The sequence below is a fragment of the Candidatus Scalindua japonica genome, assembly GCF_002443295.1.
Classification (GTDB): Bacteria; Planctomycetota; Brocadiia; order Brocadiales; family Scalinduaceae; genus Scalindua; species Scalindua japonica.
In genome coordinates, this window is the sequence record NZ_BAOS01000029.1 from 57,047 (window position 1) to 154,700 (window position 97,654).

83 protein-coding genes, 2 tRNA genes, 3 rRNA genes and 1 pseudogene (1 of these 89 only partly in view) are annotated in these 97,654 nt (G+C 38.5%); 54 read left to right on the plus strand and 35 right to left on the minus strand.

What is annotated here, in order from left to right:
- From rpsK to SCALIN_RS17105, 5 genes are all read left to right on the plus strand, one after another.
- A protein-coding gene (gene rpsK / locus SCALIN_RS17085; RefSeq protein WP_096895667.1) for a 30S ribosomal protein S11 crosses the window boundary here: on the plus strand, positions 1 to 264 show its 3' portion. It extends 111 nt beyond the left edge of the window; the window shows 264 of its 375 coding nt (coding positions 112-375); the start codon falls outside the window, past its left edge; the stop codon is at positions 262 to 264.
- 79 nt (positions 265 to 343) lie between these two features.
- Positions 344 to 967, plus strand: a complete 624-nt coding sequence (gene rpsD / locus SCALIN_RS17090; RefSeq protein WP_096895668.1) for a 30S ribosomal protein S4 — start codon at positions 344 to 346, stop codon at positions 965 to 967.
- Positions 968 to 1,151: 184 nt separating this feature from the next.
- The gene (locus SCALIN_RS17095; RefSeq protein ID WP_096895669.1) at positions 1,152 to 2,183 is read left to right on the plus strand and encodes a DNA-directed RNA polymerase subunit alpha; all 1,032 of its coding nucleotides are present in this window, start codon (positions 1,152 to 1,154) and stop codon (positions 2,181 to 2,183) included.
- A complete protein-coding gene (gene rplQ, locus SCALIN_RS17100) occupies positions 2,173 to 2,736 on the plus strand; it encodes a 50S ribosomal protein L17 (RefSeq protein WP_096895670.1) in 564 nt (187 codons plus the stop codon). The genes SCALIN_RS17095 and rplQ overlap by 11 nt, the downstream gene beginning before the upstream one ends.
- A 28-nt stretch (positions 2,737 to 2,764) precedes the next feature.
- Positions 2,765 to 3,205: a dual specificity protein phosphatase 23 gene (locus tag SCALIN_RS17105; protein ID WP_096895671.1), complete on the plus strand. Its 441-nt coding sequence runs from the start codon at positions 2,765 to 2,767 to the stop codon at positions 3,203 to 3,205.
- Between the two features lie 282 nt (positions 3,206 to 3,487).
- Here SCALIN_RS17105 and tatC read toward each other — a convergent pair whose 3' ends face one another.
- Positions 3,488 to 4,840 carry a twin-arginine translocase subunit TatC gene (gene tatC / locus SCALIN_RS17110; RefSeq protein WP_096895672.1) on the minus strand — a complete coding sequence of 451 codons (1,353 nt, stop codon included), beginning with the start codon at positions 4,838 to 4,840 and terminating at the stop codon, positions 3,488 to 3,490.
- A 371-nt stretch (positions 4,841 to 5,211) separates the two neighbouring features.
- On the opposite strand from tatC, the gene ribH reads away from it, so the two are divergent.
- The 10 genes from ribH (at position 5,212) to SCALIN_RS17160 (ending at position 18,369) form a co-directional block, all read left to right on the plus strand.
- Positions 5,212 to 5,679: a 6,7-dimethyl-8-ribityllumazine synthase gene (gene ribH / locus SCALIN_RS17115; RefSeq protein ID WP_096895673.1), complete on the plus strand. Its 468-nt coding sequence runs from the start codon at positions 5,212 to 5,214 to the stop codon at positions 5,677 to 5,679.
- Between the two features lie 175 nt (positions 5,680 to 5,854).
- Complete coding sequence (nusB, locus tag SCALIN_RS17120) at positions 5,855 to 7,162, plus strand: transcription antitermination factor NusB (RefSeq protein ID WP_096895674.1); 1,308 nt, start codon at positions 5,855 to 5,857, stop codon at positions 7,160 to 7,162.
- 125 nt (positions 7,163 to 7,287) lie between these two features.
- Positions 7,288 to 8,256, plus strand: a complete 969-nt coding sequence (gene ftsY, locus SCALIN_RS17125) for a signal recognition particle-docking protein FtsY (protein ID WP_096895675.1) — start codon at positions 7,288 to 7,290, stop codon at positions 8,254 to 8,256.
- A 225-nt stretch (positions 8,257 to 8,481) separates the two neighbouring features.
- Positions 8,482 to 9,471 (plus strand): DUF362 domain-containing protein, encoded by a 990-nt coding sequence (locus tag SCALIN_RS17130; RefSeq protein ID WP_096895676.1) that lies wholly within the window; start codon positions 8,482 to 8,484, stop codon positions 9,469 to 9,471.
- Between the two features lie 602 nt (positions 9,472 to 10,073).
- A complete protein-coding gene (locus tag SCALIN_RS17135; RefSeq protein WP_096895677.1) occupies positions 10,074 to 10,979 on the plus strand; it encodes a PEP-CTERM sorting domain-containing protein in 906 nt (301 codons plus the stop codon).
- A gap of 1,217 nt (positions 10,980 to 12,196) precedes the next feature.
- Positions 12,197 to 13,630 carry a B12-binding domain-containing radical SAM protein gene (locus SCALIN_RS17140; protein WP_162532384.1) on the plus strand — a complete coding sequence of 478 codons (1,434 nt, stop codon included), beginning with the start codon at positions 12,197 to 12,199 and terminating at the stop codon, positions 13,628 to 13,630.
- Positions 13,631 to 13,763: 133 nt separating this feature from the next.
- Complete coding sequence (locus SCALIN_RS17145) at positions 13,764 to 15,176, plus strand: phenylacetate--CoA ligase family protein (RefSeq protein WP_096895679.1); 1,413 nt, start codon at positions 13,764 to 13,766, stop codon at positions 15,174 to 15,176.
- Between the two features lie 37 nt (positions 15,177 to 15,213).
- The gene (locus tag SCALIN_RS17150; protein WP_096895680.1) at positions 15,214 to 16,095 is read left to right on the plus strand and encodes an amidohydrolase family protein; all 882 of its coding nucleotides are present in this window, start codon (positions 15,214 to 15,216) and stop codon (positions 16,093 to 16,095) included.
- Between the two features lie 110 nt (positions 16,096 to 16,205).
- Entirely contained in the window at positions 16,206 to 17,030 is an 825-nt protein-coding gene (locus SCALIN_RS17155) for a ThiF family adenylyltransferase (protein ID WP_096895681.1), read from the plus strand.
- Positions 17,023 to 18,369, plus strand: coding sequence for a tryptophanase (locus SCALIN_RS17160; RefSeq protein ID WP_096895682.1), 1,347 nt, complete (start codon positions 17,023 to 17,025; stop codon positions 18,367 to 18,369). Before SCALIN_RS17155 ends, SCALIN_RS17160 begins: the two co-directional genes overlap by 8 nt.
- 930 nt (positions 18,370 to 19,299) lie before the next feature.
- Here the strand turns inward: SCALIN_RS17160 and SCALIN_RS17170 are convergent.
- On the minus strand, positions 19,300 to 19,959 hold the full coding sequence (locus SCALIN_RS17170; protein ID WP_096895684.1) for a hypothetical protein: 660 nt from the start codon (positions 19,957 to 19,959) through the stop codon (positions 19,300 to 19,302).
- A 394-nt stretch (positions 19,960 to 20,353) separates the two neighbouring features.
- Complete coding sequence (locus SCALIN_RS17175) at positions 20,354 to 22,336, minus strand: PHP domain-containing protein (RefSeq protein ID WP_096895685.1); 1,983 nt, start codon at positions 22,334 to 22,336, stop codon at positions 20,354 to 20,356.
- A gap of 751 nt (positions 22,337 to 23,087) precedes the next feature.
- Here SCALIN_RS17175 and SCALIN_RS17180 point away from each other — a divergent pair.
- The 9 genes from SCALIN_RS17180 (at position 23,088) to SCALIN_RS17220 (ending at position 33,808) form a co-directional block, all read left to right on the plus strand.
- Positions 23,088 to 25,553 carry a DUF6599 family protein gene (locus SCALIN_RS17180; RefSeq protein ID WP_096895686.1) on the plus strand — a complete coding sequence of 822 codons (2,466 nt, stop codon included), beginning with the start codon at positions 23,088 to 23,090 and terminating at the stop codon, positions 25,551 to 25,553.
- Positions 25,554 to 25,622: 69 nt separating this feature from the next.
- Positions 25,623 to 25,892: a 30S ribosomal protein S15 gene (gene rpsO / locus SCALIN_RS17185; RefSeq protein ID WP_096895687.1), complete on the plus strand. Its 270-nt coding sequence runs from the start codon at positions 25,623 to 25,625 to the stop codon at positions 25,890 to 25,892.
- A gap of 24 nt (positions 25,893 to 25,916) precedes the next feature.
- Entirely contained in the window at positions 25,917 to 28,019 is a 2,103-nt protein-coding gene (gene pnp / locus SCALIN_RS17190; RefSeq protein ID WP_230406647.1) for a polyribonucleotide nucleotidyltransferase, read from the plus strand.
- Positions 28,020 to 28,169: 150 nt separating this feature from the next.
- Positions 28,170 to 28,388: a cold shock domain-containing protein gene (locus tag SCALIN_RS17195; protein WP_096895688.1), complete on the plus strand. Its 219-nt coding sequence runs from the start codon at positions 28,170 to 28,172 to the stop codon at positions 28,386 to 28,388.
- A 191-nt stretch (positions 28,389 to 28,579) separates the two neighbouring features.
- Positions 28,580 to 29,293, plus strand: coding sequence for a sensor histidine kinase (locus tag SCALIN_RS17200; RefSeq protein WP_162532385.1), 714 nt, complete (start codon positions 28,580 to 28,582; stop codon positions 29,291 to 29,293).
- A 1-nt stretch (position 29,294) separates the two neighbouring features.
- A complete protein-coding gene (locus SCALIN_RS17205; protein WP_096895690.1) occupies positions 29,295 to 30,647 on the plus strand; it encodes a sigma-54-dependent transcriptional regulator in 1,353 nt (450 codons plus the stop codon).
- A gap of 234 nt (positions 30,648 to 30,881) precedes the next feature.
- Positions 30,882 to 31,757 carry a PSP1 domain-containing protein gene (locus tag SCALIN_RS17210; RefSeq protein WP_162532386.1) on the plus strand — a complete coding sequence of 292 codons (876 nt, stop codon included), beginning with the start codon at positions 30,882 to 30,884 and terminating at the stop codon, positions 31,755 to 31,757.
- The gene (gene metG / locus SCALIN_RS17215) at positions 31,750 to 33,291 is read left to right on the plus strand and encodes a methionine--tRNA ligase (RefSeq protein ID WP_096895692.1); all 1,542 of its coding nucleotides are present in this window, start codon (positions 31,750 to 31,752) and stop codon (positions 33,289 to 33,291) included. The genes SCALIN_RS17210 and metG overlap by 8 nt, the downstream gene beginning before the upstream one ends.
- Positions 33,292 to 33,358: 67 nt before the next feature.
- Positions 33,359 to 33,808 carry a Minf_1886 family protein gene (locus tag SCALIN_RS17220; RefSeq protein ID WP_096895693.1) on the plus strand — a complete coding sequence of 150 codons (450 nt, stop codon included), beginning with the start codon at positions 33,359 to 33,361 and terminating at the stop codon, positions 33,806 to 33,808.
- An 18-nt stretch (positions 33,809 to 33,826) separates the two neighbouring features.
- Here SCALIN_RS17220 and SCALIN_RS17225 read toward each other — a convergent pair whose 3' ends face one another.
- From SCALIN_RS17225 to menC, 3 genes are all read right to left on the minus strand, one after another.
- Positions 33,827 to 34,486 carry a formylglycine-generating enzyme family protein gene (locus SCALIN_RS17225; RefSeq protein ID WP_096895694.1) on the minus strand — a complete coding sequence of 220 codons (660 nt, stop codon included), beginning with the start codon at positions 34,484 to 34,486 and terminating at the stop codon, positions 33,827 to 33,829.
- 433 nt (positions 34,487 to 34,919) lie between these two features.
- Entirely contained in the window at positions 34,920 to 36,050 is a 1,131-nt protein-coding gene (locus SCALIN_RS17230; RefSeq protein ID WP_203415543.1) for a S1C family serine protease, read from the minus strand.
- 404 nt (positions 36,051 to 36,454) lie between these two features.
- The gene (gene menC / locus SCALIN_RS17235; protein WP_203415544.1) at positions 36,455 to 37,636 is read right to left on the minus strand and encodes an o-succinylbenzoate synthase; all 1,182 of its coding nucleotides are present in this window, start codon (positions 37,634 to 37,636) and stop codon (positions 36,455 to 36,457) included.
- A 441-nt stretch (positions 37,637 to 38,077) separates the two neighbouring features.
- Between menC and SCALIN_RS21770 the strand changes: the two genes are divergently transcribed.
- From SCALIN_RS21770 to SCALIN_RS17250, 4 genes are all read left to right on the plus strand, one after another.
- Positions 38,078 to 38,275, plus strand: a complete 198-nt coding sequence (locus SCALIN_RS21770; RefSeq protein ID WP_133111999.1) for a hypothetical protein — start codon at positions 38,078 to 38,080, stop codon at positions 38,273 to 38,275.
- 11 nt (positions 38,276 to 38,286) lie between these two features.
- On the plus strand, positions 38,287 to 38,535 hold the full coding sequence (locus tag SCALIN_RS17240) for a hypothetical protein (protein WP_096895695.1): 249 nt from the start codon (positions 38,287 to 38,289) through the stop codon (positions 38,533 to 38,535).
- Positions 38,536 to 38,899: 364 nt separating this feature from the next.
- Positions 38,900 to 39,547, plus strand: a complete 648-nt coding sequence (locus tag SCALIN_RS17245) for a hypothetical protein (RefSeq protein ID WP_096895696.1) — start codon at positions 38,900 to 38,902, stop codon at positions 39,545 to 39,547.
- 311 nt (positions 39,548 to 39,858) lie between these two features.
- Positions 39,859 to 40,638 (plus strand): hypothetical protein, encoded by a 780-nt coding sequence (locus SCALIN_RS17250; RefSeq protein WP_133112001.1) that lies wholly within the window; start codon positions 39,859 to 39,861, stop codon positions 40,636 to 40,638.
- A 21-nt stretch (positions 40,639 to 40,659) separates the two neighbouring features.
- On the opposite strand, the gene SCALIN_RS17255 is transcribed toward SCALIN_RS17250, so the two are convergent.
- From SCALIN_RS17255 to SCALIN_RS17295, 9 genes are all read right to left on the minus strand, one after another.
- Positions 40,660 to 41,784, minus strand: a complete 1,125-nt coding sequence (locus tag SCALIN_RS17255) for a KamA family radical SAM protein (protein WP_096895698.1) — start codon at positions 41,782 to 41,784, stop codon at positions 40,660 to 40,662.
- A gap of 186 nt (positions 41,785 to 41,970) precedes the next feature.
- Positions 41,971 to 42,834, minus strand: a complete 864-nt coding sequence (locus tag SCALIN_RS17260) for a GNAT family N-acetyltransferase (RefSeq protein WP_096895699.1) — start codon at positions 42,832 to 42,834, stop codon at positions 41,971 to 41,973.
- A 33-nt stretch (positions 42,835 to 42,867) separates the two neighbouring features.
- Positions 42,868 to 43,833 carry an ABC transporter ATP-binding protein gene (locus tag SCALIN_RS17265; protein ID WP_096895700.1) on the minus strand — a complete coding sequence of 322 codons (966 nt, stop codon included), beginning with the start codon at positions 43,831 to 43,833 and terminating at the stop codon, positions 42,868 to 42,870.
- Positions 43,830 to 44,807 carry an ABC transporter ATP-binding protein gene (locus SCALIN_RS17270; RefSeq protein WP_096895701.1) on the minus strand — a complete coding sequence of 326 codons (978 nt, stop codon included), beginning with the start codon at positions 44,805 to 44,807 and terminating at the stop codon, positions 43,830 to 43,832. Before SCALIN_RS17270 ends, SCALIN_RS17265 begins: the two co-directional genes overlap by 4 nt.
- A complete protein-coding gene (locus SCALIN_RS17275) occupies positions 44,804 to 45,946 on the minus strand; it encodes an ABC transporter permease (protein WP_096895702.1) in 1,143 nt (380 codons plus the stop codon). The genes SCALIN_RS17270 and SCALIN_RS17275 overlap by 4 nt, the downstream gene beginning before the upstream one ends.
- A gap of 3 nt (positions 45,947 to 45,949) precedes the next feature.
- On the minus strand, positions 45,950 to 46,936 hold the full coding sequence (locus SCALIN_RS17280; protein ID WP_096895703.1) for an ABC transporter permease: 987 nt from the start codon (positions 46,934 to 46,936) through the stop codon (positions 45,950 to 45,952).
- Complete coding sequence (locus SCALIN_RS17285) at positions 46,933 to 49,143, minus strand: ABC transporter substrate-binding protein (protein WP_096895752.1); 2,211 nt, start codon at positions 49,141 to 49,143, stop codon at positions 46,933 to 46,935. The genes SCALIN_RS17280 and SCALIN_RS17285 overlap by 4 nt, the downstream gene beginning before the upstream one ends.
- A gap of 5 nt (positions 49,144 to 49,148) precedes the next feature.
- Positions 49,149 to 49,523, minus strand: a complete 375-nt coding sequence (locus tag SCALIN_RS17290; RefSeq protein ID WP_096895704.1) for a type II toxin-antitoxin system VapC family toxin — start codon at positions 49,521 to 49,523, stop codon at positions 49,149 to 49,151.
- A 1-nt stretch (position 49,524) separates the two neighbouring features.
- Positions 49,525 to 49,722 carry a type II toxin-antitoxin system VapB family antitoxin gene (locus SCALIN_RS17295; protein WP_096895705.1) on the minus strand — a complete coding sequence of 66 codons (198 nt, stop codon included), beginning with the start codon at positions 49,720 to 49,722 and terminating at the stop codon, positions 49,525 to 49,527.
- A 305-nt stretch (positions 49,723 to 50,027) separates the two neighbouring features.
- Between SCALIN_RS17295 and SCALIN_RS17300 the strand changes: the two genes are divergently transcribed.
- Entirely contained in the window at positions 50,028 to 50,225 is a 198-nt protein-coding gene (locus tag SCALIN_RS17300; RefSeq protein ID WP_096895706.1) for a hypothetical protein, read from the plus strand.
- A 168-nt stretch (positions 50,226 to 50,393) separates the two neighbouring features.
- Here the strand turns inward: SCALIN_RS17300 and rsfS are convergent, their stop codons facing one another.
- The 6 genes from rsfS to SCALIN_RS17330 all read right to left on the minus strand — a co-directional run bounded on the left by rsfS (position 50,394) and on the right by SCALIN_RS17330 (position 56,700).
- A complete protein-coding gene (gene rsfS, locus SCALIN_RS17305; protein WP_230406648.1) occupies positions 50,394 to 50,762 on the minus strand; it encodes a ribosome silencing factor in 369 nt (122 codons plus the stop codon).
- Positions 50,759 to 51,001 carry a double zinc ribbon domain-containing protein gene (locus SCALIN_RS17310; protein ID WP_096895707.1) on the minus strand — a complete coding sequence of 81 codons (243 nt, stop codon included), beginning with the start codon at positions 50,999 to 51,001 and terminating at the stop codon, positions 50,759 to 50,761. Before SCALIN_RS17310 ends, rsfS begins: the two co-directional genes overlap by 4 nt.
- Positions 51,002 to 51,128: 127 nt before the next feature.
- Positions 51,129 to 53,300 (minus strand): sodium-translocating pyrophosphatase, encoded by a 2,172-nt coding sequence (locus SCALIN_RS17315; RefSeq protein WP_420885442.1) that lies wholly within the window; start codon positions 53,298 to 53,300, stop codon positions 51,129 to 51,131.
- A gap of 214 nt (positions 53,301 to 53,514) precedes the next feature.
- Positions 53,515 to 54,333, minus strand: coding sequence for a hypothetical protein (locus SCALIN_RS17320; RefSeq protein ID WP_096895708.1), 819 nt, complete (start codon positions 54,331 to 54,333; stop codon positions 53,515 to 53,517).
- A gap of 242 nt (positions 54,334 to 54,575) precedes the next feature.
- Positions 54,576 to 55,865 (minus strand): ABC transporter permease subunit, encoded by a 1,290-nt coding sequence (locus SCALIN_RS17325; protein ID WP_096895709.1) that lies wholly within the window; start codon positions 55,863 to 55,865, stop codon positions 54,576 to 54,578.
- Entirely contained in the window at positions 55,828 to 56,700 is an 873-nt protein-coding gene (locus SCALIN_RS17330; RefSeq protein WP_203415546.1) for an ABC transporter ATP-binding protein, read from the minus strand. The genes SCALIN_RS17325 and SCALIN_RS17330 overlap by 38 nt, the downstream gene beginning before the upstream one ends.
- Before the next feature lie 354 nt (positions 56,701 to 57,054).
- Here SCALIN_RS17330 and SCALIN_RS17335 point away from each other — a divergent pair, with 354 nt between their 5' ends.
- Entirely contained in the window at positions 57,055 to 57,327 is a 273-nt protein-coding gene (locus tag SCALIN_RS17335; RefSeq protein ID WP_096895711.1) for a hypothetical protein, read from the plus strand.
- Positions 57,328 to 57,557: 230 nt separating this feature from the next.
- Here SCALIN_RS17335 and SCALIN_RS17340 read toward each other — a convergent pair whose 3' ends face one another.
- The 11 genes from SCALIN_RS17340 to SCALIN_RS17390 form a co-directional block, all read right to left on the minus strand.
- Positions 57,558 to 57,956: a polysaccharide biosynthesis C-terminal domain-containing protein gene (locus tag SCALIN_RS17340; RefSeq protein ID WP_096895712.1), complete on the minus strand. Its 399-nt coding sequence runs from the start codon at positions 57,954 to 57,956 to the stop codon at positions 57,558 to 57,560.
- 230 nt (positions 57,957 to 58,186) lie between these two features.
- The gene (dinB, locus tag SCALIN_RS17345) at positions 58,187 to 59,413 is read right to left on the minus strand and encodes a DNA polymerase IV (RefSeq protein WP_096895713.1); all 1,227 of its coding nucleotides are present in this window, start codon (positions 59,411 to 59,413) and stop codon (positions 58,187 to 58,189) included.
- 307 nt (positions 59,414 to 59,720) lie between these two features.
- Positions 59,721 to 59,984, minus strand: coding sequence for a hypothetical protein (locus SCALIN_RS17350; protein WP_096895714.1), 264 nt, complete (start codon positions 59,982 to 59,984; stop codon positions 59,721 to 59,723).
- 3 nt (positions 59,985 to 59,987) lie between these two features.
- Entirely contained in the window at positions 59,988 to 60,608 is a 621-nt protein-coding gene (gene lexA, locus SCALIN_RS17355) for a transcriptional repressor LexA (RefSeq protein WP_096895715.1), read from the minus strand.
- Between the two features lie 252 nt (positions 60,609 to 60,860).
- Positions 60,861 to 62,279 carry a UDP-N-acetylmuramoyl-L-alanine--D-glutamate ligase gene (murD, locus tag SCALIN_RS17360; RefSeq protein WP_096895716.1) on the minus strand — a complete coding sequence of 473 codons (1,419 nt, stop codon included), beginning with the start codon at positions 62,277 to 62,279 and terminating at the stop codon, positions 60,861 to 60,863.
- A 48-nt stretch (positions 62,280 to 62,327) separates the two neighbouring features.
- Positions 62,328 to 63,692, minus strand: a complete 1,365-nt coding sequence (locus tag SCALIN_RS17365) for a MurL-like N-terminal domain-containing (protein WP_096895717.1) — start codon at positions 63,690 to 63,692, stop codon at positions 62,328 to 62,330.
- 43 nt (positions 63,693 to 63,735) lie between these two features.
- On the minus strand, positions 63,736 to 66,645 hold the full coding sequence (locus tag SCALIN_RS17370) for a TOTE conflict system archaeo-eukaryotic primase domain-containing protein (RefSeq protein ID WP_096895718.1): 2,910 nt from the start codon (positions 66,643 to 66,645) through the stop codon (positions 63,736 to 63,738).
- A 70-nt stretch (positions 66,646 to 66,715) separates the two neighbouring features.
- On the minus strand, positions 66,716 to 67,798 hold the full coding sequence (locus SCALIN_RS17375; protein WP_096895719.1) for a DNA topoisomerase IV subunit A: 1,083 nt from the start codon (positions 67,796 to 67,798) through the stop codon (positions 66,716 to 66,718).
- Entirely contained in the window at positions 67,795 to 69,381 is a 1,587-nt protein-coding gene (locus tag SCALIN_RS17380; RefSeq protein WP_162532387.1) for a DNA topoisomerase VI subunit B, read from the minus strand. The genes SCALIN_RS17375 and SCALIN_RS17380 overlap by 4 nt, the downstream gene beginning before the upstream one ends.
- Positions 69,356 to 69,898 carry an archaemetzincin family Zn-dependent metalloprotease gene (locus SCALIN_RS17385; protein WP_162532388.1) on the minus strand — a complete coding sequence of 181 codons (543 nt, stop codon included), beginning with the start codon at positions 69,896 to 69,898 and terminating at the stop codon, positions 69,356 to 69,358. The genes SCALIN_RS17380 and SCALIN_RS17385 overlap by 26 nt, the downstream gene beginning before the upstream one ends.
- Positions 69,899 to 70,145: 247 nt before the next feature.
- On the minus strand, positions 70,146 to 70,373 hold the full coding sequence (locus SCALIN_RS17390) for a hypothetical protein (RefSeq protein ID WP_096895722.1): 228 nt from the start codon (positions 70,371 to 70,373) through the stop codon (positions 70,146 to 70,148).
- A 612-nt stretch (positions 70,374 to 70,985) separates the two neighbouring features.
- Between SCALIN_RS17390 and SCALIN_RS17395 the strand changes: the two genes are divergently transcribed.
- The 10 genes from SCALIN_RS17395 (at position 70,986) to gatB (ending at position 80,384) form a co-directional block, all read left to right on the plus strand.
- Positions 70,986 to 72,557 (plus strand): 16S ribosomal RNA (locus SCALIN_RS17395).
- A gap of 132 nt (positions 72,558 to 72,689) precedes the next feature.
- A tRNA-Ile gene (locus SCALIN_RS17400) sits at positions 72,690 to 72,767 on the plus strand.
- Positions 72,768 to 72,810: 43 nt separating this feature from the next.
- Positions 72,811 to 72,883: transfer RNA gene (locus SCALIN_RS17405), tRNA-Ala, on the plus strand.
- Positions 72,884 to 72,969: 86 nt separating this feature from the next.
- Positions 72,970 to 76,018: ribosomal RNA gene (locus SCALIN_RS17410) — 23S ribosomal RNA — on the plus strand.
- Positions 76,019 to 76,059: 41 nt separating this feature from the next.
- Positions 76,060 to 76,168: ribosomal RNA gene (gene rrf / locus SCALIN_RS17415) — 5S ribosomal RNA — on the plus strand.
- Together the 16S, 23S and 5S rRNA genes with 2 tRNA genes alongside form the textbook arrangement of a ribosomal RNA operon.
- Positions 76,169 to 76,282: 114 nt before the next feature.
- Positions 76,283 to 76,714, plus strand: coding sequence for a Fur family transcriptional regulator (locus tag SCALIN_RS17420; RefSeq protein WP_096895723.1), 432 nt, complete (start codon positions 76,283 to 76,285; stop codon positions 76,712 to 76,714).
- 27 nt (positions 76,715 to 76,741) lie between these two features.
- Complete coding sequence (rpmB, locus tag SCALIN_RS17425) at positions 76,742 to 76,972, plus strand: 50S ribosomal protein L28 (RefSeq protein WP_096895724.1); 231 nt, start codon at positions 76,742 to 76,744, stop codon at positions 76,970 to 76,972.
- A gap of 42 nt (positions 76,973 to 77,014) precedes the next feature.
- Entirely contained in the window at positions 77,015 to 77,302 is a 288-nt protein-coding gene (gene gatC, locus SCALIN_RS17430; protein ID WP_230406649.1) for an Asp-tRNA(Asn)/Glu-tRNA(Gln) amidotransferase subunit GatC, read from the plus strand.
- A gap of 163 nt (positions 77,303 to 77,465) precedes the next feature.
- On the plus strand, positions 77,466 to 78,929 hold the full coding sequence (gene gatA, locus SCALIN_RS17435) for an Asp-tRNA(Asn)/Glu-tRNA(Gln) amidotransferase subunit GatA (RefSeq protein WP_096895756.1): 1,464 nt from the start codon (positions 77,466 to 77,468) through the stop codon (positions 78,927 to 78,929).
- Between the two features lie 12 nt (positions 78,930 to 78,941).
- On the plus strand, positions 78,942 to 80,384 hold the full coding sequence (gene gatB, locus SCALIN_RS17440; protein WP_096895725.1) for an Asp-tRNA(Asn)/Glu-tRNA(Gln) amidotransferase subunit GatB: 1,443 nt from the start codon (positions 78,942 to 78,944) through the stop codon (positions 80,382 to 80,384).
- 10 nt (positions 80,385 to 80,394) lie between these two features.
- Here the strand turns inward: gatB and SCALIN_RS17445 are convergent, their stop codons facing one another.
- Positions 80,395 to 80,595: a hypothetical protein gene (locus SCALIN_RS17445; protein WP_096895726.1), complete on the minus strand. Its 201-nt coding sequence runs from the start codon at positions 80,593 to 80,595 to the stop codon at positions 80,395 to 80,397.
- Positions 80,596 to 80,708: 113 nt separating this feature from the next.
- Between SCALIN_RS17445 and proB the strand changes: the two genes are divergently transcribed.
- Positions 80,709 to 81,839 carry a glutamate 5-kinase gene (proB, locus tag SCALIN_RS17450; protein ID WP_096895727.1) on the plus strand — a complete coding sequence of 377 codons (1,131 nt, stop codon included), beginning with the start codon at positions 80,709 to 80,711 and terminating at the stop codon, positions 81,837 to 81,839.
- Between the two features lie 25 nt (positions 81,840 to 81,864).
- Here proB and SCALIN_RS17455 read toward each other — a convergent pair whose 3' ends face one another.
- Positions 81,865 to 82,428, minus strand: coding sequence for an anthranilate synthase component II (locus SCALIN_RS17455; protein ID WP_096895728.1), 564 nt, complete (start codon positions 82,426 to 82,428; stop codon positions 81,865 to 81,867).
- Between the two features lie 472 nt (positions 82,429 to 82,900).
- Between SCALIN_RS17455 and nusA the strand changes: the two genes are divergently transcribed.
- The 7 genes and pseudogenes from nusA (at position 82,901) to SCALIN_RS17485 (ending at position 90,600) form a co-directional block, all read left to right on the plus strand.
- Positions 82,901 to 83,986 (plus strand): transcription termination factor NusA, encoded by a 1,086-nt coding sequence (nusA, locus tag SCALIN_RS17460; RefSeq protein WP_096895729.1) that lies wholly within the window; start codon positions 82,901 to 82,903, stop codon positions 83,984 to 83,986.
- A gap of 35 nt (positions 83,987 to 84,021) precedes the next feature.
- Positions 84,022 to 86,226 (plus strand): translation initiation factor IF-2, encoded by a 2,205-nt coding sequence (gene infB, locus SCALIN_RS17465; RefSeq protein ID WP_096895730.1) that lies wholly within the window; start codon positions 84,022 to 84,024, stop codon positions 86,224 to 86,226.
- A gap of 45 nt (positions 86,227 to 86,271) precedes the next feature.
- On the plus strand, positions 86,272 to 86,553 hold the full coding sequence (locus SCALIN_RS17470) for a DUF503 domain-containing protein (protein WP_096895731.1): 282 nt from the start codon (positions 86,272 to 86,274) through the stop codon (positions 86,551 to 86,553).
- A 12-nt stretch (positions 86,554 to 86,565) separates the two neighbouring features.
- Positions 86,566 to 86,883 (plus strand): annotated as a pseudogene (gene rbfA, locus SCALIN_RS24130) (30S ribosome-binding factor RbfA); the annotation flags it as partial.
- A gap of 54 nt (positions 86,884 to 86,937) precedes the next feature.
- Complete coding sequence (gene hisG / locus SCALIN_RS17475) at positions 86,938 to 87,810, plus strand: ATP phosphoribosyltransferase (RefSeq protein WP_420885443.1); 873 nt, start codon at positions 86,938 to 86,940, stop codon at positions 87,808 to 87,810.
- A gap of 406 nt (positions 87,811 to 88,216) precedes the next feature.
- Complete coding sequence (locus SCALIN_RS17480) at positions 88,217 to 89,806, plus strand: tetratricopeptide repeat protein (protein ID WP_096895733.1); 1,590 nt, start codon at positions 88,217 to 88,219, stop codon at positions 89,804 to 89,806.
- 47 nt (positions 89,807 to 89,853) lie between these two features.
- Entirely contained in the window at positions 89,854 to 90,600 is a 747-nt protein-coding gene (locus SCALIN_RS17485) for a YebC/PmpR family DNA-binding transcriptional regulator (RefSeq protein WP_096895734.1), read from the plus strand.
- Between the two features lie 3 nt (positions 90,601 to 90,603).
- Here SCALIN_RS17485 and ftsH read toward each other — a convergent pair whose 3' ends face one another.
- Positions 90,604 to 92,523, minus strand: coding sequence for an ATP-dependent zinc metalloprotease FtsH (gene ftsH / locus SCALIN_RS17490; protein WP_096895735.1), 1,920 nt, complete (start codon positions 92,521 to 92,523; stop codon positions 90,604 to 90,606).
- 533 nt (positions 92,524 to 93,056) lie between these two features.
- On the opposite strand from ftsH, the gene SCALIN_RS23490 reads away from it, so the two are divergent.
- The 6 genes from SCALIN_RS23490 to SCALIN_RS17525 all read left to right on the plus strand — a co-directional run.
- On the plus strand, positions 93,057 to 93,185 hold the full coding sequence (locus SCALIN_RS23490) for a hypothetical protein (protein ID WP_261341039.1): 129 nt from the start codon (positions 93,057 to 93,059) through the stop codon (positions 93,183 to 93,185).
- 215 nt (positions 93,186 to 93,400) lie between these two features.
- Positions 93,401 to 93,832: a response regulator gene (locus SCALIN_RS17500; RefSeq protein WP_096895737.1), complete on the plus strand. Its 432-nt coding sequence runs from the start codon at positions 93,401 to 93,403 to the stop codon at positions 93,830 to 93,832.
- Between the two features lie 1,191 nt (positions 93,833 to 95,023).
- Positions 95,024 to 95,884, plus strand: coding sequence for a ParA family protein (locus tag SCALIN_RS17505; protein ID WP_096895738.1), 861 nt, complete (start codon positions 95,024 to 95,026; stop codon positions 95,882 to 95,884).
- Between the two features lie 623 nt (positions 95,885 to 96,507).
- Positions 96,508 to 96,726, plus strand: a complete 219-nt coding sequence (locus SCALIN_RS17515; RefSeq protein ID WP_096895739.1) for an addiction module protein — start codon at positions 96,508 to 96,510, stop codon at positions 96,724 to 96,726.
- Complete coding sequence (locus SCALIN_RS17520) at positions 96,723 to 97,022, plus strand: type II toxin-antitoxin system RelE/ParE family toxin (protein WP_096895740.1); 300 nt, start codon at positions 96,723 to 96,725, stop codon at positions 97,020 to 97,022. The genes SCALIN_RS17515 and SCALIN_RS17520 overlap by 4 nt, the downstream gene beginning before the upstream one ends.
- 341 nt (positions 97,023 to 97,363) lie before the next feature.
- Positions 97,364 to 97,654, plus strand: a 291-nt coding sequence (locus SCALIN_RS17525) for a type II toxin-antitoxin system RelE/ParE family toxin (protein ID WP_096895741.1), incomplete at its 3' end; no start/stop codon positions are given.

The window sequence follows — 97,654 nt, forward strand, 5'->3', positions numbered from 1 at the left end:
TGGGCAAGTGCGGGGACAGTTGGTTTCAAAGGGTCAAGAAAGAGTACCCCTTTTGCTGCACAGAGAGCTGCGAGGAACGTTGCAGAGAGAGCGAGAAAGAGATTCGGGGTTCAGGAGGTTGAAGTTAGAGTTAAAGGGCCTGGCCCGGGAAGAGAATCGGCTATCACTGCTTTGCAGGAAGCGGGCCTTGTTGTTAGAGCTATTGAGGATGTTACACCTTTACCTCACAATGGATGTCGTCCAAGAAAAAAGAGAAGAGTTTAGTACATTTTTCTTCTTTTGAAATAAAAAAAGTGGGAAATGATAATTTAGTATAAATTTTGGTTTATGGAAAAGGAATAAGATGGCAAGACATGTAGACCCTAAATGTAGATTATGCAGAAGAGAAGGCGTAAAGCTGTATCTTAAAGGATATCGTTGTGAGACTGCAAAATGTAGTATAGCGAAAAGAAGAGGTGTGCCTGGTGGTAGAATGTCCAAGAGGGTTAGGAAGTTGTCTTCATATGGAATCCATTTTAGGGAAAAGCAGAAACTGAAGCGATTTTATGGTGTCTTTGAAAAACAGTTTAGAAATTACTATTATAAGGCAGAAAGAAAAGAGGGTAATACAGGAGAGAATTTACTTATACTGTTAGAAAGAAGGCTTGATAATGTATTGTGCCATTTCGGATATGGACATTCTCGAAGCCACGCTAGGCAGGTTATTAATCACGGCCATATAACAGTAAACGGTAAAAAGGTTGATATCCCTTCTTTTTTGGTTAAACAGGGGGATGTGATTAAACCTGCTAACAAGGAAAACGATATAAATATGATAAAAATGAATGTGGAAGCAAATAAAGACCGCAAGCAGCCATCTTGGTTAGAGCGAGATGAATTAGATGGTCGTGTTCTACAGCTTCCTAACAGGGATGAAGTATCTATAGACATACAGGAACAGCTGGTTGTTGAGCTTTGTTCAAAATAAACTAATTATTCATTTTATATTAAAGTTTCAGAGTACACATTTTATTTATGAAATCCTACCTTGAGTGTCTTACCCAAACGAAAGGCTTTTTTAAAGTTCATAATGGTTCATTCTAATCAAAATAAAAGGTCTTCTGCTGGAGACTATTGTCAGAGAGATTTAATGGTAGGAAGGGGGATTATGTATGCGTATTAGATGGAGGGAATTTGAACTACCAAATAGAGTTAGTGTAGAAAAGGAAACATATACTGATTCTTATGGAAAGTTTATTGCTGAACCTTTTGAACGAGGTTTTGGGATTACTGTAGGAAATGGTTTGAGGAGGATCTTGCTTTCTTCAATAGAAGGAAGTGCTGTGACATCTGCTAAGATTGAAGGTGTAGAACACGAATTCAGTACTATTCCGAATGTGGTAGAAGATACAATTGATATTATTCTTAATATTAAGAATCTTGTTGTAAAATTACATACAGATAAGCCTAGAAAAATAAAAATTGAAACGAATAAAAAAGGAATAGTTACAGCAGCAGATATTATTACAGACGACGGTGTGGACGTCATCAACAAAGATCTTCATATAGCAACTATTTCAGAAAATATAGATTTTAAAGTTGAGATGGAGGTTAAAAAAGGCAGAGGCTACAAAACAGCGGAAGAAAACGGAGTAGGAAGCAGCGAAGTTGGAGTAATTCCTATAGATGCAATTTTCTCTCCTGTTCGAAAGACAAAGATACGTGTTGAAGAGACTCGAGTAGGCAGAAGAACAAATTATGATAAGTTGATAATTGAAATCTGGACAAATGGTGTTATTACTCCTAAAATGGCACTGACAGAAGCATCAAAGGTTTTCAGGAAGCACTTAAATCCATTTGTGCATTACTTTGAACTGGGTAGAGAACTACCGAGTGCAGGAGAAAAACAGATTGAACAAGTAGATGAAAAAGAGGAAGATCCTGAAACCGAAATAAAAAAGAAGGCGGTGGTCTCAGTTGCTGAGCTGGATCTATCTGTCAGGGCTTCAAACTGCCTGGAGTATGCTAATATAAAAACTGTTAATGAGCTTATCACAAAAGAAGAAGATGAGTTGTTAGAATTGAAGAATTTTGGAAAAACAACGCTGGTTGAAATTAAGAAAAAGCTTAATCAGTTGGGTTTATCATTCAAGAATCCCGGGGATGTAAACCGAGAAGGAAAGGAATTGTCTCATGAGGCATAGGAGAAAAGATAAACATTTGGGCAGAACGTCAAGCCACAGAAAAGCGTTGCGGAGTAATCTGGCTAATAGTCTTTTCACATATGGTCGAATTATTACGACGAAGGAAAAAGCTAAACATGTTCGTCCGTTTGTGGAAAAGTTGATTACAACGGCAAAAAAAGGTTTTATAAAGAAAGAAGCTGATAAAGCTGCTTATATCCACTATTATAGACAGGTGTTGACAAAACTAAACAATAAAGAGGTGGTAAGAAAGTTATTTGGTGAGGGTAAATGGCGTGAGACCGGAGGGATTGCGGAGAGATATTTGGAACGTAATGGCGGCTATACCAGAATACTCAAACTTTCAGGGAGCAGAATGGGTGTCTTGTCAGGAAGTAGCGTTGGAGATGTGCCGGAATTAGAGTATAAAATGGAAGGTTTTGAGCGAAAACTGCGACTGATAGGAAATCGCCTTGGAGACAACGCCAGTAGGGTTATCTTTGAATTAATAGAGGAAGTTCAAGAGGAAAAAGATATAGCACCTACAGTTTCAGTAGCGGAAGAAAATAAATAAATTATAACCTGATTGTTGTAATATAAAAATGATTAGGAATTTTAGTTGGTTAATAGAAGGCGAAATAGCGGGTATGGGTAAGCCGGCCTCTTCTGTGAATGATTTTGAATTTCTCAAGGGTAAAGGTGTTGAGGCGATTGTAACACTTACGGAGTATCCTCTAAGTGAAGTCCTGATAGAGGAATTTGGCTTTAACGTTAAGCACATTCCGGTTAAAGATTTTGAGGCCCCAGCGCTGGAGCAAATTGAAGATTTTGTAACATTTGCAGTGGATCAACTGTCTAAGCATAAAAGGCTGGTTGTCCATTGTGAAGCGGGTATAGGGAGGACAGGGACTATGCTGGCATGTTACCTGGTTAGCCAAGGATACAGTGCGCTGGATGCGATAGAAGAAGTGAGAGCAAGAAGGCCTGGTTCTATCGAAACGATAGAACAGGAAGAGGTGGTTCTCATGTACGAACGTAAATAGTACTTAGTTGCTTTATTATTAGACTGAAGCATGTTAGATTATATAGTAGATAAACGCACTACAGAGAAAAGAGTGACGTGTTTAATCCATTGATATATTATAATAGAATCCCACCTTCGATATTAGGTTAAATTATTAAAACATTCTGCTGCATAGGATACTGTTAATTAACTGTTTCGCCTGTAGTTTAGGTATGGAATGAGGCATTTTCTTTCGTGAAGCTTTATTTGCTCTCACGCATTTTTTATGTACATCAGTATGTATTATTTATAAAGCTATTTTTTACAGGCTTATATTGCGTCTGTCTTGTTCATTAAGCTTCTTCTGCATTTCCTTAGCCCATTTGATAACTTTGTTTATATCTGTCGTTTTACCTCCGGTTGTAAACTTTAATTGTCTTCCCTCAAAAATTTTCTTCTTTTGGCCATTTGCGACAACTGTTGCTTCGCCCTTTGTTACGGTAACATAGACCGTGTGCTTAGAGACCTTTATATCAATATTACTATCGCTTGAAGTTACAACGTTTTCTTTGGCTGCTATCATAAACGGTTTATCATCCGCCTTTATAGCAATTAGTATTTGTCCCTCTATAAGTTTGATGTTTCTGCTTTTTACAAACTTGACTTCTGTATTAACATCCATTATGACATAGGTTCCGTCCTTAAGGAGGAAGGATGCCTTGCTGTCTCTTTCTGTCTTCAGCGTGGCGCCATTGTTGATTTTATATTCAGATGATAAGGGCTGCCAGCTTGTACCGGCGTTCGGAAGTATTTTGACGGTACCAGTTGACTCAAGAAAATCTGCTTTTGTTGGAAGAGTGAAAATTAGATAAACAATATAAATCAGTAAAACACCGATCGCTAATAAAGTGCCAAATCTTTGGACCGCTTTCTTAGTAGGTTTCATTGTAAGAATGCCTACCTCATAAAGAATTATCATTGGTAAAGCTGTCATGACCTGTGTAAAAGGATCTGGAGGTGTTATTACCGCAGCAAGGATGAATATAATGAGAATTGCGTACAAGCGCCACTTAATGAAATCATCTGCCTGAAGCATTCCGATCTTGGAAATAAATAACATTACAAGTGGAAGCTGAAAAACAATTCCAAGTGCGAGCGTCAGCAATGTTACCAATGATATATACTGGCTCATTGTTATCATTGGTTGCACGCCTCCTCCCAATATTTTTATAAGGAATTGAAGACCATAGGGTATTAAGAAGTAATATCCGAATAATACACCTGTTATGAATGCAAAGTATGAAACGGGAGCAAAAGTTTTTACATATTTACGCTCTTTTTTAAATAGACCTGCCTCAACAAATCTCCAGACTTGAAATAAGATTAACGGGTATGCTACGAAAACAGAGGTTATTAAGCAAAGTTTTATATAAGCATAAAAACCTTCCTGATAACTAAGTACCTGAAGCGATTGTGATAGCCCCAGGTTTTTCATGGTGATACTATGGGGCTTTTTAATAATTTCAAGGATCCTTGCCTTAAAAAACCAGCAGACAAAGAATAACCCTATAACGATGAAGATTGACTTTATAATTCGTGATCTTAATTCTTCGAGATGTTCACTTATGGGTACTCTTTTTTCATGAATTTTTTCTTCTTCGGTTGTTTCCGGCATTTGTTTCTAGTCCTGTAAATCGTTATTAGTAGTAAATGATTCTATAAAGCGTCTTGTTTGCTTGTTTATAAAGTATCTCAGTTGATACTGTGATAAATGTACTTATTCTAAGGAGTGATTATAATACTAAGATGCTGTTTAAATTACAAGATTCAATATAATTGGCCGATAACATACAAACCGTGTTACTGCATTAATACGCATCATTGTCGATAATCCACTCCATATTTCCCTCTTAATTCAATGACATTGCTTCCAATGGGATTGTATTAGGAGCACGTGTATTAGAAAAGCCTTGCAAGGGTTATTTGTTTTTGTTACCATTGATCATAAAGCCTTATCACTCTTTCTCTTAATTAGGAGATAAACCCGTGGGAAAAACTTTTGAAGGCAACCTTGTAGGTAATAACAAAACATTCGGAATTGTTGTTAGCAGGTTCAATAGCTTTATTACAAAGAGGTTGTTGGAAGGCGCTCAAGACTGTTTTGTCAGACACGGTGTAAATGCAAATAACATCGATGTTTTTTGGGTTCCAGGTGCATGTGAGCTGCCTATTACTGCTATGCGATTGGCTAAGAACGCTAAGCACGATGGGATTATTTGTCTTGGTTCTGTAATACGTGGTGAAACACCCCATTTTGATTATGTATCCAATGAGTCAGCAAAAGGTATTTCTGAAGTTGGACTTAAAACAGGTATACCAACAATATATGGTGTTATTACAACTGAGACACTGGAACAAGCCATAGATAGGGCTGGCGCCAGGGTTGGTAACAAAGGTGCTGAGGCCGCACTTACCGCCTTGGAGATGGTGAATCTCTTTGATGAAATAGATTAGTGTTTTTTGTAAGTTCTCAAGAAATTGGTAAAAATCTGATCCGCTCCGCACAAAAGGCACCGAGGGCTTTAATCCACACCTGCACACGTCTGCAAGGAAGGGTATTGATGGTTGAAAATATATAAGCCTTTCTTGATTTATTGAGAACTTACTTTTTTATTATGGAGATTTATGGATGCGGAAAAGAACGCGGTCCCGAGAAATTGTATTACAGGTTCTTTATCAATTAGAGGTTCGGGGCAATGACGTTATAGACGAGGTAGACGCGTTCTGTATTGAACAGGGTACGGATGCCGAAGTAAGCGATTTTGCCATTAAATTGGTAAATGGCTGTATTCAGAAAATGGGAGAAATAGACCGGAGGATAACCAGTATTTCTGAAAATTGGGAACTGCAGAGGATGCCGGTTGTAGATAAAAATATTTTGAGGTTGGCATGTTATGAACTATTTTATGTGGATGACATTCCTCCAAAGGTATCTATCAACGAGGCGATTGATTTAGCGAAAAAATTCAGTACTGAGAAATCTGGATTATTTGTAAACGGAATATTAGATAAAATATATTCACTAAATATAAAGAATGATAATAATCTTCGGAAAACTATAACAAGTGTAAGAGAGGTAAATGCTTCAGGAAAAGGAGGACGTACCGGGGCTGATTTGCATATCCATACTGATTTTTCAGATGGGACCATGTCTCCTGAACAAGTGATTAAAGAGGCGTCTAAACTAAATCTTCGTACAATTGCGATAACCGATCATGATACTATTGATGCTGTTGAGTTTGCCCAACACATTGGAAACAGGGAAGAGATTGACGTGGTTCCCGCAATAGAGCTTTCTTCGAATTATTGTTCGGCAGATATTCACCTTTTAGGCTATTTTATTGATATACAGAACAGTGCGCTTCTGGAAAAATTAGCGGAGTTGCGTTCTGAAAGAGTAGAGCGAATTAAGAAGATTACAAAGAAGCTCAGAACCATAGGTGTAAAAGTGGAGCACCAGGAAGTTTTTGATGTTTCTAAAGAAGGTTCGCCCGGACGGATGCACATAGCTGAGGTTTTGTGTAATAAAGGTTACTGTAGTGATATTCGGGAATCTTTTCAAAAATATCTCTCTGATAATGGACCGGCTTATGTGTCCAAGGAAGCGTTAGCATTAAAAGACGCTATAGAACTTATAATTTCTGCTGATGGTGTTCCAGTCCTTTCACATCCTGGTGTTACCAAGAGAGATTCGTTAATACCCAAGATGGTGGAATATGGCCTGCAGGGGATAGAGGTTTATTACCCTGCACATCAACCGCAAGCCGTAAAAAGATATTTGCGGATTGCAAAAAAATATGATCTTGTAGTTACCGGTGGCTCTGATTGCCACGGTAATCGGAAACCTGATATCGCATTGGGGAGTGTAAATATAGGTGACGAACTGGTTACTAAGATTAAGGATAGGTGCGGCAGCATGGTTGGCGCCTTGAACTGAAAGAGAATAGTATAGAGATTGTTCCGATACGTTTCGCTGGATTAAAGTCCTCGGCGCTTTTTGTCAGGGGAAGCGAATCCAGCCAGTATTAAACCCCAGTTATTCTGGTTAGATAAAATTATGGGTTGGTTTTCAAAAAAAAATCAGTAACAGGGAAAAAAGAAGACGCAAAAAATAAATCGTGGTCTCCATTTCAAAAGCTCAAAAACAGCCTGCTAAAGACACGCAGTAAAATATCTTCCAGAATTAAGGATCTTCTCGCATTAAAGAGAAATATTGATGAAGGTGTATTGGATGAGTTAGAGGTCGTGTTGCTTGAGTCAGACATAGGGGTTGGCTTGGTAACTAAGATAATAGAGGATGTTAGATGTGCCTGGAAAGCGAAGAAAGTTGAAGATACAGAGGGCGTTTACGATTTTCTGAAAAATGATCTCAAGCAAAGCCTCAAAGGTGGAGATTCATCATTACAGATTGCGGCCGCTCCTCCAACTGTGATTATGGTTGCGGGTGTCAATGGTGTCGGCAAGACTACATCAATCGCGAAGCTTGCAAATTTATTTATCAAGCAGGGTAAAAAGGTAATGTTAGCAGCCGGTGATACCTTCCGAGCTGCAGCGACGGAACAACTGGATATATGGAGCAAAAGAATTGGCGCTGATATAGTTAAACATCAGGCTGGTGCCGATCCCTCTGCAGTTACGTTCGATGCACTTGAAGCCAGTCTGAGCAGGGGAACAGATGTGTTGATAGTGGATACGGCAGGGCGTTTACACACTCATGAAAATTTAATGAATGAGTTGACAAAAATGAAACGGGTAATATCAAAAAGAATAGAGAATGCTCCGCATGAAGTGCTCATGGTCCTGGATTCAACAACAGGACAAAATGCCATTTCTCAGGCAAAACTATTTAAAAAAGCGGTTGATATTACGGGGATATTTCTCTCAAAACTCGATGGTACCGCTAAAGGTGGAGCAATTCTGGGAATGCGTAAAGAGATAGACATACCGGTAAAGTATGTTGGCCTTGGTGAAGGTATCGATGACATTCAGGAATTTGACGCGGATAAGTTTGTGGATGCTTTGTTTGATTAGAGAAAAAGGTAATTGCCGGTTTCCTTGAGTAAAATATTCACTCAATCCCCTCCTTATGAAGGGGGGAAGGGATGGTCTTAAATAAATTTCCCTCAGATTGCTGAGCAGTTACAGAAGAAGCGTAGAACATGCACTCCCATTTTACAATCTTTTCTTCTCTCCAAACATTCACAAATAATACACACAAATACATACATTAGCGTTATCAACAGGGACAGATTTATTATGAAGAAAGATAATATTTCCAGAAGGACTTTCCTCAAGACAGGCATCGCCGTTGGTACAGGACTTTGCGGCCTCTCATTTTTAAGTTCATTTGAGAGGCAAAGGCCTCTGAAGGTGTGGAAAAGAAATAGATTAAAAAAAGGCCTGGTCGTTGTTCATGGTAATGTTCACGAAAGGAGTGGTGAACGTTCTGTAATAAAAGAAATGGTGAACAGGGGGATCAGGGCCATTGGTGGAATGGATAAACTGGTTTCCAGAGGTGATAACGTTGTCATCAAGCCAAACATAGCATGGGACAGATATCCTGAGTATGCGGCAAACACAAATCCCTTTGTCGTTGCCGCATTGGCAGGATTATGTATAGAGGCAGGGGCGAATAGAGTAAAAGTGCTTGATCATACTTGCGCTGAAAACCCAGGTCCTTCTTATCTAAACAGTGGAATAGAAAAGGCGGCAAAAGAGGTTGGTGCAGATGTCCGCTTTGTTAGTAAGAATCTGTTTAAAGATATCAAAATAGCGGGTGGAAAAGTCCTTGATTCATGGCCTTTTTATGAGAAATTAATCTATCAGGACAAAGTAGACGTATTAATAAACGTTCCAATAGCAAAGCATCACAGCGCTTCCCTTCTATCTATGGCGCTTAAAAATACTATGGGAATGATAGGTGGTAACAGAGGTTCAATACACAAGGACATACACCCAAAAATAGCAGACCTTAATAGAGTTGTAAAGGTCGATCTTACAGTCCTTGATGCATTCAGGATTTTAAAACACCATGGACCAACTGGTGGGAGATTAGGGGATGTAGATAACACTTTTGAAAATGCTCGGCGATTAGTTTTTTGTGTTGATCCGGTGGCAGTGGATTCTTACGGGGCAACCCTGTTTGGTTACCAGGGCAGGGAGATAGGTTTCATCAGAGAATCGTATGAGGCGGGGCTGGGAGAGATTGATTATACATTAAACGGATTTGAAGAAATAACAGTTTAAGGGCTGTTCTGCCAAACCTTAATTGGGCTCATCTCGAAAGAGAGGTCGGCTTTTTGTCTTTGTGGCAAAGAAAAGGTATAATATATGCAAGCTCTAGCTAGCTTAACTATGTATGCGCTTGAACAATACGATATGAAATAAAAAAAAGACTTGACGGTGAATATTATTTTGTGTATATTTTGATAAACGTTTAAAGTTGTAGTGGATAATAGTTGTTAGGTAAATCAAGGATATGTATCTGGAATAGTATGTATAGGTTTTTTTGTTTTTTGCTTTGACATTTTTAATGCATTCACTTATCATCAATAAGGACTGTATATTTTAATCTGGTATATTATTAATAAGAAGAAAGAGGGCTTCAGAAATTTATTGATAATGTAGAAAAACGTCTCCTCTGGGTGAGGTCGGAGAGTTTATACTACAATGGTTATTCTGCTATGCTAAACACAACGGATCCGGTTGTGTAAAAGTACCTAGTACATTATTGATATATTTCCTGTTTTGTTTTGAATCCGTATAAATCTCAGATAGGTTCACTTTTAGTAGAAAGTAATGATATAGGATAGTATTATTTACTATAATGGTTGGAAAGGAGAGAGATTATGAAGAAAGGCTTATTAATCGCAGCAATGGCGTTAGGGCTTGGTGTAGGTAGCATGTGTGTAGAGTTAAATAGAGCTGAGGCTGCAGTTTCAGCAGTACAACTTGACGTTGTTGATCTAATGGATTGGGGTAGGTCGTATGACTATGATCTCGGCACTAACACTTACACACCTGCTGCTGGTTCCGATAATCCATGGAATCCAGGTGGTGTAAACAATCCAGGTGTGTCAATGGTAGCTGATACATTTGGCAATCATGATGGAACGGAAGATACATGGGGAATTGCGCAAATTGATCAGATCACAAATACCGCAGGAACAATATCATTATTTGATAAAGATCTGAGCAACTTTGAGTTGACGATGTTTTTCTGGGGCTTCGATGACGATATTATTACAGCACCAAATGTTTTGGGTAATTCAAACATCGGTGCAGTTGGTGGCCGTGTACAAGTTTGGAAGGATTTTGCACAAGATTTTGACCCTACAATTGGGACAGCCGGAAGAACAGGCGGTTCAACATTCACTACCGCCACAGAGGGTGAGCTAGTACTTGATTTAATACCTCATGCATTTGCGAATGGAACGACTTTAAATGCTAATTTTAATTTTATATCTAATACGGGAAGCGGTGTCGTTTATCTTGACACCTCAGGCGCCGGTTCATGGGACGCTTTTTATGACACTGATTCACAATTAATGGGTTCTGATTTCCTCTTTCAATGGACAGTTGAAAATAATGCACAAGGGGATACAGTTGCTGACTGGACAGTTCGTGGAGACGGACGACAGGAAGCTGCACTTGTTCCTGAAGCAACAACAGTTGCACTACTCGGAATAGGTTTAGTAGGAATGGCTGGTGTGGCGGTAAGAAAAAAATTAAAAAAGAACGTAGAAAGAAGCTAGTTTTCTATATTTCAGATTTACATTAAAAAAAGGGCAGGACAATCATTCTGCCCTTTTTTTGATTATATAAGGACCAGACATATCATAGCTTTCTTTCAGTTGTCTATATTTTGTTGTATAAACTCCGGCAAGTAGGTTTGCTTTCAGCGGAATATAAACAAAAAATACTTTAGGATAGCCGTTTGCAACTCGCAAGATATCGACCTATCTAAGGTGACCAAAGCTTAAATAATTCTAGGTTTTTAATCTTTGCGTATTTCTCACCAACCCTGTTTTTCTCAATCTAAATTGATGTAGCTGTACTTTCTGGGCTTCTCATATCCACTTTTCTTCTATAATGCTTTAGATATAGGGATTTGCATTTTTATAATTCTTCTATATTTTGTATTCCCATCATACAGGCGGCACCAAATCCAAAATCAGGATGGTACATACTTTCTTGACCTACTTTATAATCGAGACGGATGAAAAAATGGTACTTTATCTTCCATGAAATCAATAAAAAGAATACATGATGTTATTTTCTGTTTGTTGGACTCTCTTAAGTTGCACAAGCAAGTCTAAGTGTTATCCTTGAAGATCTATAGCCTTTTCTAACTTGTTTATTTGAAAAGGTTTTTTGTGTTTAATTGTATGTATGAATGCCTTTTGTGTATGATATATCCTGCAGTTTGGGATATGATGAGGGATAGTGAAACGAAAATATACGTAACTTCCTTTGCAGAAAATGTCTATTCTGTCAACATTATTGTCTAGTTTGATTACCAGCATTCATCAGTTTGTTCATATGTTTTTGTAATGGTTAACTATATTTTTCTACTAGTTATTATCAAATATATGCTTACGACAAAACCACATAAAAATCATTAAACGGTGACAAAACGGTATCCCGATTGCGAGTCAAACAATAATCTTCTTTCGGCAAATAATATGAAAATAGAGAAAGCTTCGTTTTGTAAACGTTCATTTAGCAGTTATAGTTTACTCTGTTTGTATATTTGTAATAGAAATGTAAAGTGGAATTTGCTATGAATTTCTTATTTATTTTGTATTGCTTGTAAATTAAGATATTAGATATCTATAAATTTATAATAAATGCATTACAAAACTACAACTTTAAATTAATGTTTGTATACTAATTGAACGGCATAAAAAACAGATTAAATTGTCATTCAGGATTATTTTAATCTAATACAATATAGTATTTGGAGATGATTATGTTTGATAGAAATAAAATAAGAAAAATAGTTCTTGTTAATCCTCCCATGAATATTGAAGAGGTTTATGGGAAATTTTCTGAATTAGGAGGAGCTTCGCCTCCAACGGGATTATGTTACTTGGCAGGTTATTTACGTGACTTTGGTTATGATGTTTCAATCATAGATGGAGAAGCATTAAGGTTATCGTGTCATGACACTGTGAGTAAAATACTAACAGAACAACCTGATTTTGTGGGTCTTTCTTGTAAAACTTTGTGGGTTACTAATGCTGGCAAGATTGCTAAGCTTATCAAAGAAAAAAATCGTGATATTATTGTTTCTGCGGGAGGACATCATGTTACCTCTCTACCTAAACAATCTTTACAAGAATTCTCAGGGTTTGATTCTATTATTATTGGGGAAGGAGAAATAACCCTTCTTGAATATATTAATACAATCAATGAAAATAGTGATTACTCCAGTGTTCAGAGTCTTGCTTATAGAGACGGTGCAGATATTAAAGTAAATTCAAGAAGAGAAGAAACAATAGATATCAACAAATTACACAAGCCTGCGTTTGATTTACTACCAGATCTTGCAACACACTATAACCCGAGCATTATAAATGTAAAAAGCCTTCCCGCATTTCCTCTAATCACTTCACGTGGTTGCCCTTTTCAATGTGCATTTTGTGATAGAAATGTTTTTGGAAACACGACACGTATTCCTTCTGCAGAGTATACTTTTTCTATTGTAGAAGAATTATATTATAAATATGGAATACACAATTTACTTTTTGATGATGATAATATCATGATAAATAAAACGATATTTCTAAAATTAATGAATTTTATTAAAGAATCAGATATGAAATTATCATTTTCATGCCAAGCAAGAGTTAATTCCATTGATGAAGATTCTCTGAAAATATTAAAAGAAAGTGGATGTTGGCAATTAATGTTTGGAATTGAATCTGGAAGTCAAAAGATGCTTAAAGCAATGAAAAAAGGAACAAAATTACATCAAATTGAAAATGCAGTTTCTATGTGCCGTAAGATTGGTATTAAAACACTTGGTATGTTTATTTTTGGATATCCTGGAGAAACGATCGAGACACTTCAAGAAACAGAAATGTTTATTAGAAAGTTAAAATTAGATGATTTGGCTAGTTTTTTCTTTACACCTTTACCTGGTTCAGATGTATATGATGATATAGAAAAATATGGAAAATATGAAAAGCAATGGAATAAAGGTAATAGCCTGGACCACGCTCTTTTTATTCCTGACGGTTTAGATGAAAAAACACTTAAAAAATTTGTTAATCTATGTAATAATGCATGTTATTCAAATCTGCGTCAACTTATTAGAATTCCAACACGATTTACTTCTTTAACACATACAAAAGCATTTTTACAATCAATACCGAAATTAATGTTTTCATCCCACAATTAGATGAAAACATTAATTTGTTTCAACACAGGTTTTCATGGTAAATATGTGTCTCTAATTTTATGAAGAAGAGGCACCTTATGTGATTTTTTGATTTTTTCATCAATCAACATTACATTAATTATAAGAAAAACAAATGAGCCAATTGAAGAATGTATGTACAGAAAGAAAGAATGCCATCAAGTTTCTCACAGGTTCTGATCCTTCGTATATAGAAAACTTGGGCAAAAAACTCCTGATACCGGCTTTTAGAAGAGCGGCAACAAAGATGCCTGCTTATGCTAAACTTTTAAATGATAAAGGGATTAATCAGAAAGATATTAACACTATTGATGATTTTCAAGAAAAAGTCCCATTTTTTACAAAAAAAGACTTCTTTGTTGATACACCTATGGAAGAGCTATGTGTTGACAAGAACATTCAGTCTTTAAAATTGGCTGTAACCAGTTCGGGATTCTCTGGAGTATTCTCTTTAGGTATGAGTACTGAACAAGATCAAAATCAAAGCATTTTTGCAGTTGATACACTTCTTGAATATCTCATAAATATTTCAGAAAAAAAAACGTTTTTGATCAATTGCGTTCCTATGGGAGTAAAAATTCCAACTAGCCTACCAATAGCTGAAGTAAGTGTAAGGAGCGATATGGCCCTGGCGCTAATTAATAAATTTACTCCATATTTTGAGCAGATTCTTATAATAGGCGATCCACATTTTTTAAAAAAAATTATTGAAGATGGCTTGGAACAAGGGTTAGATTGGAAAAATTTATCAGTCAATTTTATTACTGGTGAAGATTGGTTTTCAGAAAATTTTCGTTTATATTTAGCTGATCTTCTAGAAATTGACTTTAATCGTTCTGATAGTGGTTTTTTTGGAGCAAATTTTGGGATAGCCGAATTGGATTTAAGCCTTTTTCATGAAAGCATTTATACAATTCGTTTGCGCCAGGAATTACAAAAGAATACACGTTTAAGAGAAAAGATTTTTGGGAAAAACACAAAAATTATTCCCCTCATCTTTCAATATTATCCACATAAAGTTTTTCTTGAAACTACACAGGAAAATGAGCTTCTTTTTTCAATGCTTAACCCTGATATTCTTATGCCTCTGATCCGCTATAATAGCCAGGATCAAGGTGCTATTCGATCATATGAAGAAGTTAAAAAGATTTTAACAGAAGAAAATTGCCAGCATCTTATTCCAGACCTTAAACTTCCTTTAGTGAGTGTTACTGGAAGGTCAGGCAGATCTTTGACCGTTCATGGAAAGACAGTAACGCCTGAAGAGATAAAAGAGGGATTGTATAGTGATTATGAGGTCGCATTTTTAACAACAGGTTATTTCAAATTAAGTCAAATGGCTGACAATGAAGGAAAAATTGAGATACAACTTAAAAAGGGTGTGATGAAAACTGCGGAGTTAAAGACAAGGTTTACGAAGGCTCTTTTAAAGCATGTCGATGCGGACATTGAAATTCATTTTTATGATTACCAGGATTTTCCTTATGGAATGGATTTGGATTACGAAAGAAAATTCAAATGTATTTAAAAGTATTGAAATTTTAATTTTAAACTAGGATAATATAATGAAAATTGTGAATGCCCATGTTCATATGATTGAACTGGAAAAAATGGTAAAAAAAAATGCAGGTCATAAAGTTCCTGGTGGTATATCAGTTTTACAGGACATAGAAGCCACGATGCCTCTCCTGTCTCCCGAAGTCTTAATTGGTCAAATGGAAGATGCAGGGGTTTCTCAGTCAGTTCTTTATGCCGTAGATGCCCCTATAGTTTATTCCTCTAATGAGTATGTACAAACCCTCTGTGCGCAGTTCCCCGATCGTCTTATGGGTTTTGCCTCAGTGAATCCCAATGATAAGGATGCTGTTGAGAGGCTTGATAAAGCGGTTAATGAACAGGGGCTGCGCGGACTTAAACTGCACCCCCCTCTACAAAATTTCTTCCCTAATAATGAGTCTGTTTTTCCGATTTACGAAAAGGCAGTTGAATTAAAAATCCCGGTTGTTTTTCACGTTGGGACGACTCCATTTGGAAGCCTGGCACGCCTATCACAAGCAAACCCTATTCTTATAGATGATGTCGCAGTGGAATTTCCGGATTTAAGGATTATGTTAACTCATCTTGGCACACTTTCCCACTTAGAGGCGTTCATGGTAGTTGAAAAGAACCCAAATGTTTATATTGATACTTCCGCCTATCTATATGAAATTAAGGAGCTCCTTACCATGAACCTTATTACGCGATTGGGACCTCATAAAATTATTTTTGGAACAGATTATCCCATGCCTTATGCCGGCTTGATCCATCAAATGAAAGATTTTGTAGAGTGTTTGAAAGGTTTAAACCTTACTGAAGATATTTTAGAAGGTATCTTTTATAAAAATTTTGAAACTTTTATGAATTATGAATCTTCGAATGAAGACATAGATTTTCAACAATTCATATGAATTTGAATAAGATAAATTATTTGTTATAGCTCGCGAAAATTTTTATTCACGTGTAAATTTTATGTTGGATCAACTAAAACTCACAAACTACAGAAAAAAGGAGAAATTTTATGTGGTCTGAGTACTACAAAAACATTGCAAACAGAAATATTGGACTTTTAAATAAAGAGCAACAAGAAGAATTAAAAGGATCATGTGTTGCGGTATGTGGAGTTGGAGGATTAGGTGGTGTGATTTCAGAAATATTAGCTCGGACTGGAATAGAGTCTTTTAAATTGCTTGACAATGGAAAATTTGAGCCAACGAATTTAAATCGTCAGATATATTCTTTTAATGATACAAATGACTGTTACAAAATTGATGTGACTGAAGAATATCTCAAAAAAATTAATCCTGATATTAAGATAGTGAAAGAACTGGAAATAACAGAAGAAAATGTTGACAATTTCCTTGAAGGTGTAGATGTCATAGCCTTATCGATTGACTCAGTCTTACCTGTTCTTATATTGAGCAGGGCAGCAAGAAGATTAAATATTCCACTTGTTGAGGGTTGGGCAGTTGTTTTTGGTAATGTCAGAGTTTTTAATGATCAAACCCCATCTGTTGAGGAGATGTATAAATTCCCAACTATTGGAAGAGAGATATCTAGCATTACAGAAGAAGAAGCCCGGAAATTGATGTATCAATCTGTTTTAAGCTTGGAAACAATTGATGGTCTGCTAGAGCATTATCCCGAATCAGCATTTAAACGTCTACAAGAAAAAGGTGAAGGGACAACCTTAGCGCCTATGGTCTGGATGACATGTGTGATGATGGCCTTAGAAGTTTTCAAGATTATTTTGAATTGGGGCAAAATTGCCTTAGCACCTAACTATGCAGTCTATGATGGTATTAATCATCAAATAAGAAACCAACAGAACAATATCGATGAGTGAGCAAACCAACACCGAGAATTTTTTTTTACGCCTACATCGCCTTGGATTAATTCGTCCCTTTATTCGTTTCTCTCTTCGCCTGCGTAAAGTAATTCTTCAAGGGGTTCATTACAATACTGATATGGTGACAAATCAGCTTACGTATGTTGACTTTGTCACCGATTCGTTCAAAGAGCGTACTCTTCCCCAACACGACTTTCAATCCAAAAGCGCCTTTGAGGCTTCGTTTATTTCCTTAGCCGATACCTTTCATCAATTGTTTGGATATCGATACTCCCTTCCTGTTTCCCAGGGAAGAAGCGCTGAGTTGATTCTGGCCAAGGTGCTTGTAAAACCTGGAATGGTTATTCCAAATAACCTTCTTTTTATATCAACAAGCTATCATCAGACATTGGCCGGAGCTGAACTCATAGAAATACCTGTAGTTGAGGCCTACGATCTTATTAGCGACTCACCTTTCAAAGGAAACATTGATACTAAGCAATTAGAGGTGGTGATTCGTAAGTATGGGAAAGAAAAGATCCCTTATGTACTGATAGAGACCGCGGTGAATGCCTCCGGAGGTCACCCTGTCTCAATGGAAAACATTAAAAATGCCTATAATATTACCAAAGAGCATAATATCCCTTTAATATTAGACGCATGTAGATTGCTTGATAACGCCTGTTTGATACGGCAAAGAGAGCAAGGTTATTCTCACAAATCACTTAAAGAGATAGTCATGGAGTTCTGCTCATACACGGATGGCTGTGTGATGAGTGCGTCAAAAAACTACTATATTGATACCGGAGGGTTTATTGCAACTAATATCGAACAGCTATTTAATCAGTTTATGGATGTCGTTATGGTGTATGGAGACGGTCTTTCAGTCAGGGCCAAGGGAAAACTAAATACAGCGATCAAATACCCTTTTAAAAACGAACGAATTATTAATGACCGGGTAAATATAACTTCTTATCTGTGGAAAAAACTTGAAGAAGCAGGAGTTCCTGTCGTTAGACCTGCTGCAGCATGTGCGGTTTTTATAGACACATATCAACTTTCTGAATACATCGCCCCTGATCAATTTCCAGAGAAATCTTTTCTTGTCCACCTTTATCTGAAATCAGGTATTCTCGGAAGTGAGAATTTGATAACAACGGGACAAGGCAGGAAAGGAATCAGAATGGTACGGTTTGCATTACCATTAAGAAGCTATAAAATTCGTCATATGAACTATGTAGCCAAACATATTATCCAGGCATGGAAAGAGAGAAAACAGATAAAAGGGTTGAAAAAGACTTACGCGGCTCCATGTCAAAGCGGACAATTCATGGCACAATACCAGATTATTGAATAATGGATATACAATTGAAACTTAAAGAAAAACACGCTATTGAGTTTTTAGGCATCTCTGGTATTACATTTGACTCATGGTATGCCTCAACAAAAACACCTGGAATACATCGACTATAAAGAAAAAATCTTTTTCTCTGAAATAAAATCTAATAGAAATATCTTCATGTGCCATCCTGCAAAGAAGATCCATTGTGTGGTCAAACCAGATGAGCTTGTCACCCTTATCAAAAAGTATTATTGAGGCACAAGGTACAATACGTTAAACGTATAAATCAGGGTGGTAGTGGATTTTCATATTAAACGTACTCGTTCGAAGCTAAAACTAAAGATTGTAAGATCCCCCATTAAATTCGTAGTAGTCTTTGGCCAACGGAATAAGGATCACGACAAAAAATATTATATCCTCATTACGGATCAACTGTAAGCATATACCGGAACTATTATAAAAAACTACTTACTCAGATGTGGTATTGAGTATTGTTTCAAGGAACTAAAAGATATATTCTGCCTTGACCACTATCAAGTCAGAAATATTGACAAAATTGAAAGATACTGGAAACTATATCTCTGATTGCATGGGCTCTCACTTACTGGACAAAACAAAACGTGTATCTTGATAAAATCTTCGCAACTAAGCCTGTTGGCTTTAACGAATTTAAGCAAGCTATCAACTCCTTGCTTGAATTTTCTGCGGCCAGTGAACTTTCAAAGAATGCAACACTTGCCAACGGGTATTTCGGAATAAAATCGGCCAGGGGTGGAAAAAAATTGCCACCTGACATTTTTTTAACAAAGTAATGTTAAAAACAAAAAATCTAAGCAAAATCTTCCAATTGTAAAATAAATTTAAAAAAAATTGGAATACTCCCCTTGTCACCGGTGTGATAAGCTTTAACAATTCTCTGGTTTTTGTGTATTTACCAAAAGGGTGTTAAGCAGCTATTCTTGCTCGGTTCCACATATCCACTGTCCTTCTATAATGTTTTAGATATAGGGAATTTTGTTTTTCCAGTTCTTCAATATTTTGTAATTCAATCACTAATGCCACTCCATGCCCAAACTCAGGATGAGACATATTTTTTTGACTCACTTTAAAACCTAGACGAACAAAAAATGGTACATTTTCAGGTATACAATCAATAAAAGAATACATAATATTGTCTTCTGATTGTTGGGTTAATGTCGCACACGCAAGCTTAAACGCGATATTTGAAGACCTAAAGTCCTTTCTGACAATAAACTTTGTAGAAATAGAAGAATCAAAATATGAGCTATTAGCGAATTCATGCATTTTGTATAGCTCAGGATAGTATCCTAAATCAGAGTGCTTAGTATAATTGGTTAAAAGCGTGCCAATAGCTTCGTTATTTTTAAATACTCCATATAAATGTCCAGTGTTGTCTAAAGGGTCTTTGAGTATTTTTAATTTATGGTCAGCATGCGGTTGTTCATATTTAAGATCCTTTATATATACAGAATATCTTAGTTTATAAAGTTGGTAAACTTCATCTTGTTGCTGCTCTGTAAGAGGTTTAGAGATATCGTATTTTTTAATCTCTAACTTGCTTTTGTGTCCATTATTGTTGAGCATAACATTCTCCTTCCCTTTAAACTTAAATAGATACATTAAAACAAAAATTACTAATTAATAAATGGATTTTATGCTTTTTCGCTTTTTAATAAAAACTGCTTAACGTTAGTTGGTTAAAGCAATTGTAATGCCATTGTGTGTTAATTAACCATAAGGCACATGCCAGGCAGAGCTTAGTACAATTTGACAGCTTTGTTTTCTACCGGAATTATATATCAGTATGGGGCATATTTAGTTGTTATAAACCAAAAATTGACCCATTCTGGGGAACTTCGGTTTTAGAAAGAGATGGATAGGCATCTCAATTTAATATTGAGATAATACTTATCAAGTTGCTTTCCATCCGTTGTCAGAAGATGCACATCAAACATCTGTATCTTCTTGAACTTTTCTATTAACGCCCTTGGTGTAAACCCAGGTGATAGTGGCCTGATCTTTTGTCATAAGAGGAGACTCCTCCTTCCAGGATATTTATCACTTCATCTTTTTTATCACTTTTTTCGATCGAAAATCCTGAAGTAATTTTGGTCTTAGTAATAGACTTTGGTTCGAGTAAAATAAAGTTTTCTGGATCGGAATTCACCGCAATCGTAGGGTTCGAAGTGAACAGGATGATCTGCCTGAAGTCCTTATGTTTTATAATTATGGGGACTAAGAAATCCGATATATCTATGTTGTCTATACTCTCTTCAGGGGAGTCGATTATGACTGGGCCGAATCGGTCATTCATGATAATCATCATAATCATAACCGTTCTTTTCAGACTTCTTCTCAGTTTTTGAAATTCCATTCGTCTGGTTTCCCCTTTTTTCCAGTTTATATTCAGGAATAGCTTTAAGTGGCCATTTTTCTCTAGAAACAGAAGTTCCTCTTTTTTTGGATCGAGGAAACCAGAAGTTGTATATTTTTCATTGAATTTTTTAATACCCTCTTTTTTATCAACACCAAAGTTATTTACTAAAAATTCTTCCAGCTTTTTTCTCGATGCAATAATCTCGTTTATTCTATCAGGGTTATAAAAATTTACTTTAACAGGTGATTTTTGCCAATTGTCAATATTATCTTTTCTTAAAATTTTGCCGTCATCTGTACTCGTGAAGAGGAACGGATCATCACCGTTATTGTTTCTGGTAAAACATTTATAAGAGGATTTTGCATCTTTCATTATCTCTACAAATAGTTTAACCTTGCTGCCTGGTTTGATAAAATCTTTATTTACCGCACTTTTCATGGCTTGACATATATTGCTTTTGCCAGTCTCCTTTTTGCCGGTTATACAGTTTAAATGCCTGTTAAAGCGGACAAGTTGTTTACCAAACTGTTTGCTGTCAATTTCAACTCCATAAACAAACAGGCCGGATTGGACAGGGCTAAAGGTAGTTGAAATTCTCACCCTTGTGGAAGGATTGTGAATACAATTTTCCAGTCCTTCAAAAGAGGGTTCCGTCATTTTTACATAGGCATACCTTTTTCCAATGGTTTTGTAGTCATGTGCGTCTGATCCCTGAAAATAAGCGAGCGGCGTAAGATTTTTTTTTCTTCTTAATGAGTCAATCAAATTTTTTACACTTACTTTAAGTGTCTTGTCTAATTTAGAAAATTTTCCAGGGTTAACGATTTCTACTGCGGACAGGTTTTTATTGTAAAACACGTTTTTCATAGCACCACTTTTTAGTTTATATAATTGCAGTGTGGCCTGGTCACTACCATCTATATGGGCGAGGCATGGTATTCCTCCTTTCCTTTTGATCAAATTAACCGCATCAATTAGGCTCCGTTTTCCTACCTTGGGATTCTTCCCCCATTCTTCGATTTTAAATCCGATTTCATTGAGTAGTTGGCAGATAATAAAGTGGTTAGAACGGCGTGGTGTCGTGGGTGGAAAAACTGCAAGGATGTGTACACCCGTACAGCTTATTTCCACACTCGGTAAAATGGTTAATACTATTTTACCGGCCTTTTCATTTGCTTTTTGTGCAGCGTCGTCGATAATTTCGTACCATGTTGGCGCTGTTAAATCCATTGTCTTTTTTGTGGACTCAGGGTATGCCCATATCGTCCCAATGCTATTATGGTCGCTTATTGCTACGAGAGAAAGGTTTTCTTCAAGGAATCTTTGAATAATTTTTTCAGCAACTTCTCGTGAATTGAACAAAATATCATTCTGCTTCTGTTTTATATTCTTATAATACGTCTGTTCGTTGCCTTTTTTAGGAGGGTATTTAATATTGTAAGGATTAAAGTTGTACTTATTTCTCCCTCGGGCATCTTCTGATGCAGGGGTATGAAAATGAAGATCTGCTTTGAAAAACCTTGCTCCTATTGGGCGCTTACTCATTTCGAGAAAGCTTTTATTTATTTCATTTTCCAGTTTCATTGTGAAGTTTTTGGCAAAACAAAATTTATTATAATACGACGCCAGGGTCACAGAAAAACCAGGACGCGGATCTGTATATAAGGTAAAGACTGACTAAAAAAACCTTATTCTAATAATATAATAATGCCTCAATACTGTCTCCTTTAATAAACTAAGCAACTAAATATATTTATACTTTCCAAAGATGATTACAACTTAATAAAAATCAGAATGAAAATCAAAGAAAATAATACATATTTAGGAAAGCAGGAATTACGGAAGTGGGCCAATTGCAACTATCAGCAATATGTAGAAATGGCTAAATGTTTTTGCCAAATCCAATAAAATTGGACCAGCAATAGTTAGTTGTTTTGCCGGAATATACAAATGCGCTGAGAAATATGCTTGTGCTGATAATCAGGATGTTTTCATTATATCAGGATAAATATTCTCGTCTTTAACTACTTCATAAATAAATGGAATGCTGATTTTTAATGACATTATTGATGAGAAAATATAAGATATTGACTTATGGGAAATTTAAAAAAGCGCACGGCACACCCGCTCCCCGCCAGAATGCGGCGGGCTGATGCACGACTTTGGCCGAACGAGTAGCCTGATTGTGCATGGGTAGAGGTGCTTGTTTGCGATAGGAAGCGCCATCATGTGGGTCGGGGAGGTTTGTTCGCTGTCAGGGCGCTAATCAAAACAGGCCATGCGATAACTATTCCTTCGCAGATGATACTACAAGATCAGAAGAGAATGTTTATAGATGAGTAAGGTAAAAGCAAAACAAGGTTTTACAAATTATAAGATCAGGTTGGTGGTCCAGGCACTAATATTTGCAGCATTTATCTGTCTGTTGATATTTGCTGATCCTGTTGCTGAAAAGGATGGGATGGTAGATGTTTTTCTTCGCATGAGTCCGCTCTCTGCAATCGGTGCAATGGTGGCGGCAAAGGAGTTTATTTTAAGGTATTGGCCGGCTTTTATCATCTTGGCGGCTTCTCTGTTTCTCGGTCGTTTCTTCTGCGGCTGGGTATGTCCTCTCGGAACTACTCTTGATGTTACCGATGGTTTACTTAAAAAACAGAGAAAGAGAGTATCGCATAAGATTTATGATGGCAAAAGGCTGAAGTATTATATATTGGCCTTTCTCCTATTAAGCCTGTTTATAGGCCATCAGATGGTTGGCTGGTTTGATCCGATTAGTATTGCGACAAACGCGTACACTGTTGTTATCCATCCTTACTTCGTTTCGCTCATCAATTCACTTTTTAATTTTCTCCATAAAATTTATTTTATCAGTTTTGTAAGTGACCCTGTCCATGCTTTGTTAAAGGAGGCGTTATTCGCGTTGCACGCGCCGTTTTTCAGAGGTCATCTTGTTTTTCTCATAGTTTTATCTGTAATAATACTGTTGGGGCTGTTTTACAAGAGGTATTGGTGCAGGAACCTGTGTCCATTAGGGGCGCTGTTTGCTCTCTTGTCAGGTTGGTCGATCTTTAATCGTGTGGTGGGAGAAAGTGTTTGCGATAGTTGTGACAGGTGTAATGTTGATTGCAAGATGGGGGCTATAGATGAGACAGGAATGAAAACCCAGGCGGGCGAGTGTGTTCTATGCATGAAATGTCAGGAAATATGTCATACCAGTGCTGTCAGGTTTACGGGAAAACAACCGCCGGCGCAGGACATTCCGGTTAATTTGACAAAGAGGGGCTTTGTGGCTGCATGTGTTTCAAGTGCAGTTATTACACCTCTATTATCAATGAACTTTAGAAAGAAGAAGAACCAGGGTAATCTTGGGATTATACGCCCTCCAGGATCGGTTCCTGAAGATGAATTTCAGGCCAAGTGTGTAAGGTGTGGCGAGTGTATGAGGGTATGCAAGACAAATGGTCTGCACCCGACAATTTTGGAGGCAGGATTGAGTGGAGTGTGGACCCCGCAGCTGATGCCTCGGATCGGATATTGCGCGCATGATTGTGTGCTTTGTACAAAGGTGTGTCCTTCGGGGGCAATTACCAGGCTTTCTAAAGAGAAGAAGCAGCGTCTGGCAATAGGAAAAGCGAGAATAGACAGGAACAGGTGTATTCCGTGGGTAGGTTATGCGCGATTGCCGGATTTAGATAAGAGTTGGGAGGATGTCAGTTGCGGCGTGTGTGAAGAGGTCTGTCCTGTCCCAACAAAGGCGATCCATTTTAATACATATGTCCATGGTAATGGCAAAGAGATAAGAAGAGTGTATGTGAGAGAAGAATCCTGTATCGGATGCGGTTTTTGTGAGAAAGTCTGTCCTGTAAATGGACGTTCCGCAATAGTCGTTGAAGGGATACAGCCCCAGGTAATGACAAGGGAGATTGAAATAATTGAGAAGGAGATCTTTCCTGCTACTATTGACCAATGGAAAATGGAAGAGAGGTCAAAAGTATATGCCGGTAAAGACAAACTTTTTGAATACATTAATGGCGGTGCCGAAGTTTATTTGTCTTACTCATTTATTCAAGTATCAACAGCCATATATGTAAATAAGGATAGTGGCAGTTCTGTAAAAATTGATATCTGGGAGTTTGGTAGTTCCGATGATGCCTATGGTGTATTTGCAAAAGACAGAGCGGGGAAAGGCGTAAACATTGGTAACGAAGCCTCGTTATACGATAATTACCTGTGGGTCTGGAAAGAGAGATATTTCATAACTGTTGAGCCTTATAACGGTAGTGTCAGCCCTGATGATGTCACCTTTGTCGGGACTTCCGTTGCAGGTAATTTCCCTGCCGGTAAAGTTAGTTTGCCGTATATATTCAGGTATCTGCCTGAGTATGGATATGTCCAGGGGAGTTCAAGGTACTTTCATAAAAAGATAATCCTTGATAATTTATATATTTTTGGCCGGTTTATTGAAAAAAATGTATTTAACCTGAGCGTGCAGACAGATGCAGTAGTTGCAGGCTTTAAGCCTGACAAAGATCGTTCACCTTTCAAAATGTTGTTCGTTAAGTATTCCGATAATCAAGTTGCGATTGAATCATTAAATAATTTCGTTGCATTGAGAGAATCATGGGGAGAACAATATCTGAAAACAGGACAGGTACATACATTTGAGGATTTGAAAGGTAAATTCAGCAGTGTGACATGTGTCAATAGTCTTGTCATTGCCACGTTCTTTGTAGAAACAAGAGAGGAATCGGAATTATATATTGATAAGGTTGTATCGAAGGTTAAAGGCCCTCAGTACTAAAATTTTTGTTGGAAATCTAAGTACTGTTGTGATATATTATGCGATACTATATATTTAAAGGAGATTAATATGGGCATAGCAAAAGAGTTGAAGACAGAATTAATTGAGGGTAATAAAGTTCACGATACCGACACGGGTTCTCCGGAAGTACAGGTTGCTTTATTGACGGAACGGATAAAACATCTGAGTGATCATCTGAAAGAGCACAAAAAGGACCATACGTCCAGGCGTGGGTTACTTATGATGGTTGGTAAAAGAGCAAGGTTGTTGAAATATCTTAATAGAAAAAATGAAGAAGGTTATAAGAGCCTGATAAAGAAGTTGGGCATACGTCGTTAAATAGGTTGGTGAAAGGATTTTATAGTGAAAAATATAGTTGAAGAGACGATTGGCGGAGAGATTATGAGCATCGAGTCCGGCGAAGTTGCAACGCAGGCGGATGGCTCTGTTATCGTTCGTTATGGAGATACGGTCGTTCTGACTACGGCGGTATGTGGTGATCAGAAGGGAGGTGATTTCCTCCCTATGACAGTTGATTATAGAGAGAAAACTTACTCCGTAGGAAAATTTCCAGGTGGTTTTTTTAAGCGTGAAAGTAGACCTTCAAACAAGGAAATTTTAACAATGAGGATGACAGACAGGCCAATGCGTCCCCTTTTTCCAAAAGGTTATACAAATGAGGTACAAGTAATGTCTGCAGTCTTATCTGCTGATAAAGAGACCGATCCTGATGTTATTTCTATGGTTGGGGCATCTGCTGCGGTATCTATATCAGGTATGCCATTTAACGGCCCTACCGGTTCAGTGAGGGTTGGTTTAATAAATGATGAATTTGTAATTAATCCTAAAAACTCGGAACTTGAATCCAGTAGTATCAACCTGGTTGTATCCGGAACGGAAGACGCGGTAATGATGGTGGAATCTTCCGGGAAGGAGGTTTCTGAGGATAAGTTTGTTGATGCGATAATGTTTGGTTTTGAAGAGATAAAAAAGATTGTGCGTATGCAGAAAGAGTTGGTTGCAAAATGCGGGAAGGAGAGACAGGAACATGAGGAGCCAACGCTGGATACCGCGCTTTATGATGACATAAAGGCAAAGGCGTATGAAGAGATCAAGGTGAAATCTTTAGTCAAAGGTAAGCATGCCCGTAAAAAAGCTATAAAAGAAGCGCGTACCAAATTTATTGAAGAGTATTGCACCGAAGAAGACGAAGAAGGTAAAGAGGATAGGGTAAAGGAAGTTTATGGAGCTCTTGTAGAAGCGGCAGTGCAGGAACAAATTATTAATGAGAAGACAAGAATTGACGGTAGAGGTCTCACTGATATAAGGCCCATTACAAGTAAGGTTAGTTTTCTGCCGAGGACCCATGGCTCTGCCCTGTTTACCAGGGGAGAAACTCAGGCGCTTGTTGTGGCAACGCTGGGAACATCAATGGATGAACAGCGTGTAGATGGTCTGGTAGATGGTTATACGAAAAAGTTTATGTTGGATTATAATTTCCCACCATTTTGTGTCGGTGAAGCGAAACCGATCCGTGGACCGGGTAGACGCGAAATTGGGCATGGTACTTTGGCTGAAAAGGCCCTTGAGCCAATGGTGCCAGCTTTCGAAGATTTCCCTTACACAATACGGATAGTATCTGATATTCTCGAATCAAATGGGTCTTCTTCAATGGCGAGTATTTGTGGTGGTACACTTTGCATGATGGATGCGGGGATTCCGATGAAACGACCGGTTGCGGGTATAGCAATGGGGTTGATAAAAGAGGGTGATGAGATCCGAATACTATCTGACATTTTAGGTGATGAGGACCATTTGGGGGCTATGGACTTTAAAGTTGCCGGAACAGAGGTTGGTATTACTGCCCTTCAGATGGACTTAAAGATAAAAGGTATAAGTGAGCAAATTATGAGAGATGCGCTTGCTCAGGCGAAAGAGGGCAGGATGCATATCTTAAAGGAGATGCAAACTGCTATCGAGGGGCCTCGCAGCGAGATTTCAGTTCATGCTCCAAAGCTGGTTAAAATTAACATAAATCCGGACAAGATAGGATTGGTTATCGGCCCTGGCGGAAAAAATATTAAGAAGATTCAGGAGGAATCATCGTCACGAGTGGAAATAGAAGATGATGGTACTATCGTAATTTCTGCGGCGACTCTTGAATCAGTAGAGCTTGCCAAGACATATATTAAGGGACTTACTGATGATGCTGAGGTAGGGAAGATATACAATGGAAAGATTGTTTCCGTTAAAGAGTATGGTGTCTTTGTTGAAATAATGCCGGGAAAAGAAGGCCTGGTGCACATTTCCGAACTTTCTAATGATTATATTGAGAAAGTGGAAGATGTGGTAAAAATGGGTGATGAAGTTAAAGTAAAGCTGATAGGTATAGATGATCAAAAAAGGCTGAAGTTAAGTAGAAAAGCCGCTCTTAAGGACGAAGGTACTGTTCCGACTAGTACATAAATAGTTGAATAATATTACGACTTTTTTTCTATATTAAATCATTGAATCTTGTAATAGGAAGAAACGTGAGTAAGAATATAAAATAGGTTTTTCTTAGTAAGTCATTATTTTATATTTTTGTAAGTGTACTATGTAAAATAAGGAGTTGAAATGATTAAGAAGGGTACTGTAAAGTGGTTTGATGTGAAAAAAGGCTTTGGCTTTATTCAACAGGAAGATGGAAGCGACATATTTGTTCACTACTCGAATATCTCTGGGAATGACTTCAAAGTATTAGAAGATGGAGAAAGTGTAGAATTTGAAGTTATAGACGGCCATAAAGGGTTACAAGCTCAAAATGTAACAAAAGCGGAAGAAGCAAAGACATAAATCTCTGTTTTTTATTAATATAAGCCAGGAAAGTAAATAAATATATATTCTTTCCTGGCTTATTTTTTTGGGTCTTCCTTTTTTTTACAAATTTTTAAGGCAAGCCTCTCTTCCCCGGACAAAATACGCGGGGAACTTGTGTCCGGGGAAGAGAGGTGGGTCATGTTTATGTAATGAGAGGCTTGGAAAGTATGTCAGAGAATAATTTCAATTCAGGTGAATTAAATTATCTTAATACGTTAGCTGCCGGTTTAGTTCATGAAATCAAGAATCCATTGAATGCGATAAGCATAAATTTACAATTGTTGAATGAAGATTTACAAGATCAAGACTCGGAGAGAGACAGAAAAATGTCAAACAGGGTTCAATTGTTACAGAAGGAAGTTGGCAGGTTGGATCATATTCTCAGTGATTTCCTGAGATTTGCCAAGACACCGGTACTTCATTTCGAGAAATGTGATATTAATGGCGTTATAGAAAGTGTGCTGGACTTTATTGGTCCTGAAGCCATGCAGAATTCCATCAGGATCCTTAAAAGCTTTGATACAACGCTACCTAAATGTAACCTGGATAGTAGCGTAATAAAGCAAGCCTTGCTAAATGTAATACTTAATGCGCAACAAGCGATGCCGAACGGGGGAGAGCTGATGGTAAGGACTTATCAAAACGGTGAGAATGTTTTTATAGATATTACAGATACTGGTGTTGGGGTTCAAGAAAACAAGATTGATAAAATATTTCAAGTATACTATTCAACAAAAAAAAATGGGACAGGTCTTGGGTTGCCGACTGCCAGGAGAATTATTGAAGAAAACAGAGGTACGATAAACATACGCAGTGAAGATGGTAAAGGGAGTAGTTTCTTAATAAAATTACCTGTTAATTATAAACCGGAAGCAAAATAAAATGGACGCAAGTATTTTAATCATCGATGATCAAAAAGACCAGGCTGAAGCGATAGCAGAGAGTTTGGGAAATGCAGGCTATACATGTTCAACCACTACGAGTGGCAATAATGTCGTAGATATGATCAGAAGAGATGGGATAGACGTGGTGATTACGGATTTGGTTATGCATGAGTTTGATGGGATGAGGATTTTGAAGGAAACCAAAGAGAACTCACCTGAAACAGAAGTTATTATAATAACCGGCCATGGTAGTGTTGAGAATGCGGTTACTGCCATGCAGAAAGGGGCAGCTACATATCTGTTAAAACCTATAAATATAAACCATTTAAGGGCTGTTGTGGGCAAGGTTGTTGAGAAGCAGAATATAGTAAGAAGTAATATAGAATTGCATAAACAGCTTGAAGAAAAATTTGGCTTTGCCGGTATTATAGGTAATAGCCAGCAGATGCATAGGATCTTCAGTATATTGAAACAGATTGCATCTACTACTGCGACCGTTTTGGTTGTGGGTGAAAGTGGCACGGGTAAAGAGTTAATAGCCAGGGCAATCCACTATAATGGACCACGAAAAAACAATCCTTTTGTTGAACTGAATTCTGCCGCTATTTCAGAGTCACTTCTTGAAAGCGAGTTGTTTGGGCATGAAAAAGGAGCATTTACAGGGGCTTTGCAACTGAGGAAAGGGAAGTTTGAATATGCGAATAATGGTTCTCTTTTTCTGGATGAGGTTGGTGACATGCCCCTGACAACACAGGCAAAACTGTTAAGATTGATAGAAGACGGAAGGATTGTACGTATTGGCAGTAATGAATCAATAAAGATAGATGTAAGGATTATAGCGGCTACTAATAAGGATTTGGGAGAGTTGGTTAAAGAGGGTAAATTCAGAGAAGATTTATATTTCAGGTTTAATGTTATATGTCTCAGGCTACCACCATTAAGGGAGAGGCAGGAGGATATTTTCCTGTTGATGGATTCTTTTATTAAGGAGTTCTCTAAGAAAAATGGTAAGAACATTAAAGATATAAGTCCTGAAGCCAGGAAAATTTTATTTAGGTATGACTGGCCGGGAAATGTAAGGGAACTTCGAAATTGTATTGAGAGTATGATTGTCTTTAATCAAAACGGAGTACTTGATATTGATGATATACCCGAGCATATTTATAAGAGTAATAGGACGGCTTTAACAGGGCCAGTTTTTCCTGTTGGGGTGACTCTTGATGAAATGGAAAAAGAACTGATAAAAAACACGCTGGCATATGTGGGAGGAAACAGAGGAGAGACAGCAAAGATACTGGGTATTGGAGAGAGAACGCTCTATAGGAAGCTTGAGAAGTATGGTCTGAAGTAGGTGGCAGGAGAGAGATGGCCTGAATATTGTCAGGCGGGTGTTTGTATCGCCCTGATGACAAACCTCTTTTTCGAGAGGATCTCAGAGTTTGGAGTCCTCTCGAAAAAGAGGTTTGTAGTGATTGTTAAATGTCGGGCTTAATACATATGGATGAACTTGACATTCTAAAATCTTTATGTTAGTTTTGGCTGAAGTTTAACCATTCTATTTTGTGTAAAATACTGGTAAATGTCTATGAAATATCAAGTAACTGTGAGATATGGTATTTTAAGAAATGTAGAAAAAGCTTTAACTCAAGATGCCGATTTGAGAAAGGGTGATAAGATTGTTGTTCGGTCTACCCGTGGTGTAGAATTAGGTGTCGCAATTTCACGTCCGCTGGAGTTGAATGCCGAAAGTGACATTTCCGGAATGGGTGAGGTGTTGCACAAGGTAACTGAAGAGGAAGAGAAAAAACAGGAGGAAATTGAAAAAGAAACAATCCCTTCAGAATATAGCTTTTGCCAGGAGAAAATAAAAGAACATGAGTTGCCAATGAAACTTGCCAGTGTTGAGCATCTGTTTGGAAGCAAAAAAATAATTTTTTATTTTCTGGCTAAAGGAAGGGTTGATTTCAGAGAATTGGTTAAGGATTTGGCCAAAAAATATAAAGCGAGAATTGAGATGAAACAAATCGGTGTTCGAGATGAAGCTAAGTTATTAGCCGAATATGAACATTGTGGTAGAGAGCTTTGTTGCAGGACTTTTTTGAAGAACCTGGAACCGGTTACCATGAAGATGGCTAAGAATCAGAAAGCGACTCTTGATCCATCAAAAATTTCCGGTAGATGTGGCAGGTTAATGTGTTGCTTGAGATATGAGGATGCTGCATATGAAGAAATGAAACACAAACTTCCAAGAAAAGGGACGTTAATCGCTACTACCAAGGGTGTTGGAGAAGTTGTGGATTATGATATCCTGCAACAAAAAATAACCATGGAATCAAAAGATAAAAAGTTGATTGTTGTAAAGAAAAATGAAATTTTAGAGCAAGTAAGAGGGGCTAGATCCGGTACAAAAAAAGGGTGCGGATCTGAAACCGGCTCCGGTTGCGGGAACCACAGTGGATAAAGAGATATTTTATTTAACTACGCCGATTTATTATGTGAATGATATTCCTCATATAGGTCATTCATACACGACAATAGCTGCTGATACTTTAGCAAGATATAAAAGGATGCGAGGTTATGATGTCTTCTTTTTAACAGGAACGGATGAACACGGACAGAAGATAGAAAAGGCCGCCAAAGTGAATAATGAAGATCCTGTTGAGTTAGCGGATAGAGTGGTGGATAGGTACAAAAATTTATGGCAAACACTTGATATAACCAATGATGACTTTATCAGGACCACGGAAAACCGTCATGTAGAACAGGTACAAAATGCATTTAAGAAAATGTATGAAAATGGAGATATCTATCTAGGAGAGTATGAAGGGTGGTATTGTATCCCATGTGAGAGTTTCTGGACATCAGCACAGTTGTCCCTGAATAACTGCCCGGAGTGTGGACGCTCTGTTGAAAAAATAAGAGAAAAAAATTATTTCTTCAGATTATCAAAATACCAGAATTTACTTATAGAATATTTTGAAAAACACCCGGATTTTGTTAAACCGGAGTCGAGACGGAATGAATTATTCAGAAGATTAGAGGGTGGTATAGATGATATCAGTGTGAGCAGGGCCGCAGTTGAATGGGGAGTGAATGTTCCAATGGACAATACGCATACCATTTATGTGTGGGTTGATGCCCTTTTTAATTATATAACGGCTTTAGGATTTGATGTCTCTGGAACAAGAAAGAAATATTGGCCTGCCAGAGTGCACATAATCGGTAAAGAGATATTATGGTTTCATGGAGTTATATGGCCTGCAATGTTGATGTCGTTGGGTATAGAAGTACCTCACCAAGTTTTTGCTCATGGTTGGTGGACACTTGAAGGAAAAAAAATATCAAAATCATTAGGTAACGCGATTGACCCTGTTGAGATTACGAAAACATACGGTGTAGATCCATATAGATATTTCTTGCTGAGAGAAGTCCCATTTGGACTGGATGGTAATTTTTCGTACGAAGCTATGGTTAACAGGATAAATTGTGATTTGGGGAATGATCTCGGGAATCTTCTCCATAGAACATTGACGATGATTGAAAAGTATTGTGATGGTATTGTGCCGGAACATGAGGGCCCATTATCAACCGAAGGGAAAGGATTGGCCGAGAGGTCTAAGGTGCTATGTGATGAAGTTGATCATGCAATGAACAACTTACAATTTAGTAAGGCGTTAGAGTCAATATGGGAATACATCGGGCTGGTTAATAAATATGTGGAGATTTCAAAGCCATGGGTCTTGGCAAAAGAATTAAGCACGAAAAACAGGCTTAATGAAGTCCTATACAACCTTGCCGAATCGATAAGAGTAGTTTCGCTGTTTGTTTTGCCATTTATGCCAAACGTAGCTGCTGAGATGAGCAAGCAGTTGGGGTTGTCTTCAGATGACAAATCATCTGGGAATAATTTTACGTGGGGAGGGATGCGTCCCGGGACCAGAGTGTGTAAAGGCTCTCCGGTATTTCCCAGGTTTGAATATTCTGTAGAGAATTAGAGCTCGGCTAATGCCGTCCATCCGGTTAAGAATAAAAATTGTTTATCTTCGGATCCAGGAATGAAATATGAGTAAAAAGAATGTACATGACACGTGGAAAAAACTTCAAGGATTAGTTAATAAAGATTGTCGCTATTCAATGCAATCATATCAATTCATTTTTGAAGCACTTGATTATACCGTTTCTCAGCTTGGTAAAAAATACAATAGTTCAATAGAGCAAGAACGTCATGTCACCGGGCAGGAACTTTCGGAGGGGATTAAACAATTTGCAATGGAAAAATTTGGCTATATGACAAGGATTGTTTTTGAACAGTGGGGTATAACTAAAAGTGGTGATTTTGGAGAAATAGTTTTTAATTTGGTTGAAAGTGGATTAATGGGTAAAACAGAAACGGACTCTTTAGATGATTTTAAGGAACTTTACGATTTTTATATAGAATTTGATGAAAAATTTAAAATTGAAGGAGATTTTGACTTTTCATACTCTTGGGATTTTTTAAAGTATAGTGGATAAGGAATTACTCTTCTAAGTCTAAGTTGCGTCTTTGACACAACGGTAACCAACGTTGTTGTCCTTGCCAATCGGGACGCTGCAGCTTCTATAGGAACAGCTTAAAATATTCATGTGATTTATCCACGAGCCTCCACGCACCACACGGTATTTTCCTTCAGTGTACCATTCCTGGCACCATTCCCAGATGTTTCCTGCCATATCATAACAACCAAAAGGGCTGACTCCTGAAGGATGAGTTCCAACGTTTGTAGGGGCACCTTTCGAAATATCTAAATCAAAAACAGCGAGGCTTAGATCCGGTTTCACATTTCCCCATGGATATTCCCTTCCATCTGTTCCTCTGGAAGCTTTTTCCCACTCCTTTTCTTGCGGCAGTCTTTTCCCAGACCAATTCGCATAAGCAACAGCATCATTCCAATTCACTCCAACCACAGGTTGATCCGGGTTGTTAAATTTTTTTTCATTCCAGAACGCCGGTTCAACATAATTTGTTTCTGACATAAACTTCTTGTATTGGTTATTTGTTATTGGATACTTATCAATGTAAAAAGCATCAACATTTACAGAATTTTTCTCAATTCCCATCAAAAATATTCCAGCGGGTATATAAACCATCACTGAACCGTCTTTTTCATTAACGATTTCCTTTTTCTGAGTTATATTACTCTTTTCTTCCATAATTGTAGCTGTTCTTATTAATTAATAAATTGAATTTCTATTTTTTATTACCTGTTCACTTTTTTCAAGAATGATTTTGCATTCATAATGTTGTGTTTCATTGTACTAATATAATGGCAAGACAAAGCATGATAAATATACAGTGTCTTGAATATTATTCAGCAAATTTACAAATTTTAATATCGACGTTGTGGTTTGTAAATTACGATAGATGTGTTATTTAAGTCTGATAAGGACGTGCTTAATCTACATTTATTAAAGTAGTTTGTCAAGGACAAAGAGTGCAAAATGAAAGTTGAATTATGTGCTGGAATACTTCCAGGATAAAAATAAACGACTATGTCTTCATTGTTTATGTTTTAAACACACGTAAAGTGTCCTGTATTAAGTGAATTCTAAAATTATATTATTATTAACCCGGCAATTATACAGACTAATTAATTGACTGAACAGCTATCCGGAGTGATTTTCTTACGCCATTTCTGATAATGACAATATCTACTTCGTCACCAACGTCATGCCTGTCCATAATTCTGACAAGGTCGGAACTTTTGCTCACCTTGGAACCGTCAACTTCAATTATTATATCTCCCATCTCTATTTGTCCGTTCGGCAGGCGTTTCACTTCCCGCAGCCCGGCTTCTTCCGCCGTGCTTCCTTTAAACACTTCAAGTATTCCCACACCTTCAATTCCTAATCTTGACATAATGTGTTCCGGTATAATCGAGATGCCAAATCCCGGACGTCCTACCTTTCCATAATTGATCAGTTTCGTGACAACCCGGTTTACCGTATCTACAGGTACCGCAAAACCAACACCGGAATAAGTCCCGCTGGGACTTATGATAGCGGTGTTTACACCAATCAACCTGCCGAAGGAATCAAGGAGAGGACCGCCGGAATTTCCCGGATTAATGGCTGCGTCCGTCTGGACAACATCGTAAATATACCTTTTGGTCATAGACTGAATTGTCCTGTCCAAGGCGCTGATAATACCGGTAGTCAAGGTGGAATCCAATCCAAAAGGGTTTCCGATGGCCAGTACCTTTTGTCCGACCCGTAAATCGCTGGAACTTCCTATCATCAAAGGCGAAATATTAAGGTTTGCAGGATTAATCTGTAATACTGCCAGATCATGGTCGGGATCAGCGCCAACGATTGTAGCATCGTAAGTTTTTCCGTCCATCAGCTTGACTTCAATTTCATCTGCCTCATAAATAACATGAAAATTTGTAACTATATGGCCCTTACTGTCCCACAGAAAACCAGAACCGGTTCCCTGGGGTATCTCCATAACGTTAAAAGAGAAAAAATCCCTCTGAAACCTCTTGTTGGTTATATAAGTGACAGATGGTGAAGATTGTGCAAAGACCTCCATGTTTACTCTTTCATCAGCGCCTAACTCACCCACCGGTTGTGTTACCGGGCGTATTGCAACTTTTGGCTGGAAAAAGCTTGTAGGCTTGATACCAAAAAAATCGGCAACTATCCAAACGATTACGATAATAATCAGGACTCTGGCCAGCTTTACCATTTTTGGATTTGTAAAAGTGTCGTTTTGCATTAATTTAGTGGAATTTCAGTGTCGATAACACTTCGACTCCATTCAGTGTGACATCGTTCATAACTCTATCATCTGGTGTCATCCTGAGCGGAGTCGAAGGACAGCCTCTTTCGTGAAAGCTGACTAACTTGTAATAATATAGTTACAGGGCCAAGATATTACAATGATTTTTTTTTATGAAAGTAATACTGTTTACTCGATAAAGTCATAAACAGCAACCTTGCGAACGAGTGGTTTGAGTGTTTTTTCGACTGTTTTTTGTGTATCGGATGATTAAGGTATTCAAACAGTTTCTGCTTGTTTTCAAAAGAGAGATAGATTGCAACGTCAAAACAAGGTATCATAATGCATATGGATACAATGCATTGGTGTACGGCGTATAAAGGGCACGTGGCAATATGCTCCTACGCAGAACATACTTCTTTCCTCACGGTAATGCTTTCGATATATTCCTCTTTTGGTTCATAACCGGTTCCGGGTGCCCGTGGTATCTTGATAAATCCATCTTTGTTGACGGTGACGGGTGGTTCGATGATGTCCTCTCTATAGTATCTCTCGCTTGCCGATACATCACCGGGCAGAATGAAACCGGGGAGTGTTGACATCGCTATATTATGGGAACGTCCAATGCCAGCCTCTAACATCCCTCCGCACCAGACCGGAATATTGTGTTTATAGCAGTAGTCGTGTATCTTAATGGCCTCACTGAAGCCGCCCACACGCCCCAGCTTTATGTTGATAATCCTGCCACTTTTTAATTCAATTGCCTTGCGAGTTTTATCGAGTGAGGTAATCGGTTCATCCAGGCAAATGTCAGTATTAATCTGTCTTTGTAAATATGAATGATCAATAATATCATCATGGCTTAACGGCTGCTCTATCATGAGAAGATTAAATTCGTCAAGGCGTTTCAAAAGATTCAGGTCAGCGAGTGAATATGCGGCATTAGCGTCTGCAGTGAGTGTGATATCGGGAAAAGTTGTACGGACAAGTTTAAGGATATCATAATCCCATCCCGGTTTTATCTTAATCTTTATTCTCTGGTAACCGGCTTCGATTTCAGCCCTGATTTTATCTAAGAGTTGCTGAGGGGTGTCATGTATTCCTATAGATACTCCACAGGGGATATCTTTGCGTGTTCCACCCAGCAATTCATACAGGGCTATTTTGTTGGCTCTTGCAGTCATGTCCCAACAGGCATTTTCTACTGCAGCGCGTGCCATCTGATGCCCTCGGATTTGTTTGAAATAATGTCCAACTTCTGATGGTGTTTTCCACTCTTTTCCAATTGCGATTGGCGCTAAGATATCTTTGATAATAATCCAGGCAGTATTTACAGTCTCATGAGAGAAAAAAGGTTTTTCTCCGGTTGTACATTCACCATAACCAACGGCACCATTACAATATACTTTTGTCAAGAGTATACGGCGTTTTTCAGTCCTTCCAAAGCTGGTTTCAAAATAGTGAACAAGGGGTAGATTTATTTCCCGTATTTCAAGCTGTTCAATTCTAATATTTTGCTCCTTAAAAAAAATTAATGAATAGGCCGTGCTTATTAAGTAATACGGGCGGAGAAGAAAGCTCAAAAACCAGTCTGACTCTTCCACGGTGGAGGGGAGAGACAGGATAGAAATATCCAATGAGGAACCAAGTATATCAATCCCGGTTGAAATAATGAAGGATTTTGTGTTCGGAACGAAATTATTATAGCTTGAATAACCTGTAAATTTCTATGCGCTATAATCTTTGTGATTTTAATGTGTTTCTTTGTTTTCGGTATTCGCAGGCTTACAACTTGGCTTTACCTGCCTGATGTAAGAACGAAACAAATTTTTTTCTGGAAATATTTTCTTCAAATAGTAAAGTGTGTTCTTGCCTGATATTCATTAAAATAATTTATTCTGATGTTGATAAAAAATATTTTGGCTGTCTTATTTATCCTGGTAATCGGTTTACAAGCAGGCTGTTGTTACCATAGTTCAAATCTTCCTATGTTACTCAAAACCTGGTTTTGTAAAGAATGCAACGTGAAAAGTCTGGATGATAATCCTGAGCAGGCAAAGCTCCATGTGATGGTTATGTATAGTGGAACGTCTTGTGAGCACAATGCTTTGCAAGTGTATAGCCGGACAAATGGTCCTGTTTTCTGGGATCCGGCAGGTAGTTTTGCTTCCCACCGCCGTTATACTGGTCGGATGGGAAGGCGTGTTACGGTGCTCCGGTAAAAGATGGTCCTGTGCGTGAAAATGATGTATTTGTAGAGAAAGTTCTCGGAATCAACCAATATTTGGATTGGCGGAAACGTATTAACACGCAAGCTGTTGAAATTTTTGAATTTAACGTTTCTGATGAGCAGGCCGAAGAAATCTGGACTATTCTTCGATATGGTACTAAACGTCCACATCCTAAAGGCCGTTTCAGCACGAATTCAATGGGAGGACTGTGTGGTTTCTCGGTTGCGAAAAATTCTTCACCGATTTGTTGATGATATTGTCACAGTGGATACGGTTTGGGACCCTCACAACCTGGCAAAAAAACTTTATCAAGAAAATCCGGATAGTGTAGTTGTTTATAAAGATGGGCATTTGTATCATTATTTCCCTTCAGTAAATTATATTAGAGAACACTGAAAGAGTAAAAAATATTAGATTTTTCATATAATTTGAAGATATGGTTGTAGATTAATTGACATTGAGACTGGAAATCTTAAAAGGAAATTGTTATGTTCATAAGTATTAATTTTTTATAAATGATAGTGGAGAAACCCACCATTCGTTTCTACGGTATACCAGACAGTAAAGACTCTAGGTTGGTAAATGCATTACATTAGGACTAATAGGTGTAATTATATGAAAATACTGAATTCCTTTATTCTATTTTTTGTGTCAGTTATTATCTGTGCAAATGTCCATGCTGGCACAAGTACTCCTAAGCGCTACCCAAAGTCATTTTCCGGAATTATTAATTACGAAATATCCGGTTCTACCATAACAGGAACTGAGGTTGTTTATTATGACGATTGGGGAAGACGTGAGGCAATATATACAAAAACAACTATGGATCTGGCTGGAGTAACAGTGGATCGATATACATTAACTATTCTCGAAGAAAATGGACAGTGGATAAATACTATTGATCTTAATGCGAGAACGGGAATGAGGATGAGGAACCCAAGGTATAAAGATTATGTTGGAAAATCCAGTAGAGAATTGGAAAAGATTACGAAAAATAATTTAATAGATGCTGGTGCTCATAAGGCTGAATTTGAATGGATTGCGGGTAAAACCTGTGTTGTCTGGGAAAAAAAATATACCAGTGTTAAAACCTGTACATGGAATGGAATAATCCTGAAAAAAATAACCGGGACCGGGTTTTCCAGGATAACCAAAGTTGCAACTGAAATAAAAGAACATGTTACTATTCCTGAGGAAAAATTTACCATTCCTCCAGACATTGAAATGAAAACGGTGAATATATCTACATTGCATGGCAACTGAATAGTGACACCTGTTTCATTTGTATTCAAGACATCTTTTTTTCACAAATATTTCGTTTATAAGAGTAAAGTTACTATTGTAACCTGTGTGGAAGAAAGCGTAATATATCGACTTTAATGATTTTCATCGATTAGATTCTTCGCTACATTCAGAATGACATAATAATCTTAACTTTGAAATTTCTCATATGATAATATATTAACTTATTAACAGTGTATTACCGATTTGGTTACGATACGGTCTTTGAGAACTTAACAGTAGGGAAATGTTTTCTTTAGACAGCACACACTATGTTTTTGTTGAATAAACTTATGGAAATTTATTTCAATGCCAAAAAAATTATAATGGTATTGCTTTTTCTAGCTGTCGGTATTAATACCGGCTGTTGTTTTCATCGTTCATATCCTCCAATGCTGCCTGTGAGTTGGAAAGCCAACGAATGTGACCCAAAAAGCCTGGAGGACAATCCTGAACAGGCAAAACTTCATGTAATGGTTATGTATCATACGACGTCTTGTAAGCATACTGCATTACGCTTATATTCTCCGTCAAAAGGTCCACTTTTCTGGGATCCGGCTGGAGCTTTTGCCACTCAAATCCGTTATTTAGGTCCGGCGGCACGTCATAATAGGGATTACGCAACTAAACGCTATATGGATGCGAAACGCAGGGATGATGTGATGAGCGAAAAAGTCCCAAGTCTTAATCAATATCTGGACTGGCGAAAAACTATTAACACACATGCTGTTGAAATTTTTGAGTTCAATATTACAGGTAGTGAGGCGGAAGAATTTTATGCTATTCTTCGCTTTGGCACCAAGCGTTCACATCCAAAAGGCCGGTTTAGTACAAAAGCAATTGGATTGACATGCGGGTTATCTGTTGCGAGATTTCTGCATCGCTTTGCTGAGGATGTTGTTGAGGTGGATACCGTCTTTTTCCCTCATAACCTGGCAAAGCAACTGTATAATAAAGATCCGGATAGAGTTATTATCTATAGGGATGGGCAGTTGTTTTATTATATACCTGCATATAACTTGTTGAGTAATCATCTCATCAATTGCTGCCGCAGGAGCTTACGGTATGGGTGATTAATCATAGACGGTGGACAGTTATTCAGGAATATATGGAATATAAAGAGTCTCACCCTTATAACTTTCTAGTTTGTAACGCTCTCCACCATTTCCTTTAATATAATAATCCGGCATTAATGGAATTTTTCCAACTTTTGTGGAAACAGCATACATCGGCTGTGCTAATCCGGTTGTATGGCCACGGATTCCGTCTCTAATTAATTCTGCTCCTTTCTCCACAGGTGCCCTGAAATGGTCAACACCGGGTGCAAGCTGACAGTGGAACATATAATATGGTCTTATTCGGACAGACAGAAGTTTCTGGTGAAGTTTCTGGAAGGTTTCGACATCGTCATTTATACCCTTAAGTACTACACCTTGATTCCCAACGTTAATGCCCGTGTGAAGCAGATCCCAGATCACTTTTCTTATTTTGTCAGTAATCTCTTTTGGATGGCAAATATGTACATTTATCCAGATTGGTATATCATGCTCCTGACCTAATATGTCGAGAAGACTTTCCGTTATTCGATGTGGGCAGGTAATTGGCATCTTTGTGTGGATACGTATCATTTCAAGATGTGGAATACTTCTAAGACTTTCGATTAAGTACCTTATGTTCTCATCTGACAACATAAATGGATCACCTCCGGTCAGTAACACATCCCGAATCTCTTCGTGTTTACGAATCCATTCTAATCCTTCATCAACATCGAATCGTAAGCGCAGGTCCTTGTCAATTACGGCTTCTCTTCTAAAACAGTACCTGCAATAGCTTGGGCATACATCGGTGATAGTAAACGCGACACGGTCTATATACTGCCGGGCCACACTGTCCGGTCTTTTTTCATCTTCTCCAAACCTGTCAGTTTTCTCTCTATTCTCTTTAATTACTAAATAATTTGGAATTCCATAAGTGTTTTCAGTTTCCTTCATTGAAGGGATAATCATTTTTCTTACAGGGCAACAAGGATCGTCTCTATCCATAAGAGAAGCATAGTATGGTGTTGTTCCCCATCTCATTTTTAATGTATTTATCGCATCCTCTTCGTCAGGAGTAATATTTATATATTGTCTCAGTTTTTCTATAGTATCAACCTGGTCTCTAATCTGTTCCTGCCATTGTCCGTCTTCCTGCCAGGGTTCTTTTCTAAATTTGTACATTTGCCTCTTTCAAAATTATTATACAGCTAATAGGTAAACGGTATTCTTTGCATTTCTCAATTTTCAAAATGTCACGGATTATACTGTAATTTCTTAAAAATGTCTTTAAAAAATCTGACTTTTCTTACTATATTTAGTGGAAAAAACGTGTATGTAAGATTTTTACAGCATGTTATGGTTTGCGCTTCAGTAGAGAGTTATAGGTCTGTATTGCGTTGTCAGACGTTCAAAAACATAGTAGACTCGTCGAGTGTTGCCCTCTTGTTCTACTTGTAAATAGTTAATGTAATACCTGGCATTAAAATAATTAATGAATGATTTCTGGACGACTTCTCGCCATTTGCGTGCAGTTTGTATGTTTAAGCCCTTAATTTTTTCAATATCATCCGGTATTTCCAGCAGTAGCTTATCAGCTGTCTGTGATAAATCCGGATCTTGAGGGATAAGCAGGCCCTGCTTATCATGTTCTGTTCTATTAATTTTAACACCATTTACACTTCTCTTCTTTACCGTGTCATGATCATGTCCGCCAATAATGGTATTAACTTTATCACTGACAAGCCACCATTCAGCAAGAAGGCGGTCTGTACCCAACCCGCTATGTAGTTTACTTGAAGAGCTCTCTCCATACAGATTAATATCGTAACTGCAGGCTATGGCTCCGAGCTTGTTAATATTCAGGTGGGCGTTCCTGGATTGCAGTGGATCAAAAGTCCATGTTATAAGATCTATATTGCGGCTCAGGGCATCTTCTCGTTGTGCTAACTTCAATTTGTAGCCTATGTTATGATTGCGATATTCTGGAAGGACCGCAAGCAGATGTGAATGTTGGGACGGTCTTTCATAATGGATTGCTGGAACACCAAATACAAAACCTACCATTTTACTCTCATCAAAAGCTCCCATTGCAAACCCGCCATGTTTGCATAATATCCTCATGAATCTTGGAGGTATTATATCACTTTTGTTGAATTTCCATACTGCTTCCTGCAGGCCTTCACAAGGGGTTAAATCTTCAAGCGTTTTTAATTGTTTATACGTAATAGACATTTGTCACTTCCGTTTACTCATTGTTAAAGCATATTATATGTGGACCTCATGGCAGGCGACTTGATGACCTTCCGAAATTATCCTCAGCTCAGGTATTTCTATCTTGCATCTTTCTACCATTATAGGGCAACGGGTATGAAAGCAACAGCCGGATGGAGGTGAAGAAGGAGATGGAATATCACCTTTCAGCAATTCCCTCTTCTTACGTTTGCCCGGCGTAATTTCTGGAATGGCAGAGAACAATGCCCTGGTATATGGATGTCTGGGATCTGAGAAAAGAGTGTCCCTGTCTGTCAACTCCATGATCTTGCCCAGATACATTACCGCGATCCGGTCCGCAATATGTTCAACTACTGAAAGGTTGTGTGCAATGAAGAGATAGCTTAGATTAAACGCCCTCTTTAAATCCGTAAGTAGATTCAATACCTGGGCCTGGACCGAAACGTCTAACGCCGATACTGCTTCATCACAAATAATAAAGTCTGGATTAAGAGAGAGTGCTCGTGCAATTCCTATTCGCTGCCGCTGCCCGCCGGAGAATTCATGGGGATGGCGTTTCATATAATCTGGAGATAACCCAACTTTTTTTAATAATTCCGCGCTCTTCTCACGTCTCTGGGCAGATGTTCCAATACGATGAATTATTAAGCCTTCTGAAATTAATTGTCCAACTGTCATGCGTGGGTTTAAAGAAGAAAAAGGGTCCTGAAAAACAATCTGCATTTTTTTTCGCAAATTAAAAAGAGATTTCCTGTCAGCAGTAAGAACATTCGTACCATTAAAATTGACACTGCCCTCAGTAGCTGGAATTAACCTTAAAATAGTCCTGCCTATTGTAGTTTTGCCGCAGCCTGATTCACCGACCAGTGCCAGCACCTCTCCCCTGCCAATATCAAAGCTCACTCCATCAACGGCCTTGACATGGCTGGTAGTTCTGGAAAACATTCCTTTCTTCGTAGTGAAGTATGTTTTTAGTCCTTTTACCTCCAGAAGATTCATTTTTCCTCCTCATATAAAAAGCAGGAAACATAATGATCAGTGCCGACTTCCGTTATTCCAGGGTCCTTCTTTCGGCAGATATCCATGACCTGAGTACAACGGTCAGCAAAATGACAGCCTTTTGGATAATTCTGAGGTTTCGGTACCTGGCCCGGAATCTCATTTAATCTGTCCACCCGGTTTCCCAGTTGTGGGACGGCCTCTATAAGGCCCTGTGTGTAAGGATGTTTAGGGTTCTGGAATACTTCAATAACTCTGGCTTTCTCGACTACCTTGGAGGCATACATTACCAGGACCTCGTCAGCTACCTCAGCTACCACCGCCAGATCGTGAGTAATCAACAAAATAGACATCCCTTCGGTTGATTGGAGGTGCTGTAAAAGATCAAGTATCTGCGCCTGAATTGTCACATCAAGAGCCGTGGTCGGTTCATCTGCTATCAGAACATCCGGGTTGCAGCTCAGGGCCATTGCTATCATGACTCGTTGCTTCATGCCTCCTGACATCTGGTGAGGATATTCATCAACTCGCTTTTCAGCATCAGGAATCCCAACTTTTGTAAGCATTTTGATGGCACGCTTCCTGGCCTCCTTTGGTTTAACCTGTTGGTGAATCACTATTGCTTCAATGATCTGATTGCCGATAGTATAAACAGGATTGAGTGAGGTCATTGGCTCCTGAAATATCATGGCTATTTCATTACCACGGATGTTACGCATCTCGTTTTCTGTCAGCTTGACGAGGTTTTTCCCTTTGTAAAGGATCTCTCCGCTTTCCACTTTTCCAGGAGGCATCGGGATCAGACGCATGACAGTATATGCTGTCACAGATTTACCACAACCGGATTCACCCACAACACAAAGCGTTTTGCCCTTTTTAAGAGTAAAATCAACTCCGTCAACAGCAGGCACTACCCCTTCATTCGTATGAAAGTGGGTTTTCAGGTTTTTGACTTCAAGGACAATTTCGTTCATTTCTGCCCTCTCATTTTTGGGTCGAGGGCATCTCTGAGGGTGTCTCCAAACAGGTTTACCGGCAATACCAATGCCATCATAAATATAAATGCTCCCAACAGGTTCCACCAGACTACAGGTTCGCGAGCCAGTTCCAGATTCGCCTGATTAATCATATTGCCCCAACTATAAGTACTTTGTCCCACTCCAATTTTCAAATAACTCAAAACAGCTTCTGCCAATACTAAATGGCTGAAACCCAGAACACTCGTTATCAGGACAAGATGAAAAATATTGGGTACAATATGCCTGAAGAGGATTCGTATGTTGCTTGACCCTAACGCAATAGCTCCCTGGACATAATCCAATTCTCTGGTCTTTAAAGTCTCTCCTCTGAGAAGTCGGCACAGGGAAGTCCACCCTGTTACTCCCATAATTACACAGAGGTTGAATATGCTTGCTCCCTGAATCAAAATATAAGCTGCTGCAATCAGCACAAATGGAATAGATCCGATTGTGGAATAAACAAACTGCACTGATACATCCGGCCATCTACCAAAATATCCGGCAATAACACCCAGGATTAAGGCGATCGGTATTGATATCATAGTCGTAAATCCGCCGATGATAAGAGCTGTCCTGATCCCTTTAAGACAGATATACAAGACGTCTCTTCCTACAACGTCCGTACCTAGAATATGTTTTCTGGGATAATTAAGTTTTTCCTGATACCAGACACTTTCCCCTTTTTCATTTTGTATGAGATCTTTGGTAAATTGATGGTCAGAGATTGGAGCGGAATAGGTCTTTTCATTATTAGTACGAATACCGGTACAGACACGATCTAATATTGAAAGTGCACTATTTTGATATATAACCTCACCTTTTGAATCGAGGGAAACATCCCCTGTATTGTCAAGAAGTGGATCTCGCCACTTAAAGCTATCCGCAATACCAACCAACACGAAGAAGCAGAGGATAAAAAAAGATACGGCTGCCAGCTTCCTTCTAAATATGTAACGCCATATTTCCCTCCTTCTTTCGTCATTGATCGAATTATAAATAAAATAGATAATTGCGAGGGAAACAATAGTAGCAATCACATTTTGCAGAGAGTAATTATATTGAATAGATTCTGACCATGTTTTAGCTGTTATCATGTTTCACCTAAACCTTATTCTTGGATCTACCAGTGTATAACTGATATCTGTCAAAATTAAACCTACTATGTAAAGTAGAGATCCCAGAAAAACCATCGACCTGACAATCGCAAAATCTTGTGCGTCAATAGCTTCTATGGTAAAATTTCCTAATCCCGGAATCCCGAAAAAAATCTCCAGAAGGAAAGAGCCCATAAATAAGAAAGGAATGCTCATTACAATATTTGTAAGGAGTGGGATCATAGCATTTTTCAGGCAATGCTTGAAAAGTATCACACTCTCAGACAACCCCTTTGATCTGGCAGTCCTGATATAGTCCTTATTTATCTCTTCCAGAAAGACCGTCCGGTAAAATCTGACACTCGCGCCAATACCGGAGATTACTCCGACAACTACTGGCAGGAAAACAAATTTCCAGGAGTAGACACCGGATTCATAACCTGATATTGGGAACAGTTTCAATAATTTTCCAAATATAAACTGTCCCCCGATAATATAAAACAGCATAGAGACTGACATCATGAAGACACAGAGGATTAAAGCCCATAAATCTACATATGTTCCCCGGTAAAAAGCGACAATCAACGCCGTGCTGATGCATACTATCAAACTCAAGAATAACATTGGGACTGTTATTGTCAGGGAAGGTACCATTCGGTGTCTGATCTCTTTTCCGATATCAAGATTATTTCTGTCAGATTTGCCAAAATCAAATTTTAAAAGCCTTACCGATTTCTGGACAAAAATTGTCTGTGTAATCTTAGATAGCCCCTTTTCTTCTGAATTAAAGACGCGGGGTAGATGATAACTGTGGTCCTTTTTCCACTTCTCAATCGCTTCGGGTGTTACATTTTTATCACCAAGAATTTTCTTTGCCATCATATCAGGTGGATTCAGTACAAAAAACAGGAAAAATGTCAGAAGGTTTACCAGAAAAATAACCGGTATAAAGTAAAGAACTCGCCTGAATGTAAATCTGAATAGATTCATGCTGTAGCCTTTCCGCGGCGGCGAATAGTGTTAATAGCCGGTACTGTTCCCAGACCCAATAAAATCAATGCTAAAATCACGGGCCAGAATCTGGGTTGGTTCCATGCTGCTCTTTTTTCTTCACGTAGGACATGGTCAATCCTTTTGAACTTCAAAGCACCTCTGTACATTGCGTTTGGTTTCGCATTTGAGTACCACTCATGGAACAACCCATAAGCAACAGGGTTAAGTCCTCCTGCCCAGGGGCTGTCCCTGTACAGAATCTCTTTCATCTGTCTGATAATCGCCAGACGCTCCGGATCACTAGGCATAGTCTCCATCTTTTTGAATAGTCTATTGAATTCAGGATTATCATAGTTTGAAGTATTTTCACCTTTGTATTTCTCTCGGGAGTTCGGGCCGTAGAGCAGAAAAAGAAAATTCTCAGGATCGGGATAATCCGCATTCCAACCCCACATGGTAAACTGGTAATTTCCCTGATCTATCTTTTCTCGATAACGATTATAATCAGAAGTCTCATTTTTCATAACAACACCGAGCTTTGTAAACTGTTTCTCAAACCATATTATACGTGGTCCAAGTGCCGGTGAATACCAGGAATTAACAAACGTGATCTCCAGAGGATGTCCGTCCCTGTCTTTTCCATTCGGATACCCTGCTTCTGCTAATAGCTTTCTGGCCTCTTCTATTTTTCTGCGCTTTGCGCTTTGAGATTTTTCATCCCAATAATATGCCACAGGGTTCATACCTGCCTTCTCCTTTTCATAACCGAATATCCCTGGTGGCAGTGGGCTATGTGAAGATGTACCACGCCCATTAGCAAATATTTGAATATATTCCTCCATGTCAATTGCAATGGAAAAAGCCTGTCTCAACTTTCTCTGCTTTTCGGTGTATCCTCCAACAACCGGATCGCTCATATTGAACGCTATATACATGGTCGATGGACTGACACTCGTTAGCAGGCTGATATTCCTCTGTTTTAAAAACTCTGAAGCTTCAACATTTCCATGGGTTGAAATCTGTATTGCCTCTCCAAAGCTGTCCTTGGAGATACCCGAAGTGTCGTAGTAACCTTGAAGGAATTTATTCCACAATGGTATCGACTCCTTCTCCTTCTTAAAAATAATTTTCTTCAGAAAAGGGAGCTTTTTACCCGCGTCCCTGAGCAGGCCTTTCTCCCTGTCTCCATCTTCTCCTCTTGATGGATATAATTCGTTATGGAAGTTTTCATTAGCCACAAAAACATATTCCAGATTAGGATTATATTCCTCAATTAGATAAGGCCCTGTTCCCAGAGGGTAACGGTCAATAGTGATCCCCTTGTCACGGAGAACTCCCTGTTCAAAGAAATCTATGGCCTCCTGAGGCATAGGTGCGAAAAAAGGCATCGCCAGCCAGTAAAGGATCTGAGGGTATGGTCTTTTCAAAACAATTTGATACGTATATTCATCTATTAATTCAACTCCTGGAAAAGGATGTTTATTCAAATCCAGATGGATTGGGTTTGCCTTTTCATCCTGTTCCCGGTTATAAGTCGCCCCATGTTTCTCGCGTCTGCGTTCTCTCTCGGCTGTAAGATCTTCAGCTAAAGCGTCTGTAAACTCTCTGAGGCCATCAATGTACTTTGCCATGATAGGGAGAATCGGGCATGGCAATCTCGGATCGCCCAGTCGTTTGATCTGGTTGATATAGTCAATTGCTTTGAGTTCCCGAGTTGCAACTTCAGGAAAATCCGTAATACTATCAACGCTCTCTAATGTCTCTTCAGGCCATTCTGTTTTCACAAAGCAGGGATGGTCCTGATATTCAATATCCTTTTTAATCTCTATTGTATAGACAACTTTTTTAACCTGCTTCATATCAGTATTGGCAGGTAGTTTCCTGCCATCAGTGTCAAAATACTCAGCAACCGGAATTCTCTTCGCCGTTAACGGTTCTAGTTCATAAGGTCGTTTCAGGAAGTGATATTGAAAAGGAGGCTCATAAACCAGTTCCAGAAACGCGTACTCGTCCGAAGAGTAAGAGATAGCCGGATCCAGATGCTTCGGTGGCTCAGAATAGACCGAATAAAAAATCGGCTGGGCTCTCTCCGATTTTGGATATGGATGATTAGGCGTACAGGAAACCTGCCCCAATAATACCAATAACAAACTTAACATCAAGGAATGTTTCAATGCGCTTTTTACAACTGAATAATCTATCATTTTGTTCATATTTCTTTATTTTTAGTAATACTCAATCCAAGTTTTATAGATATTTCATTAAGTTTTTTGTCAAGCGTCCAGATAGGAGTTTGTTCCAATACAGCCGAAGCAAGCAAATGGATGTCAATATATCCTAATCCTTTTCCCATCAATTTATTATTCTCAATAAAAAGCAGAACCTCTTCATGCTCCGCCTGGACCACCATGGGTAGGGTTTGAAGGAGTGAAAGTATCTCTGATCTGTTTCGGAGATGTCCACAAGCCAGCTCGCCAATAATGAATGGATGACAGATCACATCACCATTGTTCAATGAGTTCGTAAGCCCGGCATTACCTTCTCTGAGGTGAGATACCCACACTGACGTGTCAACAAGAAGCATTTTATACGTTTCCTGCTTTTCTTCTGGGTACCATTTTCAACTTCTTCTCAGTACCTCCCAATTTAGCAAGTCTCTTGCTACTCTCTATTGCAATCAGGGCTTCTAACCCCAATTTTACAAGGGCTGTCTTTTCCTTGACACCGGTCAATTTCGATGCTTTACTGATTAATTTATCTTCAATATTTAACGTTGTTCTCATAATTGAGTATCTTTCAATGTGTTTTTTTATGTGTATAAATATGCATCAATAACACATATATGTCAAGAATATTTTCACTGGTTTTTACTCAGTGTGACATCATCTTCTGAGTGTCTGCCCGTGCCAGATTGGACGGGGGGGGGGTAGTCGAAGGATGGTTTTGTCACAATAACTACCTGGCTTGGAAAAGGAGCCAAGAAAATGATTGCTAACGATTGATAATGGGAATTATCTTTAATTGTTCTACAGAGTTGCGGTTCAGTGTTTTGTAGTACGGTAACCGTGTTGCCTTTAGATACAAAGAGTTGAATGAAAAGAGAATTGCGCCAGAGCTCTTAGATGCTATACAAAGTAAACTTGCCAAATCAAGTGAAGAAATGAAAAAAATGGATATTCCAAGACTAAAAGGAATGCCTATGTTTGTTGCAAACATAACCTCTGATGACAATGAATTCCAGGAAACTATTGACGATTTGGAAGTGATGTGGGAAGACATTAATTAATTAATTAATTCATAGATATATTTTACTGCAACATCTGTAATAAGCATATATCTATGAAGGACTTTGATACTATGGAAAATAAGATAAGGTGTGCTTGTGGAAAATTAAGATACGATTTGACAGCTTAAAAAGTAAAGAAAATTGTGATGTGTATTGCAAAATGTAATCCTACCATTCAACCTTTGGGGCATCACCCCAGAGTAGTTCAAGGTCGTAGTAACTTCGTATCTCTTTATCAAAGATGTGGACTGTGAAATCGCCGTAGTCGATAAGGACCCATTTTGCCTCACGATATCCTTCCATTCCATATTTCTTTACTGAAAGCTTCTTCAGCTCTTTATCTATCTCATCAGCGATGGCATGAAGTTGACGTTCATTAATTGCTGAACAGATTACAAAATAGTCTGTTACAGATGAAATCTTGTCTACTTCAAGTATAACTATATCCTGTGCTTTTTTATCATCTGCAATTTTTGCACATGTAATTGCAATTTCTTTTGAATCCAATGTGTTTAAAGCCTCTCTATCCGTGCTCAATTACCGGCATCTCCATATTGTCCTTCAATTGATCTGAGTTCCTGCAGACTCGTACCGCAATAGTGGCAGAACATCGCGTATTTTGGATTAGAGGTCAGGCAATCATCACATCTCTGGTATAGTAATGTACCGCAAAGCATGCAGAAATTTGATCCTTCCAGATGGTGATTATATTCACAGTTCGAGTTTGGACAGGCCGTAGAAATTACTTTGTTTAAATCTTTATCCATTTTTGTCATTTTATTTAACCTGAAAAAAAATTCACCGCACCCGCTTAAACGGATGCGGTGAATAGTTACTCCTTTTTAAATTGCCAGAATTTGTCCCTTTATGTCTTAAACTGGGATTAATAAACAACCTTCGGCTCTATTTAGTCATAATATGTAACAGCTCTCCGATCTTCGGTGAGAACTTTACAATAAGTCCGGCAAAAACTACTGAAACAATTGACATTAACTTGATAAGAATGTTTAGTGATGGTCCGGATGTGTCCTTAAACGGATCACCTACGGTATCACCAACAACAGCCGCTTTATGCGCATCTGAACCCTTACCGCCATGCTGTCCGGTTTCAATATACTTTTTTGCGTTGTCCCAGGCGCCACCTGCATTTGCCATGAATATGGCCAGGAGAAAGCCTGTTGACAATCCGCCAGCCAGGAGACCCATACTTCCGGGAACGCCTAAAACCAGCCCCACAGCAATAGGAATAAATATTGCCAGTAATGATGGAAGCATCATCTCCTTCTGAGCGCCTTTTGTACTTATGGCAACACATGACGCGTAGTCAGGCTGACCGGTACCGTCCATTATTCCAGCTATCTCCTTGAACTGCCTCCTTACCTCAGCTACCATCTGCGCCGCGGCCCTTCCGACGGCCTTCATCGTCAATGCACAGAATACAAATGACACCATGGAACCCAGGAATAACCCGACAAGTACCTTAGGGTTCATCAGTGTTACTTTGTAATAACTCATCAGGTCTGCTATCTGTAGAGAGGTTGTATCTACCATGCGACCTGCTATTTCCACAGCGTGGACACCTGTCCTTTCAAGGCCAATTTTAACCTCTTCAACATACACTGCAAGTAATGCCATAGCTGTTAATGCTGCTGAACCTATTGCAAAACCTTTACCTGTGGCTGCAGTTGTATTGCCAAGAGAATCGAGGGCATCCGTTCTCTCCCTTACTATTGGTTCCTGCTCGCTCATCTCGGCGTTACCACCAGCATTATCGGCAATCGGGCCGTAAGCATCAGTAGCGAGTGTAATTCCAAGTGTTGACAGCATACCCACTGCCGCAATAGCAATACCATAAAGCCCCATAGACGTATTTGAAAATCCACCGGCAAACATAAAGCTCAATATAATGGCTACGGCAATAGTTGTTACAGGAATTATGGTTGACAGCATACCTGTAGCAACTCCATCTATAATCAGTGTAGCAGAACCTGTTTCTGCCTGAGCGGCAATACCTTTTGTCGGGCCATGATCTGCTGATGTAAAGTATTCAGTTCCTTTACCTATCAAAATGCCGGCGATCAACCCTGTAACGATCGAACCCCAAATCCCAAAATGTCCAGGAAGCAGGAACTTAATTATTACTGCAGAAGCTATCACAATCAGGATTGAACTAAGGTTTACCCCTTTTGACAGAGATTTGAGAAGTTCTTTCTGGGTTGCGCCTTCTTTTGTCTTGATAACTCTTATTCCAAAGATAGAGAGAATAATTCCAATACCTGCAATACACATGGGTAATACAAGTCCGGCAACGCCAAGACCACATGCAACACCCAACGCCGCGCTTGCAAGTATTGAGGCGTAATAAGATTCATACAGATCCGCTCCCATTCCGGCCACATCACCAACGTTGTCACCAACGTTGTCAGCAATAGTTGCGGGGTTTCGAGGATCATCTTCCGGGATGCCGGCTTCAACTTTCCCTACAAGGTCAGCTCCAACATCTGCTGCCTTTGTGAATATGCCTCCTCCGACTCTTGCGAAGAGCGCCTGGAAGCTTGCTCCCATACCAAAACAGGGGAGAATTACCGCTATTTCAGTCAGTGAAACATCTGTAAATTTTCTAAGGAAAAAGAACCAGATAGATACATCTAGAAGGCCCAATCCAACAACAATTAAACCCATTACCGCACCACTTCTGAAAGCTATCTTCAATCCCTGGTCGAGTGACTTCTTTGCTCCTTCGGTCGTCCTTGCACTCGCATTTGTCGCCATCTTCATGCCCAGATAACCGGCAAGTCCGGATAGAAACCCACTGGTGAGAAACGCAAACGGCACAAAATTGGATTGTATCTTTAATCCAAAGGAGAGTGCGGCAAGAGCGAGAAATACAAATATGAAGAATATTGCTACAACCTTGTATTGCTGTTTTAAATATGCGTAAGCACCTTCACGGACATGCCCCGCGATTTCGACCATCTTTTTGTCGCCTTCGGGGTAACCCATCACTTCTTTATAGAATTTACGAACAAAGATCAGCGCGCAAACCGCTCCAAGAGGTGCAAGCCACCATAGCATGGGAATTGATTTGTCATGATAGGACTCATCTCTGTGAGCACTTTTAGCCGCTACTGAATCTGCTTTGACTTGTTCGAGATGGGCCATGTCCTCATGGCCATCCAGTGACGCATATACTGCGCCTTGCGACATAAATATTGTAAAAATAAATAATAGGATTACCTTACTCAGTAACCTACACCGGAAAAATTCTTTTACCATTTAATTCACCTTTCTAAACTTTTTGTTCAAGTTGTAACATCTTTTCACTAATCTTCTCTATAAATTTCCCGGCTATCCCACCGGGATCGTCAGGATGCCTTTTCAGATAAGCATTCCATTCTTTTTTTGACTCGTTTGCATATGAAAACGCTTCTTTCTGCTTACCATCTTTTTCAGCCTGTAAAGACGCATGCCACAAAATGTGACACACCGTCCGTTCAATCACAATTCTTTTGCGAAGTAATGTATTATAATTTAAAGATTTTCGTACCCAGTAAAGCGACTGTCTGTAATTATCCTTTCCGGTTTCCTCTTTAAGATGTTTTCTGTAGTAACTTGTATATTGAAAACTCTTTGAATCGAATTTGTGAAAGTATATATAACCAATTTCAAAGAGTAAATCACCATTTGTCGGATTTCTTGTAGCACCTTTTTCTGCAAACTCTAATCCAGCTTTAATCCATCTCCATTTGTTTTCCGGAGATTCCCACTCAAAAGCAATGTTATAGCACATATTCCACGCCTGAAATATCCACACAGCCGAGAAATGAGGCTGTAATTTTGCAATCATATTGTTTATGGCAAGCAACTCATAAAACTTTTTCTCTTCATACCTGGCGATACCCCGAATCCACAACAAATCTACCAGAATACCCCTGAAACTGCCAAGAAGTGCTGTTGGTATAACTTCTAATGGTGCAAGGTCTGTATGGAGAGCATCAGGCCCCCTCCTGAAATGATCAATTTTGTATTGTAAAAAGAACAATCCTGAAAGTAATAGTACTATTAATAATGGTATTATTGCTATTTTTGGTAATGAGTACTTTTTCATACCAAGTACAACCTGCCTGTTACAGACAAGCAACTATCAAATAAACATTTATTATAAAAGAATAGCTAAATTAATACATAAAAATTCCCTGGTTACCAGAAATTGTCAGTGGACAGCCTGCCGGACACTACTTGAATACAACGTTATCAAATAATTTTTTCTTTAGTACCTCTAAGATGTTGTATAATAATGTATTAAGATCACATTTGGTAGCTAAAAAAAGAAATTTTTGGCTTACTGGACTAAGCTACCTCTTTTTTCTTAAAAACTATAAACGATAGGGGAAAACAAACGATAGTATATAAAACCGCATAACCAAAACCCATAAATATTTTTTTAAATGGGATGTTTATACCATCAATAAAATACTTTTCAACACTGAAATATCTGAAATCAGGCAGGATATAGCTTAGTAAAAGTATCGGGTTTTTAATAATATTATTTAGGTATATTAAAAAAATATTCGATTTCCGTATTACCTTGGATATTCCGTACTCATGTTCACTTATCTCAAAAACATTAATAACTGTTGATATGTCGCGCATAAAGTCGGTTATATTACCACAAAAGAAGACAAATAAACAGAAGAGAATATTAACAGGAAGAGAAAGGAAAGTAGATCCAAATACAGCAATTATCATCATTAAAAAAAATTGAATTGCTATTAATATTAATCCTTTCATATAATTATATCCAAAACTTTTTCCCCCCCAGAAAATCCTTAAACTTCCTTCACGCATACCTAAATAATCGCCTGAATTTCTAGGCGATACGACTATCGTCAATTCGCCACTTCCATCCAGGGATTTACCATTTAATCTCAAATAGAACGGTTTATTACGCGATATTTCTATTGATTTGTTCAATACTTTTGCTGAGTTTGGATTGATAATCTTTATTTTTACCGGAAATTTTCTGCTGGATTTCTTTTGACCTTCTATTAAGAAGTCAGCTTCAATCACCAGGTCATCGTTTTTGTCTTTAGTATATAATCCCTCAAATTTCCACACTGAGGCTTCGTTTCCTCCTCCTTCTATCCATGAAACATTTCCAATTTTTTTTACAGAATCGCCTGTTGTCTCTAATTTTACAGGACCAAACAGTTCCCTGGCCGGAAGCCCGCAACTACCATTGCCGGTTTGTTTAAAGGCTGTAGATCTGATCAATGCATAGCTTGCACTACCCATTATCAGTAGCAATACTCCAATTATATATATAAAACCAATTATTTTCCCAAAAATAATATTGATTCGATAAACAGGCTTTGTAGTTACCGTAGAAAGGATCCTGTTCTCTATATCAGACGGAATTGATGATGCCGAGAGTAAAATTGCAGCCAGTGTACCAAAAAAGGTAATAGAACGGAAGCATATAGATTCAACGATCTTTATTTTTTCCCTGCCATCACCAACAACCGGCATGAAGACGGAGCAGTAGATCGAAACTAGGCCAAGAGTAATAAAGATAAGTAATGTCTTATTTCTAACTGCTTCCTTAAACGTCTGTTTTGCTATTACTAGTATTTGTTGCATAGATTCTTAAGAATAAGTCTTCAAGTGTTCCAGAAGAATTTTTGATTGAGACAACTTCGCCATGTTTTGCCTGTATAAACCCCTTAACTTCCTCTATTGCCTCATTTGAAAGATTGCGAACCAGTATTTCTGCAATCTCTTTGCTGGAAATCAAGTCACCAATTGTGCCTGATATTCGGAGTTCGCCTTTATCGAGTATCGCAACTCTATCACAAATATCCTGTACGTCGGACAAAAGATGTGAGCACAAAAGAACGGTTTTTCCCTGGGCTTTTAATTCAACAATTAGGTCCTTTGTTTCTTTAGTACCGATAGGATCAAGCCCGCTGGTGGGTTCGTCAAGGATTATTAAGTCAGGATTATTTATCAGTGCCTGTGCAATGCCAATTCTCCGTAACATTCCTTTAGAATATTGTTTAAGAGGTCTTTTCCTCACAAATTCCAGCCCTACCCGCTTTAAGAGACTGTTTATCCTTAATTTCCTCTCTCTTCCCGGTATTCTAAACAACTGACCATAAAAGTTTAAGGTTTCATCCGCATTGAGAAACCTATAAAAGCAGGATTCTTCAGGTAGAAAACCGACTCTGTTTTTTACGGACACATCATCTGTTGTCTTTCCTAAAATGTTTGCCTTGCCTTCTGTGGGAAATATTAATCCTAAGAGAAGTTTTAACGTAGTTGTTTTTCCGGAACCGTTAGGGCCAAGCAGGCCGAAAATTTCGCCTTTTTGAATGACGATATTTAATTTATTAAGAGCTAATACCTTTCTGCGTCCCCAAAAATGTTTGTACGCCTTTGTCAAATTCTCAGTTTTTATGGCAATATCGTCGTTCAATTTCCAGGCCTTTCCAGGTAACAACAGGGTTGTTTACAGTTAAGCAATATTATTATACAGAGAATATCCTTGTTTTTCGCTAAGTGTGCAAAAATACACAATTTAGCATAGAAGTCAAGTGAAATATCGCTGTACAATCTGAAGGTATGAGGTGCACAAACATTAAATAAAAAAACAATCATAAGCACTTGTCGTTAATACACTAAGATACCAGAAATAATAATCTATTCCAATCTGGACGACTTGTAATTGAACACCGGTAAATATATAATACTATGAATGCAATTATTAAAACCCGGATGATGGGAACAATGTTAGCCAGAATATTGTATGTATGGTTAAGGAGGGAAAAATATGAAGAATGTCTCTGATTATTCAAAACCAAATAGCAAAAAGGTGAAATTAAAAGGTGAAAGCAAGGCAGGTATTATTAAAGGTGCTATCTCAAAGCAAAAGAGGATATGTTTGAAATGTGGAGAGAAATTCCCTAGTAAAGGTCCTTATAACCGTATTTGCGATAAATGTAGCTCAACGAACGAAAGAGTTGCATCAAGCACATATGCCGTAAGGAATAGTACTCCTTCGGAGCCAAACACTTTAGAAAAGCGTTTTTATGGACAAAATTAGTAATTTACTTTTAATTTCTTGACAAAGTATCAACCCGGCAGGTTGTCCGAGGATAGATAAGTATTAAAACTATTTATATCTATTACTCCCCCTTTTGTTAATAGGTAAGTTTTAGAAGTTTATATTCTCGGACTGCCTGTTTTTTTTTATCCACAATGGTTTCTTAAACACCATCTATTTAGATACCCAACCGTCAAATCATTGGCTCTTTCTTTTTTCGTTTGCATAAATTAAATAATCTTATTATTTATCATATCCTGGTTTTTCAAACTACCATGTACCTCACTAAAACAAAGCAAAAATGAGGTTTCATTGCCTATATTTTCTATCGCATGCGTAACCTCCGGAGGGATAATAAACAATTTTTTATCACTATTTTCTATTATTTTTTCTTCTTTCTCATTTGTGTTGTTATCTACAACCAGTAACCTGCAAGTGCTTCCTATGATCAGAATGTTTTCAGTCTTATTAATATGATAATGGTTTCCCCTTACTGCTCCGGGTTTCATACTCACCATATGAATATCACTTATTTTATCGTTTTTTATGTCATCATCCGTGATCGGCCTTATGCACCAGCCGCGATCATCCTGATAAAACTCAATATTTTTAATTTGAATAATACCCATGCCAGAACATCATTAAAAAAGTAAAAACTCACTATTCATTCAGATAAAAAATAAACATCTTTTCATTGATCAATTTTCCAATAACATCATTTGTCATTATCAGATAAAAACTCGGTTACCTTTTCTCCGATTTCGTGTGTAGTACGGAAGTATGTCCTGTTTTTTTTTGAGAGGATAAACAGGCCATTTCCAGTCATCAAAAGAAAATGCGCATGTTCCAATTTTAATCATTAATAACTTACCCTTCTTATACCTGCAGGTCTCCATGCGGGGGCAATAACTCCTTTATGTGAATACCTGTCAAGAAGCCTTGCCTGTGTTATACTGAATTCACCGTATCTGTCATTTATTTTATCCATGGCTTTCAAGACAGATATTCTGTCTCTGTCTTTTTTGAAAAGGGGTATCTGGCAGTAATCGGTTACAAGGTTTGAGACACTCACACCAAGTAATCGTACCGTATATTTAAGCCTTACCCTTTTTACTATATCGAGTGCCACAAGGTATATTTCAAATCCGTCGTTTATATATTCTTTAATAGTACATCTTTTTGTAAAGGTGTGAAAATTCGAATATCTTATGGTCATGGTTACCGTTTTGCCGAAATAGTGACTGCGGCGTAATCGCCTTCCCACCATTTCCGAGAGTTGTAATATATACCTCTCCATCTCTTCACCGTTTGTTACATTTCTCGCAAGGGTCATGCTATGGCCCACAGATTTTGCATCCGGCGTGTCCTCAATCGGGACAACGGGGCCTTCGTCTATTCCCAGGCCCATCTGGTGAAGTTTGTTGCCGATAATACCAAATTTACTTACCAACTTTTTTATCGGGAATCTCCCCAGCTCTCCACACGTCTTAACGCCCATAGCATCAAGATGTTTTTCCAGTCGTGACCCTATCCCACAGAGTTCGCTTACCGGTAAGTCTTCAAGGATTTCAGTAACAGCTCCGGGGTGTATTGTCGTAAACCCGTCCGGTTTCTGCATATTGCCGGCCAGTTTTGCCAGCAGCTTGTTAGGCCCCACGCCGATGGAGCAGGTAAGCCCAAATCCTCTCCTGATTTTTTTCTTAATCAGCATGGCAATAGCTTCCGGTTTACCAAAAAGATAGAGAGACCCCGTTATATCAAGAAATGCCTCATCAACTGAGTATACTTCCACCAGCGGTGTATAGTCCCCGTAAAGCCGGACAAGGCGTGTACAGGTGTCTGTATACATTTTATTATTACCAGCAACAAATATTATGTCAGGGCAGAGTTTCTTTGCCTCCGGGACAGTCATGCCAACCTTAACACCATAAGCCCTGGCTTCATATGAAGAGGTGGTAATAACAGTCCTCTGCTGCGCACCGATAACAGCCACGGGCTTGTCCCTGAGTGACGGCTTAGACTGCTGCTCCACAGAGGCAAAAAAGGCATTCATATCTACGTGCATTATTGTTTTGTTGTTGGACATTGTATTTATTACTATTACCAGTTAAAATAAATACGAATTTCGAATATCGAAATTCGAAACAAATACAAAACTCGAATATCAAATGATCAAGACTTTATTTGCTCTTACGCAATATAGAGCCAACAATATTCATTAGCTCTGTAATTGTATGTATTAACGTTTTCTTTTCTCTCTATATTATATTTATATAGGAGGCTAAAGAGATTCCAAGGTGCGATCTTGCAAGTCATACGGTTTTGAATTTCTCATTTTTGCTCTTCGACTTTGTTTCGTATTTCGTGCTTCATTCTTTCAGTTTTCTCTATGACTACCCTTCCACCTCCACAGCCATAAGCTTCCATACCATAGTCTCTGTGTTGTATGCGATTTCGTACAGGTCCTGACCGTCTGTAACTGAAAAATAGTGAATAGAGGCTTTCCCCTCTCTGCCGGTCCACGTATAGGTCACTTCCTTGATACGATACTGTCTTTCTCTCCATATAAACCATACCGGCTTTATCTTCTTCCCGCCAATACAATCAGCGCCAAAAACCACTCCTGCTCTTATAGGTTCACCTATTTCCGTAATCATAATTTATTCAATTTGCCTTAACACTGTCACTACCTTTCCAGCTATCATCATCTCATGTGTCTGGTTTCCTCTGATAACTATTGGCTTCATGGTTGGATTTGCCGGCTCCAGGTAAACATTATTGTTCCCCTTGATAAATCTCTTAACCGTTGCCTCTTCATTAATAATGGCAACTACTATATCACCATTCTCCGCAGTTTGCTGGGACTTAACTAATACAAAATCACCGTCCTGGATATGAGCATCTATCATGCTGTCCCCTTCTACTCTCAGAAAAAAGGTATTATCCCAACGGGCTATCGATGTGTCTATGGCCAGATGTCCGGTAATATCTTCAACTGCAAGGTGAGGTAATCCAGCCCTGACCCTTCCGATGACGGGTATCAGTTTTGTATGGTTTTCCGGTGTTTCCACACAAAGTTCGATTGCCCTTGGGCTGTTTGGTATCCTCTTTATGTAGCCTTTACGCTCAAGTATGTCCAGATACTTCTTTACACTATTGGTACTCGCCAGTTTAAGGTGATATACCATCTCCCGAATAGTAGGCGGATAGCCGTTTTCCCGGATATATTTCGTCAAAAATGACAGGAAATTATGTTGTTTCTTTGTAAGTTTATCTTTCATAATAAGGTAAACACATGTTCACTCAATATATTCTTCGATTATATATCTGTCAAGGATAAATTCCTGTATGATATTTTCAGATATCCGACTACGTTATAATTGCCGGGCTTTCTGTCAGTGTAATTTGTGGGCAAAAAATGACTTACGTTATTGGTTAGCCTCTTTTTCGAGAGGACTCCAGAATTGGAATAAATCGAAAAGAGACTCCAGGTGAGAATAGTTAAAAAGTAAAGATACTGCTATGAGGCGATTCTATTTTGTATTTCTCAACTCTTCCTTGAATAGGTTCTTTACTTCATCTTTAAATTGATTTCCTCTATCCTTGTAATCTGTAAAAAGGTTAAAACTTGCACTTGCAGGGCTTAGAAGGATTGTGTCTCCTTCTGACGCCATATTATATGCCTTTTGAACAGCTTCTCTCATATTTTCAGAATAACAGTGTTTGGGCAAGTTGCCCCTAACATTTGCTATTTCTACAATATTGTCCCAAAGCCTGTTTCCTGTTGTTGGAAATAAGATTAAACCTTTTATTCTACTTTCGATAATTATCCTGGCCAGTCCAGTTAAATCGAGCCCCCGATCAAAACCTCCCACTAAAAGGATTAGTCCTCTTTCAGAGAAAACTGAAAGCGCTGCAATTGTTGCTTCCGGGACAGTGGCTAGACTATCATTATAAAATGATATACCGTTGCAGGTTTCGACATACTCAAGGCGATGTTCAAGAGGCCTGAAGTTCTGAATAGCTGTTGCAATATTATTATCAGGGATATTAAATAATTTTCCAACTATTATGCCGGGCATAACATTTTGCAGATTGAAGCTTCCTTTAAGATGAATTGACTTAGTTGATACTATTTTTTCTCGTTGTTCTTTTGAGTGAAAAAGCAGGAAATTGTTTTCCATAAAACAGGAGGTGTGTATAGTCTCCTGAAACCCGAAAGAGAGTTTTTTTGCTTTGCTGATGTTTGCAATTTCCGTTGAAATTTTATCGGAAGAATTGAAAATGATAAAATCGTTTTCATGTTGGTGTTGAACAATAGACCTCTTGGCCTCGACATATGCCGCAAAAGTTCCATGGAAATCAATATGTTCCGGGGTAATGTTTAAAATGACAGCTATGTGAGGGCTTTTATGAAGGTCTTTCAGTTGATAGCTGGACAGCTCCACGATAAAAACAGTTGATGAAGTTGTGCCTTCCAGCGAGGATAAAGGAGGTGTTCCGATGTTTCCTGTTAAACGGACATCAATTCCACCAAGTTTAAGGATCTCATATATTAAGGTAGCCGTTGTGCTTTTACCCTTTGTCCCGGTCACGCCTATAATAGTCGATGAACAGCATTCAAAAAAGAGACCGGTATTAGATGTGGTTTTTATGCCTTTATCCTTTGCATCGTCCAATTCAGGAATGGATGGTTTAATCCCGGACGATTTACAGATGATATCAAATTGGCTGATATTTTTAAGGTAATCATTACCTGAGATCAGAATTACTCTTTTATCATTTTCAACAATTCTTCTTGTTGGTTCGTCAAGTTGATTCTTCGAAAGTTTATCAGCTAAACCGATAACTTTCTCAGGAAAACGTCTCCTTAAAAATTGGAAAGAACTTACACCTTCTCTTCCGAGTCCAAGAACAAGAATTTTTTTGTGTTCAAGTTCCTCTATAAGCATTATAAAATGGTCTCTTTCTTAAGTAAATTAATCAGCTCTTCAGGTACATTATGATGCTCGTTCCACGCACTTAAAACTGCATCTGCTTTTTCTTCTAAATCCTGTTTGTTTACAAGTACTTTTTCTTCTACTGATTTTAATACTACCGGAACAATGCTGCTTGTCTTTTTCGCTTTTTTTCCAGCAGAGATAGAAAGCAACTGCTGTCTCATCCAGGGATCCAACACATTCAAACGGCTTAGTGTTTTCATGACCCAATAAGCTGAATGCTGTGCTTATTAACTCTTCCTTATTAAACAGGTTCTCGGAAAAGATATTTATTGTAAGAATTTTCTCTTCTACAAACGGATAAAGAAAAGTAAAAACAGATAAACATTTCGGGCAATTGTTACACCATGAGTTCGTTTTCTGCCCTTGGTTACAACTTCTGAAGATTGGGAAGTAATGGGAAAATCGTGAAAAATTATTTGAGATTTGTAGCTCATAAAAAGGTCTCAACAGGCTGAAATAATCAATGTTCTCACCAAGATAAACATTTGAATATTCTCTGAATCTGTTTTCAAAATGGTAGCTTTTGGAGTACTGATGGTTGACCTCCGCTCCTCTATAATTAACATTACCTTCATTAGAACTCCTTTCATTCGAAAGCGCAATGTGCTTTCCATCAAAAAGTATTGCACACGAAGCGCTCAAGAAAGCCAGGTACGCGGAAAAAGGAGTATGCCCGTTCAGATATCCATCAGCATTTAATACCAAAAGCCTATTATCAATAGTTCGGTTGACAATAATTGGGTTCTTATGCTTGCTATTTTCAATAATATCCAGGGCTGCCTGGGTGGGGTTTAAAGATAAGGGACATATACTTATGTTAGAATTTTTCAGCAATTCAATTGTTAACGCCGAGTCCTTTCCACCACCAATCGGGACAAGTATTTTACCAATATCAAGAGCGCCCTTATATTTTACGGTTTCAGGAATTGAATTGCCAGTGGTTTTGATAGCAACGAAATCATGTATAGTGAAATCGATTTCATTAATAAAGAAGAATTCTCCCAATCCATTAATCAGTAATGATCTCCACCATGAAATCTGATATTCATCTAAAGACCCGGCACGGATAATGATTTCCGGCGAACAGGAAGTCTTCCAATAGCTTGGGATCTCCATTAAGCCAAGATGAAAGGCAATATTGTTAAGACATTTTTCCCCGATGTTTTTTATTCGCTCACGCTTTATACCATTAATGACTAATCTGGGAGAAAAAGCAATACCAGGTTCAATTTCGAAGTTAAATTCAAATACCAGGCTATCCTTTACTATTTCAACTGAGTAACGATGGTAGATGAATTTTGGGTGCTTTCTCCTGAGATTAAAGAAGAGTTGATCTGATTGCTGCTTTTTAAATTTCTCCATCTGAATACCTACTTCTATTCCTATTTACTCTAATAATTTACTATTATATTTCAATACTTTTAATCAACTCGTATGCAATATTGTTACTTACAAGACGCATAATACTCTCTTCCGCACTGCCAAAACTTAATAAGTTTATACTGCCATACCAGACAGTTTTTTGATCAATAATTGCAAATTTCTGATGGATATTTGATTTTAGTATCACTTTAATTCCCACGCCCTTTAAAACCTCAAAAATTTGCTCTAAAGCAGGTATCCTGGTATCTTTAAAATCTTCAGATGGTCTTGTTACAACGGTTATCTTTACTTGTTTATTGACTATATTATTGAAATATTGAAGCATCTGTGTGACACGCTTATAGGTAACAAAAGGGCTGACAATTACAATTTCTATTGACGCACTTAGTATATCATTACGATAAATTGGAAGGAAACTATTCTTATCAAAGATTATATCTGACGGTTCCGTTCCGATATTTTCTCCTTTTACTTTATAGCCAATAGATGCATATCCATTTAGCCTTTTTCCATACATTTTTTCCAGCATTCTTACATGGGTATCAACGTAGTCATATATCTGTACGTCATTCTTTTTATCATACAATCGATGCAGCCTGCCGGCATATTGCTGTAAAGTGCCTTTCCATGAGATTGGCATAGACAGAAACAGTGTATCAAGTCGAGGCTCATCAAATCCCTCACCTACAAACTTTCCTGATGCAACTAATGTTAATTGCTTATCAGTCGGTATTGCTGATATTTTAGTTAATATCTCTTTGGTTTTCTTAGTACCCATCCCACCCATCAAGGTTAATACTTCCGGGACCCTCTCTTTTAACCTCTTTGCGAGCAGCATAACATGAGCGGTCCTCTCTGATAATACCAGTGAATTCCTGCCATTCTCATAGCTATTAAAAACGTCATCTACAATTAACTGATTACGTATTTCATCAACAGTGATTTCAGTATATAATTCCTGAATGGTTAATTCTTTACTGTTTTCATTAATCGGTATTCTAAAACTTGTAAACCTTGGAACAACATAATGATCGAAAGGCCTTTTTTCAGCTTGTTTTTTTGCGTCAACCCTGAATCTCTCAGCTCCACAATGCATAAATATTATTGGATGGTGGCCATCCTTCCTTGTTGGAGTCGCGGTTAATCCATAAACAAATTTTGCGTTGACCTTTTTAAGTATCTGTTCAAAGCTAAACGCGGGTACATGATGACACTCATCAACAATTACCATCCCATAGTTTTTTACACACTCCTTCACCTTGCCGGTGCTATTTAATGATTGTATAATTGCAACATCAATGATAGAGCTTAAACTGTCCTTTCCAGCCCCTATCTGTCCGATTAAACCTCGTTTCTTTCTCCTTCCACGTTTTTTCTCCTGAACCGGTAACTCTTCGTTAATCCTTAAAAATTCAGACAATCTGGCAATCCATTGTAAAAGGAGTTGCTGTCTATGTACCAATATAAGTGTATTTCTCTTTCTTGCAGCTATCAGTTTAGCAGCCACAACTGTTTTTCCAAAGGCGGTGGTTGCTGATAATACTCCGGTATCATGATTTAGCAGTTCATCTATTACTTCCTGCTGTTCGTTCCTGAGGGTTCCATTAAATTCTACGTCAATGTTTCTTCCATGATTAGTTTCATCAATCCAGGTAACATCAATATTAGATTTACTTAGTAAACTGTGAATCTCTTCTTGGCAACCTCTGGGCAGGCACAAATATCTTTCAAGGTCTTCACAACACGAGATAACCCTCGGTTTGTTGTAAGTTGGCATTCGCATAGCTTGCGCTTTATAAAAATCGGGATTTTTAAAAGCAGCTAACCGCTTTAACGTATTTAATGTCTTTTGAGAAAATCCATTTTTAGGGATATACACCATGTTGGATTTTATGATTACAATTTTTTTTGGAAAATCATGTTTACTCAATCTAATCCTGGCAGTTGGCCATGGCCTTTGCAGTTCATCATCATCTTTTCTCAATTCACCCAATTCATTGCGTTTACATGTACGGGTTATTAAAGCATCTACATTATCTTCAGAAAGTTTAACTATGCCGCCTAAAAATTTCCACTGATCAGCATAAGGCTCAAAATTGTCATCAATAAAAACCGTGTTACCGTTTTTTCTTGCAGCCATCTGTAGCGGGAGGGCTATCAGATTCCCAAGGCCACCTTTTGGCATAATATCCTGATTAGGAAAAAGTCTGTCGTATGACTTGAACTTGATCTCATGTCTTTTATTCATGGAGCAAGTAAGTAATGCCGTTCCAAATTTTCTTGCTAAGGCTGATGATATTTGATTTTCAAAGAAAAACCAGGCGTGGGCCCCGTTACCCGACCTTGAACGTTCAATTGCATACGGAATTTCAAATTCATCGCATACATTGCGCAATACTGAAATATCCTTTTGCCAGCCGGTATCATCAAAATCGATAGCTAGAAAATAACACATTTCATCAATGCACAGAGGATATATTCCGACTACAATATTTCCTCTAAGATGCTCTTCCACAATCTTTTCGTCAAATTTTGCATATGATTTATGTGAACACTCTGAACACTTTACTTTTGGTTTATAGCATACACCGGGTTCCCATTCATTCAGACAGACAGGCGAATACCCGGACTTTCCCGCTTTACTCTGCCACCGTTTGGCGAACACATCATCTCTGCTTCTGAAAAGAGACATAAACAAATTGACTTTATCTTTATCCTCAGAAAAGTTGTGGAGAATAGGGTGTAAAGCCTTAATGTTATTGTGATGATTCGAAATTTGATCTGAAGAACTTTCTGTGTTAATTTCACTGGCAACTTCCTTTTGTGGTTTGGAAATAGAAAGTAGTGCCTTTAACCGTTTTATTTCAGCTTTCAAGCCGAAATTTTCATTAAGCAGGGTCTGGTATTTTACATATAATTCCTCATAGTCCATGATTGAATATTGTACTATCGTAATATGTAAAATTCAAAGTATTTGGTTTACAGGTTAAAGCAAGGCTTATCTAAGGTAGAAAACTGTCAACATTCTTCAGTTTTTGAGGAAGGTACTTTTCAATCACATAGTTCAGGCCATGTTTTGCAAGAGCCTGCTGTTCTGCCCTTACTCCCATTTTCAGCATCTGGTTAATCGCCTTCTGCCATTCCTTGTATTCTTTTATAAACGGGTCATTTTTCAGGGCATCTTTTGCCCTCTTAATATCTACTTCTTTTAACGGATGGGTAGGGAGTTTATAATCGATGATATCCTGCGGTGTAATGCCAAGGTATCGTGCGTTTGGTACGCAGAAATACTGGTTAATGTGTGCCGCATTTCCTGATCCCACCTTCAGGGTCCTGTATATGTTGCTGATGCCATAAGGGTCTCCATCAACAAAAACATAAACAGGGATCTTCTTTCCTTCTGATAAACGCCTGATGAATCTTCTGCATGCCCTGGTTGGTACGCCTCCCATGGAGATTAATATGCAGTTTGCCTTCTTCCAGTAGTTGTGTTTAACAAGCCGTTGGAACATACCGGCAGTTTCTATAACCAGTACAAACTTTGCGTTGGTTTCGAATTTCAGATCTTCTGTTGAAATGGGAATAGAGTATGCGCCTGAGCCGAATTTAGTACAGTCGATTTTGAGCTGCTTGCCGGTTTCCTGGTCCCTGTCTATTACTATCAGTTTTCCGGCGACATCCCCTCCCTTCTCTTCCGGGATAAAACCCAGTTGCTCTCTGTTAACTTCAAACATTGCTTCAACATCGTCAATTACGGTGTCTGATTCGGGCTGTTCCTCAAAACGTGCATCGTCCCAGTTCTTGGATACGTAATATGCCTCCCTTTTTGTAGCTATATCATCTTTTTCAATGAGTTCCTTGGAAAGTGACATCACTCTGAGTGTCTGGGCAAATGTTTTTACAGTATTTACTGTTAAGGTGCGGGATTTTTTCTGTCCGATAAGTTCCAGGAAACCTCTCTTTGGAGTATATTTGACATTGCTCAGTGCACGAATCGGAAAATCCATGCTGGGTTTTTGTTTCTTGTTGATTTTGTTGTGAATAGTTGAAGCAGATTCTTCTATTTTTTTCAGTGTTTTTGTCATGATCTACTCCTTTCAAGGACATCTGTCAGGTTATTAATTATTTTTAGTTCCTGTTTGTCGTTTAAATCTAATATTTCTTTTAATGCTATCCCTATATGAGGAATGTATTTTTTTATATACGATTTTTTCTTGAACTCTTCCGCCGCTCTCTTTTTCCTCTTAATAAATGTAGATAGGTGGCGCCCGCATTCCTGTAAAGCCAACTTTATCTCTTTCTCGATTTCAGGGTAATGTGCAATTGCCTCTTTGCTTTCTGATGTAAAGGGTACCCATACAGATGCGAGGTGTACCATAAGGAGTATCGGCCCGGAGGGAAGCGCGCCTGTAGATTGCGGAAGTCCATAATTTCTCCATGAAGTATTTATTGCTGATTCGGTAACAACACATGCGGATTGTTGATACAGCAAAGGAACTCTATTGGCAAATCTCAGTAGTCTTATTAAGCCTTCTTCCGGCAAATCTCCTCCGTATGCCAGTCCGACTTCAATCTGAAAAGGGTTACCTCTGTATACCGATGGAGGTCGCGTATTTGATGTGAAGAAATCTGCATTGATCTGTTTTTTGAGCCCTTTTATTATGGCATCTTCTCCAATTGGAGAGATACAGTCGGTAGGGGGGTTCATGATTTTCGTTAGCTTGATTGTCTTAAAAAGTGCGTCGGCTTCCTGGACTGCGATCCTTGAAGGTCGGGCTTTTTCGTATAAGCCGGCTTTTTCACAAATCTCATTTGCAACCCTTGTGCTCACTCTGGAGAAATCATTAGTAAGAAAGGAGCGCAGGTTTTTTGTCTTTGTATCATGCAGCATTTTTATCAATATTCCCAGTTCAACACCATAAGGATGCGGTTTTATTTCCTTCGGTTCTATCGGCAGTTCCTTTGACGCTCTTGGATATCTTATCTCTTTCTCTTCAGGATTGATGTATGTTATATCTGCATGTGGGTTGGCGATGGATGTCTGTTCAATGTATCCGTCAACAGATTGTCGGCCTTTCTGGTATCTTGCCTCCAGTTCAATAACTACTTTTGTTCCTCGTTTGACTTCGTAATCTACTACCTCCTCTTTTATAATTCGAGGTTCATTCTTATGTGTATCAACGACAAGGCTATAATGGTGTGCAGGTTTCTTTGGTGAAATTTTCGATGTTATCAGTATTGGCTTGCCGGTTGTCAGTTGGCCATACATGCCTGCCGCTGATATGCCTATACCCTGTTGTCCCCTGGACATTTTGAGAGTATGGAATTTTGAACCATAAAGTAATTTGCCGAAAATCTTTGGTATGTGTGTTTTTAAAATTCCAGGTCCATTGTCTTCAATGGTTACTATAAATCTATCTTCAGATTTCTTTATATGGCTTATTTGTACTTTTATGTCAGGGAGGATTTTTGCTTCTTCACATGCATCCAGAGAGTTGTCAATGCCTTCCTTGATCGTTGTGAGTAGGGCTTTTCTGGGGTTATCAAACCCGAGTAAGTGTCTGTTCTTTGTGAAGAATTCACTTACAGAAATTTCTCTCTGTTTTTTTGCGAGGTCTTGAGCAGTTATCCTTGGTGTATCTTTAGTAATCTGTTTTTTTCTCCTCAAAAATGTCTTCGCATTTACTGCAAAGATCCGCCCCTTTATGATCTGTATCGCTTATGGTATTTGATAAAAACATAACGCACTTACTGTTTTTGCAGTGGTAGAGTCCATATGTATGTCCAAGCTCGTGAACGGCTTCAATAATTGTTCTATATTTAAATAGTGTTGAATCATCAGGTAAGTCGTAGAACTTTTGTCTGAGCCTTGTTAAGGAAATTACAGAAACTTTCTTTTTTACATCTGCTCCGCCAAAAACAAATGTACGTTCAGGTATGTATAAATCGACATCAGCTATTCCCAATATTCTGTCATATCCTGATAGCTTTAATTTGTGTATTTTTTTCAGTATCTTTGTTGAATTATACTGTTTTTTATGTTTGTGATATGCATAAGCAGGCTCTTCCAGTTGCTTCCAAATGTCTACTTTTACATCAAACTTTTCTTCAAGTTTCATTTGTGTGTATATAAGAATTTTATTGTCTATGTGCCCTATCGGTATAATACAAAATATTTTCTTCATATCGGTATTTGCGGCGTAGTTTGTTCTTGTGAATAAGTTGATCGCTAGCAGTAGTAATAGTATAAGAGTTGTTAGAATAGTAAGATTGTAATTATTTTTTTGTCTCTTTTTCATATTTTGATAATTACACAACCACCGTGCGAAAATGAGGATTGTCCTTTTTTATATGTGGAAGAAATGAAATTGCTTGAAGGTGGGTAAAAATTATTTTATAACTTGAGTTTCTACTGGTACAGGGTGTTCCGGGTTATAAGTCCTCATCCAAATTACTGTTAAGGCCAGTGCCATGCGCTTTGATTATTTCAAGTGCCTGCGATTTCGTAAAGCCTTCTTTGCAAAGAGATGTGTAGAAGTTATGCATGAGTGTTGCCAGCGTATTTTGTAAATCCATGCACTGCGGAAGGATTTCATTTATATGTCGAAGCCCCTGTTCTGCCTCAATTTGCGCCATTAGGCGTCTTAAGTTATCGTCCATCTTATGTAACTAGCCTTACAAGTAAAAAATAAATCATCGTTAATAATATAATCAGCGTAAAATGTATTCCTATATGTCTGAATCCTTGAAAAACTAAACGCATTTGTTTTCCTCCTACAATATGTTGTAGAAATTTGACAATAATGTACAATATTTGGATTAAAAGTCAAGTTTTTTTTAATTAAATTTTTTGTAGTAAAAACATTTTTCTTGTGTTTAGTTGTTCAATCGTCAAATTATTAAAAAAAATTCTACCTATATCATGATTTTTGGCTTTCTCAGGGGTATCGGCTTTTATTGTAGTAATATTTTTATAAGAGAATTTTGTTACTAAATTGAAAAAAACGTGTTATGATGCATTAAGATTAGGCGGGAAGGAGTATATGGTCATTTGTAATCTATACTTAAAAGAAAAAGTAAAATTTTTTTTGAAATTTTTATTTTTTATTGACAATATTCTTTTTTAGTCTATACTCGTACTTTCTTGTTCATTGATAATTGACAACATAAAAGCGTTGGGTGTATAGCTTATAAGTTACTATCTTTTCTGCCGTTAGGTCGGCAGGAGAAAGTAGCGAGTAGTTAAAGAAGTAAAATGAGTACAATATTAAATTTATGAAGGGTTTGATCTTGGCTCAGAACGAACGCTGGCGGCGTGGATTAGGCATGCAAGTCGAACGAGGATATATCCTTCGGGATGTAAGCCGAGTGGCGCAAGGGTGAGTAATGCATAGATTACCTGCCTCTAGGATAAGGACAACTTTGTGAAAACGGAGCTAATACTTAATAATACAAGAGAAAATAATATTCTTTTGTCAATGGGAGGGTAGCAATATCTTTTGCCTGGAGAGGGGTTTATGTCCTATCAGCTTGTTGGTGGGGTAATGGCCTACCAAGGCTTAGACGGGTAGCCGGCCTTAGAGGGTGGTCGGCCACACTGGGACTGAGACACTGCCCAGACTTCTACGGAAGGCTGCAGTCGAGAATCTTTCGCAATGCCCGAAAGGGTGACGAAGCGACGCCGCGTGGGTGAGGAAGGCCTTCGGGTTGTAAAGCCCTGTCAGGAGTTAAGAAATATAAGTGTGCTAATACCACATTTATTTGACGAAGGCTCCAAAGGAAGCCACGGCTAACTCTGTGCCAGCAGCCGCGGTAATACAGAGGTGGCAAGCGTTGTTCGGAATTATTGGGCGTAAAGAGCACGTAGGTGGGTTTGTAAGTCAGATGTGAAAGCCTTCTGTTCAACGGGAGAATTGCATCTGAAACTGTAAATCTTGAGTGTAGGAGGGGAGAATGGAACTTCTGGTGGAGCGGTGAAATGCGTAGATATCAGAAGGAACGCCGGCGGCGAAAGCGATTCTCTGGCCTATTACTGACACTCAGTGTGCGAAAGCTAGGGGAGCAAACGGGATTAGATACCCCGGTAGTCCTAGCCGTAAACGATGGGCACTAAGTAGAGGGAATTACCGATGTTCTCTCTGCCGTAGCTAACGCATTAAGTGCCCCGCCTGGGGAGTACGGCCGCAAGGCTAAAACTCAAAAGAATTGACGGGGGCTCGCACAAGCGGTGGAGCATGTGGCTTAATTCGATGCAACGCGAAAAACCTTACCGGGGCTTGACATGGTAGAAGTAGGAACCCGAAAGGGTAACGAACGGTATCCAGTCCGTAGCTATCACAGGTGTTGCATGGCTGTCGTCAGCTCGTGTCGTGAGACGTTGGGTTAAGTCCCCTAACGAGCGAAACCCTTGTTTTTAGTTACCAGCGGGTTGTGCCGGGTACTCTAGAAAGACTGCCGTCGTCAAGACGGAGGAAGGTGGGGATGACGTCAAGTCATCATGGCCCTTATGCCCCGGGCTGCACACGTGCTACAATGGTCGGTACAAACGGAAGCGAAGCCGTAAGGTGGAGCGAATCCTAAAAAGCCGATCTCAGTTCGGATTGGAGGCTGAAATTCGCCTCCATGAAGTTGGAATCGCTAGTAATCGCGGATCAGCAGTGCCGCGGTGAATATGTTCCCGAGCCTTGTACACACCGCCCGTCAAGCCACCCAAGCAGGATGCACCCGAAAACATTATATCTAACCAGGGTAACTTGGAGGAAAATGTTGAAGGAGTGTTTTGTGAGGAGGACTAAGTCGTAACAAGGTAGTCGTAGGAGAACCTGCGGCTGGATCACCTCCTTTCTATGGAGTTTATCGAAGTCGGTACATCTGACGTCTTTTATGTTGTTTTTGTATTTTTATGATTGTTGGGAGGGTGCTGAGCCGACTGGCAAGCTATAATTGCGAGTTCCTTTTAAGGTTTAAAGAGGTCTTGGGCCTATAGCTCAGTTGGTTTAGAGCGTTCCCCTGATAAGGGAAAGGTCAGTGGTTCGAATCCACTTAGGCCCACCATCCTCAGGTTAAATTATAGGAGATTGTTTTTGTGAATTTAACTGGGGGTGTAGCTCAACTGGGAGAGCGCGGCCCTTGCAAGGCCGAGGTTAGCGGTTCGATCCCGCTCATCTCCATAATTTTATTTAAATGTAAGATAAGTTGTAACTGTTCTTTGGCAATAGACGCAATTTTGTAATGTAAAAAAATTGAATATTTGGGTGATCAAGCTATTAAGGGTACATGGTGGATGTCTTGGTACCAAAAGCTGATGAAGGACGTGGAAGGCTGCGATATGCTTCGGGGAGTTGCCAAACAAGCTTTGATCCGGAGAATTCCGAATTGGGAAACCTGTCGTAAGGGGCACTTGCTGTCTCTTTTGGTTAATACCGCGACATTGTTATCTGAATAAATAAGGTAATGAGAGGAACGAAGGGAACTGAAACATCTAAGTACCTTCAGGAAAAGAAAGAAAAATCGATTTCCCCAGTAGCGGCGAGCGAAAAGGAAAGAGCCTAAACTGGCTATATGTAATAACCCTTATGTGTTGTATAGTCAGGGTCGAGGGAGTTGCGGTGAACAAGATGAGGATTGTTCAAAAGAACATGTGTTTTTAGTCGAATAAGCAGGAAAGCTTAACTATAAAGGGTGATAGTCCCGTAGATGAAAAAAGTATAAGTTTTTTACGTAATTTCCCAAGTAATGCCGGTCACGTGAAAACCGGTATGAATTCAGGAGGACCACCTCCTAAGGCTAAATACTTTTGGTAACCGATAGTGAACAAGTAGCGTGAGTGAAAGATGAAAAGAACCCCTTTTAGGGGAGTGAAATAGAACCTGAAACCGTGTACTTACAAGCGGTGGGAGCACAATATTAATTGAATTTATTTCTTTTAATTGGTGTAACCGCGTGCCTTTTGCATAATGAACCGGCGAGTTGCTGTTTGTTGCAGGTTAAGCCCTTAAAGGGTGTAGCCAAAGCGAAAGCGAGTGCTAACTGCGCGACTGAATGTAGCAAGTAGCAGACCCGAAACCGAGTGATCTACCCTTGGTCAGGATGAAGTTCCGGTAAAACGGAATGGAGGTCCGAACGCATTTACGTTGAAAAGTGATGCGATGAACTGAGGGGAGGAGTAAAAGTCTAATCAAACTCGGAGATAGCTGGTTCTCCCCGAAATAGCTTTAGGGCTAGCCTTATGTAACCGTGCAGTAGGGGTAGAGTTACTGACTGAGTCTCGGGGCCCACCAGGCTACCGAACACAATCAAACTCCGAATACTACTGTATTTGACATAGGAGTCAGACTATGGGGGATAAGCTCCGTAGTCGAGAGGGAAACAGCCCAGATCATTAGTTAAGGTCCCTAAAATGAGCTAAGTGATAAAGGAAGTGAAAGTGCTAAGACAGCTAGGATGTTGGCTTAGAAGCAGCAATCATTTAAAAAGTGCGTAATAGCTTACTAGCCGAGTACTTTTGTGCCGAAAATTAGCGGGACTAAAGCTCATTACCGAAACTATGGACCTTGATATTTGTATTAAGGTGGTAGGGGAGCGTTCTATGATAGGTTGAAGCCTTACTTTAAAGAGAGGTGGACGAAATAGAAGTGAGAATGCCGGTATAAGTAGCGATAATGTAAGTGAGAATCTTATTCACCGAAAGCCTAAGGTTTCCTGGGGAAGGCAAATCCGCCCAGGGTTAGCCGGCACCTAAGTCGAGGCTGAAAGGCGTAGACGATGGACAACAGGTTAATATTCCTGTGCTACTATTTTAACGTTTGAGCTTGGGATGACGTGAACACAAAGATTAGCAAACCCAATAGACATGGTTTGTTCAAGCCGGAGATATCGCTCTAGGCAAATCCGGAGCAATAAGATATCGATGGTGAGTACGTTGGCTCTTGGCCTAGAAGTAATTGGCGTGTTCTCCAAGAAATAATCTCGTTAGCGAGTTAATTTAGTAACCGTACTAAAACTGACACAGGTAGGCAAGGAGAGAATCCTAAGGTGCTCGAGAGAACCCTCGTTAAGGAATTCGGCAAACATACTCCGTAACTTCGGGATAAGGAGTGCCTTTTCTATAAAAGTTTCGACTGAAGTAGAAAAGGTCGCAGTGAAAAAGGTTTGGGCGACTGTTTACTAAAAACACAGGTCTCTGCTAAAATGTATAATTGACGTATAGAGACTGACGCGTGCTCGATGCCAGAAAGTTAAGGGGATAGGTTATTTTCTGAGTAATCAGAAGAGAAGCTTGGAACTGAAGCTCTGGTGAATGGCGGCTCTAACTATGAGAGTCCTAAGGTAGCGAAGTTCCTTGTCGGGTAATTTCCGACGCGCATGAATCGCGTAACGACCTAAACACTGTCTCAACGAGGGACTCGGCGAAATTGTAGTTGTGGTGAAGATGCCACATACCCGCGGAAAGACGGAAAGACCCCGTGAACCTTTACTGTAGCTTATTATTGGATTTTGATGCAGTATGTGTAGGATAGGTGGGAGACTAAGAAGTTTCAACGTAAGTTGAAATGGAGTCATTGGTGAAATACCACTCTTATTATGTTAAAATTCTAATGGAATACCGTGAATCCGGGTTCTTGACAGTGGTAAGTGGGCAGTTTGACTGGGGCGGTCTCCTCCGAAAAAGTAACGGAGGAGTCCAAAGGCTTCCTCAATGCGGTCGGCAACCGCATGTAGAGTGTAAAGGCATAAGGGAGCTTAACTGCGAGACCTATAAGTCGAGCAGGTGTGAAAGCAGGGCTTAGTGATCCGGCGGTTTCTGAGTGGAAAGGCCGTCGCTCAACAGATAAAAGGTACTCCGGGGATAACAGGCTGATCTCCCCCGAGCGTTCATAGCGGCGGGGAGGTTTGGCACCTCGATGTCGGCTCATCGCATCCTGGGGCTGTAGAAGGTCCCAAGGGTTCTGGAGTTCACAGATTAAAGCGGTACGCGAGCTGGGTTTAGACCGTCGTGAGACAGGTCGGTCCCTATCTTCCGTGGGCGTACGATATTTGAGAAAATCTGCCTCTAGTACGAGAGGATCGAGGTGGACGAACCTATGGTGAATCAGTTGTTGTGCTAACAGCATGGCTGAGTAGCTAAGTTCGGAAAGGATAAACGCTGAAAGCATATAAGCGTGAAGCCTATTTTAAGATAAGATATCGTTCTCTAAGCAATTAGAGGGAAGACATCTCAAAGATTATGAGATTGATAGGCCAGATGTGTAAGTCCGGTAACGGATTTAGCTAACTGGTACTAATTTGTCGAAAAGCTTGATCACCCTTATTTAATTATTGTTACATTACAAATTGCGAGGTTTTCTCCAGTGACTATAGTAGAAATAAAAAACCCGTTCCCATTCCGAACACGGTAGTTAAGATTTTTACGCCGATGGTACTATCCAACGATGGGAGAGTAGGTATTGCTGGGGGCTTAAATAACCCATCCCATAAAATATGGGATGGGTTTTTTTTTAAATAAAAATAAATAGATTATGTTTAGAGTTGTCTATTATTACTTATAAAGTATTATTAAGTTTTGTAATATGAATGAAGTAGAGAAAGTATTTAGAGATTATGTACAAGGACAAGGTTTAAAGTTTACTCCTGAGAGACAAGCAATATTAAACCACGTCTTTGAATGCCACGGGCATTTTGAAGCTGAAGAGTTGTTGATAGATATGAGAAAAAACAACAAAAGGGTTTCAAAAGCAACTATTTATAGAACCCTTGCGCTATTAGTTAGCAGTGGTTTGCTTAGAGAAGTAATTTTTGGTGAAAAACATGCACATTACGAGCATGTTTATGGCCATGAGCATCATGAACATCTTGTATGTATAGGATGTGGTAAAATAATTGAATTTACTGATGAAAGAATAGAAGAATTTCAAGAACAAATATGTATTGAGAATAATTTTAAAGCCGAATCTCATAAATTTCAAATTATGGGATATTGTGAAGATTGTGAGAAGAAATAATTAATTTTTGATGAGAGGGTAACAGTTATGGCACGTATCTGTGAAATATGTGGAAAAGGAACGTCTGTCGGGTTCAAACTGGAGCGAAGAGGTTTGCCCAAAAAAAAAGGTGGTGTTGGGCTTAAGATAACGGGTAAAACAAAGAGAAAATTTAAGGCTAATATACAAACTATGAGGGCAAATATTAATGGTAGTATCAAGAAGATAAAAATATGCACTAGATGCATGAATGCCGGTAAGGTTGTTAAGGTTGTATAAACGATTGTAAATGGTAAATTTCATTTTCTTTGTTACATTACAATGGACATAGATATAAAACAGATTGAAAAAATTGCTGATCTTTCCCGAATCAGGCTTAGAGATGAAGAGAAAGGTGTTTTCCGGGAGCAGTTAATAGATATCTTAGACTATATTGAAAAATTGAACGAATTAGATACAGATGGTATACAGCCAATGGCATATGCAACATCCATAACAAATGTTTTTCGAGAGGACAAGCAAACACCTTCTTTCGCACACCAAGAGATAATAAAACTTTCCCCTTCAAGTACCAATGGCTTTTTTAAGGTGCCAAAGGTCATAGAATAAAGATTTAGTCATTCAAGCGTATAATTCTGATATTAAGCTTATTAGTTGATAATTCTTTTTATATCCATCGTTCTTGAATTAAACTGTAATTTATCAATATGAATAAATATAATAATATTTATTTATTAGAAACCATAAGGATTTTTTTTTGGAGTTATTTTTGATATTACATAATTTAAGCGCAAACAACATAAAAGAAAAAATAATTAATCGAGAAATTACCTCGCAAGAGGTAGTTGAAGAACTCTTTGAATGGATTTGTCTTAAAGATCCTTCGGTTAAAGCTTATCTCTACTTAGATAAGGAGGGTGCTTTATTAAAGGCAAAAGAGATTGATAAGAAACTTAATAACGGTGACAAAATTGGGCTGCTTGCGGGTATTCCTGTTGCAATAAAAGATAATATATGTACATCAGGGATTAAGACAACCTGCGCGTCCAGGATGTTAGAAAACTTTGTTCCGCCTTATGACGCCTTTGTAATTAAAAAAATAAAGGAAGAGGATGCGGTAATTATCGGCAAGACTAATCTGGATGAATTTGCAATGGGCTCTTCAAATGAAAATTCTGCTTTTCATGTTACACGAAACCCATGGAATACTGATTATATACCTGGTGGTTCTGGTGGTGGATCTGCTGCAGCAGTAACGTCAGATATGGCATTTATGGCTTTGGGATCAGACACTGGTGGTTCAATCAGGCAGCCATCCGCATTTTGTGGGAACGTTGGTTTTAAACCAACATATGGCAGGGTTTCTCGATACGGGTTGGTTGCATTTGCATCTTCATTAGATCAGATCGGCACTATTTCGAAAGACGTATATGATGCTGCATTGCTTTTACAGGTTGTTTCTGGTCATGATGGATGCGACTCGACATCTTCGAAAATGGATGTACCTGAGTATCTGGCTGATATCAATTGCATAAATAGTAAGTTGAAGATAGGGGTGCCAAGGGAGTTTTTTGGTGCAGGACTTAATCCGGAGGTTGGAAACGCGGTAACTAATGCGTTAGATATTTATAAAAAAAAAGGAGCAGAAATAGTTGATTTGTCTCTTCCTCATTGTGGATATGCTGTTGCCGCATACTATATTATAGCAACTGCGGAAGCCAGCTCAAACTTGGCAAGGTATGATGGCGTTCGGTACGGGTATAGAAGCCAGTTAAGTGAAGACAATATTATTGATATGTACAGCAGGGTGCGCGCAGAAGGTTTTGGCAGTGAGGTAAAAAGGAGGATTTTATTAGGTAATTACGTATTAAGTGCCGGTTTTTATGATGCGTACTATTTGAAGGCTTCAAAAGTAAGAACCCTGATAAAGAGCGATTTCGAAGATGCTTTTGATAAAGTAGATTGTATCATTTCTCCTACTTGCCCATCACCGGCTTTTAAGATAGGAGAGAAGATTACTGATCCGCTTGAGATGTATTTGTCAGATATTTATACAATTCCTGCCAACCTGGTAGGAATACCAGGTGTTTCTATTCCTTGTGGATTCACAACAACAGGTTTGCCCATTGGTATGCAGATTATGGGGAAATATTTTGAAGAGAAAAAAATATTACAGATTGCAAAATTATTCGAGAATGAAACAGGTTTTCATTTGAAGAAACCTGAAATAAAGTGACAGGCTTAGTTTATGAAATACGAAGTGGTAATAGGATTGGAAACACATGCAGAATTGGACACTGAGTCTAAGCTTTTTTGTGGCTGTAGTACTAAGTTTGGCTCAGAACCAAATACCCAGACGTGCCCAGTCTGTTTGGGATTGCCAGGTGTTTTGCCGGTAATGAACAAAAAAGCTTTTGAATATTCGTTAAAGGTGGCTGTAGCGTTGTCTTGTGAGATAAATAAATTTACCAATTTTGACAGAAAAAGTTATTATTATCCTGACTTGCCTAAAAACTATCAAACTTCACAAAACTACTTTAATATTGGTAATAATGGTTATGTAGATATAGTCGTAGCAGGAAAAGAAAAAAAAATAAATATACACAACGTGCATTTAGAAGAGGAGGCGGGAAAACTTGTTCATCCGGAAACATCCGGCGCAAATTATAGTTTGGTCGACTTCAACAGGGCAGGTGTGCCATTATTAGAAATAGTAACTCAACCAGACATGAGAAGTGTAGAAGAGGTAGAAAGTTATATGCAGACACTCAGGAATACATTGCTTTATATAGGTGTTTCGGATTGTAAGATGGAGGAAGGTTCTTTAAGATTTGAAGCGAGTATATCATTAAGGGAGCATGGTTCAGGTGTTTTTGGTAATAGGGTAGAAATTAAAAACCTTAATTCTATGAAGGCTGTATCAAAGGTGATTACATACGAAATATCCAGACAAGGTGAATTGTTGGATAAAGGTGAAGATGTGTTAATGGAGACAAGGTTGTGGGATGATGTTGATTTAGTAAGCAGGCGGATGCGTTCAAAGGAAGAATCTCATGACTATAGATATTTCCCAGAGCCTGATTTGGTTCCTTTCCAAGTTGAACAGAAATGGATTGATGAGACGAAGGCAGCAATACCGGAACTTCCTGTCAATAGACGCCTGAGGTTTGTGAATGAGCTATCAGTTTCTGACTATGATGCGGGTATTCTTACAGAAGATAAGCTTCTTGCTGATTATTTTGAGGAGTGTGTAAAAATATCTCAAGATTTCGAAAAAGAGTTAAGTAATTGGATTATCAATGACATACTTCGCGTGTTAAATGAACAAAAAATAAATATACAGGATTTTGTTATATCTCCGGAAATGCTGGTTGAGTTAGTTAAAATCAAGCCAACAATTGGAAATTCTATTGCTAAAGATGTCTTTGCCGAAATGATAAATACAGGGAAGAGTGCTTCGGCCATAGTTAAGGAAAAAGATTTAGTGCGTATGGATGATACCAGTGAACTTGACGAGATTGTTATTAAAGTTATAGAAGAGAATCGACAAGCCGCAGAAGATTATGGACAGGGCAAGAAAAATGCTTTAGCTTTTTTAATCGGGCAAACAATGAAAATTACCAAAGGCAAAGCAAATCCAAAAATATTAACGAAGTTATTTAAGCAGAGATTATCTGCCAGCCCAGAGTAAACCTGCTATCCTATACATCTTTTGCTTGAATAGTTTTTCTGTTATTTCCTTGTGCTCTATTAACCGCTTTATCAATTAAATCGTAGACTGAATTACTCAACTCGCTAATGAATTCTCCAGACGTATTACAATCGTTACTTTTTACATATTCTCTGACTTTACTAGCAACAACAAGAACATCTCTTTCCTTTTTTTTTGCTTTCTTTGCCATCTCTTTCTCCTTAATATTGGTTGGTTTAAAATACTTCGGGATGATACCAAAAAAGCTAGAGAAGTCAAGTGCTTTTCTTGCATAGAATTTGGAAATCAAGTTAATATACAGTTATGAGTATTCGAGAAAAAATATTATCTAATGTCAGTAAAATTGTGATAAAAATTGGGACTCGTGTGCTTACAGATGAGGGTGGATTCCTGGATAAGAATCAAATTATGGAATTATCGAATCAGGTTATTAAACTTCGTTCTAGAGGTTTTAGTGTGGTTGTTGTCAGCTCGGGTTCAATTGGGGCTGGTATCAGCGCTTTAGGCCGTCAGAAAAGACCAAATATTCTTCCTGAACTTCAGGCTGCTGCCGCAATAGGGCAGGGAAAACTAATGGAGGTTTATAACGAATGTTTTAAAAAACATGGGTTTCATGCTGCACAACTGCTTCTTACAAGGCAGGATTTTGAAGATCGTCAGAGATATTTAAACGCATGTAATACACTGCACTCATTATTAAATTTTAAAGCTATTCCAATAATTAATGAAAATGATACTATATCAGTGGAAGAAATAACATTTGGTGATAATGATATTCTCTCCGCACTGGTTACGAATTTATTACGAGCTGATTTGCTTATACTTCTGTCTTCTATAGATGGGTTATACACTGCCCCTCCTGTTTCCGGTAAAAGTAGTCATATTTTGTCTGTTGTGGATTCAATATCAGACGATATTAAGAAGCTGGCATTCAAGCAAAAGACGAAAGAAGGGGTTGGTGGTATGGAGAGTAAGCTTGAGGCTGCTAATATTGCTACAGGTTCAGGGGAGGCAGTCGTAATAGCGAATGGGAGGCAATCAGATATTTTGTCAAAAATAATGAACTATGATAACGTGGGTACATTATTTGTTCCGTTTAAGAAAAAGATTACAAGTCGCAAACGATGGATCGGGTTTACCGTAAGGCCAAAAGGAAAAATTTATATAGATGAAGGTGCATTAAGGGCTTTAAAAAAGAGAGGTAAAAGCCTCCTGCCGTCAGGGGTCGTAAGGATTGATGGAAAATTTATTAAGGGCGATGTTGTATCAATAGTGGATATTAGTGAAAATAAAGAAATTGCCAGAGGTTTAATGAATTATTCAGATGATGAGGTTCGTAAGGTTAAAGGGCTTCGCACTTCTTTGATAAGGAAAACGTTGGGCAATAAACCATATGATGAAATAATACACCGCGACAACATCGTTATGTTATAAAAAATAAGCCTGACATTTCCGGTGGTTAGTAGTCTAAAAAGTTCTTAATCAGCTTAGGTCCTTGTACCGTCAGGAAGGATTCCGGGTGGAACTGCACCCCTTCTAAAGGGATCTCTTTGTGTCTTATGCCCATAATTTCATCTTCATCGGCAAATGCAGTTATTTCAAAGGAGTTCGGTAGCGTTTCTTTGTTTACTATTAGGGAATGATAACGGGTGGCTTCAAAGGGGTTGGATAGGCCATTGAAGATTGCCTTATTATCATGGTGTATCATGGATGTTTTGCCATGCATTATCCTTCTTGCCCGTATTATTTTTGCTCCGAATGTATATGCAATACATTGGTGCCCCAGACAAACACCTAGTATTGGGACTTTTCCTGCAAAATTCTTAATAACAGAGTTTGATATGCCGCCTTCTTTTGGGGTACATGGCCCAGGTGAAATAATTATATGGCTTGGGTTCTTTTTTTCAATCTCTGCAATGGTAATCTTGTCATTCCGGGCGACTTCTATGGCTATACCAAAGGCGCCTATCTGCTGTACGAGATTGTAAGTAAAAGAATCATAGTTGTCTATTAATAATACCAATTTGAGATTTTATTGATTTTGGTGTTGATAATACAGAAACTAAGTAATTTTCTGTAAATCTTCAGGAGATTTTTATATTGTTATAAGGCAAAACTAAGTCTAGCAGATTATTTTTCTTTGTCAAATACTTATCTTAATAAATGGCCTTGTAGAAACTACTTAGAGAAACTAAAAAACAAAAATGGGCTTGACAAAAAAGCATTTTTTGTTATCATCTGTTATTGTTGTAATAAAGTTGGAAGCGGTTTGTTCTTAATATCTTAGAAAAGTTTAAAAAGGGTGATAAGGCTTAGGCTATAATTAGCGTATTCGGTTGTCTAGGCTTATGTCAACGGGATTGATGGGAATTCAATGATAATACTTGCAATGAAGTGACCGCAGAGGGATTTCAATAATCGGAGTTGTTTAGACTGTTACAGAAAAAGTGGGAGTTTGCCCACTTTTTTTTTTGAAACCATTATTAGGGATATAAATGGACAAAGAGAGCTTGTTAAGATTGGTGGAATTATTACACAAAGACAAAGACATTGACAAAGACATTGTCTTTCAGGGTATTGAATCCGCTTTAGAATCTGCTACCAGAAAACATCTAAAAACCAACGAGACGGTTTCAATTAAGATCGATAGGGATACAGGAGAGATTGTGGCCAGGCAGGGAGAGCATGAAATTGATCTCTCAGATTTGGGAAGAATTACTGCCCAAACTGCCAAACAGGTGATAATTCAGAAGATCAAAGAAGCTGAAAGAGATGTTATTTACAATGAATTTGTTGAGAGAAAGGGCACAATAGTTAGTGGCATCGTACAACGGTTTGAAGGACCGACAATAATTATCAATCTTGGTAAGACAGAAGGATATCTTCCAAAGTCAGAACAAATTAGTAATGAATTTCATCGTTCGGCTGAGAGAGTAAGGTGTATAGTTGCTGATGTAAAAAAGGCTGGACATAGAGTGAAAATTCTGCTTTCGAGGACACATTCTAATTTTGTGAGACAGCTTTTTGAATTGGAAGTACCGGAAATACCGGAGAAGATTGTTGAAATAAAAGGTTTGGTGAGAGAGGCCGGTTATAGAACTAAGATTGCCGTATTTTCGGAAGATCCGAATGTCGATTGCGTAGGAGCTTGTGTCGGTGTAAGAGGGACAAGAATAAAAAATATTGTTGATGAATTAAATGGAGAAAAAATAGATATTATTCGCTGGGATGATGAACAAGAAGTTTTTATCCCTAATACTCTAAAACCTGCTGAAGTTACAGGTATTTTGCTGTCTCCGGAGAACCAGGTTGCAACTGTTGTGGTCCCGAATGACCAGCTTTCATTAGCTATTGGTAAAAGGGGACAGAATGTAAGGCTTGCATCTAAATTGGCAGGTTGGGACATAGATATAATTACTGAAGTAGAGCTGGAGCGTGAGCGTGAGCGTGAGGAGTCGAATGGCTCAACGGGGGAAGGTGTAGATGAGACAGCTTCAAGTGAAGATGAAACTGGAAAAGAAGTTGAGGAAGCTGGCCTAAACGAAGATGCTGACAGTGAAGAGGTAAAAAAACAAATATAAATTAGTAGTACTATTTTAGGAGCGTTGTTTTATTTATGGTTAGAATTAATAAACTGGCAAAAGATTTAGGTTTTAAAAATAGCTTTTTAATAGAAAAGTGTCAAGAGTATGGTTTTGTGCATATTAAACACCATGCAAATGCGTTGACGGATGAACAAGCAGGTTTATTGCGTAGTAAATTAGTAGATAGAGCTGCACAAAGTGTTTCTATTAAAGAAAAACCTGATACTTCTCAAGTCAAAAAAGTAAGTACAGAGAAAAAAAGTAGTGGTCCTGCCAAGGTTGTGTCTAAGGATGCTGAAGCATCGGCAGTGCGGAGACGTATTCCTCTTTGGAAACAAAAGGCTAGAGAAGATCTGATCAAAGGTAGGTGGAAAGAGATTACAAAGGTTTCGCAACAAAAAAGACCTAGAAGATTTGAAAAGCGTACAAAAGAAGCACCTAAAGAAGTCAAAGTTGTTGCTCCAAAAGAAAAAGAAAGCAAGGTTACGGTGGAATTGCCGGCTACAGTTAAAGATGTATCTGCCGCGTTGGGAGTGAAAGCCGGTGATATAATTTCAAAGTTACTAATCGGTCATGGTCTTTGTGCTACGATAAATCAGGGCCTGGATGGTGAAATTGTTGAAATGTTAGGCATTGAGTATGGTGTTGAAATTGAGTTGAAGCAGGCAAAAGAGGACGAAGATGAGTTTTCATTAGAAGAGGCCGTTGACAAGGACGAAGATTTAAAGGAGAGAGCGCCTATAGTAACATTTCTTGGTCATGTAGATCATGGAAAGACTTCTTTGCTTGATAGCATTAGAAAAACTGATATTGTCTCTTTCGAGGCAGGTGGTATTACGCAACACATAGGAGCCTACCGTGTAGAAACAAAAGGGAAATCTGTTGTTTTCCTTGATACACCAGGACATGAGGCGTTTACTGCGATGAGGGCAAGAGGGGCAAATGTCACTGATCTGGTGGTGTTGGTAGTTGCTGCTGATGATGGAGTAATGCCTCAGACGGAGGAGGCTATTAACCATGCGCGTGCCGCAAATGTGCCTATTGTGGTTGCCTTGAATAAGGTGGATAAACCGGAAGCAAATATAATGAAGGTGAAGCAGCAATTAGCTTCTCTTGATTTAAATCCTGAAGATTGGGGTGGCAAGGTACAAATGATAGAAACATCTGTTGTTACAAAACAGGGGCTTGATACTCTTTACGATGGATTATTACTGGAAGCCGAGATTCTGGAGTTAAAGGCGGTTGCAAAGAAGCCAGCCAGGGGTATTGTGCTGGAGGCACATGTTCATGAGGGTAGGGGTGTTATCGCAAACCTTTTAGTAAGAGAGGGTACATTAAAACATGGTGATATTGTCCTGTGCGGTCAGACATACGGCAGGGTGAGAGCTATATACAATGATCATGGAAAAGAGATAAAGGAGGCAGGTCCATCAACGCCGGTTGCGATATCAGGTTTATCAACTTGTCCGGAGGCAGGTGATAAATTTTACAGTATTAAGGATATCCAAAAGGCCAGAGAAATCGCTTCAAAACGGGAAAGAAAGATTCGTGAGGTGACACTGTCCGGGCGTCAGCATGTTACACTGGATAATCTGTATAAAAAGATTGAAGAGGGGCAGGTTAAAGAAATTAAGGTAATCTTGAAAGCAGATTTTAAGGGTTCTGTTGAGGTGATTAAGAAATCATTGGAAGAAATCTCAACTAAGGAAGTCAGGACCAGGGTCTTGCATAGCGGTGTTGGAGGGATTACGGAGACAGACATTTTGCTTGCAGACGCTTCCGATGCGGTCGTTATTGGTTTCCATGTTGTTCCTGAAGATAAGGCAAAAACACTTGCGGAATCGTGTGGGGTGGATGTAAGATTATATAAAATTATCTATGATGCGACAAATGACATAAAAGCTGCTCTAGAGGGAATGTTAGAGCCAGACAAGATTGAAAATACACTTGGCAGCGTTGAGGTAAGAAAGGTGTTTAAGGTATCTAAGGTTGGGAATATTGCGGGCTGTTATGTGAAAAGTGGTAAGATATTGCGTAGCTCTCTGGTAAGGCTGATAAGGGATAGCGTTGTTTTGTATGATGGCAAGATTGCAACTTTAAGGGTTGTCAAGGATGATGCGAAAGAAGTCAGGGCCGGGTTTGAATGCGGTATCAGGATAGCGGGATATGATGACATAAAAGTAGATGATATAATAGAGCCTTATGAAATCCAGCATATTGCACGCACCTTGAAGTAAAGAAAGAAATAATACAGGAGAATATTAAGAACAAAAAAATATCTTATGATCGTAGGGACTTTAAACATTAAGGTTGTGATGAGAGGTTCGCGCTCTTTAAAAGATAAACGACGTATAATTAAAAGTTTGAAGGACAGGATCAGAAACAAGTTTAATGTTTCTGTTTCTGAAACAGGTTCACAGGATAATCTCAGGTCTTCGGAAATCAGTGTGGCAATGGTTGGGACAGACAGGCAATACGTTAATAGTGCATTATCTTCGCTTATAAATTTCTTCCGTTTTTTCCCACAGATAGAATTAGTTGATTATGATCTGGATTTGTTTTGAATATGCAGGCTCATGACAAGAAGACTGGAAAGGGTAAGAGGTTTAATTGAGCAGGAAATCAGCAAGGTTATTCTGTATAAGTTGCAGGATCCCAGGGTTAATATGGTGTCTGTTACAAGGGTAGACCCCTCTGCAGATCTGAGATTGGCTAAGGTGTATGTGGCAGTCCAAGGTGATGAAAAATTACAAAAAGACACCTTAAATGCATTGAGACACGCAAAAGGTTTTGTGCAATCCGAGATAGCCTCAAGCTTAAAGTTGAAAAACACTCCCTCGTTGACTTTTTATCTTGATGAGGGAAAAAAGAAGGGCGGGCATATCTTGGAATTAATAGAAAAAGCGGTAAGAGAAGATAATAATGCGGGAAATAGAGACGGGGAAAAAATGAAAAAATTGAGTTTTGGTTTACCAAAGGGTAGTTTGCAGGAATCGACAATTGGTATGATGAAAAATGCGGGATACAAGGTCTACGTTAGCAGTAGATCATACTATCCGTCAATTGATGATGATGAGATGTCGGTAAGATTAATCCGTCCGCAGGACATGGCTCGATATGTTGAGAAAGGGATTATAGATGCGGGTCTTACGGGGCAGGATTGGGTAGAAGAGGCTGGTGCCGATGTTCGGTGTGTGGAGAAACTGGTCTATGCGAAACAACAGTTAACTAAAGTGCGTTGGGTTTTGGCAGTACCGGAGGACTCTGCTATTGAATCCGTGGATGACCTGCAAGGTAAGAGAATATCAACAGAATTGGTAAATGTTACTAAAAAATATCTTGAGGAGAGGGGTGTTCAAGCGGAGGTTGAGTTTTCGCATGGCGCTACAGAGGCCAAGGCTCCGGACCTTGTTGACGCTATAGTGGAGTTGACAGAAACCGGTAGCAGTTTAAGGGCTAACAAACTACGCATTATTGAGACAGTAACAGAATCTGCCACAGTATTTATTTCTAACCATAAATCGTGGGAAGATCCATGGAAAAGGCAGAAGATAGAAAATCTGGCAATATTATTTCATGGAGCCATTATTGCGCGTGACAAAGTGGGGTTGAAAATGAATATTTCAAATGAGGGATTGAATGTTTTATTAGAGAAGTTACCTGCTTTGCGAACACCTACCATTTCTCCCCTTTCAGGAAATGCAGGATATGCAATAGAAACAGTTATGGATGAGTCGGTAGTTAGAAACATTATTCCTGAATTAAAACGGATTGGTGCGGAAGGGATCATTGAATATCCACTTAACAAGGTAATTCTTTAGGTACTTAATGTGTCTCCATTAGTGATGTTTATAACCAACTGAAAGTGCTCTTTTTACCACATCGTTCGTTTTGCTTAAGAAAAACATTTAATTTTTTTTCTCATGTTTGCCCGGCTGAATTCACTCGGACGGGAAAGTGGGAAAAGAATCAAACAAGTATAATATTTTATTACTTGTTTTATTAATATGATATCCACTCTTCTCCCGGTAAAAGACGCTGAGAGCTTATGTTCGTTGAAGAGGGGTTTGCCTTCTAATCTTTATACTGGATAATAAGGGAAAGACTGAAAACAGTTAGTTTTCATTTTAAAACTTGGTTGAGCTGGAATATACAAGAGATAAGCTCAGCGTCGTTTAGGATATTTGTCCCCTTATTAGTTCTGGTTCTGCCTGGTTGAGGTATAGCATGCCGAAAACAATAATTATTGTTTTGTTGCCTTTTGTATTTATTCTAGCAATCCTATTTGAAACTACTTCCGCCGAATCCCAGAGAAACAGTGACAGTAGTCTTTTGCCGCATAATGGTACAGGGTCCTATGTAGATTTTTGTACAGGGTTTTATCTGATGTTGGATCATCGTTGGGAAGATGCAATTGTCTTTCTTGAAAAAATATTGCAGGAAAATCCAGATGCCGAAAGAATTCACAACCATCTGGCGAGTTGTTACTTCCAGGTGGATAAAAAAGAGGAGGCCATCCGTCATATTGAAAAAATTGCGCAATTAAAACCTGATGACTTTAGCATTCATTATACCCTTGGAAATATTTATGCCAGTGAAGGTAATGAAATGGGAGCTATTTCAGAATACGAACGTGCTAATTCATCTGAAATGGATGGCATTGATAAGGGTTTTGTGTCTGATATGCTGCACCGTCTGGCAAGTAGTTATATGAAACATGGGGAAATAGAAAATGCAGCGAATATTTACCATAAAATACTTGATTTAAAATTAACTGATGAACCGGTTAAAATTCATTATAATCTCGGGCAAATCTATGTTGATGCGAAGAGAGTGAAGGAAGCTATTGAAGAGTTTGTTAAAGCAAAAAAATACAGACCTCATGCCGAACCTGTCTGTTTTTATCTTGCACTGTGTTACGAGGAATTGAAGAAATACGACAAGGCAATTGCAGAGCTCAAATCATTTATTGAATATGATCCGGATGCCTGGCTTATGCGAATTAATTTATCAAATATCTACGAAAGAGTTAAACAGTATGAAAATGCTGAATTTGAGAGAAATAAATCTTTAGTAATATTGGAAAGCCGTGTAAGTGGCGAGAGTAAAGACATAAGAGAATATATTACGTTGAGTCAACTTTTACAGAGAAAAGGTAAAGAGAAAAAAGCGATAGAGACACTGGAGGCCGCAATTGCGAATGTCATAGATGGAGATGATAAGGCATTGGGTGAAGTCCGCTTTATGCTGGCGAATATATATTATGAGATGAATGACCATAATAATGTGATAGATGAATTAGAAAAAGTATTAGAAATGGATCCTGACAATCATCAGGCAAATAATTTTCTGGGTTATTTTTTTATTGAACAGGGGGTACAGTTAGACAGAGCTGTAGGTCTGATCAAAAAAGCTTTGAGTCTTAATCCTGAGAATGCCGCATATCTTGATAGTCTGGGTTGGGCATATTACAAACTGGCGAAAAAAGATGATGAAATGATGGAGCAGGCATTACAAAAGCTAATCGAAGCATCAAATTATGCACAAGATCCTGAAATTATGGGCCATCTTGGGGATGTTTATTTTTCTCTTGGATTTTGGGAAAAAGCAAAGAGTCAATGGGAGAATGCCATAGACTTATGGAAAGAGTCTGAGGTAGAAGCGCCTCCTCATCTAAAATATAAAACGGTCCGAGAGTTAAAAGCAAAGAGATCAATTCAAAACAAACTCCAAAAAATCCGAAACTTAAAGATGGTCGAAAGCTCAAAAGAGAAGGTGGAAACAGGAGAAAGAGTGGTTCGTAATCATGTCCATTAATATATAGTAAATGTTAATTGCGTGTTAATAATGGAAGGTAAATAAAAATGTCAGGACATTCAAAGTGGTCAACAATAAAGCATAAAAAGGGTGCTGCAGATGCAAAGAGGGGTAAGATATTTTCAAAACTCGCTAAGGCTATTACTTCTGCGGCAAGACAGGGTGGTGGAAACCCTGATATGAATTTAAAGCTGCAGTATGCTATTGATAGTGCTAAATCAGAAAATATGCCCAAGGATAATATTGAACGGGCAGTAATGAAGGGTACAGGAGAGTTAAACGCGGATTCAATTCTTTATGAATGCCTTTACGAAGGTTATGGTGTTAATGGTGTTGCTGTTATGGCAGAGATATTGACAGACAATAAGAACAGAACTGCGGCAGAGATAAGGAAAATATTTGAAATGTCCGGGGGGAATCTTGGTGAGTCAGGCTGTGTATCATGGATGTTTAAGCAGAAAGGTGTGATTACGATAGATTCCGGAGAAATTGAAGAGGACAAGTTGATGACGATTGTTCTTGATGCGGGTTGTGAAGACTTACAGGAAGAGGCTGGTAAATATGAGATTGACTGCGAAACAAAGGATTTTAATAATGTAAAAAAAGCACTACAGGATGCGGGTATAAAAATAGAGTCAGCTGATATCAGTTGGGTTGCCAACACATATATCGATCTTGATGAGGAAAAAGGCAGGAAGGTTATTTCTCTTATGGAAAAATTAGAGAATCATGATGATGTGCAGAACGTATATGCTAATTTTTCATTACCGGAAGGTTTTATGGCTGAGTTATAGCCTTTAAGATAGGGAAGATTGCTTCCCTTCACTAGAACTTCCATTTGACTTTGGAGATTTTTTCTTCTCTTCTTTAATATTAAGTAAATCAAGAATTTGCTCAGCTTCCAGGACTTCCTCTTCTTCGAGTTTCTTCGCGAGGAGATTGAGCTTGTCTCTGTTCTCTTCAATCAAAGACTTGGCTTTAGAGTAAGAACTTTTGATAATTTGTGATACTTCCGCATCAATATCTATCGCAGTTTTTTCACTGAACTCTTTTTCCTGTACAAGATCATGTCCAAGAAATACATTTCCTTGTTGCCTTCCAAATGTTTGAGGTCCAAGCTTGCTGCTCATACCAAATTTACAGACATAGTTCCTGGCTAATTTTGTTACTCTTTCCAGGTCGTTTTGAGCTCCGGTGGATAATTCATTAAAGACAATCTCTTCTGCGGCACGTCCCGCAAGAAGTACGCATATGGTATCTCGTATTTCAGATTCTCTGGTTAAGTATTTATCCTCAGTAGGCAATTGTAATGTGTAGCCCAGTGCCGCAGCTCCCCGTGCAACAATAGAAACTTTATGTACCGGGTCAGTATTAGGTAATATAGCGGCTACCAGAGTATGACCGGATTCATGATACGCGACAATACTTTTTTCCTCATTACTTATTACCCTGCTTTTTCTCTCAGGTCCGGCAATAACTCTTTCTATCGACTCCTCAAGCTCGGCCATTTCTACGAAACTTTTGTCACGACGCGCTGCAAGTAATGCTGCTTCGTTAATGACATTTGCGAGGTCAGCGCCCGAAAACCCGGGAGTACGCTTTGCTATCGTGTTGAGATTTCCGTTAGGTTCTATTTTAACGTCTTTAGCATGTACCTTTAAGATCTCTTCTCTTCCAATAAGATCAGGTCTATCGACAGTAACCTGCCTGTCGAATCTTCCCGGACGGAGTAACGCGTTGTCCAGAACGTCAGGTCTGTTTGTTGCGGCAATTATAATAACGCCACTATTTGATGTGAAGCCATCCATTTCGGCTAATAGCTGATTCAGTGTTTGTTCCCGTTCATCATGACCACCTCCTAAGCCCGTACCTCTCTGCCTTCCAACGCTGTCAAGCTCATCGATAAAAACGATGCAAGGGGCCTTCTGCTTAGCTTGTGAGAACATATCACGCACTCTGGCAGCCCCCATTCCAACAAACATTTCTACAAAGTCAGATCCGCTTATTGAGAAGAAAGGTACGCCGGACTCACCTGCAACCGCTTTTGCCAGAAGTGTTTTTCCTGTTCCCGGTGGTCCTATAAGCAAGACCCCTTTCGGGATCTTACCTCCCAGTTTTTGGAACTTTTGTGGGTATTTTAAGTACTCTATTATCTCTTCCAGCTCCTCTTTAGCTTCTTCACATCCGGCGACATCTGCAAAAGTAGTTTTTTTTGCGTCTTCCGCAGCATAAAGTTTAATCTTTGCTTTTCCGAAAGATGCAAAGGGGCTTCCCATCCCTCCAATTCTTTTTGATATGAAAAACCAGGCTATTCCAATAATTAAAAAAGGAAAGACCCACCACATAATCATATTTCTCAGGAAATTATTCTCTACTTCTCCCTTGAACTCAACATTTTTTTTCTCTAACTCGTTTACCAGTTCGATATCTTTAATAGGTACCGTGACAAAGGCAATCGGCCTCTCTTTATCAGATATTGCGCTTTCATAGTGTCCTTTAATCACTTTTTCTCCCACAGTGCAATCTACTATTTTTCCCGCAGTTAGATACTCCCTGAATTGGCTGTAAGAGATTTCACTGGCCTTAGGTGTCAAAAACATCTGTATAATATATAAAACTACTAGAAAAAGCAGGAGGTAGCCTATAGAAAAACCAGTCTTCTTGGTTTTCAGGTTTTTAGATTTTTTCTTTGGGGGCTTCTTGTCTGTGTCTCTCATTCAATTCATTATGATACAAGTGTTTACAGCGCACAACATATGTCTGTAAATATAACTCAATAAATGCGGATTATATGATAATATTTGCTTTTAGTCAAAGTAATAAATATTAGCGGAGAAAAAGATATACTTACTCGGTCGGATATCGCATCAACTTTTTTTGATCTTGATCTGTCGAATTATAGTGAGACAAACAGTGTGAAACAGGGTCAGCCATCGCATTTTAGCAAGCTTTTAACTAACCGGTTCAGGATTTTATTCTTCTTGCCTTTAACCTCATTGACAAAAGTCAGGTTCGTTGTTATTCTCTCTTAAACACCATTCACATATCAAATATAATTGCATGGTAAAGCTGAGATGTGTGTGTTCTTAACATTTAGGAGGTAATAGGTATGAATATTAGAAAATCATTTAGTATGTTAATTGCGGACTTGCAATTATAAGTTTTACTACCTTAGGCTATGCTTCGCTGGAAGAAGCCTCTCATTCTGATGATATTAAGTCTGAAACTGCATCTGAACAGGAAACTGCTAATGAAGAAACCGATTCAGCGCAATCTACAGAGGATATTCAGTACGGAGCTGAGCCAAAATTTGAGTCAGATGAACAAGCAGCTAAAGCAGAGGAAAAAGAGTAGTTTCTGGATCAGTTTAAAAAAGTAATATTCGGAAGTCAAAGCACCAATATATTTTTTAATCAACAAAACTTAGAGTTTAAACAGAAACACACACTGCTTTCATTCTACTATAAACTTTTAACAATATATTTTCAAGGTATATTTATGCTCCTTATTTTTTTTTAATGGAACAATATTTGGCTTAAAATTCGTTCTGATAATAGAAGAGGTTTATGTTTATTTGTGATTAAAGGTGATATCATGAAACTAAAAGCTATAGCTCTTGAAGACAATGACTCGTTAAGGACTTTAATCTATGGTATCTTGAAAGATAGGGGCTATGAAGTACACGCTTTCTCTGAGCCTTTTTTAAGCCCCTTATGTCATGACTACGAGTTCCCGTGTCCAGAAGGACATATCTGTCCGAATATTATCATTACTGATATCGATATGCCAAATATGACTGGGTTTGAATTTATAGAGTACCAGAAAAGCAAGGGGTGCAAAACTCAACACATAGGAATAATGTCAGGAAGCTGGACAAATGAGAATATTAAACATGCCAAGAGACTTGCTTGCCATATGTTTAATAAACCGTTTAAAATTGGTGAAATTAAAAAATTGTTAGATGAATGCGAAAAAAAATTAGACCGTAATAGTAAACTGATAGATATGCAAACAGTTGTTAATTAATTAAAAATGAAAGCCGATACCCCCCCCCCCTTTGGGTCATTATAGAATATACTTACATACTAAACACCTGTGCTTTATTCTTATCTTGATTCCTTCTTAAACACCCGCACAAACTTTTCAGTATAATTCGCTAATTATGACTGACATCGATTAACTCGTATTTTACAATAATGCAAACAATAATAGAATTCAAATTACCTTTTGATATTAAGAAAGACAATGACTGGTATGTATCATCTTGCCCTGTAATTGACGTGCATTCGCAAGGCAAAACAATAAAAAAACAAAAGAGAATTTATGTGAAGCGTTATCATTGTTTCTGATTTCTTGTTTTGGGAGAGGCACACTAGATCAGGTCCTGAGAGAATCTGACCTCAGACTATTACACAAGGTACCACATACCCCAAAAAGAATAGACAAATCAAAATATTTAGATATAAACATTCCTTTTTACATTCAACGCACACAAGCATGCCACGCATAACACATGTTCGTTGGTAAATCCTTGAATGCATATTAAAAAAGCAGGATTTACCTTTGAAAGACAAAAAGGAGATCACAAGGTTTATACAAAGGTAGGTGTTCACCGGCCAATGATAATTCCTACTTATTAAAGAGATGCGATTAGATATTATTAAATCTAATATGAAAACGGCGAAAATGACCAACAAAGAATATTTTAAACTCCTTGTCGAGTGTAAAAATTCATTCCTTCCGTCCATCGCCTTAAGCGTTTCATCAAATCGTATATGGCCGTTGACATGATCAAGTTTTTTTGATGTTTGTAAACGACAAGAATGTTGTTAACCATTGGAGATGGGAAAAAGCGGGTACCGAGAACTTGGATATGCCAAAAGAAAGCATTATGAACATATAATACACAAAAGAAATTTGAAGAAATAGCACTGGGTTATCTTGAAGAAAATATTGAGTTTGTACCTACAGCAACCTATGACGAAGATGGTGACTGAGTTGAGTTTTTTGCCAGACCAGACAGTGTTTATGCTGAACGTACCGTTTGATGAGGGGGGGATTGGCGTAAGCCTGTCCCCTACTCTACCCTGATTACAGTTGGTAAGTGTCCATTATTAGAGTTTTCGACTTGCAAATCTGAACCAGTATGCTACAAATACAAATTTATGGAAGGTAATCTATACACTATCATTTGCTAGGACTAAGGGGAGAAGACTAATGAAAACTATCGCAATTTATAATAACAAAGGAGGTGCTGGCAAATCTACGTTAACACTTTTTCTTGCAGACTTTTTTTCCTCTCTTAGCATTGCGGGAAAAAAAGCTCGCGTACTTATTGTAGATGTAGATGGTCAGGGGTCTTCTGCAATCTCACTCCTTGGCTTACAAAGGGTTGCAGGTGCAAGGGCAGAAAAACGCAGTCTTTCTCACTTACTTCTTAACGTATATAAAGGTCGAGATACTGAATTTTCTGATTATTTATTTGTAAGAGAGGAAGGGGTAACTGGTACTCGGCAAATCCCGCTTGCTAAACTGTCGGTGATGGTGCCAGAAAGAGAGAGCATAATAAAGTTGGAGGAAGATTTCGGACGGAAGCATTTTAAGCAATTTGAGAAATACTTAACAAAGGCATTTAAAGAAAACTTTGATCTTGTGCTTCTTGATCTTCCAGCAAATATTGACAGTAGAAACAAGCTTTCACTGGCTGCATTACACCTGTCTAATCATATTATAATTCCAACAGAGCCAACTCGTTTGGCAATAAATGCTTTAAATGATACATTTAATACAATTCAGAATGTACGTGGTATGGAAAATTCGGGAGTACGCCCTGAGATATTGGGGGTTGTTCTTAACAAAACAGACAGAAGAACACAGCAGTTTAAAGATCACAATAATGAGCTAAAAGATATGGTCGCAACGCACAACACTGTTGTATTTGAGAATTTCTTGCCAACAGCGCCAACGCTAGCTACAGCAACAGATGATAGTCTTGATTTTGCAACCCTCAAAGAACGCTACAGTACGTATTACGACAACGTAAGAAAGGTTGCCATAGAACTGATAAAAAAATGTTGATATAAGGTCACATTCCGATAAAAAATAGCATAAAATGGTCTTGACAAACCAAGCCACCTCAATAACCCATTTGTTGGAAATGGTCGGGGCGACTGGATTCGAACCAGCGACCTCTTGAACCCCATTCTGAAAAAGGGTATTTTTAACAAATTTTATAAGTGCCTGATTTAGTGTCTGTTATGTCGCTATCACTTTGTTGTACAATAAGTTGTGATTTTAAAATAATTCTGGTGAATCCTGTGGGATTCTACTGATTACGATGGAGTTGACTACGTTTTGACTACAGCAAGTTTGTCTTTTTTTATGTTGAGATTATGACTGACAATCAAGGAGTCCTATTTTTCTGAACATAAAACATACCCCCATTTCAAAAATTAATCATTCATACTATAAAACTTGACAGGTGATCATCAGGGATGCCATGCTTTCTTTTTTATCTTGATTTCAACAACATATAGGCTTATGTTTTATAGTGCTATTAATAGATGAACATTCAGTTGTTCATGCCTATACGTGATAATCTGATGTTTATAGAAATTATTTTTATAGGAGTGGTATAGAGGAGCTGTATAGTAAGTTCTATTCCTGAAACTTTAGAATTGTTATTATTTTGAGGAGAAAAAATGGGAATTACTTTACCTTTAGAAAAAATGACGACAGAGGATAAGATTCGAGCCATGGAAACAATATGGGATGATTTGTGCAAAAAGGACGAAAACATAGTTTCTCCTTCGTGGCATAAAGACATCCTTGAGGAGAGGGAGAAGGCAATAGAAAGTGGCAAAGAAGAATTTATTGATTGGAGCGAAGCAAAGCGGCAAATAGAAGATAAGATTTCATGAAGATAAAAGTATTGCCCTCCGCAAGCCAGGATTTAGTCGATGGTTACAGGTTTTATGAAAAACAATCTTCTGGATTAGGCAGTTATTTTAAAGATACGCTTTTTTCAGATATTGATTCGTTGTCAATATACGGTGGGATACATCCCGTACATTATGGAAAATACTATCGGTTACTTTCAAAGCGATTTCCATTTGCGGTTTATTACACTATTCAGCATGATGTCGTGTGCGTGTTTGCTGTTCTCGATTGTCGCAGAAAACCTGCCTGGATACGGAATAAATTAAAACGAAAATAGAACAATTGAATCTTGCTGATTATACTCTCGTTATTGTGTTTGAGAGACGTAACTGGATGTTGCTTCAACTCCTTTTGACTGATATTCAAGAAGCCGTGGTCTTGTATGGTAATGTTGGAGATAACCAGTTTTAAAACCCCCTTTTTACCGTGTTCAGATTATGAATGGGATATGATATATATCACACAAAGAGCATGACACATGCCTTCCTCCTGTGTTCCAAGCTTTACCTCTAAAATTAATTCAATTGTCTATCCTTGTAAACCTGATTGTAAAAGCAAAGAAAAAAGTTTTTTGACAGGCCGTACCTCTTGAGGTACACTGTGTGTTGTGAGGTGCAAATGAGGGAAGGTCTTAAAAGGGTTATAGTCCGGTTTTTTCGTGCTGATTCAGGCAATGAACCGGTACGGAAATGGCTTAAAAACCTTACGCCTGAAGACCGTAAAGTCATTGGTGTAGATTTGCAAACCCTGGAATTTGGGTGGCCTGTCGGTATGCCTTTATGCCGTTCATTAAGCACTTGGACGGGATTGTGGGAAGTACGAAGCAATTTAACTGGCGGCAGAATAGTAAGGGTTTTATTCTGTGTTAGAAAAGAAGAGTTAGTTTTATTGCATGGATTTATCAAAAAA

Excerpts from the sequence above, each read along its gene's own strand:
- rpsD (WP_096895668.1), top strand. The coding sequence starts at position 344 with ATGGCAAGACATGTAGACCCTAAATGTAGATTATGCAGAAGAGAAGGC.
- SCALIN_RS17095 (WP_096895669.1), top strand. The coding sequence starts at position 1,152 with ATGCGTATTAGATGGAGGGAATTTGAACTACCAAATAGAGTTAGTGTA.
- rplQ (WP_096895670.1), top strand. The coding sequence starts at position 2,173 with ATGAGGCATAGGAGAAAAGATAAACATTTGGGCAGAACGTCAAGCCAC.
- SCALIN_RS17105 (WP_096895671.1), top strand. The coding sequence starts at position 2,765 with ATGATTAGGAATTTTAGTTGGTTAATAGAAGGCGAAATAGCGGGTATG.
- tatC (WP_096895672.1), bottom strand. The coding sequence starts at position 4,840 with ATGCCGGAAACAACCGAAGAAGAAAAAATTCATGAAAAAAGAGTACCC.
- nusB (WP_096895674.1), top strand. The coding sequence starts at position 5,855 with ATGCGGAAAAGAACGCGGTCCCGAGAAATTGTATTACAGGTTCTTTAT.
- SCALIN_RS17130 (WP_096895676.1), top strand. The coding sequence starts at position 8,482 with ATGAAGAAAGATAATATTTCCAGAAGGACTTTCCTCAAGACAGGCATC.
- SCALIN_RS17135 (WP_096895677.1), top strand. The coding sequence starts at position 10,074 with ATGAAGAAAGGCTTATTAATCGCAGCAATGGCGTTAGGGCTTGGTGTA.
- SCALIN_RS17140 (WP_162532384.1), top strand. The coding sequence starts at position 12,197 with ATGTTTGATAGAAATAAAATAAGAAAAATAGTTCTTGTTAATCCTCCC.
- SCALIN_RS17145 (WP_096895679.1), top strand. The coding sequence starts at position 13,764 with ATGAGCCAATTGAAGAATGTATGTACAGAAAGAAAGAATGCCATCAAG.
- SCALIN_RS17150 (WP_096895680.1), top strand. The coding sequence starts at position 15,214 with ATGAAAATTGTGAATGCCCATGTTCATATGATTGAACTGGAAAAAATG.
- SCALIN_RS17155 (WP_096895681.1), top strand. The coding sequence starts at position 16,206 with ATGTGGTCTGAGTACTACAAAAACATTGCAAACAGAAATATTGGACTT.
- SCALIN_RS17160 (WP_096895682.1), top strand. The coding sequence starts at position 17,023 with ATGAGTGAGCAAACCAACACCGAGAATTTTTTTTTACGCCTACATCGC.
- SCALIN_RS17170 (WP_096895684.1), bottom strand. The coding sequence starts at position 19,959 with ATGCTCAACAATAATGGACACAAAAGCAAGTTAGAGATTAAAAAATAC.
- SCALIN_RS17175 (WP_096895685.1), bottom strand. The coding sequence starts at position 22,336 with ATGAAACTGGAAAATGAAATAAATAAAAGCTTTCTCGAAATGAGTAAG.
- SCALIN_RS17180 (WP_096895686.1), top strand. The coding sequence starts at position 23,088 with ATGAGTAAGGTAAAAGCAAAACAAGGTTTTACAAATTATAAGATCAGG.
- rpsO (WP_096895687.1), top strand. The coding sequence starts at position 25,623 with ATGGGCATAGCAAAAGAGTTGAAGACAGAATTAATTGAGGGTAATAAA.
- SCALIN_RS17195 (WP_096895688.1), top strand. The coding sequence starts at position 28,170 with ATGATTAAGAAGGGTACTGTAAAGTGGTTTGATGTGAAAAAAGGCTTT.
- SCALIN_RS17200 (WP_162532385.1), top strand. The coding sequence starts at position 28,580 with ATGTCAGAGAATAATTTCAATTCAGGTGAATTAAATTATCTTAATACG.
- SCALIN_RS17205 (WP_096895690.1), top strand. The coding sequence starts at position 29,295 with ATGGACGCAAGTATTTTAATCATCGATGATCAAAAAGACCAGGCTGAA.
- SCALIN_RS17210 (WP_162532386.1), top strand. The coding sequence starts at position 30,882 with ATGAAATATCAAGTAACTGTGAGATATGGTATTTTAAGAAATGTAGAA.
- SCALIN_RS17220 (WP_096895693.1), top strand. The coding sequence starts at position 33,359 with ATGAGTAAAAAGAATGTACATGACACGTGGAAAAAACTTCAAGGATTA.
- SCALIN_RS17225 (WP_096895694.1), bottom strand. The coding sequence starts at position 34,486 with ATGGAAGAAAAGAGTAATATAACTCAGAAAAAGGAAATCGTTAATGAA.
- SCALIN_RS17230 (WP_203415543.1), bottom strand. The coding sequence starts at position 36,050 with ATGCAAAACGACACTTTTACAAATCCAAAAATGGTAAAGCTGGCCAGA.
- SCALIN_RS17245 (WP_096895696.1), top strand. The coding sequence starts at position 38,900 with ATGAAAATACTGAATTCCTTTATTCTATTTTTTGTGTCAGTTATTATC.
- SCALIN_RS17250 (WP_133112001.1), top strand. The coding sequence starts at position 39,859 with ATGGAAATTTATTTCAATGCCAAAAAAATTATAATGGTATTGCTTTTT.
- SCALIN_RS17255 (WP_096895698.1), bottom strand. The coding sequence starts at position 41,784 with ATGTACAAATTTAGAAAAGAACCCTGGCAGGAAGACGGACAATGGCAG.
- SCALIN_RS17260 (WP_096895699.1), bottom strand. The coding sequence starts at position 42,834 with ATGTCTATTACGTATAAACAATTAAAAACGCTTGAAGATTTAACCCCT.
- SCALIN_RS17265 (WP_096895700.1), bottom strand. The coding sequence starts at position 43,833 with ATGAATCTTCTGGAGGTAAAAGGACTAAAAACATACTTCACTACGAAG.
- SCALIN_RS17270 (WP_096895701.1), bottom strand. The coding sequence starts at position 44,807 with ATGAACGAAATTGTCCTTGAAGTCAAAAACCTGAAAACCCACTTTCAT.
- SCALIN_RS17275 (WP_096895702.1), bottom strand. The coding sequence starts at position 45,946 with ATGATAACAGCTAAAACATGGTCAGAATCTATTCAATATAATTACTCT.
- SCALIN_RS17280 (WP_096895703.1), bottom strand. The coding sequence starts at position 46,936 with ATGAATCTATTCAGATTTACATTCAGGCGAGTTCTTTACTTTATACCG.
- SCALIN_RS17285 (WP_096895752.1), bottom strand. The coding sequence starts at position 49,143 with ATGATAGATTATTCAGTTGTAAAAAGCGCATTGAAACATTCCTTGATG.
- SCALIN_RS17290 (WP_096895704.1), bottom strand. The coding sequence starts at position 49,523 with ATGCTTCTTGTTGACACGTCAGTGTGGGTATCTCACCTCAGAGAAGGT.
- SCALIN_RS17295 (WP_096895705.1), bottom strand. The coding sequence starts at position 49,722 with ATGAGAACAACGTTAAATATTGAAGATAAATTAATCAGTAAAGCATCG.
- SCALIN_RS17310 (WP_096895707.1), bottom strand. The coding sequence starts at position 51,001 with ATGACAAAAATGGATAAAGATTTAAACAAAGTAATTTCTACGGCCTGT.
- SCALIN_RS17315 (WP_420885442.1), bottom strand. The coding sequence starts at position 53,300 with ATGCTATGGTGGCTTGCACCTCTTGGAGCGGTTTGCGCGCTGATCTTT.
- SCALIN_RS17320 (WP_096895708.1), bottom strand. The coding sequence starts at position 54,333 with ATGAAAAAGTACTCATTACCAAAAATAGCAATAATACCATTATTAATA.
- SCALIN_RS17325 (WP_096895709.1), bottom strand. The coding sequence starts at position 55,865 with ATGCAACAAATACTAGTAATAGCAAAACAGACGTTTAAGGAAGCAGTT.
- SCALIN_RS17335 (WP_096895711.1), top strand. The coding sequence starts at position 57,055 with ATGAAGAATGTCTCTGATTATTCAAAACCAAATAGCAAAAAGGTGAAA.
- SCALIN_RS17340 (WP_096895712.1), bottom strand. The coding sequence starts at position 57,956 with ATGGGTATTATTCAAATTAAAAATATTGAGTTTTATCAGGATGATCGC.
- dinB (WP_096895713.1), bottom strand. The coding sequence starts at position 59,413 with ATGTCCAACAACAAAACAATAATGCACGTAGATATGAATGCCTTTTTT.
- SCALIN_RS17350 (WP_096895714.1), bottom strand. The coding sequence starts at position 59,984 with ATGATTACGGAAATAGGTGAACCTATAAGAGCAGGAGTGGTTTTTGGC.
- lexA (WP_096895715.1), bottom strand. The coding sequence starts at position 60,608 with ATGAAAGATAAACTTACAAAGAAACAACATAATTTCCTGTCATTTTTG.
- murD (WP_096895716.1), bottom strand. The coding sequence starts at position 62,279 with ATGCTTATAGAGGAACTTGAACACAAAAAAATTCTTGTTCTTGGACTC.
- SCALIN_RS17365 (WP_096895717.1), bottom strand. The coding sequence starts at position 63,692 with ATGGAGAAATTTAAAAAGCAGCAATCAGATCAACTCTTCTTTAATCTC.
- SCALIN_RS17370 (WP_096895718.1), bottom strand. The coding sequence starts at position 66,645 with ATGGACTATGAGGAATTATATGTAAAATACCAGACCCTGCTTAATGAA.
- SCALIN_RS17375 (WP_096895719.1), bottom strand. The coding sequence starts at position 67,798 with ATGACAAAAACACTGAAAAAAATAGAAGAATCTGCTTCAACTATTCAC.
- SCALIN_RS17385 (WP_162532388.1), bottom strand. The coding sequence starts at position 69,898 with ATGAAGAAAATATTTTGTATTATACCGATAGGGCACATAGACAATAAA.
- SCALIN_RS17390 (WP_096895722.1), bottom strand. The coding sequence starts at position 70,373 with ATGGACGATAACTTAAGACGCCTAATGGCGCAAATTGAGGCAGAACAG.
- SCALIN_RS17420 (WP_096895723.1), top strand. The coding sequence starts at position 76,283 with ATGAATGAAGTAGAGAAAGTATTTAGAGATTATGTACAAGGACAAGGT.
- rpmB (WP_096895724.1), top strand. The coding sequence starts at position 76,742 with ATGGCACGTATCTGTGAAATATGTGGAAAAGGAACGTCTGTCGGGTTC.
- gatC (WP_230406649.1), top strand. The coding sequence starts at position 77,015 with ATGGACATAGATATAAAACAGATTGAAAAAATTGCTGATCTTTCCCGA.
- gatB (WP_096895725.1), top strand. The coding sequence starts at position 78,942 with ATGAAATACGAAGTGGTAATAGGATTGGAAACACATGCAGAATTGGAC.
- SCALIN_RS17445 (WP_096895726.1), bottom strand. The coding sequence starts at position 80,595 with ATGGCAAAGAAAGCAAAAAAAAAGGAAAGAGATGTTCTTGTTGTTGCT.
- proB (WP_096895727.1), top strand. The coding sequence starts at position 80,709 with ATGAGTATTCGAGAAAAAATATTATCTAATGTCAGTAAAATTGTGATA.
- nusA (WP_096895729.1), top strand. The coding sequence starts at position 82,901 with ATGGACAAAGAGAGCTTGTTAAGATTGGTGGAATTATTACACAAAGAC.
- infB (WP_096895730.1), top strand. The coding sequence starts at position 84,022 with ATGGTTAGAATTAATAAACTGGCAAAAGATTTAGGTTTTAAAAATAGC.
- SCALIN_RS17470 (WP_096895731.1), top strand. The coding sequence starts at position 86,272 with ATGATCGTAGGGACTTTAAACATTAAGGTTGTGATGAGAGGTTCGCGC.
- hisG (WP_420885443.1), top strand. The coding sequence starts at position 86,938 with ATGAAAAAATTGAGTTTTGGTTTACCAAAGGGTAGTTTGCAGGAATCG.
- SCALIN_RS17480 (WP_096895733.1), top strand. The coding sequence starts at position 88,217 with ATGCCGAAAACAATAATTATTGTTTTGTTGCCTTTTGTATTTATTCTA.
- SCALIN_RS17485 (WP_096895734.1), top strand. The coding sequence starts at position 89,854 with ATGTCAGGACATTCAAAGTGGTCAACAATAAAGCATAAAAAGGGTGCT.
- ftsH (WP_096895735.1), bottom strand. The coding sequence starts at position 92,523 with ATGAGAGACACAGACAAGAAGCCCCCAAAGAAAAAATCTAAAAACCTG.
- SCALIN_RS23490 (WP_261341039.1), top strand. The coding sequence starts at position 93,057 with ATGAAGAAACCGATTCAGCGCAATCTACAGAGGATATTCAGTACGGAG.
- SCALIN_RS17500 (WP_096895737.1), top strand. The coding sequence starts at position 93,401 with ATGAAACTAAAAGCTATAGCTCTTGAAGACAATGACTCGTTAAGGACT.
- SCALIN_RS17505 (WP_096895738.1), top strand. The coding sequence starts at position 95,024 with ATGAAAACTATCGCAATTTATAATAACAAAGGAGGTGCTGGCAAATCT.
- SCALIN_RS17515 (WP_096895739.1), top strand. The coding sequence starts at position 96,508 with ATGGGAATTACTTTACCTTTAGAAAAAATGACGACAGAGGATAAGATT.
- SCALIN_RS17520 (WP_096895740.1), top strand. The coding sequence starts at position 96,723 with ATGAAGATAAAAGTATTGCCCTCCGCAAGCCAGGATTTAGTCGATGGT.